The sequence below is a fragment of the Anaerostipes hominis (ex Lee et al. 2021) genome (genome assembly GCF_002270485.1).
In the GTDB taxonomy this organism is placed as follows: domain Bacteria; phylum Bacillota; class Clostridia; order Lachnospirales; family Lachnospiraceae; genus Anaerostipes; species Anaerostipes hominis.
Window position 1 is genome coordinate 57,672 of sequence record NZ_NQOG01000001.1, and the last position, 115,343, is coordinate 173,014.

At 45.8% G+C, this 115,343-nt stretch carries 115 protein-coding genes and 1 riboswitch (2 of these 116 cut by a window edge); of the genes, 9 read left to right on the top strand and 106 right to left on the bottom strand.

Translation table 11 applies throughout. The features are described from left to right. Both CI597_RS00335 and CI597_RS00340 read right to left on the bottom strand, forming a co-directional pair. Positions 1-334: the 5' portion of a GyrI-like domain-containing protein gene (locus tag CI597_RS00335; protein ID WP_024726863.1), read on the bottom strand. 128 nt of this gene lie to the left of the window's left edge; the window shows 334 of its 462 coding nt (coding positions 1-334); its start codon is at positions 332-334; its stop codon lies off the left edge, out of view. A 64-nt stretch (positions 335-398) separates the two neighbouring features. After that, positions 399-1,304: a helix-turn-helix transcriptional regulator gene (locus CI597_RS00340; protein ID WP_024726862.1), complete on the bottom strand. Its 906-nt coding sequence runs from the start codon at positions 1,302-1,304 to the stop codon at positions 399-401. Between the two features lie 89 nt (positions 1,305-1,393). On the opposite strand from CI597_RS00340, the gene CI597_RS00345 reads away from it, so the two are divergent. Genes CI597_RS00345 through CI597_RS00355 form a run of 3 tightly spaced genes read left to right on the top strand, consistent with a single transcriptional unit; the run spans position 1,394 to position 3,424 of the window. Beyond that, positions 1,394-2,275 carry an aldose 1-epimerase family protein gene (locus tag CI597_RS00345; RefSeq protein WP_024726861.1) on the top strand — a complete coding sequence of 294 codons (882 nt, stop codon included), beginning with the start codon at positions 1,394-1,396 and terminating at the stop codon, positions 2,273-2,275. A 14-nt stretch (positions 2,276-2,289) separates the two neighbouring features. Next, positions 2,290-2,922 carry an HAD family hydrolase gene (locus tag CI597_RS00350; protein ID WP_024726860.1) on the top strand — a complete coding sequence of 211 codons (633 nt, stop codon included), beginning with the start codon at positions 2,290-2,292 and terminating at the stop codon, positions 2,920-2,922. 16 nt (positions 2,923-2,938) lie between these two features. Next, on the top strand, positions 2,939-3,424 hold the full coding sequence (locus CI597_RS00355) for a prolyl-tRNA synthetase associated domain-containing protein (protein WP_034548980.1): 486 nt from the start codon (positions 2,939-2,941) through the stop codon (positions 3,422-3,424). Positions 3,425-3,547: 123 nt separating this feature from the next. Here CI597_RS00355 and pfkB read toward each other — a convergent pair whose 3' ends face one another. The 9 genes from pfkB to CI597_RS17900 form a co-directional block, all read right to left on the bottom strand. Beyond that, entirely contained in the window at positions 3,548-4,483 is a 936-nt protein-coding gene (gene pfkB, locus CI597_RS00360; RefSeq protein WP_024726858.1) for a 1-phosphofructokinase, read from the bottom strand. 3 nt (positions 4,484-4,486) lie between these two features. Further along, positions 4,487-5,536 carry a galactitol-1-phosphate 5-dehydrogenase gene (locus tag CI597_RS00365; protein WP_024726857.1) on the bottom strand — a complete coding sequence of 350 codons (1,050 nt, stop codon included), beginning with the start codon at positions 5,534-5,536 and terminating at the stop codon, positions 4,487-4,489. Between the two features lie 9 nt (positions 5,537-5,545). Next, positions 5,546-6,394: a tagatose-bisphosphate aldolase subunit GatY gene (gene gatY, locus CI597_RS00370; RefSeq protein ID WP_024726856.1), complete on the bottom strand. Its 849-nt coding sequence runs from the start codon at positions 6,392-6,394 to the stop codon at positions 5,546-5,548. Between the two features lie 65 nt (positions 6,395-6,459). Further along, positions 6,460-7,815 carry a PTS galactitol transporter subunit IIC gene (locus CI597_RS00375; RefSeq protein WP_024726855.1) on the bottom strand — a complete coding sequence of 452 codons (1,356 nt, stop codon included), beginning with the start codon at positions 7,813-7,815 and terminating at the stop codon, positions 6,460-6,462. A gap of 41 nt (positions 7,816-7,856) precedes the next feature. Then, on the bottom strand, positions 7,857-8,132 hold the full coding sequence (gene gatB / locus CI597_RS00380) for a PTS galactitol transporter subunit IIB (RefSeq protein WP_024726854.1): 276 nt from the start codon (positions 8,130-8,132) through the stop codon (positions 7,857-7,859). Beyond that, positions 8,129-8,593, bottom strand: a complete 465-nt coding sequence (locus tag CI597_RS00385; RefSeq protein ID WP_024726853.1) for a PTS sugar transporter subunit IIA — start codon at positions 8,591-8,593, stop codon at positions 8,129-8,131. Before CI597_RS00385 ends, gatB (CI597_RS00380) begins: the two co-directional genes overlap by 4 nt. A 4-nt stretch (positions 8,594-8,597) precedes the next feature. After that, positions 8,598-10,688 carry a BglG family transcription antiterminator gene (locus tag CI597_RS00390; RefSeq protein WP_024726852.1) on the bottom strand — a complete coding sequence of 697 codons (2,091 nt, stop codon included), beginning with the start codon at positions 10,686-10,688 and terminating at the stop codon, positions 8,598-8,600. A 143-nt stretch (positions 10,689-10,831) separates the two neighbouring features. Next, complete coding sequence (locus tag CI597_RS00395; RefSeq protein ID WP_024726851.1) at positions 10,832-11,428, bottom strand: HAD family hydrolase; 597 nt, start codon at positions 11,426-11,428, stop codon at positions 10,832-10,834. Further along, a complete protein-coding gene (locus CI597_RS17900) occupies positions 11,407-11,583 on the bottom strand; it encodes a hypothetical protein (RefSeq protein WP_155854003.1) in 177 nt (58 codons plus the stop codon). Before CI597_RS17900 ends, CI597_RS00395 begins: the two co-directional genes overlap by 22 nt. 124 nt (positions 11,584-11,707) lie before the next feature. Between CI597_RS17900 and CI597_RS00400 the strand changes: the two genes are divergently transcribed. Continuing rightward, positions 11,708-12,628 carry a TIGR01212 family radical SAM protein gene (locus CI597_RS00400; protein ID WP_024726850.1) on the top strand — a complete coding sequence of 307 codons (921 nt, stop codon included), beginning with the start codon at positions 11,708-11,710 and terminating at the stop codon, positions 12,626-12,628. A gap of 117 nt (positions 12,629-12,745) precedes the next feature. Here CI597_RS00400 and CI597_RS00405 read toward each other — a convergent pair whose 3' ends face one another. The 34 genes from CI597_RS00405 to CI597_RS00560 all read right to left on the bottom strand — a co-directional run bounded on the left by CI597_RS00405 (position 12,746) and on the right by CI597_RS00560 (position 46,991). Further along, entirely contained in the window at positions 12,746-12,925 is a 180-nt protein-coding gene (locus CI597_RS00405) for a hypothetical protein (RefSeq protein ID WP_024726849.1), read from the bottom strand. A 61-nt stretch (positions 12,926-12,986) separates the two neighbouring features. Next, a complete protein-coding gene (locus tag CI597_RS18285; RefSeq protein ID WP_024726848.1) occupies positions 12,987-13,781 on the bottom strand; it encodes an HAD-IIA family hydrolase in 795 nt (264 codons plus the stop codon). A gap of 12 nt (positions 13,782-13,793) precedes the next feature. Next, positions 13,794-14,978: a sn-glycerol-1-phosphate dehydrogenase gene (locus tag CI597_RS18290; protein WP_024726847.1), complete on the bottom strand. Its 1,185-nt coding sequence runs from the start codon at positions 14,976-14,978 to the stop codon at positions 13,794-13,796. A gap of 174 nt (positions 14,979-15,152) precedes the next feature. Continuing rightward, entirely contained in the window at positions 15,153-15,533 is a 381-nt protein-coding gene (locus CI597_RS00415) for a PTS glucitol/sorbitol transporter subunit IIA (RefSeq protein ID WP_024726846.1), read from the bottom strand. Between the two features lie 12 nt (positions 15,534-15,545). Continuing rightward, positions 15,546-16,724 (bottom strand): sn-glycerol-1-phosphate dehydrogenase, encoded by a 1,179-nt coding sequence (locus tag CI597_RS00420; protein ID WP_024726845.1) that lies wholly within the window; start codon positions 16,722-16,724, stop codon positions 15,546-15,548. A 15-nt stretch (positions 16,725-16,739) separates the two neighbouring features. Further along, the gene (gene rpiB, locus CI597_RS00425; RefSeq protein ID WP_024726844.1) at positions 16,740-17,189 is read right to left on the bottom strand and encodes a ribose 5-phosphate isomerase B; all 450 of its coding nucleotides are present in this window, start codon (positions 17,187-17,189) and stop codon (positions 16,740-16,742) included. A 95-nt stretch (positions 17,190-17,284) separates the two neighbouring features. Beyond that, positions 17,285-18,268 (bottom strand): PTS glucitol/sorbitol transporter subunit IIB, encoded by a 984-nt coding sequence (gene srlE, locus CI597_RS00430; protein WP_024726843.1) that lies wholly within the window; start codon positions 18,266-18,268, stop codon positions 17,285-17,287. Next, the gene (gene srlA / locus CI597_RS00435) at positions 18,261-18,812 is read right to left on the bottom strand and encodes a PTS glucitol/sorbitol transporter subunit IIC (RefSeq protein WP_024726842.1); all 552 of its coding nucleotides are present in this window, start codon (positions 18,810-18,812) and stop codon (positions 18,261-18,263) included. Before srlA ends, srlE begins: the two co-directional genes overlap by 8 nt. Before the next feature lie 10 nt (positions 18,813-18,822). Then, positions 18,823-19,221, bottom strand: a complete 399-nt coding sequence (locus CI597_RS00440; protein ID WP_024726841.1) for a transcriptional regulator GutM — start codon at positions 19,219-19,221, stop codon at positions 18,823-18,825. A 224-nt stretch (positions 19,222-19,445) separates the two neighbouring features. Then, entirely contained in the window at positions 19,446-20,420 is a 975-nt protein-coding gene (locus CI597_RS00445; protein ID WP_024726840.1) for a sugar-binding transcriptional regulator, read from the bottom strand. A 12-nt stretch (positions 20,421-20,432) separates the two neighbouring features. Beyond that, on the bottom strand, positions 20,433-21,227 hold the full coding sequence (locus CI597_RS00450) for a Cof-type HAD-IIB family hydrolase (RefSeq protein ID WP_024726839.1): 795 nt from the start codon (positions 21,225-21,227) through the stop codon (positions 20,433-20,435). 337 nt (positions 21,228-21,564) lie between these two features. After that, on the bottom strand, positions 21,565-23,004 hold the full coding sequence (gatB, locus tag CI597_RS00455) for an Asp-tRNA(Asn)/Glu-tRNA(Gln) amidotransferase subunit GatB (RefSeq protein ID WP_024726838.1): 1,440 nt from the start codon (positions 23,002-23,004) through the stop codon (positions 21,565-21,567). After that, positions 23,004-24,476, bottom strand: coding sequence for an Asp-tRNA(Asn)/Glu-tRNA(Gln) amidotransferase subunit GatA (gene gatA, locus CI597_RS00460; RefSeq protein WP_024726837.1), 1,473 nt, complete (start codon positions 24,474-24,476; stop codon positions 23,004-23,006). The genes gatB (CI597_RS00455) and gatA overlap by 1 nt, the downstream gene beginning before the upstream one ends. A 9-nt stretch (positions 24,477-24,485) precedes the next feature. After that, positions 24,486-24,779 (bottom strand): Asp-tRNA(Asn)/Glu-tRNA(Gln) amidotransferase subunit GatC, encoded by a 294-nt coding sequence (gatC, locus tag CI597_RS00465; protein WP_024726836.1) that lies wholly within the window; start codon positions 24,777-24,779, stop codon positions 24,486-24,488. A gap of 216 nt (positions 24,780-24,995) precedes the next feature. Continuing rightward, the gene (locus tag CI597_RS18900; protein ID WP_268876096.1) at positions 24,996-25,121 is read right to left on the bottom strand and encodes a hypothetical protein; all 126 of its coding nucleotides are present in this window, start codon (positions 25,119-25,121) and stop codon (positions 24,996-24,998) included. 40 nt (positions 25,122-25,161) lie between these two features. Then, the gene (locus CI597_RS00470; RefSeq protein ID WP_024726835.1) at positions 25,162-26,202 is read right to left on the bottom strand and encodes a hypothetical protein; all 1,041 of its coding nucleotides are present in this window, start codon (positions 26,200-26,202) and stop codon (positions 25,162-25,164) included. Between the two features lie 32 nt (positions 26,203-26,234). Continuing rightward, positions 26,235-26,513, bottom strand: coding sequence for a hypothetical protein (locus CI597_RS00475; RefSeq protein WP_024726834.1), 279 nt, complete (start codon positions 26,511-26,513; stop codon positions 26,235-26,237). 22 nt (positions 26,514-26,535) lie between these two features. Continuing rightward, positions 26,536-27,171 (bottom strand): thiamine diphosphokinase, encoded by a 636-nt coding sequence (locus CI597_RS00480; protein WP_235824511.1) that lies wholly within the window; start codon positions 27,169-27,171, stop codon positions 26,536-26,538. After that, entirely contained in the window at positions 27,171-28,046 is an 876-nt protein-coding gene (rsgA, locus tag CI597_RS00485; protein WP_024726832.1) for a ribosome small subunit-dependent GTPase A, read from the bottom strand. Before rsgA ends, CI597_RS00480 begins: the two co-directional genes overlap by 1 nt. Positions 28,047-28,055: 9 nt before the next feature. After that, positions 28,056-29,843, bottom strand: a complete 1,788-nt coding sequence (pknB, locus tag CI597_RS00490; protein ID WP_024726831.1) for a Stk1 family PASTA domain-containing Ser/Thr kinase — start codon at positions 29,841-29,843, stop codon at positions 28,056-28,058. After that, positions 29,837-30,574: a Stp1/IreP family PP2C-type Ser/Thr phosphatase gene (locus tag CI597_RS00495; protein ID WP_024726830.1), complete on the bottom strand. Its 738-nt coding sequence runs from the start codon at positions 30,572-30,574 to the stop codon at positions 29,837-29,839. The genes pknB and CI597_RS00495 overlap by 7 nt, the downstream gene beginning before the upstream one ends. A 1-nt stretch (position 30,575) precedes the next feature. After that, a complete protein-coding gene (gene rlmN / locus CI597_RS00500; protein WP_024726829.1) occupies positions 30,576-31,640 on the bottom strand; it encodes a 23S rRNA (adenine(2503)-C(2))-methyltransferase RlmN in 1,065 nt (354 codons plus the stop codon). Beyond that, the gene (gene rsmB / locus CI597_RS00505; protein ID WP_024726828.1) at positions 31,637-32,983 is read right to left on the bottom strand and encodes a 16S rRNA (cytosine(967)-C(5))-methyltransferase RsmB; all 1,347 of its coding nucleotides are present in this window, start codon (positions 32,981-32,983) and stop codon (positions 31,637-31,639) included. The genes rlmN and rsmB overlap by 4 nt, the downstream gene beginning before the upstream one ends. Position 32,984: 1 nt before the next feature. Further along, positions 32,985-33,914, bottom strand: a complete 930-nt coding sequence (fmt, locus tag CI597_RS00510; protein WP_024726827.1) for a methionyl-tRNA formyltransferase — start codon at positions 33,912-33,914, stop codon at positions 32,985-32,987. A 10-nt stretch (positions 33,915-33,924) separates the two neighbouring features. Beyond that, complete coding sequence (def, locus tag CI597_RS00515) at positions 33,925-34,395, bottom strand: peptide deformylase (RefSeq protein ID WP_024726826.1); 471 nt, start codon at positions 34,393-34,395, stop codon at positions 33,925-33,927. A 29-nt stretch (positions 34,396-34,424) separates the two neighbouring features. After that, complete coding sequence (gene priA / locus CI597_RS00520) at positions 34,425-36,650, bottom strand: replication restart helicase PriA (RefSeq protein WP_034548972.1); 2,226 nt, start codon at positions 36,648-36,650, stop codon at positions 34,425-34,427. Between the two features lie 3 nt (positions 36,651-36,653). After that, entirely contained in the window at positions 36,654-38,003 is a 1,350-nt protein-coding gene (glmM, locus tag CI597_RS00525) for a phosphoglucosamine mutase (RefSeq protein WP_024726824.1), read from the bottom strand. A 134-nt stretch (positions 38,004-38,137) separates the two neighbouring features. Then, positions 38,138-38,557 (bottom strand): Fur family transcriptional regulator, encoded by a 420-nt coding sequence (locus tag CI597_RS00530; RefSeq protein ID WP_024726823.1) that lies wholly within the window; start codon positions 38,555-38,557, stop codon positions 38,138-38,140. A gap of 113 nt (positions 38,558-38,670) precedes the next feature. Further along, positions 38,671-39,879: a deoxyguanosinetriphosphate triphosphohydrolase family protein gene (locus CI597_RS00535; protein WP_024726822.1), complete on the bottom strand. Its 1,209-nt coding sequence runs from the start codon at positions 39,877-39,879 to the stop codon at positions 38,671-38,673. 68 nt (positions 39,880-39,947) lie between these two features. Continuing rightward, entirely contained in the window at positions 39,948-40,829 is an 882-nt protein-coding gene (locus CI597_RS00540; protein WP_024726821.1) for a phosphatidylserine decarboxylase, read from the bottom strand. A gap of 12 nt (positions 40,830-40,841) precedes the next feature. Next, positions 40,842-41,453: a CDP-alcohol phosphatidyltransferase family protein gene (locus tag CI597_RS00545; protein WP_024726820.1), complete on the bottom strand. Its 612-nt coding sequence runs from the start codon at positions 41,451-41,453 to the stop codon at positions 40,842-40,844. A gap of 10 nt (positions 41,454-41,463) precedes the next feature. Continuing rightward, on the bottom strand, positions 41,464-42,486 hold the full coding sequence (locus CI597_RS00550) for a lysylphosphatidylglycerol synthase transmembrane domain-containing protein (RefSeq protein WP_024726819.1): 1,023 nt from the start codon (positions 42,484-42,486) through the stop codon (positions 41,464-41,466). Further along, a complete protein-coding gene (locus tag CI597_RS00555; protein ID WP_024726818.1) occupies positions 42,476-43,192 on the bottom strand; it encodes a phosphatase PAP2 family protein in 717 nt (238 codons plus the stop codon). The genes CI597_RS00550 and CI597_RS00555 overlap by 11 nt, the downstream gene beginning before the upstream one ends. 121 nt (positions 43,193-43,313) lie before the next feature. Next, positions 43,314-46,991, bottom strand: coding sequence for an efflux RND transporter permease subunit (locus CI597_RS00560; RefSeq protein WP_024726817.1), 3,678 nt, complete (start codon positions 46,989-46,991; stop codon positions 43,314-43,316). A 136-nt stretch (positions 46,992-47,127) separates the two neighbouring features. Between CI597_RS00560 and CI597_RS00565 the strand changes: the two genes are divergently transcribed. Further along, positions 47,128-47,769, top strand: a complete 642-nt coding sequence (locus CI597_RS00565) for a superoxide dismutase (RefSeq protein WP_024726816.1) — start codon at positions 47,128-47,130, stop codon at positions 47,767-47,769. Positions 47,770-48,009: 240 nt separating this feature from the next. Here CI597_RS00565 and guaB read toward each other — a convergent pair whose 3' ends face one another. The 43 genes from guaB to CI597_RS00790 form a co-directional block, all read right to left on the bottom strand. Next, entirely contained in the window at positions 48,010-49,464 is a 1,455-nt protein-coding gene (guaB, locus tag CI597_RS00575) for an IMP dehydrogenase (protein WP_024726815.1), read from the bottom strand. A 123-nt stretch (positions 49,465-49,587) separates the two neighbouring features. Then, a complete protein-coding gene (locus tag CI597_RS00580) occupies positions 49,588-49,956 on the bottom strand; it encodes a PTS glucitol/sorbitol transporter subunit IIA (RefSeq protein WP_024726814.1) in 369 nt (122 codons plus the stop codon). A 15-nt stretch (positions 49,957-49,971) separates the two neighbouring features. Continuing rightward, positions 49,972-51,360 carry an NADPH-dependent glutamate synthase gene (gene gltA, locus CI597_RS00585; protein ID WP_024726813.1) on the bottom strand — a complete coding sequence of 463 codons (1,389 nt, stop codon included), beginning with the start codon at positions 51,358-51,360 and terminating at the stop codon, positions 49,972-49,974. A gap of 2 nt (positions 51,361-51,362) precedes the next feature. Next, a complete protein-coding gene (locus CI597_RS00590; RefSeq protein WP_022261290.1) occupies positions 51,363-52,184 on the bottom strand; it encodes a sulfide/dihydroorotate dehydrogenase-like FAD/NAD-binding protein in 822 nt (273 codons plus the stop codon). A 161-nt stretch (positions 52,185-52,345) separates the two neighbouring features. Beyond that, positions 52,346-53,191, bottom strand: a complete 846-nt coding sequence (locus CI597_RS00595) for a hypothetical protein (protein WP_024726812.1) — start codon at positions 53,189-53,191, stop codon at positions 52,346-52,348. 184 nt (positions 53,192-53,375) lie between these two features. Continuing rightward, positions 53,376-55,004, bottom strand: coding sequence for a chaperonin GroEL (gene groL, locus CI597_RS00600; protein ID WP_006568088.1), 1,629 nt, complete (start codon positions 55,002-55,004; stop codon positions 53,376-53,378). Positions 55,005-55,025: 21 nt separating this feature from the next. Next, entirely contained in the window at positions 55,026-55,298 is a 273-nt protein-coding gene (locus CI597_RS00605; protein WP_006568089.1) for a co-chaperone GroES, read from the bottom strand. Between the two features lie 142 nt (positions 55,299-55,440). Beyond that, positions 55,441-56,031, bottom strand: coding sequence for a GrpB family protein (locus CI597_RS00610; protein WP_024726811.1), 591 nt, complete (start codon positions 56,029-56,031; stop codon positions 55,441-55,443). A 166-nt stretch (positions 56,032-56,197) separates the two neighbouring features. Beyond that, positions 56,198-57,856: a glutamine--tRNA ligase/YqeY domain fusion protein gene (locus CI597_RS00615; protein ID WP_024726810.1), complete on the bottom strand. Its 1,659-nt coding sequence runs from the start codon at positions 57,854-57,856 to the stop codon at positions 56,198-56,200. 54 nt (positions 57,857-57,910) lie between these two features. Next, on the bottom strand, positions 57,911-59,266 hold the full coding sequence (gene radA, locus CI597_RS00620) for a DNA repair protein RadA (protein ID WP_024726809.1): 1,356 nt from the start codon (positions 59,264-59,266) through the stop codon (positions 57,911-57,913). A 15-nt stretch (positions 59,267-59,281) separates the two neighbouring features. Next, positions 59,282-59,695 (bottom strand): hypothetical protein, encoded by a 414-nt coding sequence (locus CI597_RS00625; protein WP_024726808.1) that lies wholly within the window; start codon positions 59,693-59,695, stop codon positions 59,282-59,284. Between the two features lie 56 nt (positions 59,696-59,751). Further along, positions 59,752-62,214: an ATP-dependent Clp protease ATP-binding subunit gene (locus CI597_RS00630; RefSeq protein ID WP_024726807.1), complete on the bottom strand. Its 2,463-nt coding sequence runs from the start codon at positions 62,212-62,214 to the stop codon at positions 59,752-59,754. Between the two features lie 9 nt (positions 62,215-62,223). Further along, positions 62,224-62,601, bottom strand: coding sequence for a GntR family transcriptional regulator (locus tag CI597_RS00635; protein WP_024726806.1), 378 nt, complete (start codon positions 62,599-62,601; stop codon positions 62,224-62,226). Between the two features lie 131 nt (positions 62,602-62,732). Then, positions 62,733-64,004, bottom strand: coding sequence for a phosphoribosylamine--glycine ligase (gene purD / locus CI597_RS00640; protein ID WP_024726805.1), 1,272 nt, complete (start codon positions 64,002-64,004; stop codon positions 62,733-62,735). 16 nt (positions 64,005-64,020) lie between these two features. Then, positions 64,021-64,647, bottom strand: a complete 627-nt coding sequence (gene purN / locus CI597_RS00645) for a phosphoribosylglycinamide formyltransferase (protein ID WP_024726804.1) — start codon at positions 64,645-64,647, stop codon at positions 64,021-64,023. Further along, positions 64,641-65,666, bottom strand: a complete 1,026-nt coding sequence (gene purM / locus CI597_RS00650; RefSeq protein ID WP_024726803.1) for a phosphoribosylformylglycinamidine cyclo-ligase — start codon at positions 65,664-65,666, stop codon at positions 64,641-64,643. Before purM ends, purN begins: the two co-directional genes overlap by 7 nt. Before the next feature lie 61 nt (positions 65,667-65,727). After that, positions 65,728-66,453 (bottom strand): N-acetylmuramoyl-L-alanine amidase, encoded by a 726-nt coding sequence (locus CI597_RS00655; protein ID WP_024726802.1) that lies wholly within the window; start codon positions 66,451-66,453, stop codon positions 65,728-65,730. After that, entirely contained in the window at positions 66,446-66,949 is a 504-nt protein-coding gene (gene purE, locus CI597_RS00660) for a 5-(carboxyamino)imidazole ribonucleotide mutase (RefSeq protein ID WP_024726801.1), read from the bottom strand. The genes CI597_RS00655 and purE overlap by 8 nt, the downstream gene beginning before the upstream one ends. Before the next feature lie 60 nt (positions 66,950-67,009). Further along, complete coding sequence (locus CI597_RS00665) at positions 67,010-68,998, bottom strand: aminopeptidase (protein ID WP_034548946.1); 1,989 nt, start codon at positions 68,996-68,998, stop codon at positions 67,010-67,012. Positions 68,999-69,014: 16 nt separating this feature from the next. Next, entirely contained in the window at positions 69,015-69,605 is a 591-nt protein-coding gene (locus CI597_RS00670) for an HD domain-containing protein (RefSeq protein WP_024726799.1), read from the bottom strand. A 9-nt stretch (positions 69,606-69,614) separates the two neighbouring features. Beyond that, positions 69,615-69,944: a hypothetical protein gene (locus CI597_RS00675; RefSeq protein WP_024726798.1), complete on the bottom strand. Its 330-nt coding sequence runs from the start codon at positions 69,942-69,944 to the stop codon at positions 69,615-69,617. Between the two features lies 1 nt (position 69,945). After that, positions 69,946-70,401, bottom strand: a complete 456-nt coding sequence (locus tag CI597_RS00680) for a VanZ family protein (RefSeq protein WP_024726797.1) — start codon at positions 70,399-70,401, stop codon at positions 69,946-69,948. Positions 70,402-70,415: 14 nt separating this feature from the next. Then, positions 70,416-71,090: an orotate phosphoribosyltransferase gene (pyrE, locus tag CI597_RS00685; protein WP_024726796.1), complete on the bottom strand. Its 675-nt coding sequence runs from the start codon at positions 71,088-71,090 to the stop codon at positions 70,416-70,418. Continuing rightward, complete coding sequence (locus CI597_RS00690) at positions 71,077-71,514, bottom strand: CBS domain-containing protein (RefSeq protein WP_024726795.1); 438 nt, start codon at positions 71,512-71,514, stop codon at positions 71,077-71,079. Before CI597_RS00690 ends, pyrE begins: the two co-directional genes overlap by 14 nt. A gap of 30 nt (positions 71,515-71,544) precedes the next feature. After that, positions 71,545-72,447, bottom strand: coding sequence for a dihydroorotate dehydrogenase (locus CI597_RS00695; protein ID WP_024726794.1), 903 nt, complete (start codon positions 72,445-72,447; stop codon positions 71,545-71,547). Further along, on the bottom strand, positions 72,447-73,214 hold the full coding sequence (locus tag CI597_RS00700; RefSeq protein ID WP_024726793.1) for a dihydroorotate dehydrogenase electron transfer subunit: 768 nt from the start codon (positions 73,212-73,214) through the stop codon (positions 72,447-72,449). The genes CI597_RS00695 and CI597_RS00700 overlap by 1 nt, the downstream gene beginning before the upstream one ends. 10 nt (positions 73,215-73,224) lie before the next feature. Further along, complete coding sequence (gene pyrF, locus CI597_RS00705; protein WP_024726792.1) at positions 73,225-74,148, bottom strand: orotidine-5'-phosphate decarboxylase; 924 nt, start codon at positions 74,146-74,148, stop codon at positions 73,225-73,227. A 221-nt stretch (positions 74,149-74,369) separates the two neighbouring features. Further along, positions 74,370-76,025, bottom strand: a complete 1,656-nt coding sequence (locus CI597_RS00710) for a sensor histidine kinase (protein ID WP_024726791.1) — start codon at positions 76,023-76,025, stop codon at positions 74,370-74,372. Beyond that, entirely contained in the window at positions 76,022-76,699 is a 678-nt protein-coding gene (locus CI597_RS00715; RefSeq protein ID WP_024726790.1) for a winged helix-turn-helix domain-containing protein, read from the bottom strand. The genes CI597_RS00710 and CI597_RS00715 overlap by 4 nt, the downstream gene beginning before the upstream one ends. After that, the gene (gene phoU, locus CI597_RS00720) at positions 76,696-77,349 is read right to left on the bottom strand and encodes a phosphate signaling complex protein PhoU (RefSeq protein ID WP_024726789.1); all 654 of its coding nucleotides are present in this window, start codon (positions 77,347-77,349) and stop codon (positions 76,696-76,698) included. The genes CI597_RS00715 and phoU overlap by 4 nt, the downstream gene beginning before the upstream one ends. Before the next feature lies 1 nt (position 77,350). Next, complete coding sequence (gene pstB, locus CI597_RS00725) at positions 77,351-78,103, bottom strand: phosphate ABC transporter ATP-binding protein PstB (protein ID WP_024726788.1); 753 nt, start codon at positions 78,101-78,103, stop codon at positions 77,351-77,353. 3 nt (positions 78,104-78,106) lie between these two features. After that, entirely contained in the window at positions 78,107-79,006 is a 900-nt protein-coding gene (gene pstA, locus CI597_RS00730) for a phosphate ABC transporter permease PstA (protein ID WP_024726787.1), read from the bottom strand. Further along, the gene (gene pstC / locus CI597_RS00735; protein WP_024726786.1) at positions 79,006-79,857 is read right to left on the bottom strand and encodes a phosphate ABC transporter permease subunit PstC; all 852 of its coding nucleotides are present in this window, start codon (positions 79,855-79,857) and stop codon (positions 79,006-79,008) included. The genes pstA and pstC overlap by 1 nt, the downstream gene beginning before the upstream one ends. 40 nt (positions 79,858-79,897) lie before the next feature. Further along, positions 79,898-80,788, bottom strand: a complete 891-nt coding sequence (locus CI597_RS00740) for a substrate-binding domain-containing protein (protein WP_024726785.1) — start codon at positions 80,786-80,788, stop codon at positions 79,898-79,900. A 363-nt stretch (positions 80,789-81,151) separates the two neighbouring features. Then, positions 81,152-82,330: a hypothetical protein gene (locus CI597_RS00745; protein WP_024726784.1), complete on the bottom strand. Its 1,179-nt coding sequence runs from the start codon at positions 82,328-82,330 to the stop codon at positions 81,152-81,154. Positions 82,331-82,437: 107 nt separating this feature from the next. Beyond that, on the bottom strand, positions 82,438-83,706 hold the full coding sequence (locus tag CI597_RS00750; protein ID WP_024726783.1) for a dihydroorotase: 1,269 nt from the start codon (positions 83,704-83,706) through the stop codon (positions 82,438-82,440). A 138-nt stretch (positions 83,707-83,844) separates the two neighbouring features. Continuing rightward, on the bottom strand, positions 83,845-84,288 hold the full coding sequence (locus CI597_RS00755; RefSeq protein WP_006568076.1) for a hypothetical protein: 444 nt from the start codon (positions 84,286-84,288) through the stop codon (positions 83,845-83,847). Between the two features lie 199 nt (positions 84,289-84,487). Then, entirely contained in the window at positions 84,488-84,850 is a 363-nt protein-coding gene (locus tag CI597_RS19650; protein ID WP_024726782.1) for a sigma 54-interacting transcriptional regulator, read from the bottom strand. Between the two features lie 481 nt (positions 84,851-85,331). After that, positions 85,332-86,723 carry a glycine--tRNA ligase gene (locus CI597_RS00770; protein ID WP_024726781.1) on the bottom strand — a complete coding sequence of 464 codons (1,392 nt, stop codon included), beginning with the start codon at positions 86,721-86,723 and terminating at the stop codon, positions 85,332-85,334. 90 nt (positions 86,724-86,813) lie between these two features. Next, positions 86,814-87,554, bottom strand: coding sequence for a DNA repair protein RecO (recO, locus tag CI597_RS00775; protein WP_024726780.1), 741 nt, complete (start codon positions 87,552-87,554; stop codon positions 86,814-86,816). 1 nt (position 87,555) lies between these two features. Next, entirely contained in the window at positions 87,556-88,461 is a 906-nt protein-coding gene (gene era / locus CI597_RS00780; protein WP_024726779.1) for a GTPase Era, read from the bottom strand. An 11-nt stretch (positions 88,462-88,472) separates the two neighbouring features. Continuing rightward, positions 88,473-91,373, bottom strand: coding sequence for an insulinase family protein (locus tag CI597_RS00785; protein ID WP_034548915.1), 2,901 nt, complete (start codon positions 91,371-91,373; stop codon positions 88,473-88,475). A 102-nt stretch (positions 91,374-91,475) separates the two neighbouring features. Then, positions 91,476-92,384, bottom strand: a complete 909-nt coding sequence (locus tag CI597_RS00790) for a DMT family transporter (RefSeq protein WP_024726777.1) — start codon at positions 92,382-92,384, stop codon at positions 91,476-91,478. 169 nt (positions 92,385-92,553) lie between these two features. Here CI597_RS00790 and CI597_RS00795 point away from each other — a divergent pair, with 169 nt between their 5' ends. The 3 genes from CI597_RS00795 to CI597_RS00805 all read left to right on the top strand — a co-directional run bounded on the left by CI597_RS00795 (position 92,554) and on the right by CI597_RS00805 (position 95,442). Then, complete coding sequence (locus CI597_RS00795) at positions 92,554-94,026, top strand: putative DNA modification/repair radical SAM protein (RefSeq protein WP_024726776.1); 1,473 nt, start codon at positions 92,554-92,556, stop codon at positions 94,024-94,026. Positions 94,027-94,073: 47 nt separating this feature from the next. Further along, positions 94,074-94,823 (top strand): TIGR03915 family putative DNA repair protein, encoded by a 750-nt coding sequence (locus CI597_RS00800; protein WP_024726775.1) that lies wholly within the window; start codon positions 94,074-94,076, stop codon positions 94,821-94,823. 67 nt (positions 94,824-94,890) lie between these two features. Next, positions 94,891-95,442 (top strand): MerR family transcriptional regulator, encoded by a 552-nt coding sequence (locus tag CI597_RS00805; RefSeq protein ID WP_328514483.1) that lies wholly within the window; start codon positions 94,891-94,893, stop codon positions 95,440-95,442. Positions 95,443-95,578: 136 nt separating this feature from the next. Here the strand turns inward: CI597_RS00805 and CI597_RS00810 are convergent, their stop codons facing one another. The 17 genes from CI597_RS00810 to lgt form a co-directional block, all read right to left on the bottom strand. Continuing rightward, the gene (locus CI597_RS00810) at positions 95,579-96,757 is read right to left on the bottom strand and encodes a phosphoribosylaminoimidazolecarboxamide formyltransferase (protein ID WP_024726774.1); all 1,179 of its coding nucleotides are present in this window, start codon (positions 96,755-96,757) and stop codon (positions 95,579-95,581) included. Positions 96,758-96,766: 9 nt separating this feature from the next. Continuing rightward, complete coding sequence (locus CI597_RS00815) at positions 96,767-97,480, bottom strand: IMP cyclohydrolase (protein ID WP_024726773.1); 714 nt, start codon at positions 97,478-97,480, stop codon at positions 96,767-96,769. Between the two features lie 116 nt (positions 97,481-97,596). After that, a riboswitch (ZMP/ZTP riboswitch) is annotated at positions 97,597-97,676 on the bottom strand. Between the two features lie 57 nt (positions 97,677-97,733). Continuing rightward, on the bottom strand, positions 97,734-98,093 hold the full coding sequence (locus CI597_RS00820) for a methylglyoxal synthase (RefSeq protein WP_024726772.1): 360 nt from the start codon (positions 98,091-98,093) through the stop codon (positions 97,734-97,736). Positions 98,094-98,434: 341 nt separating this feature from the next. Beyond that, positions 98,435-99,592 carry a glycoside hydrolase family 25 protein gene (locus CI597_RS00825; protein ID WP_235824512.1) on the bottom strand — a complete coding sequence of 386 codons (1,158 nt, stop codon included), beginning with the start codon at positions 99,590-99,592 and terminating at the stop codon, positions 98,435-98,437. Positions 99,593-99,768: 176 nt separating this feature from the next. Beyond that, complete coding sequence (gene sigE / locus CI597_RS00830; protein WP_034548912.1) at positions 99,769-100,500, bottom strand: RNA polymerase sporulation sigma factor SigE; 732 nt, start codon at positions 100,498-100,500, stop codon at positions 99,769-99,771. A 4-nt stretch (positions 100,501-100,504) separates the two neighbouring features. Continuing rightward, a complete protein-coding gene (locus CI597_RS00835) occupies positions 100,505-101,284 on the bottom strand; it encodes a sigma-E processing peptidase SpoIIGA (RefSeq protein ID WP_235824524.1) in 780 nt (259 codons plus the stop codon). Between the two features lie 139 nt (positions 101,285-101,423). Then, positions 101,424-102,575, bottom strand: coding sequence for a cell division protein FtsZ (gene ftsZ / locus CI597_RS00840; RefSeq protein WP_330607000.1), 1,152 nt, complete (start codon positions 102,573-102,575; stop codon positions 101,424-101,426). Positions 102,576-102,677: 102 nt separating this feature from the next. Next, positions 102,678-103,445: a cell division protein FtsQ/DivIB gene (locus tag CI597_RS00845; RefSeq protein ID WP_024726768.1), complete on the bottom strand. Its 768-nt coding sequence runs from the start codon at positions 103,443-103,445 to the stop codon at positions 102,678-102,680. Between the two features lie 11 nt (positions 103,446-103,456). Next, complete coding sequence (locus tag CI597_RS00850) at positions 103,457-104,575, bottom strand: FtsW/RodA/SpoVE family cell cycle protein (protein ID WP_024726767.1); 1,119 nt, start codon at positions 104,573-104,575, stop codon at positions 103,457-103,459. Between the two features lie 3 nt (positions 104,576-104,578). Beyond that, entirely contained in the window at positions 104,579-105,943 is a 1,365-nt protein-coding gene (gene murD, locus CI597_RS00855) for a UDP-N-acetylmuramoyl-L-alanine--D-glutamate ligase (protein WP_024726766.1), read from the bottom strand. Between the two features lie 14 nt (positions 105,944-105,957). Then, positions 105,958-106,926, bottom strand: coding sequence for a phospho-N-acetylmuramoyl-pentapeptide-transferase (mraY, locus tag CI597_RS00860; RefSeq protein ID WP_006565520.1), 969 nt, complete (start codon positions 106,924-106,926; stop codon positions 105,958-105,960). A 41-nt stretch (positions 106,927-106,967) separates the two neighbouring features. Continuing rightward, the gene (locus CI597_RS00865) at positions 106,968-108,680 is read right to left on the bottom strand and encodes a peptidoglycan D,D-transpeptidase FtsI family protein (protein ID WP_369882325.1); all 1,713 of its coding nucleotides are present in this window, start codon (positions 108,678-108,680) and stop codon (positions 106,968-106,970) included. Positions 108,681-108,788: 108 nt separating this feature from the next. Beyond that, complete coding sequence (locus CI597_RS00870) at positions 108,789-110,603, bottom strand: peptidoglycan D,D-transpeptidase FtsI family protein (RefSeq protein WP_024726764.1); 1,815 nt, start codon at positions 110,601-110,603, stop codon at positions 108,789-108,791. A gap of 12 nt (positions 110,604-110,615) precedes the next feature. Next, positions 110,616-111,116, bottom strand: a complete 501-nt coding sequence (locus CI597_RS00875; RefSeq protein ID WP_024726763.1) for a hypothetical protein — start codon at positions 111,114-111,116, stop codon at positions 110,616-110,618. Between the two features lie 19 nt (positions 111,117-111,135). Continuing rightward, the gene (gene rsmH, locus CI597_RS00880) at positions 111,136-112,071 is read right to left on the bottom strand and encodes a 16S rRNA (cytosine(1402)-N(4))-methyltransferase RsmH (protein ID WP_024726762.1); all 936 of its coding nucleotides are present in this window, start codon (positions 112,069-112,071) and stop codon (positions 111,136-111,138) included. A gap of 16 nt (positions 112,072-112,087) precedes the next feature. Next, complete coding sequence (mraZ, locus tag CI597_RS00885; RefSeq protein WP_024726761.1) at positions 112,088-112,519, bottom strand: division/cell wall cluster transcriptional repressor MraZ; 432 nt, start codon at positions 112,517-112,519, stop codon at positions 112,088-112,090. Positions 112,520-112,714: 195 nt separating this feature from the next. Continuing rightward, positions 112,715-113,596 carry a prolipoprotein diacylglyceryl transferase gene (gene lgt, locus CI597_RS00890; RefSeq protein ID WP_024726760.1) on the bottom strand — a complete coding sequence of 294 codons (882 nt, stop codon included), beginning with the start codon at positions 113,594-113,596 and terminating at the stop codon, positions 112,715-112,717. A gap of 143 nt (positions 113,597-113,739) precedes the next feature. On the opposite strand from lgt, the gene ychF reads away from it, so the two are divergent. Beyond that, complete coding sequence (gene ychF / locus CI597_RS00895; protein WP_024726759.1) at positions 113,740-114,837, top strand: redox-regulated ATPase YchF; 1,098 nt, start codon at positions 113,740-113,742, stop codon at positions 114,835-114,837. A 308-nt stretch (positions 114,838-115,145) separates the two neighbouring features. Here ychF and CI597_RS00900 read toward each other — a convergent pair whose 3' ends face one another. After that, positions 115,146-115,343, bottom strand: partial view of an SH3 domain-containing C40 family peptidase gene (locus CI597_RS00900; protein WP_024726758.1) — the final stretch only. The gene runs 1,068 nt beyond the window's last position; the window shows 198 of its 1,266 coding nt (coding positions 1,069-1,266); its start codon lies off the right edge, out of view — the gene reads right to left on this strand; it ends in the stop codon at positions 115,146-115,148.

Below are 115,343 nucleotides of genomic sequence, written 5' to 3' on the forward strand. Positions count from 1 at the left end.
TCACAGCTTTCTGCATATGGCCCCGGACAATAAACTTTGCATATTTTCCTTCTGGGATCACAATGAAAGTAAGTCCTTCCTGGTCCTGTTCGGTGCTGCTTACCTCGCATCCCACTGTGATCTGATATTCCTGCATACTCTCATCATTATAATCAGAATACAGGCCGATACTCTTTTCATTTACTTTGTTTGCAATGTTACAAAAGATCCCTTCTTTAAAAAAACGCCCCCACAGAGATCCTATCACCATCCCGGCATCCGGTGCATCATTGGATGTCCTCGCACTGATCCCTGCAACAATCTTTTCTTCTAATTCTACCACTTCATAATTCATAATTCTGCCTCCATTGTTTTTTCTTTATTGTACAACAGAGAACCTGACAGCTGTCTGTCAGGTTTTAAATATTTTCTTCATACCGGCCTGCCATGCGCCGGAGACGGCATTTCATTTCGCTGCGGACTTCTTTTGGCCCGAGCACCTCAAGCCCCGGCCCGAAGGATAAAAGCCATCCATACAGCCATTCTTCCCCGGAACATGGGAACGTGATATAAAAAAATCCCTCCTGCTCCCGAATCCAGTCCGGATCGAATTCATCATAGACACGGAATCCAAGACTTTTTTCTACCTTGACGGATACTTCCATATCATTCTTTTCTTCCAGGAGCGGCATTGTTTTCATATCCCGGATGTCTTTTCTCAAAAAGCGTTCTTCTGTTTTTTCCAGATTTTTAAGTCTCTTGAGTTTAAAGATCCTTATCTCCCTGCTCTTTTTGCAGAATGCAGCGAGATACCAGTCCATGCCGCGGAAATACAGCTGCATGGGCTCTGCCTCCCTTCTGGAATGTTCCCCCTTCGCATTATAGTAATCAAATATGACCACTTCCCTGTTAAGGATCGCTTCTTTCAGTTTTTCAAACAGTTCCTTTTCTCCCCCTGGGTTCCAGCGTGAAAAGTCTACGTAGACCCAGTTCTCATCGTCCTTCTGGAACAGGCTGGACAATCTGGATAGAAGCTTTTCAGCATTCATGTGATTCGTGACTGCCATACATTGGAGTGAGAGAAGTATCTGATTTTGTTCCTCCTCCGTGAGGACAGACTTGTCCATGACAAAGTCTTCCAACAGGCCAATGCCCCCTCCTTTTCCCTGAGTACAGTATACCGGTATGCCCGCACTGCTCAGCGCATCGATATCCCGGTATATCGTTCTCACCGAAACCTCAAACCTCTCGGCGAGCTCCGGCGCTGTCACTTTCTTTTTCTCCAGCAAAATATAAATGATCTCAAATAAACGGCTGCTTGTCATAATGTTTCTCCTTTGCACCATTATATCATATAAGGTATAATATTCTGAAAAGAAACTTGTTTATTTTTGTTCAGCAAAAGGAGCGTAATATGAGTTCATATCAATTAAAAAACGGTGTTCTTACAGTTTCTGTTGACACATCCGGGGCAGGCCTTACTTCTATTAAAGATAAAGCAGGCTTAGAGTACTTATGGCAGGGCAATCCTGATTTCTGGAGCGGACAGGCTCCAATCCTGTTTCCAATCTGCGGAAGTTTAAGGAACGGGGAGGCGAAAATCGGAGACGGTAAATCCTGTTCTATGGGCAGGCATGGAATAGCCAGAAGATGTGAATTTACCCTCCGTCACCTGGATAGCGACAGCATTTCTCTGTTTCTGCACGCTGACGCAGAGACCATGAAATCTTTCCCCTATGACTTTGAACTTGAAATGACTTACCGTGTCAAAGACCGCAGTGTGATTGTCGAACACACCGTGAAGAATTGTGGCTCTGAAGTGATGCCGTATTTTGTTGGAGGACATCCCGCGTTTAACTGTCCACTGAATGAAGGAGAAGCTTTTGAGGATTATATCATAGAATTTGAAAAGCCGGAGACGGCCGGATGTCCGGTTTTGACAGAGGACGGCCTGATCAATGTAAACAACAGAAAGGCTTTGCTTGATCATGCGTCTTCATTCGGCGTAAAGCACGAACTTTTTTATGACGACGCCCTGATCTTTGACAGTCTGGAATCCAGATCGGCTTCTTTGCTGCATAAAGAAACGCAAAAAGGAATCCGCGTCGATTTTAAAGACTTTGATTATCTCGGCATCTGGTCCAGCGCCAATGACGGACCGTTTGTGGCAATTGAACCCTGGTCAGGCACTTCTACCTGTTCCAATGAGGACGGCATTTTTGAACACAAACGCGGAGTCCGCATACTGGGCCCGGGGCAGTCAGAGACACTTGCCTATACGATTTCTGTTTTATAAAGTGAGGAAGATATATGAATAGCTTATCACTTGGTTATAAGATGATCTGTTTTGATTTGGACGGTACTCTGCTGGACACCAAATATTCCATTCTCGCAGGCTTCAGAGATCTGTACGAAGAGACATGGAAAGAATTCAGGCCGCTTAATGAGCTTGAATTTGTTCTCGGCGGCGACAGCCTGGCCCTGCTGGACTCTATGGGCTTTCCTGAGGGAAGTATTAACGGGTGGTTAAAATATATTGACTGCTATGCACATACGATCCATCCGTTTGACGGAATTTTGGACACTTTATCTGCCCTGAGGCAAAAAGGGCTTATCCTGGGCGTTGCTACAAATAAACTCCGAATCGAATATGAAGAAACGATGGAGCGCCATGGGCTGAAACATTTCATGGAGCACTCCATCTGCCTGGACGAGGCAGCACATGCCAAACCGGACCCTGAACCTCTGTTATATCTGGCAGAACAGTCTGAAATACCGATAAGCCAAATGCTGTTTATCGGGGATACCAGCTATGACATAGACTGTGCCAGAGCCGCCGGATGTGATTTTGCCCTTGCAGGATGGGGAGCCTCCGAAGCACTGAAAAAAGAAAATGCCGTTGTGCTGGAAAAACCCGACGAACTTCTGTCACTGATCGAATAGAAAGAAGGACTTGAACATGAAACAAAAGGTATTAGATACGCTTGACCGCCTCCACATCCCATATGAGTACGAAAATCACCCTGCTGCCTATACGATGGAGGAGATCGAGGCTTTGCATCTGACCAGACCCAATGAATCCATTGCAAAAAATCTCTTTTTAAGAGACGGCAGCGGCAAGCGGCATTTTCTCGTTCTTGTTGCCGGAGACAAACTGGTGGATCTGAAAACGCTCCGGCAGACCATCGGTTCATCCAGATTAAGTTTCGCATCGGAGGAACGGCTCATGAAACATTTGAAGTTAACCAAAGGTTCTGTCTCTCCCATGGGAATCTTAAACGATGAACATCTGGCTGTGGAAGTTTTTATAGACGAAGAACTCAAAGACAGCTCCTGCATCGGAGTTCATCCAAACGATAACACTGCCACGGTGTGGATCAGCTGTGCCGATTTGGAACAGGTCATCCGCCACCATGGGAATTCCGTTGCATATATCCCTGTCTGAACAAAATGGCAAGCCCGCTTCATCTCCTGGGCCCTCACTCTTTGAGGGGCTTTACAATGTCTTTCCTAAGAAATAATAAAAAGCAAGACACTTCATGCTGCATAGTGTCTTGCTTTTCTGCTGTTAATAAGTAATCTCTTCAACTTCTACCTTTGAAAAAATTTCTTCCATATCTTTGATGCGGAATCTTCCTGTCCCCGGATTCATCGCATTGGCAGCAGACACTGCCACTGCATAAGCCAGTGTTTCTTTGTCTGTTTTTCCCTGGCAGAACGCCGCTGCAAAGGCTCCTACCATGGAATCCCCGCATCCTACAGGATTCACCGCGTCTAATTCAGGAGGCTTTCCGTGATAGATTTTTTCATCACAAATCATTAAAGCTCCTTCTGCCCCAAGGGATATGACTACATATGGGATTCCCTGACTTCCAAGCTTTTTCCCTGCCGAGATCAGTTCTTCCCGGTTTTTAATCTCCACTCCAAGCAGGTCTTCCAGTTCTTCTTGATTGGGTTTTATCATCGTAGGTTTCGCTTTCAGTCCATCTCTTAAATACTCTCCGCTGGTATCTAAGATAACCTCTTTTCCCTGCCTCTTCACTATTTCGATCATCTTCCGGTAACAATCCGTCCTAAGTCCCTTTGGAGCGCTGCCTGAGATAGTAACCACATGACTCTCTCTTACCATCTCTTCAAAATCCTTTAAGAACCGATTCCACTCCTCTTCCTCTACCGGCGCACCCGGTTCCAGAAATTCTGTGGATGTACCGTCCCCGGCCAATATATTAATGCAGCTTCTGGACTCGCTTTTTACTTTTGTAAATCTGCTTTGAATTCCGTCTTCGCAAAGCATTGCTTTGACATAATCGCCGTTGAATCCTCCGGCAAAACCAGCTGCTAAAACATCTTCTCCGCACAGATCTGCAATCCTTGCCACATTGAGCCCTTTTCCTCCTGCGGTGTTCCTGCATTCCTCCACCCTGGAGACGGCGCCGGGACACACAGCTCCTTTTATTTTGTATGCTTTATCCACTGATACATTCAGTGTCACTGTTAAAATCATAAATCATCCCTCACTGTCAATCAAAATCTTGCCTTTTACTGTACCTTTTTCTTTGTAAAGTTCAAAAGCATCCGCTATTTCAGATAAAGGCATTTTCTTGAATATCAGTGAATCATCAAATTTCAGCTGCCCGGTCTTAAAATAATGGGCTGTAAGCTCCCATTCTTTCCCCGGAAACGGGGCGCTGTAGGACATCCAGGACCCGGTCAGAGTAAATTCTTTCCGGTTCATATTTTCCCATTCTTCCACACTAAAGGATAATTCTTTAGTCGGTGTTCCGATAAAGCAGACTCCCGCTTTATTGGCTGCCAATCGGAATGCATATTTCATGGTCGTGGTAACCCCTGCGGTCTCATACACATAGCCGAATCCTTTACCCCCGGTAAGCGCCATAGCCTGCTCCATGAAGTCTTCATCCAGAGTATTGATACCCTCGTCGATGCCCAATTTCTCTGCAAGCTTAAGTCTCTCGTCACTGATGTCAAAAACCGTAACTTTTTTTGCACCGAAAATCTTTGCCCACTGGGCCGTGAACAGCCCGATGGTACCGCCGCCCAGGATCGCCACATTTTCTCCTCCCCGGTAGCCGGTCCTTAAAAGTCCATGGAGAGCCACTGTGGCAGGCTCGAAGAAAGCCCCCTGCTCAAAAGATACGGAATCTTCAAATTTTACTGCATTTTTCTCCGGCACTGCCACATACTCGGCAAAACTGCCGAATTCCCTGGACCCGATAAAACTGTAATGCCTGCAAAGGGAATAATTTCCCTTCTGACAGTCCTCACATTTCATGCAGGGCACCAGAGGCACTCCGGCTACCCGGTCTCCGGATTTCAGGGCTTGAACTCCTTCCCCGGTCTGCTCCACAACACCGGAAAACTCGTGTCCCAGCACATTCGGGAAGAAATGACACGCATCCCCGTTGACTCTCGGCACATCAGAGCCACAGATTCCTGTATATTTGACTTTGATCAGCACCTGCCCTTTTTCCGGAACCGGGGTCTTGATTTCCTCGAACCGGATGTCATTTTTTGCATGGACCACTCCTGCTTTCATACCACTCACCTAAGCCTTTCCTTCACTCTTTACGACCTTTATTTTTGATTTGACATATTCCTTTACCATTTCTTTTCCCGCGGCATTATATTTTTTGGGATCGATCGTATTTGGTTTTTCTTTGAGCACACTGGTAACCCCGCTTGTAAATGCGATCCTTAAATCTGTAGCGTAGTTTACCTTGCAGATCCCCCGGCTGACACATTCCGTCACCGTCTCGTCCGGCACACCGCTTGTTCCATGGAGCACCAGTGGTACAGAAACCACTTTCCGGATTTCTGACAGGCGCAGAAGATCCAGCTTCGGTTCCCCTTTATAAACGCCATGGGCTGTGCCGATGGCCACGGCCAGAGAAGTAATTCCCGTTTTGTCTGCGAATTCCAACGCCTCTGAAGGTTCCGTGTATCCTCCGGCCCCTCCGTCCAAATCGTCTTCCTTTCCGCCGACTTTTCCAAGCTCCGCTTCCACCGGAACTCCGGACGGGGCACATGCATCGGCTACGGATTTGGTGAGCCGGATGTTCTCCTCAAAGGATTCATGGGACCCGTCGATCATAATGGATGTATAGCCAGCCCTCAATGCCTGCATGGCCAGTTCAAAACTGTTTCCGTGATCCAGATGCATGGCGATGGGCACGCTGGCACGCTCTGCCGCCGTCCGTACATTTGCCAGAAAATAATCCAGTCCCGCATAGTTTACCGTGGACGGCGTAGTCTGCATGATGACCGGGGAATGAAGTTCCTCGGCTGCCTCCATGACCGCCATGACCATTTCCATGTTTTCTACATTAAAAGCACCCACTGCATACCCGTTTTTCTGGGCATCGAGGAGCATTTGTGTTGTTGTCATTAATGGCATCTTTTTCCTCCTGATATTCTGTTATCAGTCCGGGCGGGCAAAAGCCCGCCCGGTTTTCTGATGTTTTACTTCTCTTCTTTTAATGCGGCCGCTCTGGCCTTGGATGTCCTTACAGTGAATACGAGACAGATTGCGTAGATCACGGCGATTACAGCTAGCCCTGCAAGGTTTTCCCTCGTAAAGATCTGTGTGAACATATAGGTGATTGGTGACCCGCCCTGGTCGAGTGCGGCAATTCTGGATGCTCCGTTTGTCAGGTTAACGGACTTAGCAAGTGCCGTAGTCCACGGAATTGCCTGATTGGCGATCCAGATGGTCACATACATAATCACGGAGCCTGAGATCAGCGTGCGGAACAGATTTCCCTTATGGACAGCCACAGCGATGGCAATAAAGAACCCGATCGTCGCCAGATCACCAAATGGAAGAATGATGTTTCCCGGCACGATTACTGCGATCAAGATTGTCAGCGGGATAAAAATCAGCCCTGCGGTTACTACCTGGGAATCCCCTAAAAGGATCGCCGGATCAAGTCCGATGTAAAATTCTCCGTCCCCGGAACGTTTGGTGAGAATTTCTTTCATTCTCTCTGAGATCGGCATGAGGCCTTCCATGATACATTTTGTGATTTTCGGCATAAGTACCATGACTGCGGACATCTTGATGCCCAGCTGAAGTGCGGCCTGAAAATTATAGCCTGCCAGCGCACCTACTAAAGTTCCGAGGAGTCCTCCGATGACGATAGGTTCTCCGAGCACACCTACTTTTTCCTGTAGTTTATCGGCAGTAATGCTGATCTTGTTCAGTCCTGGTATCTTTTCGATAATGGCGTCGATCGTACAGGCAAACGGTGCCAGGTAGGCGGATGTTCCGTGGGGAACTGTAAGGCCTTCCAGTTCAAAATAGTCTTCCATCAGCGGAGCATACAGATCACCGAATTTGTATGTAAAAATTGCATGGACCACTACGCCTGCAATCCCGATGGCAAAGTTTCCTGTCACTGCATAGGCAATCGCCCCGGTAAATGTCATGTGCCAGATGTTCCAAATATCAATATTTACGGTTTTGGTAAGCTTGAGTATAAGCATCACCACATTTACAAGAATTGCTACTGGGATCGCAACGGTTGCGATGCCGGATGCCCATGTAATCGGCGACATTCCCGGCCACCCTACGTCTACCACACTCATGTGGAGCCCAAAAGTCTCTGACATGGCCTTTGCCGCAGGCCCCAGATTTGCATTCATCATATCGACGATAAGTCCCAGCCCTACAAATCCAACACCTACCATAAGTCCGGCACGGATGGCCTTTCCTACTTTCACTCCTACAATAATACTCAGTATAGCGATGACGAGAGGCAGCATAACGGATGCACCCAAGCCAATGATGTAATTAATCGCGTCTCCAAAAATACCCATAGTTTTTCTCCTTTACCTCCTTGGTGTTTCCCACGTGTCTGTTATTTCAGTACTTCCAAAATCTTTTCTTTTGTCTTGTCTGCGCCGATCCCTGAGATAAACGGCATCCCTGTAATCAGCGGCACACCGTAATCCCGTTTTACCTTTGAGGTCGTCACGATCAGATCGGCCGGAAGATTGGACTCGATCTCTGAGATTCTCACCTGCGCGATTTCCACATCAATTCCATTTTCCTTCGCCAGATCCACCACTGCATTTGCCGCTACTGTGGATGTTGCCACTGCTCCTCCGCATGCTACGATAACTTTCTTTTTCATAATGAATTCTCCTTTTCTTTGATGATATTTATAATTTCTTCCGGGTTCTGCGCGCTGCTTAGTTTTTCTACTACATGAAGGTCCTGCAGAATCCCTAAAATTGCCTGCAATAACTCGAGATGCCCTTTCTCATCCACGGCCAGCATGAAGACGACCCTTACATTTACGGTCTCATCGTCCGTTCCCATCTGTACGAAGGTGACCGGCTTCTTTGTGGTAGCGATGACGATGCCCTTTTTCAGGACATGGCTCACATCCGTATGGGGAATGGCAACTCCCACCCCTCCCATGTCAACGCCTGTGGGAAAATCTTTCTCTCTCAGCTTTAATGCCTCTACATAGCTGTCCTTACAGTAGCCCAGAGAGACTAATTTTCCTCCCGCCTGCTCAAAAATGTCTGCACTGTCTTTGGCATCAATCTGAGGCAGTATCAATTCCTTGTTTAAATGTTCCCAAACCATGTTGTCACTCCTTTATTCTCTGTTCATAAGTTTTAATAATTGCCGCTGTCTCCCGGGGACTTTCGGCATTCCACAGCTCTTCCTTAAATCTTTCATTGGTCAGCATATTAACCAGGTGGAAAAAGGCTTTGATGTGCTTTTTGTGGTCCACGGTGCTCAGGCAGCAGAAAAATCTCACTTCCTCCCGGTCACCGTCCTCGTCCTCGATGATCACCGGCCTGTTAAGACGGATCATATTCATCCCAACTTTCCGGCTGCCCAGCTCAAATCCCTCGTGGGGCAGTGCAAATCCCTTGGAAATAACGATGTAGCTGCCGTTTTCCAGTACATTTTCTATCATGGCGTCCACATACCGATTTTCGATATACCCTTTTAAAAGCAGCGGTTCTGCCGATTTTCTGATGGCATCCTTCCAGTCTCTGCACTCGATATTAAGCTGAATATTCTCTTCTCTCAACAATTCACACAAAAACGGCTCCCGCTCCTCATCAAAGGACTCCTCGAAATACTCATAGATCTTCATGGACACTTCCCTGAACAGTTCCGGATCTCTGATCACCGGCCGCAGCAAAGCGGAAAGTTCATCTGGATTTCTTTCTTTTTCGGGCAGCTTCTTTTGGCGAACCCTGTTCTTTTTCTGGAGAAGCTCGATCTTTTTATTAACCCTCAGATAATCTTCGTCAGAAAACATCGGTGTCACAAGCACATACTCTCCCTCATAAGCCTTTAAGGGAATCGTGGACACGATCATGTCAATGTCTTCATAATGGCTTTTTCTTAGATCATGGGCAGAGACAACATCGATGATGTGAAAATCAAAGCGGTTTCTCATTTTTGCCAGAAGGAGCTGCGATGTCCCCACTCCGCCGTTGCAGACAATGACAACTCGGAATTCAATTTCCTTTTTCTTTCTCCGCTCCAGAGCGGCGCTGATGTGAATCACAATGTAATCGGCCTCGATCGCCTGGATCTTTCTTCCCACAAACCGTTCCAGCATCTCAATGTTGTTCTTAACCGCATGCAGGGCTTCCTGATTTTGTTCTACGATCTGTCTGAGAAAATCGTCTCTCTGAGTGATATTAAACTCTTTCGTAAAAATGGATTCCAGATGGTTTACAAGATTTTCATAAAACACAAAATCCCGGTTAAGGTCCACCTGAAGCTCATTGGATATCTGCTCAATGAATTTCCTTGTGACCAGCTGGAGGCCGATGATTCTCTGGTTCCTGCTGTCCTTTTTTATGTAGCTTAAGCTGTCCAGAATATCGCTTAACAGTTCCTTTTCCCCCTGGCTCTCAGGAAGTTCCCAGTACTGGCACACATACCTCAAAATATCCTCTGCCATCTCGTACTTGCTCTTCTTTACCTCCAAAGACTCGGTGATCTGATGCCCCTGCTTAACTCTCTGGATCAGTATGGTCAGATACGAGAGCAGATAGTTGAAAGATGCGTCGGTTAAAAACCTCCCGTGTGTGTGCTCCTGTTCATTGATGATTTTCTGCAGGTTCTGTTTGTCTTCTTTTTTCAGCCTGTGGCTGATATTCAGTCCTCTGATAAAGCTCTGGACCACAGAACCTGCGGCCTGAAAAGATCCGTCCTGGTTCAGAAGTTTTAACAGGCATGCCCGCTTATCACTCTCCTTTCCGTGAAGGGCAAGCCCTTTGTTGGAATGGGATTCCACAGTGAGATGTTCCTTTAAAAGCATCTGCTTGACACTCTCTAAATCATTGATGATTGTGGCCCTGCTCACATACAAAAGTTCTGCCATGTTTGATAAAGTCGTATAGCCCGAAGCTTCGATCAGGGTCGCCGCGATCAGCGGCTTTCTCTCTTCTTTGGAAAGCCGGTATGTGTAAAAATCATTCTGATTAAACAGGCCTGCCGCCAGTTCAATGTCATCCTCCACAAGAAGTGTCCCGTTGCTCCCCAGTTTTACTGAAGAAAGCTCATGTTGTTCCAAGAAGTCATTGACATCATTGATGTCATTTCTTATAGTGCGCTCCGACACCTGGAATTTCTCTGCCAGTTCACTGATACGGAATGTCTTCTCCAAATCTATGAGTCCCAGCAAAATCTCCCTTGATCTCTTGTTCATTTTTATCCCTCCGTTGCTGTGTCTTTACTATATCACCGTCCCCTTTCAAAAAACAGTCAAAAGGATTTCGGACATTTTTGCAAAAAAATAGACAGGTCTAAAACTTTTCCATACGTTTTGAAAAGTTTTAGACCTGTCTTATCTCACAGAAGCTTTTGCAGCAGCTGGTACAGCTCCTTTTCCGAGCAGACACAGTGATCCGGACGTATTTTGGATACCGGATATGTATGATTCCTCCGGTTCATCCATATGCAATGAAGCCCGGCGTTTTTTGCTCCCTCTACATCATTCCGGAAGGAATCCCCGACATACCAGACCGAGGCGTCCCGAAGCTTCATCTTATCACATGCATACCAAAAAATCTTCTCAGCAGGCTTTGCAGTTCCCACATCTCCGGACACGAAGATTGTATCGTCCAAAAACCACTTTCTGAGGCCCAGCGTCTCTATTTTCTCCCACTGGTGTCCGGACGGTCCGTTTGTGATCACCCCTATGGGAACCCTATCCCGGCAGAATGTCAGGACCTCTTTCATAACCTCCGAAACCGCAATCTGTTTTTGATATCCGGCGTATAAATGCTGGAATTGAAGTGCGGATTCATCTGGGATTCTTATATCAAACTCTTTCAGTGCCCTCCGAATTCTGTAAATATACATCTCATCCATTGTCATCTTCCCGCTTTGGGAATGTTCAAAAGCCTCATCACTGTACTTTCTGCTCAGCACAAACAGCTGCTCCATATCAACTTCATATGTTTCACCGATCTTGTCAAAACCAATCTCCCCGAAAATACGCCCACTGCCACAAACAAAGCCAATAAAACGGCCGTCAGCTTCTTGTGTTTTTTTATTTTTCCCGGTATCATAACCATGATATCCTTTAGTTTTTTCTTCATTAATATTAGCCTCCCCATCCTTCTTTTAGATATTTCCATTTTATAGGACGAATTGGAAAGGCTTAGGATCAATGTGTGAACAAACTATGGAACTATACCACATAGCAGAAAGGAACCACATTTAATGGATTGGGATGGAAAACGCTATTACTCTTTTGATTCTTATTTAAAACAGACCTTTGGCGAAAAAATATATAAAATTTCTTTAAACGGAGGCTTCACATGTCCGAACCGGGACGGCACCCTTGGAAACAGAGGCTGTATTTTCTGCAGCGAAGGAGGCTCCGGAGATTTTGCGCCCGACGCTGTTCTCCCCATTGATAAACAGATCAAAGAAAGTATCCGCCTGATTAGCAAAAAGACGGATGCCCATAAATATATTGCCTATTTTCAGGCGTTTACAAACACCTATGCTCCTTATGAAAAACTGCACTCTCTTTTTCATGAGGCTATCCTGCAGGAAGAAATTGTAGGACTTGCCATCGGCACCCGCCCGGACTGCCTTCCTCAGGACGTGCTTGAACTGCTCGATGAACTGAATCAGATAAAGCCAGTCTTCGTGGAACTTGGACTCCAGACCATCCATGAGAAAACTGCACAATTCATCCGGAGAGGCTATCCTCTTTCCTGTTTTCAACAGGCATTAAAAGCACTGCATGATCTAGGGATCAATGTTGTAGTCCACCTGATTCTCGGACTGCCTGGAGAAACAGAAGAGATGATGCTTCAGTCTGTCCGGTATTTAAATCAGCTTCCGATAAACGGGGTCAAACTCTCCCTTCTCCACGTGCTGAAACACACCGATCTCGGCGCTCTGTATGAGAAACATCCATTCCCGGTCTATGAACTTGATGACTACGTTGATTTCGTCATCCGCTGTATTGAGGAACTACGAGAAGATATTGTTATCCACCGCCTAACAGGAGACGGTCCCAGAGATCTGCTGATTGCTCCCCGCTGGACGCTCAACAAGAGAAAAGTATTGAATGAAATTTCCCGGCGCATGAAGGAGACGGACAGCCGTCAGGGAAAACGTTTCGTCTGAGAAAATTTAAATCATACCCGCAACACCGTATTTTATACCCTTCGGGTGGACGCGCTTCGCGCGATAAGGTATACGTAAAAATACCCTTTCGGAATCACGTCTCCGAAAGGGTATTGATTATTTATGGTGCTTTTTGTCCGGCTCAGGTTTCTTTTGTCTGCCTTCATAAGTGTTGTTGTCACACGTATTGTTATTGCCAATCTCCACTCCTTTTTTAATCGGAGCGATCAGAAAACCGATGACTACGCCGAGCCAGAGCCAGAATCCGCCGAAGAAAAATGCTTCTCTTTTTGTCATAATGAATTCCTCCTTTGATTGTCTCCATTATAACATCCGGCCTGAACGAAATCAATGAAGGCTAAAGAATCTCCGTGATATCCTCCAATGAATCCACGATCACATCCGGCTTCACATCACTTTTCTCTACATCCTCCAGCGTACTCTCTCCCGAAAGCACCAGGATTGAAGTCACAGGGCTTCCGTCCGCCACTGCAATATCCGTGTACAGCCGATCGCCTACGATAGCGATCTCTTCCGGACGGTACCCTGACTGCTCCACAAAATAATTCAGGGTATGTTTTGAAGGTTTCCCAAAGAATTCAGGGAAACGTCCCGTGGATGCCTCCACCAGTTTCGCCATGGAACCGCAGTCCGGTATGAAATTTCCGCCTTCCATCGGACAGTTCCAGTCCGGATTAATGCCATAGTATGTACATCCATTACGCACATAATGACAGGCTTTAGAAATCTTCTCATAAGTAAGTGTCGTATCAAAACCAAGGATGACGATGTCCGGATCTTCGTCCACCAGCGGCATGTCAAAGGCTTCAAACTCTTTTAGAAGAGAAGGTGTCCCTACCACATAGAGGGTTTCCCCCGGATGGTTCTTTTTTAAGTACTGGATCATCACATGACTGGAAATCATCATCTGCTCCGGTGTGATGGAAATTCCCATTCCCGAAAGTTTATCTATGTAGGCCTGCTGGCTCTTGGAAGAATTATTCGTAAAGAAATAATACTCCCTCCCTGTGTCTTCCACTTTCTTTAAAAAGTCCTGTGTGAATGGAAACAAGTCATTTCCAAGATAGATGGTCCCGTCCATGTCGAGGACAAAACATTTAATATCTTTCACTGCCTGAATATTTTGCTTCATCTGTCATTCTCCTTAATCTTCATCATAAAAGCGATGTGTGATCTTCTCCGCGATCTCCTGCATCTTTCCTTTTTCCACTGCCAGGTCTAAGACGCTGTACCGGTCTCTGACTTTATATCCGTCAAGCAGGCTCTGGTAAAACAGATCTCTGTCGATTCCGATTTCTTTCGGAGAAACCGGCGCACCTACGGTCTTTAAAAGCCCTTCCGCATATTCTCTGGTCGGTGCCAGCTTCTTCGCCGCCTCCGGAATTTCGTCTCCCATAATCTCGAAAATTTCCGCAATGATCGGTGTGGCGATGCCGACTTTGATTCCGTGGAGCTCCGGATACTTTTTCCTTGCGATGAACTCCATCTCCCAGTAATGGCTCAGCATATGCTCTGCTCCGGATGCCGGACGGGATACGCCGATCAGTCCCATGGCCACTCCGGTAAGCGTCAGCGCCTCGATCAGATAGAGAACCGCTTCATCATCCCTGTTTGCAAGTGCCTCTGCACTTCCGGTTACTTTATCAAGGGCTTTCTGAACGAGGGTCACACAAGTCTCACAGCAGTATTCCCCGGTCATCTCCCTGGACAAATACCAGTCTGCAAGAGCGGTAAGTTTTCCTATCACATCCCCGAACCCGGCGCGAATCATATGCATTGGCGCCTGCTTCATGATATCCGTATCCCCGAGGATGCCGTAGGGAAGGGTTGCAATGAAGGAAATCTTCTTTCCTCCCAGGATCAGAGGGGCTCCGTCTGATGCATAGCCATCCATAGAAGATGCGGTGCAGACAACGATGTATGGAATCTTTGTCCTGGCTGACATATATTTTACCATATCATTCAAAGTTCCGGAACCTGCCGCGATCAAAACATCCGTCTCAGGCTCCAGGTTTAAGAACATCGTTCCAACAGCATGCTCAGCCGGGATTAAAATATCTTCCCCTGAATCCAGGACCACACTTTTCACCTGAAATCCTGCATCCTTCAACAGTTTCTCTGCGGTCTCTCCCGCCGCTTTGTATGTATTGTTGTCGCTCAGCATGTAGACTTTCTTTGCACCAAGGCCCTTTACCATTTCCGGCAGTTCTTTTATTACTCCCTGACCCATCACCAACTTGTCGATATCCAGAATATGATGCCTTCCGCAGCTGCAGTCAAAACTTGCTTTTGCCATTTCATTCATAGAATAGTTTAAGATCTCATCCATTTTGCTTCCTCCCGAATCTTAATTTTCAAATAAGATTACCACCTGCAATATAAATAATACCACTGGTAATATACCTTCATTTTACTTCCATTCTATGATAAAATCCATACCTTATTTTGAACATTTGTATAAATACTTTTAAAGCCGCTATTATACATACATTTGTATAAATGCTTATATGAATTCGATTGTATTTCCCGGTGCGAAATCTGCGGATGTCAAAGGCTCCTCACCTTTTACCGCCTCCACCATAATACATCCCGGGCGCTCTGCTTCCGGACCGCCTTTAAAGCTTACCGTGCAGTGTCCAAGTCCCCTGAGAGTTTCATTTGCTTCAGTACCCACTGCCGTCACTTCAAATCCTTTTTCATTGATCAGCATCATATCTCCCGGCTCAATATTTGCTCTCAGCTCCTCAATCGTATGCAGCACACAGAGATCCTCAAATGCAGGGGGCGCATTATCATTAAACAGAATAATAAAATTTGAATCAGGGTCTCCTAAAAATGTCAGCGAGTCTTTCCCCAGCTTCTGAATTCTTGTAAAATATTTCATTTCATCTCTCCCTTACTGATAAATACGATTGGTTATTTTTGCTGCAATTTCTTCAAGTTTTTCCGTTTTCAGGGCCAGTTCCAGAATACTGTACCGATTTCTTACCTTGTATCCCTCCAAAATGCTGTTATAAAACAGTTCTCTGTCAATTCCGATATCCGTCGGATACACCGGCGCCCCCACTGTTTTTAAGAGTCCCTCCACATATTCTCTGGAAGGCGCCAGCTTCATGGCTTCTTTTGGCACCTCATCCTTCATCAGCTCAAATATTTCTGCAATAACAGGCGTTGCAATGCCTACCTTGATACCGTGCAGTTCCGGGAACTTTCCCTTCGCGATAAAGTCCATCTCCCAGTAATGACTGAGCATATGCTCTGCCCCGGAAGCCGGGCGGGATACACCGATCAGTCCCATGGCCACCCCTGTGAGGGTCAACGCTTCGATCAGGTAAAGGACCGCGTCATCGTCCCTCTTTGCCAGGGCTTCTGCGCTGCCTGTGACTTTGTCCAGTGCTCTCTGCACAAGAGTCACACAGGTCTCACAGCAGTATTCGCCGACTTTTTCTTTTGCCAGATACCAGTCGGCAAGGGCGGTCAGTTTGCCCAGCACATCGCCGAATCCGGCATGGATCATATGCATTGGCGCCTGCTTCATGATATCTGTGTCTCCGATGACGCCGTAAGGAAGTGTGGCGACAAAAGATATTTTCTTTCCCTCCAGGATCAGCGGTGCCCCGTCGGCGACATATCCGTCCATGGAAGGAGCCGTACAGACGATCACATATGGAATCTTTGTTCTCGCAGACATATATTTTGCCATATCATTGATCGTCCCTGAGCCAACCGCAACGATCACCGCCGTATCCGGTTCCAGGTTCAGAAACATCGTTCCCACGGCCTGTTCATTGGGAATCAAAATATCATCCCCGGAATCCAGCATCACGTTTTTTACAAGATAATCCTCGCCTTCCAGAATTGAAAGCACCCGGTCTCCTGCTGCCTTAAATGTGTGATTATCACTGAGCATGTAAACCTTTTTGCCGGAAAACGGCTCCAGTACTTTTGTGAGTTCCTTAAGAACCCCCTGCCCCATGATGATATGCCTGATATCCAGTGTATGATGTCTGCCGCAGCTGCAGTCAAAATCTGCGCCTGCCATTTCGTTCATAGAATAATTTAAAACTTCATCCATATGCTCTCCTCCTGTCTATTTGCTGAATTGTTTCTCGTAGTAAGTGATCCTCTCGACCTTTTCGGTAGACGGCCCATCTTTAAATTCAAGTCCCATCCAAATATCCAAAAGATATAAAGCCAGCTGAGGTGCGATCACCCTGGCTCCCATGCACATCACATTTCCGTCATTGCTCAGAATGGAGCGCTCTGTGGAGAACGGATCGTGGCAGACAGCCGCCCGGATTCCCGGCACCTTATTTGCCGTCATAGCCATGCCGATGCCGGTGCCGCACACGAGAATCCCCCTGTCGCACTCACCGCTGGTCACTTTTTCACAGGTCTTTACCGCAACATCCGGATACAATGCGGTTTCTCCGGCTTCCACTCCATTGTCCACACAGGTATGACCCGTCTCCTCCAATCTCTTTTTGATTGCCTCTTTTAACTCATAGGCTGCTTCGTCACATCCAATTGAAATCTTCATATACTTCTGCCTCCTTTGATTTTATGTCTTCATTTTACCTTTTTATTTACGCAAAGTCTATATTTAATATTGAAATTATGTATAAATATTTTTTTCTATGAATGATACAGTCCAAAGCTTGCAGCGAACGCAATGATAACTGCCAACGGCCCTGTAATGACACGGGAATACAGGACGGACGGAACACCCAGTTCTATGGTCTCTGACTCACACTCCGCAAGACTCAGCCCTACCGGGATGAAATCACATCCTACCTGGGCATTGATCGCAAAAAGTGCCGGCAGTGCATATTGGGCCGGTATCTTGCCCATAGCGATCTGTGATCCCAGAAGAGTTCCCACGACCTGTGCGATAACGGCTCCGGGGCCGAGCACCGGTGACAAAAACGGCATAGCACAAATAAGAGATATGATCAGCATTCCGGGGAGCGTGGCACACAGCGGCGAAATTGTCTTGGCAATGACGTTCCCGAGTCCCGTAGCTGTGATGATTCCAAGGATCGTACTGGTAAATGCCATAAACGGAAGGATATTTTTTACTACCATTTCAATAGTCTCACGTCCTGCTGCAAAAAACTTTCCGACAACCTGCCCTACTCCGATGCCGAGCCTCGTGATCAGTCCCGGCCGCTCAGCCGTCTGTTCCTGTTTCATATCCCGGCTGCTGTCTTTTTCTTCTTCCGGCGCTTTTTTCTCGGTGGCAGCTTCACCGTCGGCATAAGACAGACAGCTTTCGTTAACAGCAGATACGTATATATCCGGAGTAATATATTTTGCCAGAGGCCCTGACTGTCCCACAGGATTTAAATTAACGGTAAAAATTCCCTTCTGCGGATAAATTCCGCACCGTAACGTTCCTCCGCAGTCGACGATAGCGACCAGGATTTCTTCATCCGGTACATTATTCTTGTGACCGTCGACTGCTTCCCCGCCGGTCATCTCCGCCAGCTTTGCGGCCAGCGGATGAATTCCTCCTATCGCTGTCATACAAAGAATCTTATTGCATGTTTCTGTTGCCTGCACTACAAGCGGTCCCCCGTATCCTCCGGAACCTGCGACGATTTTTACTGGCTTATTCATGGACAGCTACCTCCTTATTTCCCATCTTCTGATATTTATTGCTGAGCATCAGATAAATTCTTTCTGTCACCATGCCGCGGATAAAAATAACTACAAGTCCCACGAGAAAATAGCGGACTGCCAGATCACCCAGCGGCAGGCTCAGCTTTTGGATACCTGCTGCAATCCCCATGTATACGAACAGCTCACCGGCATTGGCATTGGGAAAGAACCCCAGCACTGGGTGGCAGAAGCTGATCGCCGCGTCAAAAAAAGGAACCTTATACTTCTCTTCTACGAATCTGCCAAAAGTATATGCCATCGGGTTGCCGACACAGATCATTGCGATGACAGGTAGAAATAAATACCGGCACAGCCTGTTTCCGGTGATCCTCATACAAAATTTTTCTACCCTGTCTTCTCCGATCAGTTTTATAATCGCGTTGACTGCTGTCATCAGACATACTACCGTTGGAATAATCGTGGTCACCCATCCCAAAAACGTCTGTCCTCCTGTGGAAAACAGCTTCATGAATCCATTCGCCAAATTAGATATAACCTGCATATGTTCCTCCTTACACTCTCATTTCCAATGCTTCCAGTGCCTGTATGTATCCTTTATAGAATTTTTGTTTCTTCTTCGTCATACTGCGGAGTTCCGAAAGAACTTCCCGAAAATCCCTTCCCAGTATCTGCACCTGATAAACCTCAGACACCGGATGGAATCTGGCCAGAAATGAAATCCCGTCCATAGCTTCTCCGCCGGTAATCTTTCCGCCCTCATCGCATGCAAGAATGACAATATGGCCTCCGGACAGCAGACGTCCTCTTTTCTGTCCGATACCTACCGCTCCGTCCCGGTTTACTCTCCGCACGGCTTTCTCATAATCTTTGATCTGAAAAATCCCTCCGGCAGACTGAAGCAGAAACAGTACAAGAAACACTCCAAAAAGAATCAACACATGATTTGACATTTTCTCTCCTTTCTTTGATTTTTTTTTCTGTATATGTATTTTAACCCTTTTATTATTGCATAGTCTATAGTTTTTATTGAAATATTGTATAAGTATTTAGAATCACCTCGACATTTATACATCATTTCAATACACATCAGTACAAAAAAAGACCTTCCGGAATTCAGCAATTCCGGAAGGTCCCTTTCTATGTCCTTTATGAACTTATGATGATATTATGAAACTCAAACTTCTTTCAGCATCTGTCTTGCACATTCTGAGTCTGTAATCAGAACATTAATATTTTTGGAACGCACGGCTCCGACGACAGATTTTGATTTCTCGATTCCCCCTGCAACCCCGATCCTTATTTCAATATTTTTCAGCTGCTCCTGTGATATGCCTGCCACACGTTGATTGAAAGAATCAAACGGTTTCGTATTTCCCTCGATATTGTAAAAATACAGCGACGCGTCTCCGACTGCCCCCATCTCAACAAAATTCTTTAATTCATTCTCCGTTAAATATCCTTCTGCAACAAGAGCTGTTCCTCCGGCCTCCGGGATTCCGATCCCCATGACCACGACCCTGAGTTTTGAAAAATATTCATAGATGTAGTTTACCGTATCCTCCTGAAGGAAAATGTCTTTCACCTCTTTGCTGGAAAAAATACCGGGTGACAGGAACTGGACATAATCACCTCCGAACTTTTCCGCAAATTCCACTGCAATCCGGTTGGACTGTACATCCCTCTTTTCCGTCCTTTTCTGGGATATCCCTCCGTACAGGGGCACAAACAAAAGCTTATTGCCTTTGTTATAAAATTTATCCACATGGGCAATGTGGGACAGCGTCCTCCCCATCGTGACTCCCACATAGTCATCATTTTTCAGGATATGGCTCAGGTAGTCAAAGGCCGCCTCTGAAAGCATATCCATCTGCTCCTCTTTTGTGTCAAGCGGCTCGCTCTCCACAATGATGGCCTCTTTCAGACCAAACCTCTGTTCCAGCTTCTGCTCTAATTCCCCGTAATCGTAGCTGATAGGGTTTATGACCTCGATCTTCACAATTCCCTGTTCCCTCCCGAGAGCCAGCATCCTGGATACAGTGGCCCTGGAAAGTCCCAGGGTGTTGCAGATCTCCACCTGGGTCTTATTTTTCATATAGTATAAATTGCAGCATTTATATATCAGACGGTCGTCATCGACAATTTTCTTCATCTGCTTCCACCTTTATATCAATTCTAATTCGTTCAGCGCATTATAGATTCCGTTTTCTTTTGTCGTCTGGGTGAACATATCCGCAGACTCCTTCACTGCGTCACTGCACCGTCCCATGCCGATACCGATCCCGACATTTTTAAGCATCTCTACGTCGTTGTCCGAATCACCGAATGCATAGAGATTCTCTTTAGAAATCCCAAGATCATTTGCTACCTGGACAACCGCGTCTCCTTTCGTGACACCTTTGAGCGTAATGTCAAAGAAATTCTCACGGACATGTTTGGCACACTCGAATGTGTCTGCATATTCTCTTTTAAAATCTTCAAATACATCAGGCGCTTTATAGTTCATCGTAAGCTTTGATATATGCTGTTTTTCCCAGTACTTCCACGGGGCATACCACTCCATCGGAAGACTGAACAGACGGCAGAAATACTTAAAGAATTCCTCGTCGTTATGTAAATAGTATGTCACGTCCTGGGTATCCATCTGGATGATCGTATCTCTTATAAAATACTTGTCTATGACTTCATGCAGCAGATCTTCCTCAATATAAATATCCCTGAGCACTTCCCCGTCCACTTCCGCATAGCTTCCATTGCAGGTGACGGCTCCGTCAAAATGCTCGATATCCGCCTCCAGAAATCGTTTGGTCCGCCCTGAACACAGCAGGGCTGCATATCCGTTGTCCTGCAGTCTCTTAATAGCCTCCAGGGTCTTCGGCATAACTGTCTTGATATGGTCCACTTCATCAACTAATGTTCCGTCATAGTCAAAAAATACCGCTCCTTTATATTTCTTCATAGTATGGCTCTTCTCCTTATTGATCGTGCTCGTTTACTTAACCAATACTATTGTACTTTCTTTTAATTCCCATTTCAAGCGGTATCCTACATCATAAGCACCTGCACGATCAAAATCAGGGTAATCCCAAGGGAAAGCAGAAACATCGATCTGTAAAAATCCTTCATGATAACGCTCCTTCTGATTTGTTTTTCCGTTGTATTTTATCTTTTGACAATATCATACCGGATTTCTCTTTCAGAATTCCCAACCAATTTGTGAATAATTTCTTAACATTTTGTGTTTTTACACAAAAAGAAGCTTTGGGTGACAATCATACCAAAGCTTCTGTTCTTTTTTATAAACTTTCTAATATTTCTTTCAGGATCTTATTGACTACTCCGGGATCTGCTTTCCCCTGGGTCGCCTTCATGGTCTGTCCAACCAGGAATCCCATGGCTTTTTTCTTCCCTGCCTTGTAGTCCTCCACCGATTTCGGATTGCCGCTGACAATCTGCGTGATGGTCTCTTTAAGCGCTCCCTCGTCATTCATTGATTTCAATCCGTGTTCTTCTACGTAGGCTTTCGGGTCCACATCTTCTTTGAATATCTTCTCAAAGACTTCCTTGGCTACCTTACGGTTGATCTCATTCTTCTTCACCATGCCGATCAGAGCCGCGAGATGTTCCGGTGCAAAGGAAATATCTGTAAGATCCATTTCCGAATCATTGACCAGACGCATCGTCTCTCCCATCAGCCAGTTAGATACTTCTTTCGCCTCGGCTCCGTGATCGATGGTTGCCTCGAAGATATTCGCCAGATGTTTGCTTCCCGTTATGATATCGATATCATAGTCCGGCAGGCCGTAAGTTTCTTTATAACGTCTCCGTTTTTCGTCCCGCAGTTCCGGCTGTGCATCCCTGATCTGCTCTATCCACTCATCGCTGATGATCACCGGCACAAGATCCGGGTCCGGGAAGTAGCGGTAATCCTGTGCGTCCTCTTTGGAGCGCATCGGATAAGATTTTTCTTTTGTGTCGTCCCACCGTCTCGTCTCCTGCGTCACCTCTCTGCCCTCTTCCAGCAAAGCGATCTGGCGGTCTGTCTCTCCCTCAATGGCGCGCCTGATAGCCTTAAAAGAGTTCAGGTTCTTCATCTCTGTCCTTGTTCCGAACTCTTCGGCTCCCGCTTCTCTGACGGAAAGGTTGACATCGGCTCTCATAGAGCCTTCCTGAAGTTTGCAGTCGGAAGCCCCGAGATACTGGATGATCAGTCTAAGCTTTTCCAGATAAGCCACGACTTCATCTGCGGAGCGCATATCCGGCTCTGAGACGATCTCGATCAGCGGCACGCCGGACCGGTTGTAATCCACAAGGGAACAGTCTTCCCATTCGTCATGGATCAACTTTCCCGCATCCTCTTCCATATGGATCTCGTGAATCCCGACGGACTTTGTCCCTCCGTCAGTCTCGATTTCCACATGTCCGTCTCTGCAGATCGGAAGATACAGCTGGGAAATCTGATAATTCTGCGGGTTGTCGGGATAGAAATAATTCTTCCTGTCAAACTTGCAGTTCTGTGTAATGCTGCAGTTGGTGGCAAGTCCCACAGCCACGGCATACTCAACTACCTGTTTATTTAATACCGGAAGGGAACCCGGCATTCCCGTGCACACCGGACAGGTATGTGTATTCGGCGCTCCCCCGAACTCTGTGCTGCATCCGCAGAAAATCTTCGTGTTAGTTGCCAATTCCACATGGACTTCCAGCCCGATGACAGTCTCATATTGTTTACTCATTACTGAACACCTCCCTTTACAATCTCCGGTGCTTCATAAGTTCTCGTCTGTTCAAATGCATAGGCAGCCCGGATCAGTTTCTTTTCCTGGAAACAGTCTCCCAAAAGCTGCAGGCCGATCGGCAGCCCTTTGCTGTCTTTTCCGCACGGCACACTGATTCCGGGCAGTCCTGCCAGGTTTGCCGAAATCGTATAAATATCTCCGAGGTACATTTTGATCGGGTCGCTTAAGCTCTCACCAAGCTTCGGTGCAGTGGTCGGCGCCGCCGGCCCGAGGATCAGGTCATAGGAAGCAAATGCCTTGTCAAATTCCTGTTTGATCAGTGCTTTTGTCCTCAGTGCTTTCAGATAATACGCGTCATAGTAACCGGAACTTAAAACAAACGATCCAAGCATGATCCTTCTCTTGACTTCCGGCCCGAATCCCCCGGAGCGTGTCTTTTTATACATGTCGTGGAGTCCTTCTGCTCCCTTGGCGCGGTATCCGTATTTAATCCCGTCAAACCGTGACAGGTTTGAGCTGGCTTCCGCCGACGCAATGACATAATATGCAGGAATCGCATAATCCACAAGTCCCAGATCAAACTCCTCAACAACTGCTCCCTTTTTCTCCAATGTCCGGGCAGCCGCCATGACAGCTTCTCTGACTTCAGGGTCCAGTCCTTCTCCAAAATAGTCTTTCGGGATTCCGATCTTCATTCCTTTAACATCATCAACCAGGGCGGAAGTAAAATCATACTCATCCCTCTCAATGGATGTGGAATCTTTCTTGTCATAGGATGCAGAAGCCTCTAAAAGAGCCGCACAGTCTGATACGTCTTTAGCCATGGGCCCGATCTGGTCCAGGGAAGAACCGTAAGCAATCAATCCGTATCTTGAAATTGTGCCGTAGGTCGGTTTCATTCCGGTGATCCCGCAGAAAGATGACGGCTGGCGAATCGATCCTCCGGTATCTGAGCCGAGTGCCATGAAGCACTCTCCTGCCGCCACTGCTGCCGCCGAGCCGCCGGAAGATCCTCCCGGCACATGTTCCTGATTCCATGGATTTTTTGTCGGTCCGAACGCCGAAGTTTCAGTCGTGCTTCCCATGGCAAACTCATCCATGTTTGTTTTCCCTATGATGACCACACCGGCAGCGATAAGATTTTCCACCGCCTGAGCGGCGTAGGTCGGAACAAAATTTTCGAGAATCCTGGAACTGCACGTAGTTTTGTATCCTTTTGTACAAATATTATCTTTCACAGCCACTGGAACACCGGCCAGCGGACCAGTCAGCGTGCCGTCATCAATTTTTTTCTGCACCTCTTCTGCTCTCTTTAATGCACTCTCTTCATCATATGATACATAGGCATGCACCGCCGGCTCTGCTTTCTTAGTCTGTTCCAGCACAGCCTGTACCGCTTCCACTGCGCTGATCTCTTTTGCTTTTATTTTTCTGCCCAGTTCAAGGGCTGTCAAATCTAAAATTCCCATGGCTTCCTCCTATTCTACGGTCTTTGGCACCACAAAGGCACCGTCTTTTCTCTCCGGTGCGTTGGCGAGAATCTCTTCTCTGTCGTCTCCATTTGTGACGATATCTTCTCTGAATACATTGTTTACCGGAAACACATGAGACATAGGTTCAACACCGTCCGTATCCAGTTCATTCAGCTTGTCTACATAGTCCAGCATGCTCTCCATGTCTTTCTTCGCCTGTTCTTTTTCTTCGCCGGACAGCTCAAGCTTTGCCAGAATACCGACGTATTCGATCGTTTCATCACTGATGTGATTTGCCATTCTAATTCCTCCTTAAATGATTGGTTCTCCTTACGCATTTGTGTGTATCCTCGCGGAGCATTTTTTGATTTCATTAAGAAATAAAAAACCCGCTCCAAAGCAAATATTCTATGCTTCGGGGCGGGAATATCTTCCCACGGTACCACCCGTATTGATATCAGGACAAATTGTCTGATCTCTTCTCATTTCTGTACTTAACGCGTACCACGTGACTGCCTAACATGCATCCTGCCTTTCAGCCGCCCGGCTCCAAAGTGTTCCCGCCGCAAGGTGTCCCTGGAAAGCTTTCAGTCTGTGGGCTTTCCTCCCTGTGAGGTTCCTTTTGCCTTGAGTCTTTTTCATTGCCTTTCTTCTATGATGTTTAATCATAACACAGTTATTTTTATGAATCAAGCCCCATTGATGAATCATAAACATGCATATTTTCAGGTCTGACACGTTTGCTCGGTACAAGTTTAACATCTAAGTATTCTTCTGATAAAACTTCTATTTTTGTACCTTCTGTGAGTTCTAAATTCACATATTTATTCGGATTTTCCCCTTGTGAATCTTCTGAGAGCCAAATACTATTTGTCCCATATTCATCATCCTTATCTTGTTCAAAAGTAAATTCAAAGCTGCCATTGCCTTCGACCGCAACTACATCATACGTCCCGGCCGGAAATTCTTTTCCTGCTGTAAGTACGCTGAAAACTTTCACTTCTTCACTCAGAGTATTTTCTCCGGGTTTCTCCATTTTCTTTAGATTAGCATCCGATGTTTTGCAGTATATACTCCCTTTTCCTGAAACTTCTACTAAAGAACCCTGATAAAGACGGATATTCTTTACTTCGGTGTACCGATTAGCTTCCAATACTTCCTTGTCTGTAAACTGCTCATTAATATTGACATACTGTGCATCATTGTTTGCTGAAAAAGTTAAATCATCCCCTTCTCCAGTCATTGTGTAATTTCCTTCCGGAAGATCCAATCCTACGATATATCTGCCGGAAGAAAGTCTCACAGAAAAACTTTTTCCGGTCTTCTCTAAAGCATAGTCCGCGTTTTCATATGTAAAATCCGGCATAGTTTTTGTCCACTTTTTCTTTCCGTCTTCACTCATATAAATCTGAGCATTTTTAATCAGGGTTCCGATATCAACCTCACCTACTGCATCCAAAAACACAACAAAAATAACCACAAGACTCAGTACTAGCCTGATAAATTTTCCTACTCTGCCTTTTTCCTCTGTCCGGAACTGCCTGTACACCCTCTTATGCTGTTTTGTCATAGAACTCTTTGGCTCTATATTTGGCCTTGTCCCGTAGTCCGAGCAGTTTCCCGTCCTTTGCCCTCTCTCCAGCCTTTTAAAATCATAGCCGCACATAGGACAAACGCCATTCCTTAATTTTTCATTGCAGATCGTACATTTGTCATATTTCATATTCATTCCCTCCGGCCTATAAAAATATCCCGCTATCTAGCCCGGTTCTTAAACTTTTTCTTCCTTTTTTCGATGCGTTCTTTATCTTTCTGCTCGATCTCCGGGGCAATGGTCTTCGTAAACCATAATAGTGCCAGCGCCGGTGCAAGGATCCAAAGTGATCTCTGATCATTTCCCAAAAAAGAAAGCGTCATGATTCCCTTGGCCTGAAACATCATTACAAACATATAAACAAAGACTAAAAGAAGTGCAAATGACTCTGTTTTCGTATAGATTTTACCTGTGCCGGGTCCTACCAGAAACCGTTCCAAAAGCAGCGCCGCCCCGCACCCTCTAGTCTTTGCTTTCTATCACGAGCAAAGTCCCGGTTTTCATCTCAATCTTTCCCGTTTCCTCTGCCAGTTCATTGCTGATCCCCCATGTCTCATGGAATACAAGCGTATCGTCATTCAGCGGGTAATAGAATCCGTGAAGCGTCACTCCTGTCACCGTGCCCACCGGAATGAGGGAGATATAGTTCCCAAACTGTTCTTTTTTATTTATGCTGAGAGGACGGTCCACTGCCCGGATGCGGTTATGTGAATCCACTATATATGCCTCCACTCCATGTTTTAGTGCATATACAAGCTGTCCCATATTCCCGAGCACATGGTCTAATCTGGTGCCCGTGCTCCCAAGAATCGTCACCTTTGCAGCCCCCATGCGGACTGCCTGTTCCACAGCGATCCCCGTGTCCGTATCGTCTTTTTCTCTGGGAAGAATCATAATATCTTCTTGTTTAAATCGTTTTACCGTTTCTTCCGGACAGCTGTCAAAATCACCCAATATGAAATCCGGGCGGATTTTGATCTGTTCTGCGTATAAAAGTCCTTTGTCCGCAGCAATAATTTTATCAAATTTCTGCGTTTGAATATAAGAACGGGCGAAGACCCTGTCCAATTCTCCGCCTGTTAAAATTAAGATATGCATTACCATTTTCTCTTTTCTTTTAATTCATTGTAGATGAGTACATAGTTGTCATAGCGAGTCTCGCTGATCCTTCCATCCGCCAGTGCCTGTTTGACACCGCAGCCAGGTTCATGAGTATGGCTGCAACCCTGGAACCGGCATTGTCCCTCATAGGGTTCAAATTCTTTAAAATAATATTTAATCTCGTCTTCCTCGAACATATCCACAAACAGAGAACTGAAGCCCGGCGTGTCCATGACGAAAGTGTCTTCTCCCACCCGGATCAGCTCCGAATGTCTGGTCGTATGCTTTCCTCTCTGAATCTTTTCACTTACCGCTCCGGTTTCCATGTTCGCATCCGGATACAAAAGATTCATCATAGAAGATTTCCCTACACCGGAAGGGCCTGCAAGCACGGTTGTCTTGTGCTCTACGGCCTCCCTGATCTCCGAAAGTCCCGTCTCGTCGGAGACACTGGTAAAGATCACCCGGTGGCCGCAGTCTTTATATACGTCCATGAGAACAGACAATTCCTTTTCTCTGGCCAGATCCGTCTTATTAAAACAGACCACCGCAGGGACTCTCTGCTTCTCCATCATAAGCAAAAACCGGTCCAGCAGATTATAATTTGGTTTTGGATTCTTGGCTGCAAAAATAACCAGCGCCTGATCGATGTTTGAGACAGCCGGGCGGATTAATTCGTTCATCCTTGGAAGTATCTCTGTCAGATTTCCCAGCTTTTTTTCTTCATCCAGGACTTCGATCTCTGCCATGTCTCCCACGAGCGGCTTCATTTTCCGGTTTCTGAAGATGCCTTTTGCTTTGCACTCATATAAACTGCTGCCCGTGTCAACATAATAAAACCCTGCGATTCCTTTGATAATTCTTCCCTGCATGAACTGATCTTACTCCTCTGTATTATCTATGGTGTATTCTGTTGTCGGCTGCTTTCCCAGGCTTACGACCACGCCGATTCCTGTCCCTTTTGTAACTTTTTTCCCGGCTTTCGGTGACTGACTGATAATACATCCCTCCGGCACCCTGCTGTCGTACTTCTGGGAAGAAATGATCAGCTTTAGTCCTTCTCTGCTTAACTCTTCTCTCGCATCATCTGCGGTCTTAAATACGATTTCCGGCACTGTGACCTTGTTCTCACCTTTGCTGACCGTGATCGTCACCTTGGAGCCTCTGGAAATTTTATTCCCCGCTCCCGGAGACTGAGAAATCACATCACCTTCCTTGACACTGGAACTGAATTTGGTGGACACAGAAACTTTGAATCCCTGGTCTGAAAGGATCTTCGTGGCAGACTTCTGGCTGTACCCGCGGATATCCGGCACCTCAATTTTGCTCTCGCCGGTACTGACAGTCAATACAATGGTCGTTCCCTTTTCCACTTCCTGGTCTGACTCCAGACTCTGGCGGATGATATATCCCGCCTCATAAGAAGATGAAGCCTCTGTTTTGCGCTCCACTTTCAGATCTTCATCGATGGATGCCAACGCCGCATCGTAAGTCATTCCCACATAGTTTTCAACCGGTACCTTCTCAAGCTTTTCCGTGGTGCTTTCTTCCGTAGTCGTAAGTTTCTCTGTGCCGGCATTATCCCCTGAGCGGAACAGCCCTGAACTGTTAATGACCAGTACAATGATGGATATGAGAATAATGGCTCCCACCACAGCGGCCAGGACGACAACCAGCTTTTCAATCTTGGAATTCATGCCCCGCGGCTCTTCCTCATCGTCGTCATCCACAAATCCGGATTCCTCTTCCGGTTCTTCTTCCGTCTCCTCCGGTTTTACAAACTCTTTTGTGTGAAGCATCTGAGTCGGCGAATCGTCCACAAAGGGCGCCATGCCTACATAGCTTCCTTTCGTGTCTTCGAAAACCAACTTTAAATCCTCTATCAGTTCGTTCACAGACTGATACCGGTCTTCCGGTTTTTTCATGGTACATTTGAGAATGATCTTTTCCAGGCTTTCCGGAATATCTCCGATCAGTTCTCCCGGTGGCGTAATTTCATTCTGGAGATGCATCAGAGCAATGGTAACCCCATTTTCGTGGTCAAAAGGGACCTGGCCTGTGACCATCTCATACATTGTAATCCCCAGAGAATAAATATCACTCTTCTCATCGCAGTACTTTCCTTTGGCCTGTTCCGGAGAAATGTAATGGACCGATCCTATGGCCGTGGATGTGACCGTATTGGAATTGGCCGCCTTTGCTATTCCAAAATCCGTGACTTTTACCTGACCGGAATCTGAGACCAGAATATTCTGGGGCTTAATATCCCTGTGGATCGTGTGATGCCCATGGGCATGCCCGATCGCTGAAGCTATCTGAAGAGACAATTCTACGGTCTCTTTTGCGGAAAGATGCCCCTTTTTCATAATATATTCCTTCAGGGTAATGCCTTCTGCCAATTCCATGACAATGTAATTGACACTGTCTTCCTGGCCTACATCATATACGTTCACAATATTGGGGTGGGCCAGTCTTGCGACCGCCTCTGCTTCCACCTGAAACTTTTTTAAAAACTTCTCATTATCTACATATTCATTTTTCAACACTTTGATAGCAACGTTCCGGTTCAGTTTATGGCACTTTGCCATGTATACGTCAGCCATCCCGCCAGTACCAATCTTTTTCAGGATTTCGTAGCGTCCTCCTAAAATGGTTCCTGTTTCTAACATGTGATCTCACCTCGCTCCCCCAGCGCAACGATCACCAGGGATATATTGTCCTTGCCGCCATATTCGTTAGCCCTGTTCACCAACTGGCCTGCCTTATTTTCCAATTGACTGTGATCCAACAGGAGTTCTTTGATTTCATCATCCGCAATCATGCTCGTCAATCCGTCACTGCACAAAAGTAAATATCCGTCTTTCTTCGGCAGCTCAAAAAAATCGGGAACAGATTCAATACCTGCGCCGATCGCTCTCGTGATCAGATTTCTTTTTGGATGCTGCCTCATATGTCTGCGCTCAATCTCTCCGGCCTTCACCAATTCTTCTACAAAAGAATGGTCTGTGGTCACCTGGACAAGATCCTGATCTGCAAAATACAGACGGCTGTCTCCAATGTTCATCACAAAAATACTCTCTTCTGTCACAGTGGCCGCTACCATAGTTGTTCCCATGCCCGCGTATTCTTCTTCCTCGCACTTCAGCAATATCTCACTGCTCACTTTCTGCAGTGCTTCCTTCATGATCTCAATAGGATCTGAATTCTCAATCTCTCGTATAAATTCCACAAAACGACTGACCGCAAAAGAGGACGCAAAACCTCCTGCCCTGTGGCCTCCCATGCCGTCCGCAACGATATATAAATTATCTAATTGTCCTACGGGTTCATCAGAGTAAAAGATGGTGTCCTGATTTTCAGACCGTACCTTTCCTCTGTGAGAAGTTCCAACGGATTGCATCTTAGTTCTCCTTTTTTGTGCGAATTTCCTGTTTTTCCACAGAATCCAGCTTCTTTCTTCTTAATTGTCCACAGGCAGCATTGATATCTCTGCCCATTTCTCTTCTTATGGTAACATTTACACGATTTTTTTCAAGTATGTTTTTGAAGTCGTTCACAAACTCCGGCATAGACTGCCGGAAGTCTCTCTCCTTGATAGGATTGACTGGGATCAGATTGACATGGCATGGAAATCCGCCTAAAAAGCGGCAAAGTTCCCTGGCATTCCGGGAGCTGTCATTCACTCCTGCCACAAGACTGAATTCAAACGTGATCCTCCGTCCCGTCCGGTCAAAGTAATATTTACAGGCAGAGAGCAGTTCTTCCATAGAATACTGATTTGCCACCGGCATCAGGGATTTCCTCATTTCGTCATTGGAGGCATGAAGTGAGATCGCAAGCGTCATCTGAAGCTTTTCATCCGCCAATTCCCGTATCCTCGGCACCAGTCCGCAGGTAGACACCGTCAGGTTCCTCTGACTTAAATTCAGTCCTTTCTCGTCGGTCAAAAGTCTGATAAATTTTAAAAGATTCTCATAGTTATCCAAAGGTTCCCCGGTTCCCATAACGACCACATGGGACACCCGTTCCCCGGTATCTTTTTGGATATAATAAATCTGTCCAAGCATTTCTGAAGGGAGCAGGCTGCGGTCCAGTCCCCCGAGGGTAGACGCACAAAATCTGCATCCCATCCTGCACCCGGCCTGTGACGAAATGCACACCGAATTGCCGTGCTTGTATTTCATCAGGACACTTTCTATAATATTCCCATCATTCAGCTGAAATAAATACTTTCTTGTACCGTCAATCTTGGATACATAGGTTTCCACTTCTTTCAGTTCCGCTACTTCATATTCCTTTTGAAGTTTTTCTTTCAGATTTTTCGGCAGATTGTTCATCTCATCAAGAGAGGATGCCAGCCTCTTATGGAACCACTCAAATATTTGTTTTGCACGGAACTTTTTTTCTCCCAGTTCTTCCACCGCAAATTCCAGTTCTTCCAGTGTCATTGATTTAAGATCTCTCATTTTGTTCTCCTAAGTTTTCCGATAAAGAATCCGTCGCACGGATGAATTCCCGGCAGCAGCTGGATATACCCCTCTCCGGCCGTCTTAATGTCAAGGGTTTTGGGGAGAAAAGGCGTCAGGTCTACCGGCTCAAATCCGTTCTGTCCCGCAATCCACCTGAAATTTTCTTCATTTTCTTTCGGGTTGATCGTACATGTAGAAAAAAGCAGGCTTCCTCCCGGCTTCACATAGGATAGGGCTGTTTTTAATATTTCTCTCTGCAGTTTCACAATGTCTTCCAAAACGGATTCTTCCAGATTGTACTTAATGTCCTGCTTTTTTCCCATAATCCCAAGTCCGGAACACGGGACATCACACAGTACAGCGTCCATAGACTCTGCCAGACGTTCATCCGGAATTCTGGCATCCCAGATCTGAGTACGGATATTTTCAAATCCCACACGTTCGATGTTTTCTTTCAGCAGTTCTTCTTTGTAATCCGTCAGATCCCGGGCCAGAACCTGCCCCGTTCCGTGGAGTTTGTCTGCCGCATACAGTGCTTTGCCTCCCGGAGCGCTGCAAATATCAAGGATCTTCTGTCCCTCTTTTGGATCTGCGACCTTTCCGGCCAGCATGGAACTTTCATCCTGCACGATAAAACGGCCTTCTCTGAATGCCGAAATACGCTTTAGAAAATCATAGTTAGAAATACGAATTGCCTCCGGAAGCAGTCTTCCGTCTTCCACCTCCACACCATCTTTTTTCAGGGAAGTGATCAGTTCTTCTCTGGAGCCGTTGCTTTCCATCCATGAAACCGTTGTCTTTTTTGGCTCCAGGAAAGAACTCACGATCGTTTCTGTTTCTTCCTCTGTATAAGAACGCAGAAAATGACGGATGATCCATTCCGGCATGGAACAGGCAACGGACAGATACTTTACAAAATCCTTATCCCTGTCTGGAAACGGGATATCTTGTTTCTGTCTGGAAATTGTTCTCAAAACACCGTTTACAAAGCCGGATAATTTTGAAAAGCCCCGCTTTTTGGCCAGCTTCACACATTCATTGCATGCCGCGGAGTCAGGGATGTGATCCATGAACAGAATCTGGCAGGCACCCATGCGGAGCAGTGAACGCACCAGCGGCTTCATTTTCCTTACCTTCGTCTTGGAATACAGATCAATCACATAATCAATGGTCAGGCGGCGCTCCAGAGTTCCCTGGCATAGCCTTGTAAAAAAAGCCCGGTCCTTCTTTTCACTGAACTGATACTTTTCCAGTGTCTCTCCGATGGCAATATGGGACAGTTCCTCTTTTCTGTCTATTTTCATCAGAACATCTAAAGCCGATTCTCTTGGATTCTGCATATTATTCTCCTAATACCGTTCCGGCATCTACCTTGGAGCCTGCCAAGAATGCCTGGACTGACATCCGCTTTTTCCCGGAAAGCTGGATTTCATTGAGTGCTAATGCTTCCTGACCGCAGGCCACAATCATCTGTTTTTTAGTCACTTCAATAATGGTTCCGGGTCTCTCTCCTCCGTCATAGGAAACGACGTCCGCATCCCATATTTTCAGTGTTTTCCCTCCAAGCTCCGTATAAGCACTCGGCCATGGGTTCAGTCCGCGCACCCACTGTTCAATCTCAGCGGCATTTTTCGTGAACTCTATCTTCCCCATCTCTTTGCTCAGCATCGGGGCATAGGAACTCTCATTGTCATTTTGTTTGATCCTTACCGCCGTCCCATCTTTTAATTTCTCTAATGTCTCCAGCAATAAGTCTGCGCCCAGCGCCATTAGCTTGTCATGAAGGGTTCCGGATGTTTCTTTCTTATCCAGCGGAATGACTGCTTTATCTATCATATCCCCCGTATCTAAACCCTTTTCCATATACATGGTCGTAATTCCCGTTTCCCTTTCACCGTTTAAGACGGCCCACTGGATCGGTCCCGCTCCGCGGTATTTCGGAAGAAGTGACCCATGGACATTGATACATCCGTATTTGGGGATATTCAGTATCCGCTCCGGCAAAATCTGTCCGTATGCGACAACTACGATGACATCCGGAGCCAGATGTTCAAGGTCTTCTATAAATTTCTCATCTCTGGCTTTTGCCGGCTGAAGGACAGGGATTCCATGTTTCAATGCAGCCTCTTTCACCGGCGGAAAAGAAAGTTTCTTTCCCCTTCCCTTCTGCTTATCGGGCTGCGTAACTGCCGCAGCCACATGATGAAATTGTATCAGCTTCTCCAGCGTAGGCACCGCAAATTCCGGCGTTCCCATAAATACTACGTTCATCGTATCCTCCTTACTCTTCCTCTTCCACATCTCTCACCGGTTCTTCCGCCACATCCGGATAAAGGATTCCGTCCAAATGGTCAAGTTCATGGCAGATCGCCCTCGCAAGAAGTCCTTCTCCTTCCACTCTGATCGGGTTCATATCCCGGTCCAGCGCTTCACATACCACATGGTTCGGACGCTTTACGACTGCAACCTTCCCCGGAAGGCTCAGACATCCCTCGTCTCCGATCTGTTCGCCGTCTTTTTCCACGATCTTAGGATTGATCAGGACCAGCGGCTGGCCTTCATATGTGTCGATGACCACCAGCCGTTTCAGGATTCCCACCTGAGGAGCGGCCAGTCCCACGCCGTATGCTTCATACATTGTCTCAAACATGTCATCGATCAGCAGCATGATTCTGGATGTCATTTCTTTAATCTCTTTTGATGGTTTTCTGAGGACTTCATCCCCCATTTTTCTGATGTTTCTGATTGCCATGAATACTTCTCCTTCTCAAATATTCTTTGTTAATAACTGCTCATAGGATTAAAATCGAATGTGATATGAATGTCTTTGGGCAATTCCTGCCGGTCGATCCACAGTTCCAGCCGGTCTTTCACCTTCATAAGTTCCTTGTAATCTTTCTTTTTTACGTACAGCACCTGCCGGTAAATATCATTGACTTTTGCCAGAGAGGCCTCGCCGGGTCCGATGACGCGGATGCCCGAATTCTGAATCACCCTGGCCATGCGCTGTGCCGTCTTTTTGCATTCCTCTTCCGAAGGCCCGGCAAGAAGGACTGTAAGCATCTGCCAAACCGGAGGATAGCAAAGCATCGTCCGGTAGGATATCTCCTGGCGGTAAAACTCTTCATAGTCCTGGGCTGCCGCTGTGACAATACAGTAATGTTCCGGCGAATAGGTCTGTATGACAACCTCTCCGGCTTTATCGCCTCTCCCTGCCCGGCCGGCCGCCTGAGTCAAAAGCTGGAATGTCCGTTCTGCTGCACGGAAATCACTGGCATGCAGAGATAAATCCGCTGCCAGGATTCCGACGAGAGTAACGTTTGCAAAATCGTGTCCTTTGACAATCATCTGCGTGCCCACAAGAATATCGGCCCGGCCTTCCGAAAAAGTCTTTAGAATCTCTTCATGGCTGTGCTTTCTTTTTGTGGTATCCATATCCATCCGGAGCACTCTTGCTTCCGGAAATTCTTTCCTTATAGCGGCCTCTGCCTTTTGAGTGCCGAGTCCGAACGTTCCGATAAATGGACTGCCGCACTCAGGACAGACATCCTGCATCGCTTCTTCATATCCGCAGTAATGGCAGCGGAGTTTCCCGTCCCTGTGATACGTAAGCGATACATCGCAGTGGGGACACTGCATCACAGTGCCGCAGCTTCTGCATGAGACAAACCCGGCATATCCTCTCCGATTCAAAAAAAGCATGATCTGCTCTTTTTTCCGAAGCCGGTCTCCGATCAGTTCATAGAGCCTTCTGCTGAACATACTGCGGTTCCCCTGCTTTAATTCTTCCCTTAAATCTTCTATATACACATCGGGCAGGATCGCTTCTTTTGCCCGGTCTTTCAGCGTCCAGAGCCTGTATTCCCCGTCAAGTGCCTTCTGATAGCTCTCAAGAGACGGCGTTGCGGACCCTAAAATCACCGCCGCGCCCTCCATGTCCGCTTTTTCCAGAGCCACTTCTCTTGCGTGGTATTTGGGCGTCTGCTCACTTTTATAACTGCCCTCATGTTCTTCGTCAATGATGATCAGCCCAAGATTTGGAAACGGCACAAACAGTGCAGATCTGGGACCGATGATAATATCGGCATCCCCATTCTTTGCCCGGAGCCACTGATCGTATTTTTCTCCTTTGGAGAGTCTGGAATTAAGGATGGACACCCTGTCTCCGAACCGCTTCGTAAAACGGCAGACCGTCTGGTACGTAAGAGCGATCTCCGGGATCAGCACGATAGCCTGTTTCCCTTTTCTGACAACTTCCTCGATTGCCGCCAGATAGACTTCTGTCTTCCCGCTTCCGGTAATCCCGTGGAGAAGATACGTTCTCCTCTCCCCTGCTGCGTAATCTGCTTTGAATTCCTGTATCAGCTTCTCCTGACTCTCATTCAGGGGCAGGGCATCTTCCGCCTCCATCCCGCTGGGGCCGGGATTCCGGTAAAACTTTTCTGTTTCGACGCGGATTATACCGTCTTGTTCCATACCTGCAACCGTTGTCCTCGGAATCTTCAGGCATTTCGTCACACGCTCCCAGGAAACCGTCTGCTCATCCATAAGAGCAGCCAGCAGCCTGGCTTTTGCAGCGTAATGCCTGCCTAAATATTCATCCAGCAGACCGGGAGCCTGATCTTTTGGCAGTAAGAGCCTGACAGACTTTTTTTCTTTTTGTTTCATTTTATCCTGCACGGGAAGCACGGTCTTCAGTGCCTGGATCATGGTAGACCCATAGTTTTCCCGAATCCAGTAGGCGAGCTTGATCATCCTGGATTCTGCGTCCACACCGTCTTTTTCTATGGACAAAATTTCCTTTATTTTCTTAGGATCGTAATCTGCCCTATCCGAAAGCCTGACAACATATCCCTTCTGTTCCCGGTTTCCTGCTCCAAACGGCACCCGAACGGACTGCCCGACCCGGATCTGATCACATAAGGAAAAAGGCACTCGATATTGAAATACCCGATCCAGTGCCTCATGCGAAATATTGATGATAATATCTGCGTACAATGTTTCCATAAATCAGTCGATGACGTGTCCCTTTTGGCGCAGGACTTTAACTACACGGTCCACATGTTCCCTGCAGATCTCGTGAGTTTTGGCTTCCACCATGACACGCACCAAAGGTTCCGTTCCGCTCTCCCTTACAAGAATCCTTCCGTCATTTCCGAGTTCCTTCTCCACAGCTTCCACTGCTGTAATCACGTCTGCGTCTTCTCTGGCGTCTTTTTTATCCCGGACTTTGACGTTCTCAAGAATCTGTGGATATATATCCACATCCTTTACCAGCTGTCCAAGTGACTGTTTCTGTTCCAGCATGGCCTCCATGATCTTTAAAGAAGTCAGAATCCCGTCTCCGGTAGTCGCAAACTTGCTGAAAATAATATGCCCTGACTGTTCACCGCCCAGGCCGTGTCCGTTTCTGGACATATTTTCGTACACATATTTATCTCCCACCGCTGTTTTTTCATAGTCGATACCGGCCCGGTCAAATGCCTTGTAAAGGCCGAGATTGGACATGACCGTTGTAACGACCGTGTTGTTATTGAGAGCACCGTGCTCTTTCATATATTTTCCGCATACATACAGGATCAGATCGCCGTTTACTTCTGCCCCGTTCTCATCCACGGCAATACAGCGGTCCGCATCGCCGTCGTATGCGAATCCCACATCCAGATGGTTCTCTTTTACAAATCCCTTGAGGATCTCTATATGAGTGGAACCGCAGTTGGTGTTGATATTTGTACCGTCCGGTTCATTGTTGATCACATAGACCTCCGCGCCCAGTGTCTCAAATACATTCTTTGCAATGCTTGAGGAGCTTCCGTTGGAACAGTCCAGTCCGACCTTTACATTTTTAAATGACCGTGTGGCCAGGGAGATGAGATATCCTATGTATCGGTTTCTTCCTGATGCGTAATCTTTCGCCCTTCCGATGTCGCTTTTCGTAGCAAAAGGAAGTTCCCCGACCTTGCCGTCAATGTATGCCTCGATCTGTTCTTCGACTTCCGCATCCATCTTATGTCCCTTGGCGTTGATCAGCTTGATCCCATTGTCATAGTAAGGATTATGGCTGGCAGAGATCATAATGCCGCAGTCAAACTGTTCCGTGCGGACCACGTAAGATACACTCGGAGTCGTGGTCACATAGAGCATATAGGCGTTGGCTCCGGAAGCCGTGAGTCCGGCTACGAGCGCGTGTTCGAACATATAGCTGCTTCTTCTTGTGTCCTTTCCGATAACTACCTTCGGACGTTTCTTTTCCTTGCCCAGGTGCCATCCCAAAAATCTTCCTACTTTATATGCATGCTCCACCGTAAGATCGATGTTTGCCTCTCCGCGGAAGCCGTCAGTGCCAAAATATTTTCCCATGATTGACCTCTTTCTCATACTTTATTTTAAAATAACCTAGAATGTATTATAACATAAAGTCTCACCGTTGAAAAACAAAAAATCCCCGCCGGAGACAATGCTTTGACAGCACTGTCTCCGGCGGGGACACACTTTTAACTGCTTTTCCGGCTGACTTTTACAACGACGGAAATATCTTCATTCTTGATCTCGCCAAGGGCCCTGAGCATTTTTTTCAGGGCAGGATACCATATATCCTTGGGGAGTTCTTTTATCTCTTCTTTTGTGAGCAGACTCGTCTGATCCTTCTCCGTCCCGAATAATCCCTCATAACAGATCTCATACTGTTTTCCCCGGTCGATGACTCCTAACTCTTCCAGTGTATTCATCATCCGGTAGACAGTCGCTCTGCCTATGGCAGGATCTATCTTAGTCGCCTCATAAAAGATTTCTTTGCAGCAGGAACAATTATTTTTTAAGATCACATCCAGGATCACTTTTCTCTGGCTCGTGATCCTGAGTCCCTGCTCCCGAAGCTGCTCTATGATTCTTTCCCGGCTAAGTTCTGTGGTCATACTGCCTCCCATTCGCATCTGCCTCTCTGCCGTACCTCTGCAAATTTGATAACCAATATCATTTATAGGTTTATCATACGCAACTTCTCTTAAATTGTCAAGTTTTATTGATATCAATTTTCAAAATATGACTTATAATTCACATAGTATTTCCCCTTTGGAAATAAGTGATGATAAAGATCTACAAAATAATCATCTGTCATACTCGCAATGTAATCGGTCACAATCCGGTTCGGCTCCTCTTCTGTATAGGGCCTGGACGTCTCATAATAGGACCTGGCCTCCTCCACGAATTCTATATGGTGTTTGAAGATCACCGAGTCTTCATCCCCCCTGATCAAATCCGCATATAGCTTTTCATAGACTTCCCGGAACATCGGAGCCACATTTTCAGAATAAATACAGTCCAATTTTTTGTTGAAATAAATCTGTTCATAGTTTTCTTTCTTGGCGATCTTCATGGCATCATAATACTTTGAATCCAGCATAATATAGTCTTTTCGGTAACTGTTTTCAACTATATTTACAATCATGTTATTGATGATCTCCGCATTCTCTACTCCGATCTCCCCCTGAGTAAAAATATCACTGCTCTCAATAAGCTTTGCTTTCTTCGCGTCCTGCCGGTCCTTGCCCAGATAGGCAACCATATCGCATATCCTGACCACACATCCTTCCAGAGTCGACGGTATCAGAGTCTTGATATAGTCTTTGTTTTGACTGCTGTTTTCCATCTTCTCATAAAACTCTTCAAAAGTATCCATCCGGCAGGGGCGGTACTCCTGCTGTTCAAATTCTCCATTGTGACAGAGGATTCCATCCAATGTCTGCAGCGAAAGGTTGCGTTCAAACATCCCGTCAAGCACCCGCACGCTTTGAATATTGTGCTGGAAACAGCATCCTGTCTTCTCATGATAAAGCTCATCCAAATACCGCTCTCCCGCATGTCCGAACGGCGTGTGTCCGATGTCGTGTCCGAGAGCTATCGCCTCGATCAGGTCACAGTTTAAGCCGAGGAGCTTACCGATATTCCTTGCAATCCTTGAGACAAGCTGCACATGCAAAGATCTTCTGGATATATCGTCATTCAGAAAAAACGAAAATACCTGGGTCTTATCTGTATACCGGTTATAGTACGGAGAGTGGATGATCTTTTCCACATCCCGGACAAAAGCCGGTCTCCAGAGGCTGGCTTTATCCCTCTCCCGGTTTTTCCGGATCACCTGTTCATCCGTACATGCACAGGGGTTTTTCCAGCCCTCCTCCCGGTCCCTGATGATCTCCCTCTGCAGTTCTTTTGAAAGTTCATGATAATAAAGCATTTTTTCTTCCTCCCTAAATCCCGAATCAAGCCCACTGACTCAATTTATAAAACAGAAAAAGCCTACAATTATGATTGCAGACTTCGGTTTTGTGCCACGCCTAAACGCTGGCCCTGTTTTAGTTTTGTCTCACATCCGTCTTTCGTTCTTTCCAATAAACATTCATCAATGTCTACCTTATCGCCTCTGAAAAGCAGAACGATGGTGGAGCCTCCAAACTCAAAATATCCCTTTTCCATACCGCGGCGCATGATGCCTTCTTCGTGATGGTTTACGATCCGTCCTACCATCAGAGCCCCCACTTCCATCTGGACTGCATCGCCGAAATGCTCCGTCTTCATCATGGTAAATTCCCTGGCATTTTCTTTATAGACAGACACATAGTCATTGGCTGTCGGATTCACGGTGTGATATGCCCCTTTTATGAAATAATTCCTGCTCTTTATGCCGTTGTCAAAATAGCAGTACCTGTGGTAATCATCGACTGTAAGGCGTAGAATGACTGCGTAGCCGTTTTTGAAATGGTCAGCGATCTTTCTGCTCCTCAGCAATGACTCCACGGTATAGACCGTATCTTTCACACAAAATGACGTGTCTTCTGTTATGCGGTATGCGCTTGCTTTACAGTCGCACGGACTGAACAGGATGTGTTGATCTTCAGGAAGCGGCCGCTTTCCCGGCTTGATCCTTCTTGTAAAAAAATCATTATAAGACGTATAGATCCTGTCCTCATACTCTCTCATATCGATCTTATTTTTTCTGACAAACCGCTCGATCATACACTTTGAGCAGCCTGTACTCAGAAAAAGCCCTCCCAGTCTGGATACCCAGGGCTTTGTGAGAATCTTTAATTTTATACGGCCGATATAAGTTCCGTAAAGAAGCTTCAGGAATTTATCCTGAAAAGTCTCTTCCTCGTAACAGCGGCCTTTTTGGTCCACATATTTCATTACCTGTCTCCTTTAAAGAAAATATATTCTGACGGCTATCAGGATGCCAATAATCACAAATGCGAACATGCACTTCTTTCCCGGCTTAAACACACTGAAATCAATCACAAACAGCAGAGAAATGATCAGTACTGCCAGCAGATATATGTAAGGAAACTGTGCTGTAAAAAACCTCTTCAACTGATATACGATAGGCAGGATTAATGCTACCGATGTGACCGGAAGTCCCCGGTAATGTTTTCTTCTCTCGCTTGTCTCTGCCTGTCTCTGTTCTTCGGTAACATTAAAAAATGCCAGCCGGATCACCGCTCCTAAAATATACATCATATATATGATTTTTGCATACCAGGCGTCCATCCCCATGGAATAACCTATGACGACAGGAAACGCTCCAAAACAGATCAAATCACAGAGGGAATCAATCTCAATTCCAAATTTCTTTGCGTCATCGGAGCGTTTGATCATTTTTGCGACGGTTCCGTCATACATATCTGTAAATCCGGAGATCATCAGACAAATCATTGCTATTTTAAAGTTTCCGTTAAATGCCGCTGACATACCGAACACAGCACTGACGACGCCTGCATATGTCAGTATCACTGATACATTATAAAATCCTATCATAACTAAACCTCTATTCCTTACGCTTTATTGTCACATGAGCCACAAAAGTCAAGAATGCGCTGATCAGCACCAGAGCATAATAACTGATTCCCCGGCTCAGCAGCATTGCCGGATACAGCAAACTGCTCCTGAATATCTTTTGGAAAATACTTAAAAACAAGCCTTCACTGATTCCCATTCCCCCCGGAAGCGGAAGCATATCCACCGAGATAGATATGACACACTGAAGTGCTACAATATCAACAAATCCAAGTGCAGAGAGTCCCAATGCCTTATAGACAAGATATGTGATAGAAAAATGCAGAATTCTCTGTACTAATGTCACCAAAAACATCTCAAAAATCATCAGTTTATATTCTTTAATGACCGCAGCTGTCTTATGGTAGTCCTGCATCCAGTCCTCGATTTTGCGGATTCGCTCTTCTTTCTTTTTAAGGATATGAATCCTTTCCAGCATCCGTATCATTGCCAGAAGCACCCTGGACGCAAGCGTTGGTTCAAATACCAGCATCAGCATCAGTGCGACGCAGAAAACATTCAGTCCGATCCCGAGATAAAAGAAAAATGCTACCTGATATATATAGTCTGTAATCAGGCTGTGCCGGAAAACAAAGATCGCTGCTCCCAGGAATACCAATACAAACTTATATAAAATTGTAACAATCATCAAAACAACGGTTCCCACCGAAACGTCGATCTTATCCCGGTTCATATAGTAAAGCTGAGCCGGCTGTCCTCCGGTGGCCGACGGCGTAATGCAGCTGAAAAAAAATCCTACAAACGAATAAAGAATGCAGTGCCTTTTCGGCACGCGGTACCGGAGCACACGCAACATTCTGTATATGATAAAAGCTTCGCAGCATACAAACACGATGATCAGACCTAAGCCTGATATATAGTAAACAGGACTGACGCTTCTCATGACCTTTAAAAGTTCCGGCAGCTCTTTTCCACGAAAAATTGCATAAAATGTAAGCCCAAACAGTGCAAAAAAGAAGATGCCGTTGCCAATCCAGCGCTTCTTAATCTCCATAACCTACCTCTTTGTCGATTGCCCTCTCCAAATGTACTCCCCGGTTGATCTTTGTAAACATGCTCTGCAGCTTCAGATACCAGTCCGTCTTCTGTCCGACCAGATACATAGCCTCTGCCAGCAGTACCCCTGCAATAAGATCGATGATGTAATGCTGCTTCGTAACCTGCGTGGAAATACATACCAGAACTGCAAAAACACAGGAAAAACACTGGTACCAAACAGGAACTTTTTTCTGTCCTCGTATGCCTACAAAACAAAACCAGCTGACCAGACAATGAATGGATGGAAACAAATTTGCCGACGGATCAATCGTATAAACCAGATTCAGCATCTGATCCCAGATCCCGGTTCCGGTTATTTCGGGCCTTGCCAGAGTTGTCGGAACCATTACAAAGAAGATTCCGCAAATGATTCTTGAAAGAAAATCACCTACTAAGAACCGGTATAAATGCTCCTTCCCAATCCTTCCTATCATGATATAATTCACAGCCCAAAACAGATAGCAGATCAGATAGATACTCGTAAATCCCGGTATCAGAGGAACTGCACGGTCAAATGCCGTGGTAAAATCATAATGCTTTAAATCCCTGCACAGAATCTGTGTACCCGTATAAATCAGTGAATTAAAAGTGAAAGAACAGATCAGGGGGAGTACTGCATATTTGGGAATTATGTTCCATAAATACCCATCCAATTTTTTCATGTTTCACTCCTTTACAAACAAAAACCATGTCATAATACATGACATGATTCTTGTCTTATTATAGCTTTCCATCATCAAAATGTAAAGCCAAGCACATTTATTTAATACATTTGTAAGAAAATCAGGAGCTCTGCTTTTTCTTCTTTCTGTTAAATACCAGGTAGATACAAGGGATAAAGATTAATGTAAGCAAAGTTCCATAAATCAGTCCCCCGATCGTTACGATAGCCATCGGCTGTACCATCTCTGCCCCGGACCCAAGACCCAGTGCCATGGTAGTAAGACCGAGAATTGTCGTGATCGCCGTCATCAAAATCGGCCGGATTCTCATGGAACCGGCAGTTATGACAGCATCCATAAGCTCGTAACCTTTATATCTAAGCTGATTGATGGTATCCACCAGAACGATACCATTATTTACGATGATACCGGACAGCATTACGAAACCGATCATGGCAATGATACTCAGATCCTTGCCCGCCACAAACAGTCCGATCAGTCCTCCTGTAAATGCCAGAGGGATTGTAAACAGGATAATGAAAGGAGACTTGAGTGACTGGAACTGTGCCACCATGATCAGATACATAAATGCGATTGCCAGGATCAGCATCAATCCTACCTGCCCCGCCGTATCATTTATGGATTCCATCTCGCCAGCCATCTTATAGCTGTATCCTGCAGGCGCCTTGTATCCCTTCAGCGCTTTGCTCACATTCTGACTGACGATACCGATATTGTACCCGTCTTCAAGCTCTGCGGTTACATTCAGTATTCTCTCCTGAGCTGATCTTGAGATCGTGGAGAGACTGTCGGTATCACTGAAGCTGGCCACTTTGGAAAGTGCCACTTCCTTGCTCTCTCCTTTCTTTGTTCCTGTGAGCTTCATTTTCTTTAGCTGTGCTCTTGTGATATTGTCCTTGGTATCATTGGACACTTTTACATCCCACTGTCTCTCATTCTGGCTGATCGTTGTCGCTGTGGAGCCCTCCTGAATCTTGGAATTGAGCTGCTGATAAACGGTCGCCACCGTGAGGCCGTATTTTGCGGCTTTTGCTTTATCAACTGTGACATGAATATCCGGAGTCGTCTCCTCCTGGCCGTCACTGACATTCTTTGTGCCTTTGACAGATTCCACCCTTTTTGCAATATCACTGGCTGTTTTACGGAGCGTTTTCATATCATTTCCTTTGACTTCAATGGCGATCCCGCTTCCCCCGAGGGCGCTCATATCCATGTTGGACTCCTGTACCTGGATCTCACAGTTGAATTTCTTTGTCTTTTTTATGATCTCTTTTTTTATCTCTTTATTCGTCTGCTTTTTTTCTTCTTTCAGCATGATATACATGCTGGCTGTGTCCTGACTTGCCTTGCTTCCCGATGAAATGCCTCCCATGCCTGATGAACTGCTTACCATGGCTCCGACACCATCTACATCAGGAATCTCACGAATTTTTTTCATGACCGTATCAGACATAGCCGCCGTATCACTCAGGCCTGATCCCTTCGGCATCTCAATGGTAAGGCTCATCTGTGAACTATCCATAGACGGCATCAGGGAAGTTCCAATCTTTGTTGCCCCAATCACTGCTCCTACAAACACTGCGAGTGTCAGTACGATGGCGATCCATTTCCTTCTGAGCACCTTATCCATGACTCCGCGGTACAGAGACTGAAGTCCGTCAAACAGCTTGTTGTCCTTTTCCGTCACTTTGTGAAGCACTCCGGCGGACATCATCGGCACAAAAGTCACAGCAACGATCAGACTGGCAATCAGTGAATATCCGATCGTCAGTGCCATATCGGAAAACAGCTTCTTAGTAAGTCCTGATGTAAACACAATCGGCAGGAAGACGGAGATTGTTGTCAGCGTTGAAGCGGTAATTGCTCCGGCTACCCCTTTTGCTCCCTCGATCGCCGCCTCTTTGACCGGCACCCCTTCTTTTCTCAGCCGGTAAATATTCTCTATAACAACAATCGAGTTATCCACCAGCATACCGACTCCGAGCGCAAGGCCGGAAAGCGAAATAACATTTAAGGTGATACCGCTGAAGTACATCATGACCACGGCAAACACTACACTGATCGGGATTGAGCAGGCAATAACGGCAGTCGGTTTGATATCCTTTAGGAACACAAGCAGGATCAGCACTGCCAGAACTGCCCCCATTCCAAGGTTCTGCAAAACAGATCCAACAACCATATCTATGTAAATCCCCTGATCCATCAGATTTGTGTAATGCAGCCCGGGGTTCTCTTTTTTGAGCGTTTCCAACTTCTCAGAAACCCGCTTTGATACGTCTGCAGTAGAATAGTTGTTTTGTTTCTGAATGCTCAGCACTACCGCATCATTTCCGTTTACTCTGCAGTAGTTGTCCTTCTTATTGTTGACAACGGCAACATCTGCAACATCGCTCAGACGGATGGGCGCAAAGTTATCAATGCCCAGATCCATCAGCTCCATGTCTTCCAGATCTTCCTGACTGGTGACTTTATCCCCGACTCTGACCAGATATTGTGTGTTGTCTTCTGAAATATATCCCGCAGGCATTTCAAAATTCTGTGCGATCAGCATGGCTTTCACATTGTCCACAGTCAGTTTATCTTTTATGTCAGCCGCCGCTTTTGCCTGCTTTTTGCTGGCATCCAGCTGCTGCTGGCCCATAGCGATCTGAGATTCGCCCTGTGCGATGCCGATCTCCCCTGATGTCATCTGGCTGTTGGCATTGGCGGTCTGCGCGGTCACTGTCGTCAGATTGGCGTCAATCTGTTTTTTGCCCTCCTGGATCTGCTTTAAGGCTTTCTGTAAAACTCCAATATTTTTATCCAGGGTCTTTATGGTACTGTCTGCTGTTTTCAGCTGCTTTTTAATCTCTGTGATCTGAGCCTGGAGCTGCGCCTTCTGCGCGGGATCAGTCACAGTTTTGAGCTGTGCCTCCAGTTGTTTGAGTCCTTCTTCCCCTGCCTGCTTTACAAGTTCCAAAGCTTTTTTCTGATTTTGAAGATTTGTCAGCGCACTTGTGACCTCTACTTCCTTCTGGACAAGGCTTAATTTCCCACTGTTTAAAGCCGTCTGTGCTTTCGCAAGGGTATCGTTGAGCTCTGTTCTCTTGGAATTCAGCTGTGCCTTGCTTCCGTCAAGCTTTGCTTTCGCCCGGTCCAGTTCATCCTGCGCCTCATCAAACTGGCCGTCCAAAGCCTTTTGAATCTTTTTATTCAATGATTTGATCTTGTCCTCGTTGATGATGACATTGATATTCTCTTCAAGCATTCCGGTCTCACCGACAGAGGCAACACCTTCCACGGCCTCCACACCCGGAGAAACTTTGTCTTTGATCAGCTTTGAGATCTCGGACATATCTTTGTTGTCCGAATCAATCGCAGTCACAAGCACCGGCATCATATCCGGATTCAATTTCATGATCGTAGGGTTGCCTACTTTATCAGGCCAGTATCCTTTAATCATATCCAGCTTTTCCCGCATGTCAAGAGCTGCCGAATCCATGTTGGCATCGCCTTCAAACTCCATGTAGACAACGGACATATTCTCACTGGACGAAGATGCCACCTGTTTGATGTTGGATATGGTGGCCATGGCCTGCTCCACCGGTTTTGTCACCGTAGTCTCCACTTCTTCAGGAGAAGCCCCCTGATACGTGGTCATGACAAGAGCGTATGGAAGTTCCATACTCGGAAGCAAGTCCGTAGTCATTTTGGAAAAAGAGACAATGCCCAGAATGATTACCAGGATGACTCCCACAATGACCGTATATGGCTTGCGCACACTAAATTTTGAAAACATGATTTTTCCCCTTTTGAGTTTTTGTATTATAAGAATAATACAATGTTAGCATGATCGCTCAAAGGATTCAAGTTTTTTTGAATATTATTTTATATTCCCACGTAAAATAAAAAGAAAAAAGGAGATAAACTATAATATGAATGAAACATACCCATTTTCCCTCGAACCTCTTCCATACGATTATGATGCCCTGGAGCCGGTGATTGATGCTGAAACTCTCAGATTTCATCACGATAAACATCTTGCCACCTATGTAGAAAAATTGAATGCGGCAATCAAACCCCACCAAGAACTGCATAACATGACGCTGGAACAGTTGCTTACAGAACCTGATAAAATTCCGGAAGAAGCAAAAACTCCTATTAAGAACAACGGCGGAGGAGTTTACAACCATCAAGTATATTTTAATGCTATGGAAAAGGATGAATTTACAACTCCCGAAGGGGAAATTAGAAAAGCCATAGAGAGGGATTTCGGATCTCTTGATGCCTTTATGAAAGAAATGACGGAAGCCGCACTTTCACAGTTTGGTTCCGGTTACGGATGGCTTGTAAATAACAATGGAAAACTAAAAGTGATTAATCTTCCGAATCAGGATGTACCGCTCAGTGATACTCTTTATCCTCTTCTTCCTGTTGATGTCTGGGAACATGCTTATTATCTCCAGTATCAAAATCGGCGTCCGGACTATGTAAATAACTGGTTCTCGCTTATTAACTGGGACTATGTAAATGAGCGGCTGGAAGACAGCAAAAAATGGTTTCAGGAACATAAATAGCCTAAACCATTCAGCAAAAAAAGGAACAATCCCTTGATATCGCAGGATTGTTCCTTTTTTATTTCATAGGAAAGGCCTACGTCCCTTCCTATGAAATAAAAACGCTCCGTGGGTTGTGCACAGATGCGTAAGGAAATCATTTGCCTTCGGCAAATTGCATCTGGCACGCAAAGTTGTCAAGCCCCTCAAAAAGTGAGGATTGGGAAGATGATGTGGTCTTGCCCACTTTGTCCTTTATCCTTATACGTCTACACTATAATTAGGTGCTTCTTTTGTGATATGGATGTCATGCGGATGGCTTTCTTTCAAGGATGCAGCCGTAATCTGTACAAACTCACCCTTTTCCTGCAGTTCTTCTACAGTTTTTGCCCCACAGTATCCCATGCCGGAGCGGAGTCCGCCGAGTAACTGGAAAATGGTGTCTTCTGCAGTCCCTCTGTATGCCACACGCCCCTCGACACCTTCCGGAACCAATTTCTTAGCGTTAGTCTGGAAATAGCGGTCTTTGCTTCCGCATTCCATAGCTGCTAAAGATCCCATTCCGCGGTATACTTTATATTTTCTGCCCTGGTAGAGTTCAAACTCTCCGGGACTCTCATCACATCCGGCCATCATACTTCCGAGCATGCATGCACTGGCACCGGCTGCAATCGCTTTTGTAATATCTCCGGAAAACTTGATCCCGCCGTCTGCAATGATTGGAATTCCTGCTTTCTTTGCCTCTTCATATGCCCCCATGATCGCAGTAATCTGCGGAACACCAATTCCGGCAACCACACGTGTAGTACAGATAGAACCCGGTCCGATTCCCACTTTGACAGCGTCGGCCCCTGCCTCAATCAATGCTTTTGTGCCCTCTGCCGTAGCTACATTTCCTGCAATGACCTGCAGTTCAGGATATGCCTTTTTAACCATTCTGACTGCTTTTAATACGTTTGCAGAATGTCCATGGGCTGAGTCGACAACTACTACATCTACGTGAGCTTTCACCAACGCATCCACACGGTCCAAGATATCGGCTGTGATCCCCACTCCGGCACCACACAGCAGTCTGCCCTGTTCGTCTTTTGCAGCATGTGGATATTTAATCTGTTTTTCAATATCCTTAATGGTAATTAAGCCTTTTAAGTTAAAGTCTTTGTCCACGATCGGAAGCTTTTCTTTCCTTGCCTTCCCCAAAATCTGTTTTGCCTCTTCCAGGGTGATCCCTTCCTGCGCTGTGACAAGATTTTCTGATGTCATGGATTCTTTGATCTTCTTTGAAAAATCTGTTTCAAATTTTAAATCACGGTTTGTGATGATTCCGACCAGTTTGGTTCCCTCAGTAATCGGCACTCCTGATATGCGGTATTTTCCCATCAGGTCATCTGCGTCCTGGATCGTATGTTCAGGACTTAAAGAAAAAGGATCTGTAATGACACCGTTTTCTGAACGTTTTACCTTGTCCACTTCGTCTGCCTGCTGTGCAATGGTCATATTCTTATGAATGATACCGATACCGCCCTGCCTTGCCATTGCGATCGCCATACGGTGCTCTGTTACCGTATCCATGCTGGCACTCATCAAAGGAATATTTAATGAAATCTTGTCTGTCAGACGGGTCTCTGTCACCACTTCATTTGCGATTACTTCTGAATATCCCGGAACTAATAATACGTCGTCAAATGTGATTCCCTGGCCAATTATCTTTCCCATTTTTTCCTCGCTTTCTATGTCTTTCGTATTCTAATTTATAGTTTTATACTATAACAAATTCTAAATTCTTTGTCAACAAGCAAAGGATTATTGCCCTCAAACAATAATCCTTTGTACAATCGTCTAGTCTTCTTCAATTGTGATCTTTGATCCGACTTTTAACTTAGGCATTGGATTGGCCTCAACACAGATGCTTCCCGGAAGCCCTGCCTCAGCTGCCCCGCTGAATACTACTGTCAGATGTCCAAGAGTCTCTAAATTAGACTGGGCAATTTCTCCCACAGCGGTGATCTTAAACTCTGTATCGTCAATCACCAGTGTGTTTCCTTTGCTGATTGTCCCGTCTACTTGATTGACATCGATAAAATGGCAGAAATCTTTCAGTGTATCCGGAACATTCTCACCGAACAGCACAAACATCCCTTCATCATAAAAGGCATCAACCTGGTCTCCCAATTCATAGACAGACGTTTGAAAAATTGTTTTGCTCATATCCTGTCCTCCCGATTATCCTCTTAACTTTTTGTCAATGGCTGCCGCCGCTTTCTTTCCAGCACCCATGGCCAAAATGACAGTTGCCGCACCCGTGACAGTGTCTCCTCCTGCATAGACTCCGTCTTTGCTTGACTCCATCGTCTCTTCGTCAACAATGATACCGCCCCATTTCTGAACATCCAATCCTGGTGTTGTATGACGGATCAATGGGTTCGGACTCTGTCCAATCGCGATGACAACAGTATCTACATCAATATCGTAGTTAGATCCTTCAATCGGAACCGGAGATCTTCTTCCTGAGGCATCGGGTTCTCCTAATTCCTGTTTTACGATCTCCATCTTCTCTACCCATCCGTCCTCGTCTGCCTTAATGGCTACCGGATTATTTAAAAACTTAAATATAATTCCTTCTTCTTTTGCATGATGAAGTTCTTCCAGACGGGCAGGTGCTTCCTCTTCACTTCGTCTGTAAACAATATATACCTCATCTGCTCCGAGACGCTTAGCTGTTCTGGCAGCATCCATTGCCACGTTTCCTGCTCCCACGACTGCAACTTTCTTTCCGATCTTTACCGGAGTCGGGTACTCTGGGAATTCATAGCCCTTCATCAGATTTACACGGGTTAAAAATTCATTGGCAGAATAAACTCCAAGGTAGTTTTCCCCAGGAATATTTAAAAATCTTGGAAGGCCTGCTCCGCTGCCCACAAAGACAGCTTCATATCCGTCTTCCATCAGTTCATCGATGGTAACAGATCTTCCGACGATAACGTTGGTCTCGATCTTCACGCCAAGATTCTCAACGGATTCTATTTCTTTCGCCACTAAGTCTTTTGGAAGACGGAATTCCGGAATTCCGTAGCTCAGTACTCCGCCTGGCTTGTGCAGTGCTTCAAATACTGTCACTTCATATCCTTTTTTGATCAGTTCCCCGGCACAGGTAATACCTGCTGGTCCGCATCCTACGACTGCGACTTTCTTTCCATTCTTTTCGATGTTGACTTCAGCCGGTTTTGCATTTGCCATGTGGTAGTCTGCAACAAACCGCTCCATACGCCCGATTCCAACAGGTTCACCCTTGATCCCACGGACACATTTTCCTTCACACTGATTTTCCTGAGGACATACGCGGCCGCAGATGGCAGGCAGGGCATTCTCACTTGTGATTACTTCATAAGCGCCTTCAAAGTCGCCTGCGGCTACTTTTTCGATAAATTCCGGAATCGGTACGTTGACCGGACATCCATTGACACACGGTTTATTCTTGCAGTTTAAGCAGCGGGTTGCTTCTTCCATAGCCATTTCTTTCGTATATCCCAAAGCAACTTCTTTAAAGTTCTTATTCCGAACATTCGGATCCTGTTCCGGCATTGCTACTTTATTTGGACTCATATTTGCCATGACTATTTACCCCTCCCAATCTTACACTCGTGTTCTTCTTCTCTGAACATTGTCTGACGTTTCATGCACTCATCAAAATCCACCTGGAATCCGTCAAAATCCGGTCCGTCCACACAGGCAAACTTCGTCTCTCCGCCTACTGTGACACGGCATCCGCCGCACATACCGGTTCCGTCAATCATGATTGGATTCAGGGATACCATGGTCGGAATATCATGCTGTTTTGTAATTTTTACAACGTTTTTCATCATGATCAACGGTCCGATCGCGATGACTTCGTCGTACTTCACGCCTTTTGCAATCTGATCTTCCAGAACATTCGTAACGAATCCTTTTGTTCCAAGGCTTCCGTCATCTGTGGCAATAAATACATTTTCACAGAACTCTTCAAATTTTTCCTTTAAGATAACAAATTCTGCACTCTTGCCTCCGATAATAACATCAACAGGGACTCCCATTTCGGCAAGTTTGCGAAGCTGAGGATAAAGAGGTGCTGCACCGACTCCTCCTGCCACACCTAAAACTCTCTCTCGTTTATGTAAGATGGACGGCTGTCCAAGAGGACCTACAAAATCGGCTACATAGTCTCCCTCTTTCTTCTTGCTTAATAATTCTGTGGAATATCCGACAACCTGATAAATGATCGTGACTGTTTCCTTTTCTCTGTCATAGTCTGCGATAGTCAAAGGAACTCTCTCACCTTTTTCATCAACACGGATAATAATGAACTGACCTGGTTCACACTTCCTTGCAACGAATGGTGCGTGAATTTCCATCAATTCAACCAAGTTATTAAGTGTCTCTTTTTTTACTATTTTATACACCAAATACACCTCTTTCTGCATCTTTTAATATCTTTTTTATTATATCGTGAAACTGTACAATAGCAAAGCATTTTTTTGAAATTCTTAAAATACTCTTAACAAATGAAAAAACCTGCCTTGTTTCTGCACAGAAAAAAGGAGAAAGAACCGGCTCCTTCTCCTTAAAATATTTTGTTTAATTTTACACTGTGATTTGTGACTGTCTTTTTTAACAGATCGACATCGGTCTCCAAAACATCCTGTCTTCTTATAACCATCTTGTATCTGGATGAATCTTCACGGTTTTCAAAGAGTACATTTAATTTGGTGCAGATTTCATTCTCCAGGATCATATGAATATCGGAAAATCCAGCTTCCATTTTCGTTTTAAGATCAGATACCTCTCCTTCCGTTCGCTCCAAACGGGATTCTATGGAATTTGTCTTCTCTGATATAAAATCTATTTTTTCTGACATAAGATTTGACTTTTCTGTGAGAATATCAGTGCGCTGTAAGAGAAGGCTGTTTTGTTCACCTAGGAATTTTGTCGTCTGATCCAGCTGATCTGTTTTTTCTTCCAAAGCAGAGGTTCTTTCATTTAATTCCTGAATACTGCTTTCCATTCTGTCTGTTTTTTCGTCCAGTCTCTGGATATCCTGGCTCAGTCCGTCTGTCTTCTCATCCAGCCTCTGGATATCCTGGCTCAGTCCGTCTGTTTTTTCGTCCAGTCTCTGGATATCCTGGCTCAGTCCGTCTGTCTTCTCATCCAGCCTCTGGATATCCTGGCTCAGTCCGTCTGTTTTTTCGTCCAGCCTCTGGATATCCTGGCTCAGTCCATCTGTTTTCTCATCCAGTCTCTGAATGTCCTGAACGATCATATCTGTTTTTTCTTCCAGATTCTCTGTTTTTACCGTCAGCAGATCCACTTTTCTCTCAACACGTCCCATTCGTCCGTCAAAGGCTGTCATACTGGAATTCACCTGCTGCATCAGATTATACATGTCTTTTATCATTTGTTCTTCCGGCAATTTTTTCGCCTCCTTCTTACATATTTTAGGAATTGTAAATATTATACTTCTTTCTTTACTCTTTGTCTACCCTTTTGTACTGAAATGCATTTTTTATATCATGAAAAAAAGAAGGCTGACGAGTTTATCAGCCTTCTCTTTGTTTCTGTATCTCTTTTACAATCAAACACCTTATGAAATCCGATTACATCATTCCCATTCCCGGAGCTCCTGCTCCAGCCGGCATTGCCGGTGCATCTTCTTTGATATTAGCAACAACAGATTCTGTTGTCAGTAAGGTAGATGCAACAGAGGTTGCATTCTGTAATGCACTTCTTGTTACCTTAGCCGGATCAATGATGCCTGCTTCAATCATATTTACATATTTTCCATTTAATGCATCGAATCCGAATCCAACTTCCTGTTCTTCAACTTTATTGATGATAACAGAACCTTCCAGTCCTGCGTTTGCAGCAATGTGGAATAATGGAGCCTGGAGAGCTTTGAGGATAATATTTGCACCTGTCTTTTCATCGCCCTCTAATTCTTCTGCCATCTTTGCAACCTTCTTGGAAGCATGGATATAAGCAGAACCGCCGCCGAAAATAATACCTTCTTCAACTGCTGCCTTTGTCGCTGCCAGGGCGTCTTCCAGACGAAGTTTACTTTCTTTCATCTCTGTCTCTGTCGCCGCACCTACACGGATAACTGCAACACCACCGGATAATTTTGCGAGTCTTTCCTGTAATTTTTCTTTATCAAATTCAGAAGTTGTCTCATCCAGCTGACCCTTGATCTGTCCGATTCTTGCCTGGATTGCATCCTTAGATCCTTCTCCGTCAACAATCACTGTGTTTTCTTTTTCAACTTTTACAGATTTTGCACGGCCTAACTGATCAATCGTTGTTTCTTTCAAATCTAATCCGACTTCCTCAGAAATCACAGTTCCGCCTGTAAGGATTGCAATATCCTCTAACATCGCTTTTCTTCTGTCACCGTATCCAGGTGCCTTCACTGCACATACAGAGAATGTTCCGCGCAGTTTATTAACGATCAATGTTGTCAGTGCTTCGCCTTCAATATCTTCTGCGATGATCAGAAGTTTCTTTCCGCTCTGTACGATCTGCTCTAAGATTGGAAGGATATCCTGAATATTAGAAATCTTCTTATCTGTGATCAGGATATATGGGTCTTCTAATTCAGCGACCATTTTTTCCATGTCTGTTGAGAAGTAAGCAGATAAATATCCGCGGTCAAACTGCATACCTTCCACTAAATCTAATTCTGTCTTCATTGTCTTAGATTCTTCGATTGTGATAACACCGTCGTTAGACACCTTTTCCATAGCATCCGCAACTAACTCCCCGACTTCCTCATCACTGGCAGAAATTGCAGCAACTTTTGCGATCTGATCTTTGCCGTTTACTTTGCTGCTCATCTCAGCGATTGCTTCTACTGCCGCATCTGTTGCCTTTTTCATTCCTTTTCTTAAAATAATCGGGTTTGCGCCTGCCGCAAGGTTTTTCATTCCTTCATTTACCATTGCCTGGGCTAAAACAGTCGCTGTTGTAGTACCATCACCTGCAACATCGTTTGTCTTTGTTGCAACTTCTTTTACGATCTGAGCACCCATGTTCTCGAATGCATCTTCTAATTCAATCTCTTTTGCGATCGTCACACCGTCATTTGTGATCAAAGGAATACCAAAAGACTTATCTAACACTACATTTCTTCCCTTTGGTCCGATGGTAACTCTGACTGTATCTGCTAACTGGTTCACGCCTGCTTCTAATGCTTTTCTTGCATCAATTCCGTATTTGATTTCTTTTGCCATGATTCGTCTCCTCCAAAAATCCTATTCTACAACTGCTAAAATATCGTTCTGTTTTACGATAATGTATTCATCATCTCCACATTTTACTTCAGTTCCCGCATATTTGGAATATATGACTTTCTGTCCCTTTTCTACTTCCATTTTTACTTCATCCGTTCCAGGTCCGACTGCGACAACTTCGGCTTCCTGCGGTTTTTCCTGAGATGCTGTTGTCAACACGATTCCGGATTTTGTTGTAGTCTCAGCTTCCAGCTGTTTCAGTACTACTCTGTCTCCTAATGGTTTTAAATTCATATCATTACCTCCTAAAATTCAGATGAAATTCTTTTGTCTTATTTACCTGATTATTGTTAGCACTCACTCTCATCGAGTGCTAATTACAAAATATAGTATAACACCCCTTCAAAAAAATGCAAGGGCTTTTTTGAAAATTTTTTCACTTTTCCCCTTCCGGCCGATAGATATCTCCTAACTCCTTCCGGGCCTTTTTTGTGCACTCTCTCACGAAATCTGTCTTTGCCCTTGTATAGGCATCCCTGTCATGCTCATATTTTTTCTGAAGGCCGATCTTTAATTTCCCATATTCTTCTGCCGCTTCTCTGTGCCGTTCCAAATAATCCCGGAAATAAAGTTCATCCCAGTCTCCCGGATACCTTACATGGAGATGATAGACCCTCTTGGCAAATCCCTGTAAAGTATAACCTTTCATAAACATCATATGCGGAGGAGGATTCCCTGGTTTTTTCACATAGATATATCCTTTCTTCTCCAATCCCCGGATAAGCTGCTTCAGTTCGCAGTGTTCTTCAATCTCCAACAGGATATCAATAGTAGGCTTGGCCAAAAGTCCTTTCACAGCCGTGCTGCCGATATGGCTGATCCTCACCACCTGGTCCCGCCCGATCAAATGAAGCAACAGCTTCTTCTCATTTTCATACATCTGCTTCCACTCTTCCTTATGGCCGCACAAAACGATGGGGAAAAGTTCCCACAGTTCTTCATTGGACATTTCCGTAAGGTTTTTCATCTTCTTCTCCTTCATTGTTCCCAAAATTAAAACAAAGTAGTCAAGCCCGCCTCATCTCCCCAACCCTCACCCGCGGAGCGTTTTTCATTTCTTGGGAAAGTTTGCAGAGCTTTCCTAAGAAATGAAAAGATAAGCCGTTGCAAAACAGCTTATCTTTCTTCTGCTCCTATTTAGGCTGATAAGAACTCTTCATAGAAACTATACGGTTAAATACCATGTGGTCCTCTGAAGTATCTTTTGTATCCAGACAAAAATACCCCTGTCTGACAAACTGGAAGCTGTCTCCCGGAGCTGCCTCCTCAAGAGACGGCTCTACATAACAGTCCTTTAATATTTTCAGAGAATTTGGATTTAAATTGACAGATCCATCCTCGTTATACACGCCTTTTTCCTCGTCTACAATATTTTCATATAAACGGACTTCGGCCTTTTTGGCAAAAGGAGCAGCAACCCAATGGATGGTCCCCTTAACTTTTCGTCCGTCGGGGCTGTTGCCTCCTCTGGATGCAGGGTCATAGGTACAGTGTACCTCTGTGACATTTCCGTCCTCATCGGCCACATAGTCTGTGCAGGTCACAAAATATCCGTTCATCAGCCGCACTTCATTTCCGGGATACAGGCGGAAATACTTCTTAGGCCGCTCAATCTTAAAATCATCCCGCTCTATATACAACTCTCTGCAAAACGGCACCTTTCTCGTACCCATCTCTTCATTTTCCTGATTATTTTTTACTTCCATATATTCTACCTGATCTTCCGGGTAGTTTGTAATAACCAGCTTAATCGGATCCAGAACAGCTGATACCCTTGGCTTTTTCAGTTTCAGGTCATCTCTGATGCAGTACTCAAGCATGGCATAATCAACGGAGCTGTGACTCTTGGCCACACCAACCAGTTCCATAAACCTGCGGATGGATTCCGGCGTATATCCCCGGCGTCTCAATGCGGATAATGTAACAAGCCTGGGATCATCCCATCCATCCACGATTCCGTCATCTACTAACTTCTTAATATAACGCTTTCCCGTCACTACATTGGTCAGATAAAGTTTTGCAAACTCGATCTGCTTCGGCGGATGTAAGAATTCACACTCTTTTACCACCCAGTCATATAACGGCCTGTGATCCTCAAACTCCAGTGTACAGATGGAATGAGTCACGCCTTCAAAGGCGTCCTCCAGCGGATGTGCAAAATCATACATCGGATAAATGCACCAATCGTCACCTGTATTGTGATGCTCCATTCTGGCAATACGATAAAGGATCGGGTCTCTCATGTTCATATTACCGGAAGTCATATCAATCTTAGCCCTAAGCACCTTGCTGCCGTCTTCAAACTCTCCGTTTTTCATTGCACGGAATAATTCAAGATTCTCTTCCGGCATCCGGTCTCTGTACGGACTGTTTTTTCCCGGTTCCGTCAAAGTTCCCCTGTATTCCCGGATCTCCTCCGGTGTCAGATCGCACACATAGGCCTTCCCTTTTTTGATCAGGAACTCTGCACATTCATACATACGGTCAAAATAATCGGATGCAAAATAAATCGTCTGGTCATAATCTGCTCCGAGCCACTCCACATCCTCTTTGATCGAATCCACATACTCGGTTTTCTCCTTCGTCGGATTCGTATCGTCAAACCGGAAATGAAAATCTCCGCCGTACTCTTTGGCCAGTCCATAGTTTAAAAGGATTGATTTGGCATGTCCGATATGCAGATAGCCGTTTGGCTCCGGCGGGAACCTGGTAACAATTTTTTCGTATTTCCCTTCTTTCAGATCTTCTTCAATGATCTGTTCTATAAAATTTTTTGAGATCGCCTCTTCCATCGTGTCTCCATTCCTCCATACTTTTCGTTATTCTTTAATAATATAAGACATATTTTAAATACAATCAAGGGCTTCTCTTACATTTGCGACGCCCAAAAGCCGCATGTTTGTCCTGATTTTTAAGCTGTCAACATTTGCCTTGGGAAGGATGCAGGTTTTAAATCCAAGCTTTTCCGCCTCTTTGATCCTCTGGTCTCCCTGGGATACTCTCCGGATTTCGCCTACCAGCCCAACTTCCCCAAAGATGATCGTATCTTCCGGCAGAGGCATGTTTTTATAGCTGGATGCAATGGCCAGAATAATTCCAAGGTCAATAGCCGGTTCTCCCAGCCTCATGCCTCCGGCCAGGTTCACATAGGCATCACAGCCGCCCAGCTGGAGACCGACCCGTTTTTCCAAAACTGCCATGAGAAGATTGACTCTATTGTAGTCAATTCCCACCGCTGTTCTCCTCGGCATCTGAAAGCTCGTGGGAGAGATCAGTGCCTGGATCTCGATGAGAATCGGCCTGGTTCCCTCCAGGGAACATACTACCACAGAACCGGAGGCGTCCACAGGGCGTCCGTTCAGCATCATCTTGGACGGATTCTCCACCTCTGCCAGGCCATCTGCGCACATCTCGAACACTCCGATCTCATTTGTGGAGCCGAAGCGGTTCTTCACTCCCCTCAGAATCCGGTATGCCGCCTCTCTCTCCCCTTCAAAATAAAGGACCGTATCCACCATATGCTCCAGTGTCCTGGGCCCTGCCACGACACCTTCCTTTGTCACATGTCCAACAATGAAGACTGCGATATTTTCTTCTTTTGCGATCCTCATCATCTGAGCCGTCACTTCCCGGACCTGAGATACACTTCCCGCCGCGGCGGTCAGCTCTTCACTGAACATCGTCTGGATGGAGTCTATAACGACAAACTCCGGGTGGACTTTGCGGATTCCCTCGAGGATCTCCTCCAGGATCGTCTCACAAAACAGCAGAAGTTCATCCTCAAATGCCCCGATCCTCTCTGCCCGCATCTTGATCTGATGTGCGGACTCTTCCCCGGAAACATATAAAACTTTCCGCCTTGCATTTACTAAATTCCTGCATACCTGGAGCAGCAGGGTGGACTTTCCGATGCCCGGGTCCCCGCCAACTAAAGACAGAGAGCCGGTCACAATTCCTCCTCCGAGGACTCTGTCCAGCTCACCTATGCCTGTCGGAATACGCTCCTCACTCTTTATAGAAATTTCTGACATATTCATAGGAGAGGCAGAAGCCCGCCTGGGCTTTGCCCCTCCCTTTTTTGTCACTGATTGTTTTTCTTCTACAAAGGTATTCCACGATTTGCAGGCCGGACACTGTCCCAGCCACTTGGATGATTCATGTCCGCAATCACTGCAGAAAAAGACGGTTTTTGCCTTTGCCATATCAGTTCCTGCTCCTTACTGTTTCTTCACGCGGACCATGGCTGTCATGCCCGGATTCAGTTCCACACTCAGAATAAGTTTGCCTCCGAGATTGGCCTTCATGTTTCCAACATTTGTATTGTCTATATATACGCGGTACTCCTGTTCAGGCTCCACCTCGAGTGTTACCTGAACATCTTCTGATGCCTCGATCTCAAATGCCACTCCGTCTGTTGTTGCAGCAAAATTGTGGACTGCGGAGCCCGGTACAGATTCAAAGATCAGCTGTCCGTTTTTGTCCAGCTTCGTCATTGTCTTGAAGGTCTTAACTTTGTACATATCCCCTTCAAACTCGATCTTGTCCTTTTTGGCTTTCGTATCTAATGTGTAATCTCCGAAGCTTAATGTCCCATTTTCTTCGCTGCGAAACAACTCTGTTACCACTGACATGTTCTTATCCTCCTATTAAATCTGCATTTGTTATTTTATTATATAATATTTCCTACTTATTTACTAGCATCCTTTATCGAAAAAGTAAGGTTTTTGTCTTTTGCTCCAATCGTAAGCGCTGCTCCGTCCCGAAGCTCACCGCTTAAGATCTTATCTGCCAGAACGTCCTCGATCTCGCTCTGAATCACACGGCGCAGCGGTCTTGCACCGTACGTCTCACTGTACCCTTTGTCTGCCAGCAGTGAGACGGCATTCGGCGTGATCTTCACCGAGATCCGATGGTTTTTCATCAGCTGTTCCTTCACATTGTTCAAAAACAGTTTTGCAATCTCCCGGAGCTCATCTTTCGTCAGCATGGTAAATACGATCGTCCCGTCTATCCTGTTCAGGAATTCGGGCTTGAAAATCTGCCGCACCTCCTCCATCACACCCTGGGTCATCTTCTCGTGATTCTTTTCCTTATCGGAAGTCCTCACAAACCCAAGCTGTTTCGGAGAAATGATCCTGGACGCGCCCGCGTTGGAAGTCATAATAAGCACTGTGTTTTTGAAATCGACCTTTCTTCCGTTAGAGTCCGTGATGTGTCCGTCATCCAGCACCTGGAGCAGGATATTAAATACATCCGGATGCGCTTTTTCTATCTCATCCAGCAGGATAACGGAGTATGGATGCCTTCTGACCTGCTCGCTCAGCTGCCCGCCTTCTCCGAACCCGACATATCCGGGAGGCGATCCGATGATCTTTGATACGCTGTGCTTTTCCATGTATTCGGACATGTCTACGCGGATCAGGTCCTCTTCCCTTCCGAACATGGCTTTTGCAAGACTCTTGGAAAGCTCCGTTTTCCCCACACCGGTAGGTCCTAAAAACAAAAAGGAACCGATGGGGCGCTTTGGATCTTTCAGTCCGACCCTGCTGCGCTTTATGGCTCTGGACACAGCCTCCACTGCCTTATCCTGTCCTATCACCTGTTTGTGAAGAGTTTTTTCCAGATTTCTAAGTCTCTCCATCTCTCCCTGTTTCAGCTGGCTCACTGGAATCTTGGTCCAGAGGGAAATGATCTCCTCCACATCTTCCATCTCAATGGAAGGTATTTTCTTTTGCTGGTTTTCCATCCTGCGGTACTTCTTTTCAAGACTTTTGCCGAGCTCCTCTTTTTTGATCTTCAGTTCTCTGGCTTTTTCAATCTGCCCGCTGCTGATGTAAGCTTCCATTTCTTTTACAATCTGCTTTTGCTGCTCCTGTTCCTCTTTCATATCCGCCGGCACTTTCAAAGACTTCATCCGCTTTTTGGCACAGGCCTCATCCAGGACGTCGATCGCTTTGTCAGGCAGAAACCGGTCATTGACATACCGGCAGGAAAGATCCACCGCATAGGAAGTCACCTCTTCCGGAATCAGAACTCTGTGGTGAGATTCAAACTTATATTTGAGCCCTTCAAGGATCTTGACTGCTTCTTTTGCCGAAGGCTCCTCCACCAAAATAGACTGAAACCTTCGCACAAGTGCTGCATCCTTCTCAAAGTACTTGGTATATTCTTCACTGGTCGTGGCCCCGATCAGCTGAAAGTCTCCCCGGGCAAGGGAGGGCTTCAGTATGTTGGATGCGTCCATGGCTCCCTCAGAGCCTCCTGCCCCGATCATCGTGTGGATCTCATCAATAAAGAGGATCACCGAAGGATCTTCCGTCACCTCAGAAATAATCTGTTTCATCCTCTCCTCAAACTCCCCACGGTACTTGGTCCCTGCGATCACTCTCGTCAAATCGAGGGAGAGCAGTCTCTTATCCTTCAGGTTGAGCGGCACGTTCCCCTGCACGACCCTCGCAGCCAGTCCCTCCACGATAGCGGTCTTTCCCACACCCGGATCTCCGATCAGACAAGGATTATTTTTGGACCTCCTGCACAATACCTGCATCAACCGCTCCATCTCTTCTTCTCTTCCGATCATTGGATCCAGTTCATCGTCTTTTGCCTTCTGGGTCAGATCCGTGCTGAACTTTTCTAAAATACTTTCTCCGGCTCCGTCTTCCGCAAAATAATCATCCGGCGAACTGTTGGAAAATTCATTCTTGGCAGATTTATAATCGATTCCCATGGTTACCAATATATCAATAAATATGGCGTCCACCGGAATTTTCTGCTGTACCAGTAACTGGACCGCCTCATTTTCGCCGTCCTTCAAAACCGCCAGCAGCACATGCTCTGTGCCGAGCACATCACTTCCGTACTTGACTGCCATCTGGGCGGCAAGGCTTAAAATCTCCTCTGCTCTGGGGGTAAAAGTGTTTACCTTTGTACGCCTCTTTTTTTCTGCGGTACGCGCCTTAAAAGCTTCTGAAAAGATCTCCTCAGACACCCCGTGCATCTTCAGTATCTCACAGGCCAGGGACCCCTTCATTTTAAACAGTCCCAGCAGAAGAGACAAAGTTTCTATATGTTCCGCTCCAAGCCTTGCGGATATCTTCCCCGCCTCCTCCAATGCATGGCTTAAATATCTGGTAAGTGGTAATTTTCTCATTCTGTCCTCCTAATTTCTGTCAAGCTGCCCATATACGTGGTCGATCAGCTGATATAATTCTTCTCGCGTCACACCCTTGCAGATGGCCTGAGCCACCAAAATCTGAAGGCTGTTTTCCAATTCCTCCAACTGTTTTGCCTTTTCATTGGCATCCACGCTTACGACTGCGCCTTTCCTCCGGTCCAGCTTCAAATAGCCTTCTTCTCTTAATATAGCATATGCTTTATTTACCGTATGCATGTTTACACCTAAGATTTGTGCCAGCTGGCGCACCGACGGCAGGGACTCGCCATCCTGGATGTCGGAACACGCAATCCCGACGATGATCTGGTTTCTCAATTGAATATAAATGGCCTGATCGCTGTTAAAATCTACTTCAAGCAGCATTTTCATCCCTTCCTTCTTTCATATCTTTTGTTATACTTAGACTATAATAAATAGCACGGAATGTCAATGTAAAAAAATAGAGAAGCAGGACAAAGAATCTCTACTCTGTCCTGCTTCCCAGACATAAATCATTACGCCTCGTCGATGGCCTTTCCTATGTCATTTCTCTTGTATTTATTTTCAAAATCGATCCATTCCGTAGCCTTATATGCATTGCTGCGGGCACCTTTCAGGTCATCACCCTTTGCCACAACACCAAGAACCCGGCCGCCGTTGGTCACGATCTTGTCTCCGTCAAACTTTGTCCCTGCATGGAACACATAGTATCCATCCTGGCCTTTAAACTTATCGAGTCCCCTGATCTCAAAACCTTTCTCATACTTTTCCGGATATCCGTCAGATGCAAGCACCACACAGACTGCAGCATTCTCTTCAAATTCCAGAGTAACATCGGAAAGTTTTCCATCAATACAGGCTTCCATCACTTCAATCATGTCATTTTTCATCCGGGGCAGGACCACCTGCGCCTCCGGATCTCCGAATCTGGCGTTATATTCCAGTACCTTCGGTCCGTCTTCTGTAAGCATCAGCCCTGTGAACAAAATTCCTGTGAACGGACGTCCTTCAGAAGCCATGGCATCCATCGTCGGCTGGTATATATACTTTTCACAGAATTCTTCCACTTCTTTTGTGTAGAATGGACTCGGAGAAAAGGTCCCCATACCTCCGGTATTGAGTCCTTGGTCTCCGTCTTTGGCACGCTTGTGATCCTGTGCGGAAGTCATGCATCGGATTGTCTTTCCGTCGCAGAAAGCCAGTACGGAAACTTCCCTGCCGGTCATAAACTCTTCGATGACAATCTCATTGCCGGCATCCCCGAACTGTTTGTCTAACATTAAAGTCTTAACGCCTGCCTTTGCTTCCTCCAGAGTTTCACAGATCAAAACTCCCTTTCCCAGTGCCAGCCCGTCTGCTTTGAGCACGATTGGCATTTTGACCGTTTCAAGATAAGTCATCGCCTGTTCAGGATCTGTAAAATTCTCATAAGACGCCGTCGGAATCTTGTATTTTTTCATCAAGTCTTTAGAAAATGCCTTGGAGCCTTCAATGATCGCCGCATTTTTGCGCGGTCCGAACACTCTGAGTCCTTCAGCCTCAAAAGCGTCTACAACACCTCCCACCAGCGGATCATCCATTCCAATGATGGTCAGGCCGATCTCTTTTTCCTTTGCAAAAGCCACCAGTTTGTCAAACTCCATGGCTCCAATATCCACACACTCTGCAAATTCTGCGATTCCTGCGTTCCCCGGAGCACAGTAAATCTTATCTGCGTTCGGACTTTTTGCCGCTGCCCAGGCAATGGCATGTTCCCTTCCTCCGCTGCCAACAATCAGTATATCCATCCTTCTATCCTTTCTTTTATTTCTCGATCTTTACGTGTCCTTCTGAAACTGAAACTTTACCTTTGGCGATCAGATTAATCACTTCAGGAAGAATCACCCACTCTGCCTGTTCCATGATCCGTCTCTGAAGAGTTTCGGGTGTATCATCTTCCCTGACCTCCACAGCTTTCTGCATAATGATCGGACCGGTATCCGTTCCCTCATCCACAAAATGAACAGTAGCACCTGAAATCCTGACTCCTCTTTTCAGAGCCTGTTCATGGACTTTTAGTCCATAGCAGCCCTTCCCGCAGAAAGACGGGATCAGGGACGGATGAATATTGATCATCCGATTTTCAAACTCATGAATGATCTTATCAGGTATTACTACAAGGCATCCTGCCAGCACTACCAGATCAATCTCCCTGCCGGCCAATTCCTGATAAAGTGCCTCATTAAACAATTCTCTGCTCTCAAAATCCTTCGGCGACAGTCCCACCGCTTCGATTCCATGATTTGCGGCGCGCTCCAATGCATAGGCATTTTTATTGTTGCTGATCACCACATCGATCCTTGCGTTGGAAATACGCCCTTCTTCTATAGCATCGATGACAGCCTGCAGATTCGTGCCGCCTCCGGATACTAATACCGCAACCTTTAACATACCGTCACACCTTTTTCGCCGGCTTTGATCTCACCTACTACAAATGCTGTTTCCCCGGCACGTTCCAGGGCTTCCAGCGTATCGTTCACACTCTTTTCATCCACGGCCACCATCATGCCGATTCCCATATTGTATGTATTATACATCATCTTTTCGTCGATATCCCCGGTTTTTGCAAGCAGCTTAAAGATAGCAGGCACTTCATATGCATCCTTGTGAACGACCGCATGTGCCCCCTCCGGAAGCATTCTCGGAATATTTTCATAAAAACCACCTCCGGTAATATGGCTGCAGCCTTTGATCTCCACATCCGCTTCTTTAATCGCCTTCAAGGCTTTCACATAAATCTTCGTAGGCGCCAGGAGCGCTTCTCCAAGAGTCGTTCCCAATTCTTCATAAAAAGTTTCCAGAGATTCTTTTGACATATCGAATACCTTGCGCACCAGAGAATATCCGTTGCTGTGGATTCCTGAAGATGCGATGCCGATCAGCACGTCTCCTTCTTTGATCTCTTTTCCCGTAATCAGGTCCTTTTCGTCTACGATTCCCACGGCAAAGCCGGCTAAGTCATATTCGTCCTCCGGATAAAATCCCGGCATTTCGGCAGTTTCTCCGCCGATCAGAGCCGCATCAGACTGCTTGCATCCTTCTGCCACTCCGCTTACGATGGTGGCGATCTTTTCAGGAAAGTTTTTTCCGCATGCAATATAGTCCAAAAAGTACAAAGGCTCTCCACCCGCACATGCGATATCATTGACGCACATCGCCACACAGTCAATACCGATAGTATCATGCTTATCCATAATAAAAGCAAGCTTTAACTTTGTCCCAACTCCGTCGGTACCGGATACAAGAGTCGGATTTTCCATATCTTTAAACTTCTTTAATGAAAAAGCCCCGGAAAACCCTCCGATGTTTGTCAAAACTTCCTCTCTCATTGTGGCCTGCACGTGCTTTTTCATGAGTTCTACGGACTGGTAACCTGCTTCAATATCTACTCCTGCCTTTTTGTAATCCATGTTTTTCCTCCTAAAAATGTATCTTTTTCTATTTAGACCCCGCCCACAGGGAGAGTCTCCTTTATTCTCCGAAATAACAGTCAATGCCGTCTGCAATTCCTTTCGCCATCTTTTTCTGAAAAGAACTCTTCTGCATCTTTTTGTCTTCTTTTTTATTCGTCATAAATCCCATTTCGATTAGTGTCACCGGAACTTTACTCCAGTTTGTGCCCGTCAGATCATTCCTCCCTGAAAGGCCTCTGTTCTTGATACCGGTAGTCTTGCAATATTTTTTCAGCACATCCCTGGACAGCTTTTTGCTGGGCTTGCTCAACTTCTTTACATAAGGATTCTTCTTTGTCGGAAATAAGGCCGAAGCACCGCGTACCCTCTTTCCCCCGGCATCTGCATGGAGACGGATACAGACATCGGCGCCGCTTTTATTCACCAGCAGCGCTCTTTTCTTATTACTGATGTTGACGTTCTGCTTTTTTCTTACCATGTAGACTTTATAGCCTCTTTTTTTAAGTTCCCATTTCAGTTTCTTGGCTACACTGAGCGTAAGCTTTGATTCCGGAACCTTTGTCGCCACTCCCTGTGTACCCGATGCCACTTTTGCTTTCTTCTTTCGGGAACCCGGTCCGATGGGCTCTTTCCTGGTGTCACCCTTTTTCTGATGTCCAGCGTCGATCGCCACCATAATCCGGCGATCCCCCGCCAAAGTATTCCGGTTTTGTATTGAAACTCCTGTAAGTCCAGCGCAAACAGCCGTACATAACAGTACGGCTGCAAGTCTTTTCTTATTCATAGTTCTTATATCCAACCTGGTTAAGCTTATCGGCCTTCTTTACGACAGATTCTTTCATGGTTGTCCTATAGTCTTTTAGTTTTTGAAGAAGACCGGCATCAGACGAAGCCAAAATCTGCGCTGCAAGGATTCCGGCATTTTGTCCTCCGTTGATGGCAACCGATGCAACCGGCACTCCGGACGGCATCTGAACAATAGAGTAAAGAGAATCCACTCCCCCAAGATCTGAGGTTTTCATCGGTATTCCGATCACCGGCATCGGGAACAGTGCTGCACACATACCCGGAAGATGGGCCGCTTTTCCTGCACCTGCGATGATCACTTTGACTCCGCGCTCCTCGGCTCCTTTTGCCCATTCAAAGAAAATATCCGGTTCCCTGTGAGCAGAAATGATGGTCATCTCAAAATCAATCCCCATCTCCTCTAAAAAATCTGCCGCCTTGCTCATGACAGGCATATCGGAATCGCTTCCCATAACAATCGCTACTCTTGCCATAATTCTGTCTCCTTTGTCATAATTCGATTTGTTTTCTTCTATTCTACCTACTGGATCCGGTCACGTCAATGGTTCGTTCAGGATTTCTGTGCCCGGGAGGACAAATTTTCCTCCCTGTATCAGGGCTGTTTCCCCGCCTCCCAGTCTGATCACACAGATGGAATCCAGTTCCTCATAGGGAATGGTAATGTCCGTATGACAGTTAAAATATTCTCCTTTTTCAGAAAGACAGTTGCTCTTTGCCACGATCTCTTTTCCGTCCGGATTGTGCAGCTCAGTTGCTTCGCTGTGACTGTAACAGGTATCTCCCACTGCAAAATGTGGGCCCATTTTCTCAACGATCAGGATTGGAAGCTGATATAAAATTCCAAACTTCTGTGCCATGGCATAGGCCGTAGTATTGGTTCCAACAGCAAACTCTCCCATGGGAAGAGTCTCTCTGTTATAGAGAAGATTCTGCTTTATAAATGCCTTATTTTCTTCTTCTGACTCGAAATTGCGGCAGGAATACTCTGTGATCATACCGTCTTTGAAAACCAGTCTCAGATCAATAAACTTCAGATCTCTTAAATAGACCTCACTTACATGGAGCACTCCGTTAGTCCCGTTTAATTTCGGGGAAGTAAACACCTCACCTACCGGAATGTTTACATCTGCCAGACAATTTTCAAAGTTTGTCTCCTTCTCAGGATCTTCCAGCTCGCGCAGGGCCACATACAGGTCTGTTTCGTTATCTTCTGCCCCCTTTATGTGGACTTCCACACCCTGGTCCAGGGCATCGATCAGATGCTGCTGGATCTTCTTATATTTTTCTTTGTCCAGCGTATTGACCTTAGCCACCTCCTCGAAAATTTCTTCGAAATTTTTCCCGATTTCCGGAAGCGGATATGCAATGATCGTAAAACTCCGCTCCTCCGGCTTCATATACTCGTTGGCTATCTTGCTGGACTCATTTTGGTACTCTACAGAAAGCTTTTCCTGTTTCTCGGAAAGGCGCAGTCCGGTCTCTTTATTCTCCGGTGTAAACGGCAGCTCACCGAACGTCTCCATACATGCGGGACCGGCAAATAAAGCAGCTTCCTCCTTCAACTTTTCATATGCGTTCCGGTAACTTTCCAGCTTGTGACTCATAAAAGCTTTGTTAAAAAAAAGTGCCTGGTCAAATCTGTGGTCATACTCAAACTGCGGATTCGGGCTCGTGGAAATGTATCCCACCTTCGACATCCCCCTTGTGATCACGCCTGCAGTTCCCCGGTATAAAATTGGAGTAAGCCCGATCTCCTGAAACTGCAGCGCAGCCTCCCTGATGATCGGTTCAAATCCCAGGTGATAACGAATATTCACAGTTGCCTTTCTTGTCATGTCAATGTTGTTGATAATAAAACCATCATGGAATCCGTCCACAAACGTTTTCGCAATAGCTTTGATCCGTTCCTTCGGAAGACTGTTTAAAAAAGAAAGCATCTTTGTCTCATTTTCGGAAACGTACTCGCCGTACAGATAAAGCACGTCCGGATCTGACAGATCTGACTTCATCACAATGTCAGATGCCGAGGATACACTTGGATCCAGCTGTTCTCTGACTCGGCTTAAGCAGAGTTCCTGGCTGTAATCACGCATATGGTCGAAGATGACCTGCCTCGCCGTCTTTCTCTCCGGTTCTCCTTCCAGAAACAACTGATAAATCTCTAAAAACAGTTCATTCATGATCGTCAGTTCAAACAGCTGTCCTTCCACCGCATAAATGAAGCACCCCTGTATCTCTGCATACAAAAAACACAAGATATCCCCGAAGTCTTCTCCCAAAGCTTTGCGGGCATAGTCCGGATTTCCATAGCATTCATCATAATGGGACGGCAGAATTTGCCTATACCACTCTTTATTCCACACTTTCAGCAAAGAAAGCTGCTTGTCTTTTACTCCATATACTTCATCGGCAAATAAAAGCCTCTCCGCCATTTTTCTAAAATAATCCAAAAAAGGCTCTTTTACAGAGTCTTCCTGTAAAAGAGCCCTGAGCCTTTCCTGATTTAGAAAATGGCGTTCCATCAATAATTCATCCACGTTATAAGCTCCTTTTAATATTTCCGTTTTCTATATTTTTCTCAAAAACATCCTGAATATACGTCCAGAGTACATCAGATCCCTGACTGGTATACTCATTTTTGCTCATAATCTGGTCAATGCAGACGTCATGTTCTCTCCATGCCCTTCCCTCTGTGGCATCATTTAAAAGAACCGGCTGAATCCGGTCCAGTGTATTCGCAAATTTGGACTCCGGAGTTTTGCGGTCCTCAAATTCCTGCCAAAGCTTAAACAGCTCTTCTGCCTGATCCCCGGGAAGAATATTGAAGATCCGTTCCGCTGCTTTCTGTTCCCTGGCCGCCTTTGTTCCGTTTCCGGCTTCATCATATAAATAAGTATCGCCTGCGTCGATTTCCACCAGGTCATGGATCAGGACCATCTTGATCACCTGAAGGACATCCACCGGTTCCTTTGCATATTCAGAGAGAAAAACAGCCATCAAAGCCAGATGCCATGAATGTTCCGCATCATTTTCTTTTCTCTCCCCATTCGTCAGATTCGTCTGGCGGATAATGTCTTTGAGCTTATCCACCTCTATGATAAACTCCATCTGTTTCTTAAGTCGTTCCATAACTCCCTCCTAAATCAATCCGATCAGAAACAAAGCAGCTGAAAACAAAAGCACAGCTCCGTTTGTAATACTTCCGACCACTTTCCAGACCCTGATGGATGCCGTATCGTGATAGCTGCGCACTGCCAGCATCATTCCAAAGACAGAGATGCCAAACAGCACCCACGCAGCTGCGCCGAGCAGTATTCCCCCGTTTCCGGCCGCCTGAAAGGAAGCTCCGACTAAAATAAGATAGCCGAAAATTCCTATGGCTCCGAGAATGCTGGAAACCGCTGACTCCCTGGATACAACATGATCCGACGGACGATAGGCCTGGCGTTTCTTTTTATTAACCCGCATGTTATTTCCTCCGGTAAATCGTGACGGCAATCTTGTAGATCATATAGCCGATCAGGCCGCCAATCGTGTTTAACAGTAAGTCGTCCACATCAAAGACCCCAACCTTAAAAATATACTGGCAGCTCTCGATGATCAGACTGAATAAAAAAGATCCGGCAACAACTTTAATGAATCCCCTCTTTTTCTCCGTCATGACAGGGAGCAGAAATCCAAACGGACAGAATGCAAAAACATTTCCGACCAGATTTGTTATGAATGCCTCCGGGGTAAGCAGTGATCTGTACATCCAGAACCGTTTGATCTCTTTAAACAATTCCAGATTTACATGGGATGTGTCATACCCTGTCTCTCTGCCGTAACGCTCACTGAACAGCACAAAATAAAACATCACAATAAGATACAAATAAAATAAAATCCGGCAGCCAAACCTGGCTGCCCTTTTCTTTTTTCTTGTCACAAATAAACCCTTCTTTATTGAACGCCATACTTCTCATAGTATGCGTCAATAGCTGCCTTTAATGTATCGTCAATGATAACTTTTCCATTATAAGGTTTATTATACAGGTGTTCCACCACTTCCTGCATCGTTACAATGGCCGTAGTTTCCAGCCCGTAATTTTCACGGATTTCTTCCAGGGCGCTCTTTGTTCCCTGTCCCCGTTCCATCCGGTCCACAGAAACTACGAGTCCCAAAACATCCACATCGCCCTGGGCTTTCACGATCGGAAGTGTTTCCTGGATCGAGGTTCCGGCTGTGGTCACGTCTTCAATGATCACGACCTTATCTCCGTCCTCGATCGGACTTCCAAGCAGGATTCCTGTGTCCCCGTGGTCTTTTACTTCCTTGCGGTTTGCACAGTATTTGATATCTTTCCCATAGTTTTCAGAGATTGCAATGGCAGCGGCTACACTCAGCGGGATTCCTTTGTATGCCGGTCCGAACAGGACATCAAAGTCAAATCCGAATTTCGCTTCAATGGCCTTTGCATAATAAGTTCCGAGCTTCTTTAACTGGGCTCCGGTCCGATAAAATCCCGTATTTACAAAGAACGGCGTGTTTCTTCCGCTTTTGGTCACAAAATCTCCGAATTTCAAAACATTGCAGTCGATCATAAATTCAATAAACTCTTTTTTATACTGTTCCATCATGTTCCTCCTTATGTTCAGCCTTCTGATATTCTCTGTAATAAAACCCGATCACATCTTTTCTTGTGACGATCCCGATAAACCGCTGTTCATCGTCGATGACCGGGACAAAATTCTGGTCTTTGATCACATCCACCAGGTCGTCCATATCTGTATTGACCGTCACCGGCCTGTTGTCCCTTCTGCGTTTCATATCTTTTAAAAAGATCAGTTCTGCTTTCTCAAGGTTAAATCCTGCGTCATCCATCATTGCCCAGAGCAGATCCCCCTCCGTCACAGTTCCCACATACCTGCCGTCGCCAGTCAATACGGGAACTGCCGAGTATCCATGGTATTTCATTTTCTCCAGCGCCTGTCTCAAAGTATAATCTTCCGGCAGATATGACACATCTTCCTTAGGCGTCAAAAAAAATAATATGTTCATGCTGGCCTCACTTCCGTCATCCTTTGCAGTTTACTTTACACATCCGATCAATTCCCGGATATCTTCTATGTTATGGCGTTCCATGTAAGACTTGATACCGTCAATGACTTTGACTGCCGCACAGGGGTCCGTAAAATTGGCTGTCCCCACGGCCACCGCAGTGGCTCCGGCCATAATGAATTCCAGGGCGTCTTCCGCGTTTAAAATTCCTCCCATACCGATCACCGGAATCTTCACCGTACTGCACACCTCGTATACCATGCGCACTGCCACCGGCTTGATCGCCGGCCCCGAGAGTCCTCCGGTTTTATTGGCCAGAAGGAAGTCTCTCTTTTCTATATCAATTTTCATTCCGGTCAGGGTATTGATCAGGGAAAGTGCATCACTCCCCGCTGCCTCCGCGGCTTTTGCCATTTCTTTGATATCCGTTACGTTAGGGCTCAGCTTCATGATAATCGGCTGATCTGCCTTTTCTTTCACTGCCTTCGTGATCTCATACAACGCTTTCGGGTCCTGTCCAAAAGCAATGCCGCCTTCTTTAACATTCGGGCAGGAGACATTGATCTCCAAAAGATCCACGGGCTGATCGGAAAGCCGTTCCACCACCTCAATATAATCTTCCACGGTTCTCCCGCAGACATTGACGATCACAGCAGCACCCGCTTTCTTTAAAAATGGCAGGTCCCTCTTTATCATCACATCAACGCCCGGATTCTGAAGTCCTACCGCATTGAGCATGCCCCCGTAAGTCTCAGCCACCCTGGGGGTCGGGTTTCCCTCCCAAGGCACATTGGCAACACCTTTTGTCGTCACCGCTCCAAGGCTGGACAGATCGACAAATTCACTGTATTCCTCCCCGGAACCGAAGGTCCCGGAACCTGTGGTCACTGGATTCTTTAAAGAAACTCCTGCGATCTCTACTCCCAAATTCATCAGAACTCTACCTCCTTTGCGTCAAATACAGGCCCGTCTTTGCAGACCCGTTTATTGCGGACATGGGTGTGACCGTCCACTTCTTTTGATTTACAGACGCAGGCCAGGCATGCTCCTATGCCGCATGCCATTCTCTCTTCCAGAGAAATCTGGGCTTCCAGCCCCATTTCCTCCGCATAAGCTTTCACGCCTTTCAACATAGGAGTCGGCCCGCATGCATAGATCACAGAACCTTCTCTCGCCTGTTCTCTCACGGCATCAATGACATTACCTTTTGTCCCCACGGAACCGTCTTCCGTAGAAACAAGGACCTCGCCGTATGCTTCAAATTCTTCTTTCAGGAACGTATCCTGATTCCTGTAACCGAGCACAATGGTCTTCTCACATTTCAGCTGTTTCGCAAGTTCCAGCATCGGAGGTATCCCGATGCCTCCTCCGATCAGAATTGCTTTCTCATTTTTCATGTTAAAACCATTGCCGAGTGGTCCCAGCACGTTAAGCCTGGTCCCTGCTTCATAAGTGCTCAGAAGTTCTGTGCCTTTGCCTGCGATCCGGTAAACGATCCTGACCGTTTTGTGTTTTGCGTCAATGCCGCAGATACTGATTGGCCTCGGCAGCAGCTTGCTTCCGTCGTTGACGTAGACAGATACAAACTGTCCCGGCAAAGCCTCTTTGGCCATATCTCCGACGTTCAGTGTCATGTCAAAAATATCTGTGGAAAGCTTCTTCTGGCTGACGATCTCAGCCTTTATATTATGTTTTCCCATATGTCTCTCCTTATTTTACAAATGCCTTTTTCAGATCTTCTTTCATATCCAGCACAGCCTGTCTGGATGCATCCGCATAATTTTCGGCTCCGAATCCGGCGTACTGTTCCTGTTTGTACGCACAGATGATGCCTCTGGAGGAATTGATGACGGCTCCCAGTCCGTCCTCATTAAAGAACGGTTTGAGGTCCTCTGCTTTTCCTCCCTGCGCTCCGTATCCCGGAACCAGAATGTAGTTTTTCGGCATAATCTTTCTTAAGACCTCTCCCATTTTCGGATAGGTTGCCCCTACGACGGCCCCTACATAACTGTAACTGTCTCCCATATGACTTTCACCCCACATGGCTACTTTCTCTGCCACCAGTTCATACAGAGGTTTTCCGTCCACCAGCTGGTCCTGGAACTCTCCGCTGGATGGGTTGGACGTCTTCACAAGAATAAACAATCCTTTTTTTTCTTCTTTGCACACATCAATAAACGGAAGAATCCCATCGCTTCCGAGGTATGGGTTCACCGTCAGAAAATCTTCATCGAACCCGCGGTATTTTTTGCTGCCCACCTGTACCGCTCCGGCATGTCCCACCGCATAGGCCGCTGATGTGGAGCCGATATCGCCCCGCTTAATATCGCCGATCACCACCAGTCCTTTTTCCTTTGCATATTCACATGTTCTATGAAAAGCAGTGAGTCCTTCCACACCGAACTGCTCATACATAGCAATCTGAGGCTTTACTGCCGGGATCAGGTCGTATGTAGTGTCAATAATTCCTTTATTATACTGCCAGATTGCTTCCCCGGCACCCTTCAAAGTTTCTCCGAATTCGTCAAATGCTTTTTTCTTTATCTGGTCAGGCACATAATCAAGCATAGGGTCCAATCCCACCACGATCGGTGCATCCAGCTGTTTTATTTTTTTTACTAATTCATTGATCATGTCAATTCTCCTTTATTTTATGAAAATGGACGTAACATTTGCCGGAGATATTATCCAGCAAAACAGAAGGCGCCACTCTGTAAAAGTTTTTTATCACTATTGGAGGAGCGCATTTTAAAGCGCGACGGAAAGAGTGATAAAAAACTCATACTTAATTGAAATCATACCATAAAAAGAGAAAGAAAAAAAGAGACGATCCAAAAAGGACCGCCTCTTTTAGGCTAAAAAATAACTGCAATTTTTGTTCCCTTTCCCACTTCACTTTCCACTTCGATTTTGGCGCCGTGGTATTTCGCCCCGTGTTTTACGATAGAAAGCCCCAGGCCTGTGCCTTCTCTCTCACTGGAATGGCTTTTGTCTCCCCGGTAAAACCGTTCAAAAATACGATCCGCATCTTCCGGTGGAATGCCGATACCATCATCTTCTACGATCACTGTAGCCCGCCCTTCCATGGCAGCAGCGGTTACAGACACATGACCTCCCCGGTCGTTGTACTTGACTGCATTTTCTATGAGATTATATAACATTTCGTACAAGATCTGACGGACACCAGAGACTGTGCAAGGAGATCCAAGAACATGTAGATCAATCCCTGCCTCTGCTGCCTTCATAGACAGAGAATTTTTAATTTCCAAGGTCATCTGGTACAGATCGATCTCTTCTTTTTCCTGCACAATCTGATTTTCATCCAGCCTGGACAGTTTGATGATACCCTCTATCATGGAAATGAGCCTTCTGGCCTCTGTGTAGATCTTTTCCGAAAACCGGCCTACATCCTCCTGCTTTACGAGTCCGTCTTTCATAAGCTCCGCATATCCTGAAATCGTCGTCAGCGGAGTCTTCAGCTCATGAGATACATTTGCGGAAAATTCTTTTCTAAGTTCTTCTCTTTCTTCTTTTTCTGTCACATCGATCATCATCAGCACCACTCCTTTAACCGCGCCTGATACCGTTACCGGATTGGCCATAAGCAAGTATTTGCGCTCGCGGAATTCCATCACTTCCTCGGAAGGCTCTCCGCCCAAAGCCATCTCCACCGCTCTGCGGAATTCATGGCTGCGGTTGATTGACAATACATTCTGGTTGCTGCACTGGTCTTCATTGATGTCAAGGATCCTGAGGGCACTTGTGTTATAAGAGAGCACCACAGATTTATCGTTGAGGATCAGAAAGCCTTCGCTCATATTTTCTGTAATCGTCGTAAACTCGATCTGCTTTTCCTTGATCTCTCTGATCTTTTCTTTTATGGCCTCATTCTGCCGGTGAATCCTCACCAGCAGAGGCGACAGCTCGTCATAGGTGTTCTCATCTTCCGGATGCTCCAGGTTGATCCGGTTGATCGGTTCGATAATCCTTCCGGTGAGGAGTCTTGAAAGAGCCAGCGCCAAAACAAAGACCACTGCCATCATTAAAATCAGGACAGGCAGTACTCCCTCCACCTGGTTAAAAATAGTCTGAGTCTCCCGGCTGAGCCGTAAGACACTGCCGTCCGAAAGCTTCACAGCATAATAATACGTTTGTTTTTTGAGCGTCTTAGAGATCCTTGTACTCTCCCCGGCCCCGTTTTTTACCGCTTCTTTGAACTCTTTTCTATTTCTGTGATTACTCATAGACTTTTCTTTTCCCGTACTGTCATACAGGACCTTCCCGTCTGAAGCGATCAGCGTGATCCTGCTGATCGTGATATCTTTGTATGCATCCAGACTCTGGTTCTCGTGCTGGTTCAGGGACTCTGCCATATATCCGGCCTCGTTCTGAATCCCCTCTTTTACCTGGGACATATATCTTCCGTAAGCAACCGCAGATAAAAATACCGTAGTGCACACCACCGTGATCAGGGCGATATAACTCATATTCAGAAAAATCTTACGCTTCATTCACTGCCTCCAATGCGGTAACCGATCCCTCTCACAGTCTCAATCATAGCGCCGCAGTTTCCCAGCTTCTGGCGCAGGGTACGGATATGGACATCCACCGTCCGTGTCTCGCCGTCAAAATCATATCCCCAAATATTTGTGAGAAGCTGGTCTCTGGTGAGCACATTGCCTTTGCTCTCCATGAGCATACAGAGCAGGCGGAACTCTTTGTAGGTCAGTTCCACCTTTTCGCCGTCTGCCAGGACCTTATGCTTTCCCACATGGATATAGAGATTTCCTGCCGAGAGTTCTTCCGTCGGCTCCTCTTTTTTTACCCGCCTTAAAACCGCTTTGATCCGGGATACCAGTTCCATCATACCGAAAGGTTTTGTAATATAATCATCCGCTCCGCTGTCTAAGCCCAGCACCTTGTCATACTCGGCGCCCTTCGCCGTCATCATGATCACCGGGATATTCTTTGTCTCAGGATTGTTCCTGATCTTCCTTAAAATACTGATACCGTCTTCACCCGGGAGCATAATGTCCAGAAGCACCAGTTCAGGAATCCTTCCGGCTGAAAGGTCCTTAAAAAAACTGATGCCGCTTTCATATCCCCCCGCATCAAATCCTGTACTCTGAAGAGTGTAGATGACAAGTTCCCGTATGTTTGCATCGTCCTCGACAATATAAATCACAGACTTCCTCCTTTATACTCCCCGGTAATAGAGAATTCCACCCATTCGGCGATATTGCTGGCGTGATCGCCGATCCGTTCAAAATACTTGGCGATCATGACAATCGCTACACAGGCCTCTCCTTTTTCCGGGTCCTCATGGATCAAAGAGATCACTTCTTTTTTTACTTTGGAAAACAGAGCGTCCACCTCGTCGTCTGCTTTGATCACCTCATTCGCGGCATCCAGATCTTTCTTTACAAAAGAATCCACAGCTTTTGTCACCATAGCGATCGTGCTTGCAGCCATCATCAGCACGTGGGTGTGGTTATTCATCACAGTCACCACATCACTCTTTTTTACGATGCCCGCGATGTCCACGGCCTGGTCCCCGATCCGTTCCATATCCGAAACCATTTTGAGTGCCGCAGAGATCATCCTCAAATCCCCGGCCACCGGCTGCTGCTGGAGCAGAAGCTTCATACATCGTCTCTCTATGTCCCGCTCTTTCTGATTGATCTCTTCTTCCAGATCATCGATCCTTAAAATCATCTCTTTGCTCTTTATATCTACCAGTTTCCCTGCCAGATGAATCATATCCTCACAGAGGGCACCCATCTCGATCATTTCAATATTCAGCTGTTCAAGCTGTCTGTCAAACCGATTTCTCATATCAACCAAACCTTCCTGTAATATAGTCTTCTGTTCTTTGATCTTTCGGCATGGAAAACAGTTTATCGGACTTTCCATACTCTACGACTTCCCCTAAAAGGAAAAATGCGGTCTTATCGGAAATACGGACGGCCTGCTGCATATTATGGGTCACCATAATGATAGTATACTTGGATTTCAGCTCTGCCGCAAGGTCCTCGATCTTTGAGGTAGAAATCGGGTCCAGCGCAGACGTCGGCTCATCCATCAAGAGTACTTCCGGCTCCACTGCCAGAGCCCTGGCGATGCAGAGTCTCTGCTGCTGGCCTCCCGAAAGGCCCATGGCACTTTTTTTCAGACGGTCCTTCAGTTCATCCCAGATTGCCGCGTTTCTCAGAGATTTCTCCACGATCTCATCCAGCTGCGCTTTGTTCCTGACTCCATGGGTCCTCGGCCCATAGGCTACATTGTCATAGACACTCATAGGAAACGGATTCGGCTTCTGAAACACCATGCCTACCCGTTTTCTGAGCAGATTAATGTCCATATCTCCATAAATATCTTCTCCGTCCAGAGTGACTTTTCCTGTGATCTTACATCCCTCCACCAGGTCATTCATACGGTTTAAAGATTTTAAAAGTGTAGATTTTCCACAGCCGGACGGACCGATAAATGCCGTGATCTCATTCGGGGAAATATCCAGATCAATCGCTTTGAGTGCTTTAAAATCCCCGTAATATAAATCCAGATTCTGTACTTTAATTTTAGATTCCATGTTCTATCCTTTCGTTATCCGCTTGGCAATAAATGTCGACACCGCGTTGATGATGATCACTACGACCAGCAGGACCACCGCCGTGGCATAAGACTGATTAATATGCAGACCTTCGCTGGAGAGGGCATACATATGGACCGACAATGTTCTCCCGGAACCCATTACGTTGGATGGGATCTCCGCCACTGTTCCGGCCGTATACATCAGTGCCGCCGTCTCTCCCACGATTCTTCCCACTGCCAATATTACTCCCGACAAAATGCCTGGCACTGCAGACGGAAGCACGATCTGAAAGACAGTCCTCAATTTCCCCGCTCCAAGCCCGAAGCTTCCTTCCCTGAAAGAATCCGGGACAGATTTTAATGCCTCCTCGCTGGTTCTCATCACAGACGGCAGAATCATAATCGCCAGTGTTGCAGCTCCCGATAAAATGGACAGTCCCCATTTTAATGTGGTCACAAAGAACAGCATACCAAACAGTCCATATACAATGGATGGAATTCCTGAAAGAGTTTCCGCAGTAATCCTGACGATCCCCACAAGCCGGTTTCCTTTTTTAGCATATTCCACAAGATAGACTGCAGAAAAGATTCCCAGCGGCACTGCAAATAAAAGTGCAAGCGCTGTCATGCTGACCGTGTTGACCATAGCCGGAAAAAGCGATACATTGGTGGATGTATATTTTAAAGAAAACAGATCTTTTGTAAGATACGGAACCCCGTGTACCAGAATATATCCGATCAGATAGATCAAAATTCCCGCCGTAAAGACCGTGGATATCAACACGAGCAGATACAGAAGCAGAGAGAGCGGAGTTCTTTTGTATGAAGAAAATCTCTGTTTCGTTGTGACCTTGTTAACCTGTTTTATGTAGTTTAATGGCTTTGCCGTCATCGCCTCCATCAGAATTCCTCCTTATGTTTTAATGCGGAAAAAGAAAGGTTGATCAGCAGGATAAAAACAAACAGCACCACAGCCGTGGCGATCAGCGCTTCCCTGTGCAGATCCGTGGCATAACCCATTTCCAAAACGATATTCGCCGTCAGTGTCCTGACTCCCTTATAAAGTTCCATCGGCATCCTGGCCTGGTTTCCCGCAACCATGACAACCGCCATGGTCTCTCCTATGGCTCTTCCGATCCCTAACACGACACCTGCCAGAATACCGGATTTAGCCGCCGGCAGCACTGTAAAAAACACACTTCTCTCGTGACTCGCCCCCAGGGCCAGTGAACCTTCGTAATAGCTGTCCGGCACTGCACGGATGGCACTCTCAGAAACACCGATAATCGTCGGCAGAATCATGATCCCTAAAAGCAGTGACGCCGTAAGAATACTGTTTCCGTTGCCACCGAAAATATTTCTGACCATCGGTACCAAAACGACCATACCGAAGAAACCATAGACCACAGATGGAATACCTGCTAAAAGATCCACTGCCGGCTTTAATATTTTATAAAGCTTCCCGCTGCAGAACTTTGCCATGAAGACCGCCGTAAATATTCCGATGGGAACACCTACGATGATGGCTCCCGCCGTGATATAAAGGCTTCCCAGGATCATTGGGAAGATGCCAAAGAATCCATTCTTTGGCATCCATCGCTCTCCGGCCAGAAAGTTTGCCGGTCCGATCTCCCCAATAGCGGGTAAGCCGTTCATAAACAGGAATGCACATATCAGTATGACTGCCAGTATGGAAGTACAGGCTGCGGTCAGAAATACACCTTTCATGATCTTTTCTTTGTACTGTTTCATCTTTATTTCCCCACTATCTCTCTTTTTGCATCATATGGCCTTATTTCACATCGTCCCAGGAAATCACTTCACCTGTAAAAATACCTTTTATCTGGTCACTTTTAAGCTCGGATACATCGTTTTTCTTGTTTACGATCACTGCAATTCCATCCTGTGCTATGACTGTCGGCTTTACGCCCTTTTTCACTTCACTGTCGGCAAGTTCTCTGGATGCCATCCCGATGTCGCAGACTCCGTCAACTGTGGAAGTCACTCCTGTTGTAGAATCACTCTGCTGAACTTCGATCTTTACATCTTTGTTAAGTGACGTATAAGCTTCTTTTAACTTTTCCATGACCGGGGTAACAGATGATGATCCTGCCACGACGATCTTGCCTTTTGCCCCGGAGGCTTTGTATGACGCAGCTTTGTCATCGACCGTAATATAACCGTTGTCCGCAACTACTTTCTGACCTTCTTTGCTCATAATAAACTTGATAAAATCTTTAGCCTGGGAATTCAGTTTCTTCTCATTTGTCACAATGTTGAACGGACGCACGATCTTATAAGTCTTATTTTTTACGTTTTCTGTACTCGGCTCTGCTCCGTCAATCTTCAGAGCCTTCACTGTATCATTTAAGGACCCTAAAGATATGTAGCCGATCGCCGCCTCATTTTCAGCTATGGTTGTCATCATAACGGAAGTGGAATTGGTGATCATTGCTTCCGTTGTCGTGTTATCTATCTTATTTCCGTCACTATCTTTTTCTTCTATTCCAAATAACTCAATAAACGCTCCTCTTGTCCCAGACCCGTCTTCTCTGGATACAACGGTGATATCTTCTCCTGCTGCTTTTTTACCTTCGTCTTTGCCTCCGCAGCCTGCCAGTAAAGTTGTCGCTGCCACTGCTGTCAGTAGAACACTTAAAATTCTTTTCCTCATCTTTCTCATAATAATCTCCTTTTGGCTTTTCATCGCTACAAGTCATATCTTACTCGTCCAATGTAAAATTCAAAAGACAGGTTATGTTAAATCTGAGTAAAACTTCACAGAATACTTATCGGTATTTTACTTTTGTGAAGAAAACAAAGTGGGCAAACCCACTTCAGCTCCCCAACACCTCAATCTTTGAGGGCTTGACAACTTTGCGTGCCAGATGCGATTTGCCAAGGGCAAATGATTTCCTCACGCATCTGTGCACAACCCGCGGAGCGTTTTTGTTTCATAGGGAAGGTCAAAGAACTTTCCTATGAAACAAAAAAAGAACCTATGCATCAACACATAGATTCTTCCTTTTTACTTCTCATTCTCAGATCAATACTGATACAGCCAGTAAGACCCGTTTGCCTGTTTTCCTGATTTCATGACCTTTATATAATAGGTACCTTTGCTGCTCTTAAAACTAAATGTTTTAACCTTTTCTCCCGATAAAGACAGGGATTTTACAGGCTTTTTCCTGCCTTTTTTGTAAACGGTAAACCTGATCTTTCCGGAGTTCATATAAGTTTCTGCTTCCATAAATATCTTTTTCCGCTTCTTCGGAACTGAAATTCGGTACCATCTGGACGCTTTTTCTGTCACTGTATACAAATCATACTGTTCCCGAAATCTTTTTAACGTCTTCGCTTTCTTTTTCTTCGTCTTATACTTTGCCGGGATAAATGTCTTGATCACACAGAGCGAATATCCCTGTTCTGTACCTGCTCTTGCTGCAATCCGGTAGGTTCCCTTCTTCAGTCCATAGACAACCGTGCCTGTATCACTGGTAAAATAAGACTTCTGCTGCCGTCCGATATTTTTCCAGCGTCGGCCTTCTCTTCTCTGGACGTAAAATACAACCGGAGTTTTCTGTTTCACGATCGGGGATGCCGTGATATCAGCAGTTCCCCGTTTTCCCATGGTAAAGGAGTGATATGTATATCTTCCCTGCCCGCTCTGAATGTAGGATATCTCATTGGATAGCTTACGCGGGTTATCTTTGATGACAAACGGTGCGATAAAAACCGTGGTAAAGTCTTTCGGCAGCCTCACATAATAGGTTCCCGGTTCTGCCTTAAGTTTCACGGCCCCGTCCGGTATCCGCTGCCCTGCAGGCCTCTTCTGCCTATCCAGGAGAGACGGCATCTGTGCGTTGTCTTCCTCCTGAAAAGATACAAGGATCAGACTTCCCTCTTCCTTCACCCTGAGTTCGACCAGCCTGTCGCTGTGGTCTCTCAGATAAGACTGGGTAAAAGTATACATGCCGTCTCCGTACATCATATACATGGAAGCCTCGTTCATGCTGGTGAACCGGCCCGCTTCCATGATATCCTTATCCATCCCGGAAGCTTTGGCGCCTTTGCCTCCCCGTACATCGGAACCCATGCGGCCTATTGACACGTTGGCTGCATTCTTCCTGTCACCGGCTGAAACAGAAATCGGAAAACCAATGAGCCGGGCACCTAAAACAACGGATAAAATGATACTGGTAAAACAGATACTGCATCTTTTCATAAGACACACCTCCTCCGTAACTGCCCTGTGGAAGCGGCTTAACCTAAATATTATGTCTTAATTATATCATGCAGATATCTCAGAAATATGACATTCTCATGAAGTTTTTAATCCCCGGAAATGTTGTAAACAGCGCCTCTGCAAATAGTATAATAAATTTTCCCGTAGAGCTTCCAGCCTTTAAACGGTGAGTTTGAGGCCTTGGAATAAAACTTCTCTACAATATACTCCTCGTCCTCCCTGAACAGAACCAAATCTGCCGGTTTGCCCTCCTGTATCCTTCCCTGTTCCAGGTGATAAAGCTTTGCGGGATTAACCGTCATTTTTTCCAGGAGTTCCATCAAAGTGAGGTGTCCTTCCTTTACCAGTTTTGTAATTCCAAGTCCCAGAGAAGTTTCCAGTCCGGTAATACCGCTCGGTGCCTTTGCAAGGCCTGCTGCCTTTTCTTCCTCAGAGTGAGGCGCATGGTCTGTGGCGATGATCTCTATAGTGCCTTCCTTCAGTCCCTCGATGATCCTCTCCCTGTCTTTTTCCGTCCTGAGAGGCGGATTCATCTTGGCCAGGGAACCGTAGATGAGAACGTCCTCTTCCGTCAAAGTAAAATGATGGGGCGACGCCTCCGCCGTCACACGAGCGCCTTTTGCCCTGGCATCTCTCACAAAATCAACGGCTTTGGCAGAACTGATATGCTGTATATCCACAGATGCCCCGGTCTCCAGCGCCAGCCGGCAGTCTCTTTCCACCATCACCGACTCCGCTTCATCGGAAGCCCCTCCGTACTCAAGCTGTTCGGCAACCTTTCCGGCATTGACTCCCGGACGCTTAATATATTTCGGATCTTCCTCGTGAAGGCTGACCGGAACATCAAGTTTTGCCGCAGTCTCCATAGCCTTGCGGACGATCTCTTCATCCATGAGCGGAAGACCGTCATCTGTAAATCCCAGTGCCCCGTGGGCTTTCAGTTCTTCCATGTCCACGAGTTCTTTCCCTTTAAAACCTTTGGATACCGCCGCAGTCTGGACAAGCCGGATCGGCAGCTTCTGTGCCCGTTTCAAAATGTCATCCAGTATCTCTGTACTGTCCACCACAGGCTTTGTATTTGCCATACAAACCACTGTGGTGACACCTCCGTGAAGGGCCGCCCGGCTTCCTGTCTGCATATCTTCTTTGTGTGTAAATCCAGGGTCTCTGAAATGCACATGGACATCGATCAGACCAGGAGCCACGACCATGCCTTCTGCGTCTATGATCTGTTCATAATTAGCTGTTTCTGTATTTCCTATACTTTTAATCTTTCCATCGGAAAGAACAAGATCGGTCACTTTATCAAATCCGGTTTCCGGGTCCATGACTCTTCCGTTTTTAATTAAAATCATATAATCTCCTCCTGCTGATTTTATTTTATCATAACATATGTGCCTGAATACGGGCAACAAAACAAAGCACAGAGAAATACTGCCCGGCCGGCTAAAAAGCTTTTCCTCTGTGCTTCGTATAAAACTTTGGTATCTTATTTAGTTCAACTGGTCCTTTACCGCCTCCAGTGCGTTTTCCACATCTTCCTCGGTAATCTTCTGAGCCGATTTTACCTTTACTACATAGTTCTTATTTTTCACTGTGATTCCGCCGATGGCCTCATATGCAGTCTCATCGTTGATCTGTTTGATCACCGGGATAAACTCACTGTCTTTGGCAGATAAAGCCTCACCGATCTCGTAGGTATGTCCCTTCTCCTCCAGCGCCATGATCTCCTCTGAGATATGTTCGTCAATATCTTCTTCCAGAATCTCTTTGGATGTTCCCTCGCACTGTTTGTATTGGACACTCATATTCTGAACAAAAATGCTGTCATCCGCAGCTTTTGTATTCATCCTTCCCTTTACAAAAAAGCATCCGCCCACTGCAAGGACGATCCCCACTGCAGCCAAAAACTTTTTATTAAATACCAATTTCCTCATAGTTTCTCCCTTCCTGTTGCCTGATATGATTTAGTATACCAGAAAAGTATGATAAAACTATGCAGAAAATATTACAAATTTCTTAGGATAATAAAAAGATCACAATTTCTCTATATATTGCTTTCGTTTTCTTACAAAGGTAGGCGCTGTCATTCCAAGGCTCGCTGCGGCTTCTCTGACGCTGCCATAAGTCTTAAGATCAATATGCGGATTTCTGTCCCTTTTTACCCTTCTTTTTTCTCTCAGATCCACCGGTATGCTTTCCGGGCCGGCGGTACTCTTTCAAGAATTCCAGTGTCTCGAAAGAAAAGGATTTCTTGAAACCATACTTTTTGTTCAGTTTCCCAAGAAACAGCAGTGCCAGGGATTCAATATCTTTCCTGCGCTCTCTGAGGGGCGGTATATGGATTGGAAACACCATAAGACGATAATATAAATCTTCCCGGAAACTTTTCTGCTTCACCATCTCTTCCAGATTCCGGTTTGTGGCGGCCCCGGCAAAGGCGCCGTGACCCGCGGCCTTGCGCAACTCCGGGAACACTTTAGCCTGACTGCATCTCAAATTATAAATTCATCCTCCCTGATTTGTCTGCACCAAAAAATACACAAAGCCGAATTTATGGCACTCTATTCTGATGTCAGACTCTTTATGAAACAGGACGAGACTATTCTTATGAACATATCTATCAGGGAATAAGGATCGATACTCACCGTGATAACAGGGTCATAAAGAGTCTGCTCAGAAAAAACGGATTTTCCTATTGCGGGATCATTTATCTGGAAGAAAGCAGTGAACGACTGGCATATTAAAAAGCTTTGTAATTGAACAAAGTGGGCAAGCCCACTTCAACGCCCCAACCCCTCACTCTTTGAGGGGCTTGACAACTTTGCGTGCCAGATGCAATTTGCCGCAGGCAAATAATTTCCTTACGCATCTGTGCACAACCCGCGGAGCGTTTTTATTTCATAGGGAAGGTCATAGAACTTTCCTATGAAATAAAAAACCGGCCGGATAACTGCCCGGCCGGTTCAAACGTTAGATTTTAATAGTCAAACTTCTTTTCAAAATATTCTTTCAGATCTTCGATCTTCACCCGTTCCTGTTCCATAGTGTCACGGTCTCTGACGGTCACAGCGCCGTCTTCTTCAGAGTCGAAATCATATGTCACACAGAACGGTGTACCGATCTCATCCTGTCTTCTGTATCTCTTTCCGATATTTCCGCGCTCATCATACTCACAGTTGTAGTATTTTGCAAGCATCTCATAAACCTTGCCTGCCCCCCCGCTCAATTTCTTGGACAGCGGAAGCACTCCGATCTTCACCGGTGCAATAGCCGGGTGGAAATGAAGGACGGTACGTTTATCTCCGCCTTCCAGTTCTTCTTCGTCATAAGCGGCGCATAAGAACGCAAGAGTCACACGGTCGGCTCCAAGAGACGGCTCGATTACATATGGAATGTAGCGCTCTTTCTTTTCATCGTCAAAGTAGGTCAAATCTTCCCCTGAAGTATTCTGATGCTGTGTCAGATCATAGTCTGTACGGTCCGCTATGCCCCACAGCTCTCCCCATCCGAATGGGAATAAAAATTCGATATCTGAAGTTGCCTTGGAGTAGAAAGACAGTTCTTCTTTTCCATGGTCACGGACTCTCATCTGATCATCGGTGATGCCAAGTGTCTTTAACCAGTTAATGCAGAATTCTTTCCAGTAAGCAAACCATTCAAGATCTGTATCCGGCTCGCAGAAAAATTCCAGCTCCATTTGTTCAAACTCTCTTGTACGGAATGTAAAGTTTCCGGGAGTAATCTCATTTCTGAAAGATTTCCCTACCTGTCCGATGCCGAACGGGATCTTCTTTCTGGATGTCCTCTGCACATTTTTGAAGTTTACGAAAATACCCTGAGCCGTCTCGGGACGCAGGTAAACTGTATTTTTCGCATCCTCGGTCACACCCTGGAACGTCTTGAACATCAGGTTGAATTCACGGATATCCGTAAAATTCTTCTTGCCGCAGGACGGGCATACGATGTCGTGATCATTGATAAAATCCACCATCTCTTCTTTGGTCCATCCATCCACAGAGCCGCCCTCAATCTCCATGCCGTGTTCATCCATATAATCTTCGATAATCTTATCTGCGCGGAAACGTTCGTGGCACTCTTTACAGTCCATCAGAGGGTCAGAAAACCCGCCGAGATGTCCGGAAGCAACCCAGGTCTGGGGATTCATCAGGATGGCGCAGTCCACACCTACATTGTACGGGCTTTCCTGAATAAATTTCTTCCACCATGCTTTCTTTACATTGTTTTTAAGCTCCACGCCAAGATTTCCGTAATCCCATGTATTTGCCAATCCGCCGTAAATCTCAGATCCGCTGTACACAAAACCTCTGGCCTTTGCTAAATTTACGATTTTCTCCATTGTTAATTCCATATTGTTTCTACCTCACCGTTTCTTCATTTCCTATAATCTGTTCTATTGTAGCGTGTAACCCCTCTTTTTTCAAGAGATATGCTAAAAAAGTCAAAGCAGTTCCAAAAAATCCAGCGACTTGAAATGATGGCTGACATACTGTTTTAAAAATGACTCGCTGACAGACTCAAGTTCCTTCAGAACTTCCTTCGAAACTCTGAACGTATACAGCTTCTCCGGGGGACTGCTTAAAATAAACTGAAGCGTATATACCGCAGATCCGGATATATGTACCGCTCTTCCTCCGGATTTCCTGCAGTTTGAGCAGAGAATCCCTCCCGCACCGCTGTCAAAGTAACTGAGCTCCTCTATGCTGCCGCACTGTGTACAGCAAAAGACTTCCATTCCCTGTCCGTAGAGAGCCATGAGTTTTATCTCGTACACCCTGCGTATGAGCTTCGGATCTATGGTCTTTTTTTCAAGCGCCCTGAGACTCAGGTAAAGGAGTTTCAGGATCTCTTTTTCATCATTGTTTTCCCTTGTAAGATAAGATGCAAATTCACAAAAATAACTGCCGTAGGAGACCAGAAGAAGCTCCTCCTTGATGCCTTCAAAATAATGGCCTACATCCGCCCACATAAGATTAAAGGAGCTCCTTCCTTCATACAGGGAAAACTCTCCGAATGTCAAAGGCTGACAGGCCGCGGCATATGGACTGGTGGCTTTTTTCGCCCCTCTTGCAAACGCCGTGATCCTTCCCCGCTCTTTTGTGAGAAGCGTGACTCTCTTATCAAATTCTCCGATATTTCCGGCGTTTAATACCAGACCGGTTACTTTGATCTCCTGACCCATTTTATACTTCTTTCTTGTTGTACCCGTAGTTTTTGAGAAGCATGTCACTGTCACGCCAGTCCTTTTTGACTTTCACCCAGAGCTGAAGATTCACTTTGATATCCAAAAGGTTTTCCATCTCTATCCGTGCCTGGCTACCTATCTTCTTTAACATACTGCCCTGTTTTCCGATGATGATCCCTTTATGGGAATCTCTCTCGCACACGATCGTCGCATCGATATCAATGATATGTCCGTGCCTTCTCTCTTTCATGGAATCAATGACTACCGCAATCCCATGGGGAATTTCCTGGTCCAGAAGACGCAGTGCCTTTTCTCTGATCAGCTCCGCACAGATCTGCCGCTCCGGCTGGTCCGTGACCGTATCTTCGTCAAAAAACATCGGCCCCTCCGGAAGGTATTTAAAAATACTGTCTATGACATCGTCCGTGTTCTGTCCCTTCAGTGCGGAAACCGGTATGATCTCTGCAAACTCACATACGTCTTTGTATGTGGTGATCGCTTTTAAAATCTCCTCGTCTTTCACCGTGTCTGTCTTGTTGATCACCAGGATAACCGGGGTCTTTACTTTGCCCAGCTGTTCAATGATATAGCGCTCTCCGCCTCCGATAAAGGTGGTCGGCTCCACCAGCCATAAAATAAGATCCACTTCGTTAAGAGTCCTCTCGGCGACTTTCAGCATATAGTCGCCGAGCTTGTTCTTTGCCCTGTTGATCCCCGGAGTATCCAAAAATACAATCTGCCCCCTGTCGTCGGTGAATACTGTCTGGATTCTGTTCCTGGTTGTCTGGGGCTTTTTCGAGGTGATCGCGATCTTTTGTCCGATCAGTTGGTTCATCAGAGTAGATTTCCCAACATTTGGCCTGCCGATCAGTGTCACAAATCCCGATTTCATTCCTGTGTTCATAAAATTCCTTCCTAAAATACGTGTTTGATTTCTTTAAATTTATCCTTAGCTTCTCTCAGTTTATCTTCATTTCCTATGGTGCAGTTATTTCCCGCATCCACTACACAGCGCACATACGGTGCCAGCGAACGGATCGTCTCCTGACTGCAGGACAGCACCTGGTCTCTGTACTTCTGAAGTTCTTCTTCTGTCCTTCCTAGAAGATAAGCCTGGAAGCTTCTCTCTCCCAGATCATCCGGCTCCAGCGGAGTATCCATGTTGCTGATCGTTCCGATGATATATTTTACCATGTCACGGTCATCGATATCGAAATGCTCCACAAAATCAGCCGCACTCTCATAGACTTGGTAAGTTTCTAAGAGATTCGGGTCCCGATAGGATACAAACATACTGTCTCCCTGAGGCATGAAACTGCACATGCATCCGTAGGCTCCGCCCTTTACACGGATATTAAGCCAGAGATATTCATAGGAAAAGATTACCTGGAGAACATTTAAAGCTCCCGTATATTCATAACCCTGTTCTGCAAAATTTCCTGCGCATGCGACATACTGGACACCGCCGGCCGTAGCAAATCCTTCTTCCTTTTTCTCCGGCAGGATCTTTGTCTCCTCTTTGGCCAATTCGCCGGTAAACATGCGTGCTGTGAATTTACGCACCGCATCCTCCATAAAGGACGGTTCTTTTTCTTTTCCTGTGTAGCTCACCATCATATTTTCCTTTCGGAAAATATACCTGCATGCCTCTTTCATACTGTCTGTGATCCTGCTGCTCTCCTGTTCAAAGGATTCATACCAGTCTTTTACAAACTCAAACATGGAAACGCCCTGGATCTGCTCTTTATACCTTGCATAAGGAGAGAAATAGGACATGGCACGGTTGGATGCCGTTTTATGTCCGGCCTGGGTAAGATCCGTCTTCATATTGGTGTAGATCTGCCCGATGATCTCTTTCAGACGTTTCCTGTCGTCCAGTTTGCTCTCAAACAGGATCTCTTCCATAAGTTCAAATGCCTTTTCTGCATTTTCATAAAAACACTTTGTCCTGATGACAAAATAACTTTTCACTCCTTCGGCACCAGCCGGCAGAACGTCCATCGTCGTCACCATGCCTCCGGTCTCTATACCGATCTCATTTCCGAGTTCAAAATAGCTGTGTTTTTGCGTATCTACGCTACGGAATACTTCTGACATGAGAGACACATAAGGCACAAGCCTTGCCGGGACCTTCGACATATCGAATACGATCTTCAGATAGCAGATGCCGTTTGTAAAATATGGATGCCATATGACCTTTACTCCGTCCACCGATACTTCTTCATTGCAGAGAGGCCGGATCTCTCTTTTAATATCTTTAATATCCAAAAGCGGAATCTTTTCAAGGTCCTCTTTCGGAGTCACCGCCTCCTGATATTCTTTCAGCTCTTTTGTAGCCTGAATAAGCTGCCTGATCTCTTCTTTTGAAAGACTTTCTTTGAATTCTTTCAGCTGCTGCGCCGTCTTCTGGTCCTTCCGGCTCTGAAGGCCCTTTTCCGGCTTCAGCACCACAATGGATTTATGTGTATTGGACAGCATATAGGTTTTGATCAGATCGGTAAAATAGCTGCCGTCCAGCTGTTTTCTCAAAAACTCAAACACATCGTTGGTCTTGATATGCATAAACGGCTCATCATCGTCATAGAGCCAGCTGTCGTACATCTGTAACCCATACATCAGTCCCTTTGGAAATCTGCCGAAATTGGCCTCTTTATATTGAAACTCATAATAATTCAGCGCAGATTCCAGGCTGCGTCTCTGAATTCCCTCCTTGGAAATCTTACGCAGGGTCTCCTCGATGATGCGCACAAAATCTGCCTCTTTTGCCTCGTCTGCCTCCTGGGCCACCACAGAAAATACAGGCTGTTCGATGCCATTGTCGTAAGAACTGCTGATGTCCTTGCCGATCCCGGCTTCCATCAGAGCCTTTTTCACCGGCGCGCCCTGCATGGAGAACAGTGCCCTGTCAAGAATCTGGAATGCGATATACAGTTCTTTGTCAAGACTTGTTCCTATGACTGCGTTATAGGAGAGAAACGTTTTGTTCTGTATCTCATCCTGTTCGCTGACTGGATATACTGCCTCTACTCTCTTTACTTCTTTAAAAGCTTCCTGGGGCTTCCATGATGTGTCCACCTGCTTCTTTTCAAAATCAGACAGATAATGTTCGTCTATGAATGTCAGGTACTTTTCCGCATCCATATCCCCGTACAGATAAATATAGCTGTTGGACGGATGGTAATAAGTCCTGTGGAAATCCAAAAACTGCTCATAGCTGAGTTCAGGGATCGCTTCCGGGTCGCCTCCGGATTCAAACCCGTACGGAGTGTCGGAGAGCAGAGACTTCTGGATCAGACGCGCCAGCTGCTGGTCCGGGGATGAGAACACACCCTTCATTTCGTTGTAAACGACGCCGTTGTAGATCACGGGCGCATCTTCTGATTCGAGAGAGTGATGCCATCCCTCCTGTTTTAAGATTTCCGGTTTCGTATAGATATTCGGGTAAAATACTGCATCTAAATACACATGCATCAGGTTAAAAAAGTCTTTGTCATTGCAGCTTGCCACCGGATATACCGTTTTGTCAGAGTATGTCATTGCATTCAAAAATGTGTTAAGGGACCCCTTGACCAGTTCCACAAACGGGTCTTTTAATGGAAACTCCCTGGAGCCGCAGAGTACAGAGTGTTCCATGATATGAGGAACTCCGGTATCATCTTTTGGCGGTGTCTTAAATCCAATCTGGAATACCTTGTTGTCATCTTCGTTGGAAATCACCACAACCCTGGCCCCTGTCTTTTTGTGACGGTACACATATCCGGTCCCATTCAGCTCTTTGATCTGTTCTTCTTTTACCAATTCATAATTCTTCATCATAGCCTCCGAAATTTGCTCCTTATTTTATACTTGATCCGCCGTGCGCACAGACGGAAAATTTTTCTCTGTTCATGATAAATTATACCACATTTAATAATTCTTTTATTCATCAACCTGTCTTCTCCAATAGAGACTGCGCCCGGGCTTTCTGCCCAAATCCGTCTCAGAGATCAAAATCGCCGTCATCACCAGCACAAAACCGATCAGGATCTTAACCGTCGCCTTTTCTCCATAAAAAATCACACTGAAGAGCACACCGAACACGGACTCCAGACTCAGGATCAGGGATGCGGAGGACGAACTCACCCGGCTCTGCCCCACACTCTGAAAGGTTACTGCCACAGCAGTACACATGATGACCAGATAAGCCAGGCTGCCTGCCTGTCCGGCCGTCCAATGAATGGTGCCGATGTCTTCGGTCAATACGGACAGTCCGGCTCCCCAGAGTCCTGCAAACAAAAACTGTACGATTGTGAGCAGTACCGGATCTTTCTGGCCGCTTTTCATACCAAGATATGTGATATGGAGGGAGAATAAAAGGCCTCCCGCCAGAGTCAGTCCGTCACCGATGCCAATGGTCAGATTTCCGTTCAGCGAAATCAGCCCGATCCCTGTGATACAGATCAGTGCGGCCAGGAAGTTTTGTTTTGTAGGCTTTTTCTTCTGCCATATCCATGTGACGAAAGGTACTGCCACACAGTAAATAGCTGTTAAAAATGCATTCTTTCCGGGCGTCGTGTGATACAGTCCTTCTGTCTGGAACCAGTAAGCCCAAAACCAGAATCCTCCCAGCACAAATCCTGTCTTAAAGTAACTTTTATCTATCTTTCCGAGTTTCTTATGAAAAAAGATACACAAAAGCAATGCCCCCGCTAAAAATCTTATCCCCAGCAGAAAATTTTCCGGGACATTGGCAATGGTATTTTTCATAATAAAAAAGGAACTGCCCCATATCAGTGCAGAACCGAACAACGCTGCCTTGCCGAGAATCGTTTTATTTTTATGATTCATACAACCCCCTCATCCTTCTGTACTGTTTTTCCGTTAAGTATAATGATACCATTTATCAGCGTATTGCCGCAACTGCTTTTCATTCGAACTTTTGTTCTTTTCCTCCTTGCTTTTCGTATGACGCTGTGCTAGAATAAAAGAACAAACATTCGATATCGTGAGGTGAATTATGGAAACTTTCAGCCCTTCCCTGTCATTGCAGGAGAAGTTAACAATTCTTGCAGATGCAGCCAAGTACGACGTAGCCTGCACGTCCAGCGGAGCCGACCGCAGAGGTGAAAAGGGAAAACTGGGCAACGGAGTGGCCGCAGGCATCTGCCACAGCTTTGCATCCGACGGCCGCTGTGTCTCCCTTTTAAAGATACTTCAGAGTAATGAATGTATCTACGACTGCAAGTACTGCTTAAACCGCTCATCCAACGACCGGGTGCGCACCACGTTTACCCCTGAGGAAGTCTGCCGCTTAGTCATAGAGTTTTACCGCCGCAACTACATCGAAGGGCTGTTTTTAAGCTCCGGTGTGGTAAAGAGCCCTTCCTATACGATGGAGCTCATGTGCCGGACACTGTCTATGTTAAGAAACCAGTATCATTTCAACGGCTACATCCATGTGAAAGCCATCCCCGGTGCGCCGGAAGAACTGCTGGAAACCCTCGGGTATCTCGCGGACCGCGTCAGCATTAATCTGGAACTGCCCACGCCGGAAGGATTAAAAGATCTGGCTCCTCACAAGACACAGAAAACGATCTTAAAGCCCATGGAGCAGATCCGCTCCGGCATCGCAGACCATCGTCTGTCCATCGGCAAGGACCCTATGATGGAACGCTTTGGCGGCAACCGCAATTTAAAGCACACGATCTTCGACGATGTCCGGTCCGGCCGCATCGAGGAGCACAGACAGCTGGCATCGAACTCTTTCCTGCCGCCCGCCAAGGACAAGCCCGCACCGTTTGTCCCCGCCGGGCAGAGCACTCAGATGATTGTCGGAGCCACCGCAGAGAATGACCTTCAGCTCCTTTCCGTTACCCAGCAGCTGTACCAGAAGTTTGATCTGAAACGTGTCTTCTTCTCAGCCTATGTCCCGCTCAATGAAGATTCCCGCCTTCCCTCCCTGGATACGGCGCCTCCGCTTCTCAGGGAACACCGGCTGTATCAGGCCGACTGGCTGTTAAGGTTTTACGGCTTTCACGCAGAGGAACTGCTGAGTACTGACAGGCCCAACTTCAATATCATGCTGGACCCCAAGTGCGACTGGGCACTGCGGCATCTGGAGCTTTTCCCTGTGGAGATCAACCGTGCAGGCTACGCGGAACTTTTAAGGGTTCCCGGCATCGGGACCAAATCCGCCTACCGTATTGTCAAGAGCCGCAGACAGCGCTCCCTGACATTTGAAAATCTAAAAAAGATCGGTGTCGTCCTGAAACGTGCAAAATACTTTATCACCTGTAACGGAAAGATGATGTTTCATATCCCAATCGAGGAGAACTTCATCACCCGCCAGCTGATCGGAGAGGATTACAAAAAGTCCTGGGAGATCGACCATCCCCAGACATATGAACAGCTGTCCCTGTTTGACGATCAGAATTTTTCATCGAGCCCCTCAGCCGAGGACACCTGTAAGTCTCTGAGCGGCCAGATATAAGTCCGGAGGCCTCTTCAGAGCCGGCTGATTTTAATGGAGAAAAATATATGATAATTTTTACCTGCAAAGATACTTTTGAAGACATGATGTCCTGTATATACACTGCCTGGGCATCCCGCTTAGGCCACAAAAATATCCGCCTCAAAACCGAACCCATAGGGAATCTCGAACTGTTCTGTGATTACCGTCATGTAGATCACGATCCCAATCAGACCGCCAGTGTCATCCGTTCCATACAAAAAAAGATTTCTTTTCGCGCTTACCAGATGGTATACCGCGCTGCCATGTCTTTTCAGGAAGAAAAACTGGATATAATCTACCGGTTCCTGATCTATGGTTTTCACTATGGGCCTTCCGTTGTAAATATGCTGCAGGAGCCTGCTGTAATGAATCTGTTTGAACTGGACCGGAAAGTCCTAAATGAAGCCCATCTGTTCCGGGAATTTCTGCGTTTTTCCGAAATAGACCATGTTCTTATCTCCCATATTGAACCCAAGTGTGATGTCCTGACCATCCTGGCTCCCCAGTTTACGGACCGCATGCCCTCCGAAAACTGGATGATTATCGACGATAACCGATGGACTGCCGTCGTCCATCCCTGTGATCAGGACTACTATATGACCACCCTCTCAGAGGATGAGTTAAACCGGCTGAAGACCTCTGAAATTTCGGATATTTACACAGACCTCTGGAAAGTATTTTTCGAGACTATCGGCGTAGAAGCCAGAAAAAATCCCCGCTGTCAGAGAACCATGATGCCACTCTGGTACCGCAAACACATGACAGAGTTCCTGTAATCTATTTTATTTCTTGACTCTCACGCGGCGTGATAGGCTATTCTATATTTACCAGGAGGAGACCAGGATGAAAACAGTAAGAGAAGTAAGCAGATTAACCGGTGTCAGTGTGCGCACTTTCGACTATTATGACGAGATCGGACTTTTATGTCCCGACCGTGTCACAGAGGCTGGATACGGGCTGTACGTCACCCGGGCATTGGAACGCCTTCAGCATATTTTACTGTTCCGTGAACTTGAATTCTCTTTAAAAGACATCAGAGAGATCCTGGACCGTTCGGATTTTGACCGACAAAAAGCATTAGATCAGCAGATACAGCTTTTGAGGATCAAAAAGGACCGGCTGGAACATCTGATCGACTTCGCTCTTGTAATTCAAATGTTAGGAGTGAAATCATTGAATTATCAGACATTGAACGAAGAAACGCTGGAAAGCTATAAATCCGAGGCCAGAAAAAGCTGGGGCGGTACCGATGCTTTCTGCGAAGATGAACAAAAGACACAGGATTATACAGAGGAGGACTGGAAGGTCATGAATACAAAGTTTATGGCAAACTTTGCGGAATTCGGCCGTCTCATAAACAAAGATCCGGCCTCCGAACCTGTGATGACAGAATGAAAAAGTCTATAGACCGTGCCGGTGGAGAAGGAACCGCCAAATTTGTTTCCAAAGCAATCCTCATCTACTGTCAGACGCATTCATAAGCTTAAGAAAGGAGAAAAACCATTGTGGTTCCTCTCCTTCCTGCTATACTTTAGTGATGGAATAAACGGATTCCCGTAAAACACATCACCATATTATATTTATTGCATGTTGCAATGACATGGTCGTCTCTGATAGAGCCACCCGGCTCAGCCACATAAGAAACGCCGCTTTTGTGTGCCCGTTCGATATTATCGCCAAACGGGAAAAATGCATCTGATCCAAGTGCCACACCCGTCATCTGATCCAGCCATTCACGCTTTTCTTCTCTTGTGAACACTTCCGGTTTTACTTTAAAAATAGTTTCCCATGCTCCGTCGGCCAGAACATCCATATAGTCGTCCCCGATATACAGGTCAATGGCATTGTCACGGTCCGCACGGCGGATGCCGTCCACGAACTCAAGTCCCATGACTTTCGGAGCCTGACGCAGATACCAGTTGTCGGCTTTCTGTCCTGCCAGACGGGTACAATGAATTCTGGACTGCTGTCCCGCACCGATGCCGATCGCCTGTCCATCCTTTGCGTAGCATACTGAATTAGACTGGGTATACTTTAATGTAATCATTGCAATCGCCAGATCGATTTTGGCAGAATCAGGCAGTTCCTTATTCTCCGTCACGATATCGTTAAAGAAATCCTTATCAATGTTCAGTTCATTTCTGCCCTGTTCAAAGGTAACACCAAACACTTCTTTGCGCTCTACCGGAGCCGGCACATAATCCGGATCGATCTCGATCACATTGTAGTTTCCCTTTTTCTTTTCTTTTAAAATTTCAAGTGCGTCTGCGTCGTATCCCGGAGCAATCACTCCGTCAGACACCTCTCTTTTTATAATCTTGGCCGTTGCCGCATCACACACATCGGAAAGTGAAATGAAATCTCCAAAAGAAGACATGCGGTCGGCACCTCTCGCCCTGGCATACGCATTGGCAAGAGGAGTAAATTCCATATCCATGTCATCTACCCAGTAAATCTTCTTTTCCACATCGGTCATCGGAAGACCTACCGCCGCGCCAGCGGGAGAAACGTGTTTAAAGGAAGCTGCCGCCGGAAGACCGGTCGCCTTTTTCAGTTCCTTCACCAGCTGCCAGCCGTTTAATGCATCAAGGAAATTAATATATCCCGGTTTACCGCTTAACACTTTGATCGGCAGTTCACCGTCTTCCATGTAAATTCTTGACGGCTTCTGGTTTGGATTGCATCCGTATTTTAACTCTAATTCCTTCATGGTCTCCTCCTATTGATTCTTGTTCACGATCCTTGTTTCATATTCTCCTGTTTTGATATCGATATAACGCACAAACAGAGATACTTTGTTGTCCTCATTCAGACTTTCCCATACACGGTTTGTAAACGCATCAATATCATCGTCTAAACCGATTAATTTAGGCTCTCCCTCAAAACTTGGAAGCGGATCTCCGTCCTGCATATAGGTGTGGATAAAATGTCCCTCTCCGCTTACCGGATTCTCATAGGCAAATGTATAGCGGTTGCATGCATCCGGATTGCCGTTATTACTCTTTAAAATAGACATTGCATAGTTGTAGGTTCCGTTTTCCACATGCATAATGCCTGAAATACGCGGAGTATAATTCGGTGCATCCGGCTCAAACTCTCTCGTCCTCAATGCCTGTTCAAATGTCTGCTGTTTATCCATGAGTTCGTAGATTGTATCCGTCTGGTCTCCGTTGGTCACGATCGTCTTATTTCCAAGTACCTTAACCGGAGCATAGATGATAAGGCTCGGGTCACTCAGTTTTGATGGATCAAAAGCCTGTGTCCGGATGCCTTTTCCATCCTCGATAAACACACGGTTTCTGCTGTTCCCGCTTCTTCCCATGATAAAATATGCAGTCACTGCATAGGCCCCGTTTGGTGATTTTCCGATCACAATTCCTCTTCCAGGATATGAATTCCCTTTTAACTCGTTTTCTAATGACAACATCTTCATTGCCTTGCATCCTCCTTTTGTATCTGTGTGCAGCTTTGCGGAGAGGTTTTTATTCCATACGAAAGGTTCGCAGACCTTTTCAATGTAATAAAAGAGGCCGCCTGGGCATACTGAATAAAAGTTGCCCAGGCGGCCGGCATTTCTGCTGCCGTGCTCCCCGTGGTTTCTCCACTATCCGCCAGTCGCACAGCTTTCAAAATAAATATACACTATGATCTGTCATTTTTCAAGTCAAAATACTCAGTCCTGACAGCTAAAACATCTGAATCATCAGTTCTGCAGCCGCAGTATTGGTGACTGCCGGTACCTTGTGCACATCACAGACACGAAGCAGTGCAGACACGTCAGGCTCATGAGGCTGTGCGGTCAGTGGGTCCCGGAAAAAAACGACCAGTCCGATCTTTCCCTCTGCAATCCTGCCTCCCAGCTGCTGGTCTCCGCCGTACGGTCCTGAAAGATATTTCTTCACCGGAAGTCCTGTGGCTTCCTCTACCCGTTTTCCGGTTGTGCCGGTTGCGACCAAGTCATATTTTGCTAATGTCTCTTTATACTTCTTTGCAAATTCCACCATCTCGTCTTTTTTCTTGTCATGTGCGATCAATGCAATTATCATATCTTTATCCTCCTGATGTTTAATGACTGTAAGGCTAATCTACACTAAAGCAGCCATTTTTACAAGAGGAATATCTTTAGATCACCGTTTGAGAGATTTTACTTTGGAAAATTTACTGTAAATTTTCTTTTTCTTTATGGTCTGATACGATCTGATTTTAAAATAATATCTTTTCTTCTTTTTTAGCTTGCCTTTTGTATAAGATACTTTTTTTGCAGATACGGTTGCAATTCTTTTAAATCCGGAGGACTTTTTCCCGGACATATAAATCTGATATTTTGTAGTCCCGCTGACCTTAGACCAGGTAATCTTAATACTTTTCTTTCCGGATTTTTTAAGCTTTATAATCTTGTTTGTCTTGGGCCGGACAGTAACTTTGCAGACTGCTTTTTCCCGTTGGATGTCTTCGCTGTGATCGTTGCTTTCCCCACGCCCTTTGCAGTAATTTTTCCCGCGGAAGAGACAGCTGCCACTTTTTTATTGGAACTGGTCCATGTCACAGTTTTATTGGAAGCATTGGATGGCGCGATTGATTTCTTCAATGTATAGGAAGAACCGTTTATGAGCTTCAGGCTTGTCTTATTCAGCTTCACCGAGGAGACAGCCGCCGTTTGCAGTGCATTGACGTTCCATGAGCCTATTTTAAAATTCAGATCTGCATTTGTACCGATTCCACTGACCTTTCCTGAATCTGTACTCTGCCACATATGATAATTTCCAGTATAATCACAGCGGTAATTATACTGTGCAACCCATCTTGGATATTTATCAAATACACTGCTTGTCAGCCGTGAAGTAAACCAGTATTTATTTGCATAAACACCGACATTCTTATAACCTGCACTGCCCAGTGTCTTTATAAAAGTATCGGCAATTTCTCCAAGTTTCTGATTTGACAATCCTCCCTGAAATTCCTCATCTTCCATATCATAATAAATCGGATAGGAAAGCTTCTTACCCTTGACCAGGCGTATCACATGTTCTGCTTCACTTTTTGCTTTCGTCGTATTAGTTGCATACGAATATATGTAAACTCCATAAGGCATCCCAATTCTCTCACATTCAGATGAATTATATGCCCATGTGGGATCGTCCTGGCTCTTTAAATTTTCACCATATCCAACTCTTATAATCGCATAGTCAATTCCGTCTGCTTTGACTTTATTCCAGTCAATTTTGCCGTTCCATTTGCTCACATCAATTCCCTTTGCAGTGGCATTTGGAATTGGATCTCCCAAAGAATTCAAAAACACTCCGTTTACATTTTTCCATGCATTTGAAACTGCTCTGGCTCCTCTGGCTGATATGGATGGACCTATTGGCTCCTGCTGTTTTACCGGTTTTCCATCTTTGAACCGCCAACTGTTGGCCGGATCATTTTCTTCCGCACTTTTTTCTTCTGCAAAAACAGAAGCACAGCTGACGTAAAAAAATCCAGTAGCCAATACGATTACTGAAACAAATACTGCAAGTTTATTCTTTATCCCCTTTACTCTCACTTGTCTTCTCCTTTTCACTTTATCAGTAGTATAACATTATTCCCCTCATTTTCAAAGCCCGATTACAAAGGAAATTTTTCCATCTGTATTCGTGTAACACAAGGTCGTAGAACTTTCCTATGAAATGAAAAAACCGCATCAGGATTTTTCCCATGCGGCTTTCTCTCTTACACTGATCAGACACATCCCATCCGGGACATCTCTCTCTTTAATCTTTTAATAATCTTCTTTTCCAATCTGGATATGTAAGACTGGGAGATTCCCATTAAATCGGCAACCTCTTTCTGTGTTTTCTCCTCCCCGTCCTTCTGGTTAATGCCGAATCTCAGCTCAATGATATTTCTCTCCCGGTCAGAGAGGATTTTCATGGCATTCAGCAAAAGCTTCCTGTCCACCTCATGCTCCAGGTCCCTGTAAATAATATCCTCGTCTGTTCCGAGGATATCCGAAAGCAGAAGTTCATTTCCGTCCCAATCCACGTTCAGTGGTTCATCGATGGACACTTCCATCTTCGTCTTATTATTTCTTCTCAAATACATCAGGATTTCATTCTCAATGCATCTGGAAGCGTATGTAGCAAGCTTGATCTTTTTGGCCGGATTGAATGTGTTGATGGCTTTGATCAGTCCGATCGTTCCAATGGAGATCAAATCTTCAACACCGATCCCTGTATTGTCAAATTTCTTTGCTATATATACTACCAGACGGAGATTTCTCTCAATTAACTTTGCCCTTGCTTCCGGTTCCTCCGCTGTCCCGAGCTTATGTATCATCTTCTCCTCTTCCTTTGCTTCCAGAGGAGCCGGCAGAATTTCTGCACCCCCTATATAGTGAATTTCTTTTCCTTTCGCTAAAAATGTCCTCTTTTGGCATGTCACATTAAGTTTCAGCACTGTACAACCTCCCATTACCTTATCTGACCAGATCCGGATGGAGCAATAACTGATAGTGGCCGTCCCGGGAAAGCGGGCTCTCTGACAGTCCTATCAATCCTCTTTCTGCCATCCATGTCTGGCTGCTATTCTTGATCCTGATATTAGCTACAAGAATCCCCATCATCAGGCCGTCTTCCCTGCCAACCGTCCTGTACGGGATCATTCTTATATCTTTTAGCTTATGTTTTTCTATTAAAGTGGTTAATGACTCATCTAAATATGGATCCAGCGCCTGTTCCTCCATGACGGAGACCGGGATCTTCTCTATCGGTTCGTATAAAAAATTCCCCGTATCCAAATAAGCAGTGACTCTGACCGTCTTGCCGAGGAGTTCAAATGATACCTGGTATAAAGAATCTTTCTGGCTCCTGATATTTTCCCAGACCGCACAGTACAAAAAAGCCAAGAGGAGAAACGCCGCAAAACAGCCGAAAATCCAGATATGGATGGATAAACGGTATTTAACGAAGCTCCACAGTCCGCCCAGCAAGGCCGAGAGTGCAAATAAATATCCGGAACATATCAGACTTTTCCTTAGAGAGAGCGGAAATGCAAGCCAAGAGGTCGCTCCGATGCTTGCCGCGAGAAATCCAAGCTGGACTGCCTGATTTCCTTCCGCCGCCCATGCCGTCAGACACCCGAGTCCGCTTCCGGCCGCTGATGCCAGCAGGATACGCCAGACAGAACTCTGTGATTTCAGCGAACTTCTTAAAATAAGCAGCAGCCCCAGAAGGACCAGCCACTGTTCCAAAAACATCATCAAAAAAAACATAAGCTTATTATAAAGAAAGAGGCGCACGTACTTTGTCAAAAAAGAGAAGTGACAGCTACGTTAATTCTACAAAAAAACCCGTATCCTGCCTTACGGCAAGATACGGGCTTGTCCCACGTATATTTTATTTTCTTCTGCTCTTTAATAAAAACTCCGGAATCACGATTTTTGAATCATGGTCCTCTACACTGGCAGTCTCCTGTTCTTTGCTCCCATATGTAGATTCTGATGTTTCGGCCGGCTCACTTTTCGGCTGGCTGCTGTAAATGGGCTGTCCAGAAAAAACGGGAGGAGGTGTGATGCTTTTCTTCTTAAATCCTGCTCCTCTGGCTCCTGCCTCAGACTGGATTCCCGTGGCAACGATGGTTGCGCTGATCTGGTCACCCATATCAGAGTTGACAGTACCGAAGATAACGTTGACTTCTTGTCCCGCAGTATCCTTCAAGTACTCTACTGCCTGCTGTGCCTCCAGCATACCCACATCTCCTGAGAAGTTGACGATGATATCGGTAGCTCCGGAAACCGTAGTCTCCAGGAGCGGGCTTTCCATGGCTGCCTTAATTGCTTCCAGTTCCTCATCCGCAACACCCATACCGATGTGTGCGATACCCTTGTCGCGCATAACCGTCTGGATATCTGCAAAGTCAACATTAATGAGTCCGGGATTGTAGATCATATCGGTAATTCCCTGAACACCCTGCTGAAGCACTTCATCAGCTTTTTTAAGGGCGTCCGGAATGGTTGTTTTCTTCTCGCAGATCTGAAGCAGCTTGTCGTTCGGGATTACGATCATCGTGTCTACCTGATCCTGAAGACGCGCCACTCCCGCGACAGCATTGTTCATTCTGGGCTTTCCTTCAAAGGTAAAGGGCTTTGTGACAACACCGACGGTCAGAATCCCAAGAGACTTTGAAATCTCGGCAATCACGGGCGCTGCTCCAGTACCTGTTCCGCCGCCCATACCGCAGGTGACAAAGACCATATCGGCACCCTGTACCAGCTGAGTGATCTCATCTCGATTTTCTTCCACCGCGGCCTCTCCGATCTCTGGTTTTGCACCGGCACCGAGACCTTTGGTCAGCTTTTCTCCTATCTGGATCTTCGTAGAGCACTTGCATAAAGACAGGGCCTGCCTGTCCGTGTTGATTCCTACAAGTTCCACTCCCTGTATATTTTCGTCAACCATGCGGTTAACTGCATTGTTGCCGGCTCCCCCGACTCCAATGACTAAAATTCTGGCTTGTGTGCTTTCTACATTCGGCATAATCTCGACCACGATGCTCCTCCTTCAATCTCTATCTCAAATTTTCTTATACTCATCCATACTATTTTTCATGTTATCTTCTTACATGATACAGTTTTTCTGTTAAACTTTCAACTACTTTTTCTTCTTGAAAATCGCAATTGGATTGTCCTTTGTAAAATATTTCATCGAGATGGTTCCCTTCTTTCCTTTCATCTTCGGAAGGATTCCCGTAAGCTCTGTAAGTTTCAAGTCCAGCTCCTGGCTGTTCCACAGATTAATCGTTAAATCTCCGCTGATCAGGAGGGCTTGCCCCTCTGCATTGAAATGGATCTGGCTTACCGGAAGTTCATACTTGTCGATGGCCATGGTAATTTTTAGTATCTGCTCAAATACGCTGGCCTTCTTCTCCGGTATTTTTTCACCGAGTGCAATTTTTTTATAATTCAGCCCTGTGACCAACGGCACATCATCATAGTGCTTCTCATAAATTTCCAGCACATATCCTTCCTTGTCGAAATAAACATATTTCCCGTTATAATTCAGACACCCGGCCCTTTTTTTTTCATTGACCTGCACCGTCACCCGATCAGTTCCCTGGAGAGTTATCGTTACAGAGTCTACGAACGGAAGCGTCTTTACAGGTGCAATCTTATTTCTCAGAAACAGAATCAGCCCGTTGCCCGTGTATGTATTTTTCTTCAGTGCGGCCTCTATCTCACCCTCTGTGTAATGGCTGTTCCCTTTTATGACAATCTTTTTCGTCTGGAATACTGCAAATAAAATAATACAGAGAATAAGCAGCAGGCCGGCAATGCAGCCGATAATTTTTTTCTTATTCCCAGGGCCCTTCTGCTGCTTTTTGGCCTGACTGATTGTAATTATCTTTTCATTTTTATCCATAATCAGTTCCTCTACATGCGTATTTTCCTGGATACCGATAAGACCAGCCCCATCTCCGCCATAACCACCAGGATCGAAGTTCCGCCGTAACTGATAAACGGCAGAGGGATACCGGTCGGAGGGATCGTATTTGTTACAACTGCAATGTTGATAAATACCTGCACTCCGATATGAATCATAAACCCGACCACGATCAGGGACCCGAACAGATCATCCGAATTCATGGCGATCAGAAGCATTCTCCATATTAAAAGCATAAACAGAAGGATCAGGCAGACAGCTCCGAATAAGCCCAGCTCCTCACAGATGATCGAAAAGATCATATCATTGTGGGATTCCGGTATGAAGCCCATCTTCTGCATACTCTGGCCCAGGCCCTTCCCAAACAGGCCTCCGGAACCTATGGCGTACAGTGCCTGCATCGTCTGAAGTCCTTTTGGGTGTGTCTCTGGATTTTTCCATATCGCCACACGTTCATTCCGGTAACTGTTGGAAAACGTTAGGTAAAGCACTAAACCGGCGACACCCGAAAGGGCAATCCCCAGAAGTTCTTTGGTTTTCGGACTTACCACAAAAATCATAACCCCTACCATTGCTGTCAGAACGATAGCCGTACTGAGGTTCTGATAGGCAACCAGGCCGATGATCGGCAGACATCGTATGATGACTTTCACAGCAGCAGCCATGGTACGCATCCGATGGGCATTCTGTGATAATATGTATGCCAGATAGATCACAAGGAAAATTTTTGCGACTTCGGAAGGCTGGAACTGGAATCCTCCGATGGAAATCCAGCGCACAGCTCCTTTTTTAGCGGCACCGATAAATAGTACGATGATCAAAAGTGCTACGCTGAGGCCGTAGCAACCATAGGCAATGACCTTTGCGTTGAGAATCCTGTAGTCAAACCATGTGAGTGCTGCCATAAAGACCGCTCCTACTCCAACTGCAAAACACTGCCTGATCAGCCAGTGATATGGATTCCCGAAGTTCAGCGTACTCTTATATGAACTTGTACTAAAGATCATAATCAGGCCGAATCCAACGAGAAACATCACGATAAAAAGCATCGGATAATCGAGATAACGTCGCTTTGGCATGTATTTTTCACTGACTCTGCTTTCTTTCAAATCTTAGCGCTCCTTTAATTTGTTTACATACTCCTTAAAGCGGTCGCCCCGTACCTCATAGTTCGGGAACATACCCCAGCTTGCACAGGCCGGAGATAAAAGGACTGCGTCACCGGAAACTGCATGCTGTGATGCATACTCCACTGCTTCTTCCAGAGTATCTACATATACGATTTGGGAAAAACCGTGGGCTTCGGCTGTTTTACCGATCTTCTCTGCCGTCGCGCCCAAAAGGATCAGTTCCTTCACTTTGCCGTCAAAGGCCTCGATCCAGTCATCATATTCTGCTTTTTTATCATACCCTCCCCCGATCAGGAACGTCGGACGGTTCATGGCCTTGATCCCTTTGATGGCGGCATCGGTGTTAGTTCCCTTAGAATCATTGTAGTATGCAACATCTTTAATGGTATCTACATATTCTATGCGGTGTTCCACTCCTTTAAAACCAGAAACTCCCTGTCTGATCTGCTCTGACGGAACTCCCATATAATGGGATACCGCAATCGCCGCTAAAATATTTTCATAATTATGCCCGCCCAGAAGGTTAATATCGGCTTCTGTACATATGGTCTGCACTGTTTTGTTTTCTGCAAGCATGAAAGATCCGTCTTTAAAATAGACTCCTTCTTCCAGTTCATGATCCAGGCTGAAAAATACGACCCTGGCTTTTGCCCTCTCTGCCATATTTCTGGTCACGGCGTCTTCATAGTTCAGCACCATCACCTGATCCCCGGTCTGATTCTTTCCAATGGATTCCTTTGTCTTTGCATAGACTTCCACTGTACCATGTCGGTCCAGATGGTCCGGTGTAATGTTTAAAACGGCCGAAACCTGGGGGCGGAAGTCCTGTATCGTTTCCAGCTGAAAACTGCTGATCTCGGCCACAATAACGCTTTCGTCTTTTGTATCCAAAGCAACGCTCGTATACGGTGTTCCAATATTCCCAACCACATACACGTCGCTGTAAAAACACTTCATGATTTCTCCCACCAGCGCTGTGGTCGTTGTTTTTCCATTCGTGCCTGTGATAGCCGCAATCTGTCCCCTGGAAACATGAAATGCAAGTTCAATCTCACTCCAGACAGGCTTGCCGGACTCCATAAACTGCCTTGATACCGGGGCGTTGACAGAGATTCCGGGACTAAGTACTAAAAGATCAAATTCTTTTTCCTCTTCCGGTCCGAGTTTTCCGAGAATCAGCGGAATCTGTTTCTTTCCTTCCAGTTTGTCATAGACATCCTGTGCCTTCAAGTGTTCATTTCCGTCATAAAGACTGACAGATGCCCCGGAACGGATCAGGAGGTTGGCAGAACCTATTCCGCTCTTCCCCGCTCCCGCAACTAAAACCTTCTTATCTTTTAATGTCATTTACTGCTCCTTATCTAAATGGCGATCAGGCCGATCAGACATAAGATTGCTGTGACGATGGCAAATATGGCAACAACTTTTGTCTCCGGCCAGCCGGACAGCTCAAAATGGTGATGGATCGGCGCCATCTTAAAAACTCTTTTTCCTGTTTTCTTAAAATAAACTACCTGGATCATAACCGATAATACCTCGATCATGTAGATGAAGGCCACAAGCGGCACGAACAGAGGAAGCCTCAGCATAACCGCTGTGGCAGCCACGAATCCGCCCAGCGCAAGGGAACCTGTGTCTCCCATGAATACCCTCGCAGGGTAAACATTGAACACTAGGAATCCAAGCAAAGCCCCCACGGTGGCACAAGTGATCGGCCACAATCCCGGATCATTTCCGGAGATACCCGCTCCGATGGCTACAACCGTAAAAAAGGTAGCGATCAAAACAGTGACACTGGATGCAAGACCGTCCAGTCCGTCCGTAAAGTTGGCCCCGTTGACGGTTCCCAGCAGGATGATAAAGATAGCGGGAACAAACAGTGCTCCTAACTCCAAATATTTTCCGTGCGAAAAAGGGATCAGCATGGAGGTTCCGATATCCGTATGATTGATCAGATAGTATGCAAACACTCCGGTCACAATGATCTGTCCCAGCATCTTCTGCCAGGCCCTGAGTCCAAGGTTTCTCTTCATCACGACTTTGATATAATCATCGATAAAACCGATGAAACCGAATCCGAGGGTGACAAAGAGAACCGGTATAATGTTCGGATAATCTTTCACATAAAACAGAGAAGCCACAATGATTCCAAGCAGGATAATCAGGCCTCCCATCGTCGGGGTCCCTGACTTCTTCAGGTGGGACTCGGGTCCCTCTCCCCGGATGAACTGGCCGAACTTCAGCTTCTGTAAATATTTAATCATCATCGGGCTCAGCACCACGCTGACGAAGAATGCAATTAAAATTGGTTTTACGATACTATAATTCATGCTTTCACCTCATTTGTTTTTCTTATCTTTTCAGTATATCTTTATTTCTTTGTTTTATCAACCGTATAATCCTTGGAAATTCCAAGATAAGGAAGTGCAACTTTAAATACCTCCCGAACCACCGGCGCTGCGATGGCTCCTCCGTAATAAGTTCCCTTCGGCTCGTCGATCATGACCAAAGCCATCACGGTTGGATGTTCTGCCTTTGAAAAGCCTAAAAATGAGGAAATATATTTCCCTGTTCCGCGGGGCAGCTTTTCACTGGTCGCAGTCTTTCCTCCTATGGAATATCCTTCGATCTTGCAGTTCCTTCCGGAACCGTCTGAAACCACTGCCTCTAAAAGTTCTCTCATCGTCTCGGATGTTTCTTTCTTAATCACATGTTTCTTTTTAGCAAATTCAAAAGTCTTGACTGTCTTTCCCGATGAATCCACTGCCTTCATGCCGAAATGCGGCGTCACAAGAGTGCCCCCGTTGACTGCGGCGCTGGCAGCCCTCATCAGCTGAAGCGGAGTGATCTGGAAGGACTGCCCGAAAGACATCGTCGCAAGTTCCACGGCCCCCACATTTTTCTTGTTGTGCATAATAGAGTTTGCCTCACCCGGAATATCAATACCGGTCTTTTCAAACAGCCCCATCTGGCGGAATATCGTATACATGCCGTCTACTCCGACCCTGGCCCCGACTTCCATGAAAACCGGGTTGCATGAATTCATAACGCCCTCCTTAAAAGTCTCGGCTCCGTGGCCCGTTGTTTTATGGCAGCGGATCTTCCTGTCTTCTACGATCCTGAATCCCGGACAGCTGAAGTGGTCCGTCACTTTCACCTTGCCAAGCTCCAGACCGGCGGTTGCAGTCACAATCTTGAAAACAGATCCCGGTTCATATGTATCATTGATACATGTGTTCCTCCACATTTGGTTCAGCAGCTCCTGCCTCTTCTTTCCTGTGGTATTCTCTTTTTTCCCTTTCAGTTTAAACGGTTCGTTTAAATTGTATTCAGGAGTGTTGACCATGGCATAGATCTCTCCGTTTTGAGGATTCATGATAATCATGGAAACCCGTTTTGCTCCCTTTTCTTTTCTTACCTTTTCACAGGCCTGCCACACATAGTTCTGCAGGTTCACATCCAGTGTGGTATACAGGTCATTGCCGGCCACCGGCTCATCCCTCTCCTCGTAGGCGCCGTCAATCTCTCTTCCTCCGCCGTCCGTCAGTGTCAGGATTCTTCCGGGCTTGCCCTGTAAGTAAGAGTCATATGTCACCTCAAGCCCTACGATCCCCTGATTGTCTCCTCCCGTAAATCCCAGGACTTTTGAAGCCAGATCATTATAGGGATAGGTCCGTTTATAATCCTCATCCACTTTAACACCGGCAAGTTCATATTTTCTGATGCGATCAGCTGCGTCTTTTTCAACATTACTCTTAATCTTTTCCCTAACTGAATTTTTATAAACCTTTTTTTTGATTTCTGCCTCATCTATCTTAAGTTCCTTTGAAAGGACCGATACGACTTTATTTTTCTGTTTTGTCTGGGAGTGAATCACAGAGATAGAGTAAACCGCTTTGTTGGATGCGATCTTCACTCCGTTTCTGTCATAAATATTCCCCCTGGGGGCCTTGATCTCCCGCTCTCTCTGGTGCAGGTCTTTGGCCAGTGCCAGATACTTATCGGCCTGCCCGATCATCAGATAGCCAAGCCTTCCGGCCATAAAAATCAGGCAGAATGCAAAGATGCCGCCCATGAGAAGCATCCTTCGTTTATAACTTGTTTTCATAAAAAACTCCGGAATCCATACTGATAAAAATATATGAATCCAGTGAAACAAGTATGAGCTTTTTACCACTATTTCCGTCAGGTATTATTTTTTCGTTTTCGGCACATTCATGTCCTTCAGTGATTCTTTCAATACATCTCTCGCCATTTCAACAGCCAGTCCGGTGTTGAGCTGTGAGTCTTTCTGGATTTCATCTATGACCACATATACAACAACTTTAGGGTTTTCTACGGGAGCAAATCCACAGAAGGAGACGATGTAAGTCCCTGCACTTCTCGGAATTTTTTGTGCGGTCCCTGTCTTTCCTCCGACACTGTAACCTTTGATCTGCGCTTTTTTACCGGTTCCCTTTTCTACTGTCTCTTCCATATAAGTGCGCAGCTTCTTGGATGTTTCAGCCGAGATCGTCTGTTTGACCAGTTCGGATTCCTTGTTGCTCACTACATTTCCTTTGTCATCCCTGGTCTGCTTCACTACATGAGGCTTGTAGTAGCTGCCTCCGTTGACCAGAGAACTGAAAGAGGATGCCATCTGTATCATAGAACAGTTAAAGGACTGTCCGAAGGAACTGGTAGCCAGATCAACATTCGTCATCTGGTCCGCGCCGTGCAGAAGTCCTGCCGTCTCAGCCTCTCCCGGAAGGTCGATCCCCGTCTTTACTCCAAAGTTAAAATCCTTTTGATATTTTGCAAACACATTCTTTCCTTCTTTAAAGGCAATATCCATCAACGCCACATTGCATGAATATGCAATGCTGTCTGAAAGGCTCAGGTTTCCGTGCCCATCTCTGTGAGAACAGTGAATCTTGTATTTTCCAACCTGTTTATATCCGCTGCAGTAATAGTGTTCATTTCCCTTGAGAATCCCGTCCTCCAGTCCTCCCGCCACCGTAAACGGTTTATAGGTAGAGCCCGGTTCGAAACTGTTGGAGACGATTGGATTCTTCCATAGTTCATTAAAAGCCTTTACCTTCTGTTTTTCTGACATGGAATCGATCTGGCTCTGAGAATATTTTGAGAGCAGACCTTTTTCATCTCTGGGATGTTCCAGATCATATTTGTTGGAGTTGGCCATTCCCAGGACTTCCCCATTGTTCGGGTCCATGACCAGAATAGAGCTTCCCTTGCTGCCGTATTTTTTTTCAAACTTTGCCAAACGGTCTTCCGCTATTTTCTGGATATTGATATCAATAGTAGACACAAGTGTTTTGCCGTTTTCCGGATCTACAATAGAGTCATCCTGTTCAAGTTCCTCATTCAGATAAGTGTATTTTCTTCCATCCACACCGGACAGTGTACTGTTATAATACTGCTCAATCCCCGTTGTTCCGATGCTTCCGTCGGATACGAACCCGAGAAGGTGGCTTGCCAGACTCTTATTGGGGTATCTCCTCACATATTTTTCAGAAAAAGTGATCCCCACAACCTTTTTTCCGTTTTTCGATTTCAGAAAATCTTTCAGATCTGCCACTTCGCTGTATTTCATGTCTTTTTTGTACACTGAGTAATAAGAGTCTTTGTTGTCTTTCATATAGGACAGCAGATCGTCCCGGTCAAGATCCATATATTTCGTCAGTGCATACAGTGCATTTTTCTGAGTCTGCTCTGTCCGCAAGATATTTTTCGGTTCCAGGACCAGACTGTATAACTTTTGGCTGGTAGCCAGCGTGTTTCCGTTTCTGTCGAGGATATCTCCTCTTTTGTACGGAAGCGTCTGGCTCTGGTAATTCTGCTGTGCCAGAACCTTTTTTTCATATGTCTTATTTTTTGCCACACTGAAATAAACCAGCCGGCCCATAAGGCAAATAAAAAGAATTGCTATGAGAGCCGATACAGACAGAGCTCTGACTCTCATAGCATTGTTTATTCTTTTGATCTTCTTATATTTCTTTTTTCTCAATAAAACCGCTCCTTACTTTGAATCGGGTACTTTATTGTACTGTCTCACATAGTCAACATTCTTACTTTCATATGCAATCACCTTCCTCTGCGCAGGTTTCTTCATTCCATATTTCTTCATGGCCGTTTCCTGGATCGCAGAAAGATTGATACTCTGTTCGATCTCCAGGTTCAGATCCTCATTTTCGACCAGCAGTGTGCTGAGCTCCGATTTCTTGGAAGAGACCACAGACCGCTGTCGCTCCAGTTTTGACTGCTCCGATAAATAGAAGAAGCTTACCAGTGCGATCACAAGCATTCCTGCTGCCAGCGCTTTGATAAACGCAAAATCAAATTCCAGAGCTTTTGTTTGGTTTGCCTTTGTCTGAGGTGTTGTCTTTCTTTTCGTGCGTACTGCCGGTTTCCTTTTCGGCTGCCTGGATGGTTCATACTCGGGTTTTGCCGGTGCCGCTTCCATTTTCCGCGCAGTATTTCCGTAAATAAATTCATATCGCTCTTGTCTCGTCTTATTCACTTCGCTGTTCTCCCCCTCACTATTTTCTCTCAAACACTCTTAATTTTGAACTTTTTGCTCTTTTGTTCCTCATAAGTTCTTCTTCGGTCGGTAAAATTGGCTTTCTTGTAATAACCTTACCCTTCGATTCATTTCCACAGGTACAAATCGGAAAATTCGGTGGACAGGTACACGGTTTTTCATTTTTTCTGAATGCCCGTTTCACAATTCTGTCTTCCAAAGAATGAAAGGTAATGATACACAGTCTTCCTTCGGGGTTTAACAGCTCGATCATCTGGTCAAGGCTTGTCTTTAAGACTTCCAGCTCCCGGTTACATTCAATCCGGATGGCCTGAAATGTCCTCTTTGCAGGATGTCCTCCCACAGCCCTCACCTTCATCGGTATTGCATGTTTGATCACCTCAATAAGCTGTCCTGTTGTCTCAATCGGTGCTTTCTCTCTCTCTGCTGCAATATGTTTGGCAATATTTTTAGCAAACTTGTCCTCTCCATAATCGCGGATAATATGAAACAACTCCTGTTCACTGTATCCATTGACTATGTCTCTTGCAGAAAAAGTCTGCCTCTGATCCATCCTCATATCCAGCGGTACGTCCTCGCGGTATGTGAATCCCCTGTCCTTCTCATCCAGCTGAAAAGAGGAAACGCCAAGATCCAGAAGAATTCCGTCCACACGGGATATCCCCAGATCCTTCAGCACTTTCGGCATATTCACATAGTTATCTCTTACAATCGTAACTTTATCCTGAAACGGAGCAAGCCGTTTGGTGCTTGCCCTGATCGCATCCTCGTCCTGGTCAATGCCAATATATCGTCCCTTTTCAGAGAGCCTGTTAAGAACATGAAAGGCATGTCCGCCTCCTCCAAGAGTCCCATCCACGTAGATACCGTCCGGTTTTATCTTTAGTTCCCTTATTGTTTCATCCAACAACACAGATGCATGTTCAAAATCCATTTGTCTTTCCTTCCATTCAGATATTCAAACCTAGTTCCTGCATGCTCTGGGCAATATCGTCCATATCGTCATAAGCATTATTTTCAAGCCATTGTTCTTTGCTCCATACCTCAATACGGTCCAGCATGCCCGTAAGAACTACTTCCTTATCCATCTGTGCAAATTCACGCAGTGTGCCCGGCACCAGGATTCTGCCCTGCTTGTCCAATTCACAAGTGGATGCTCCGGCCAAAAAGAATCTCGAAAACTTCCGTGCATTCTTATCGATCAGCGGCAGGTTTCTTAATTTTTCCTCAAAAGCCTCCCACTCTTTCATAGGGAACACGAATAGGCATCCATCCAATCCCTTTGTAAGAACAAACTCATTGCCCAGTGCTTCTCTGAACTTTGAGGGGATTATCAGTCTGCCTTTAGCATCGATTGTGTGATTGTATTCGCCCATGAACATGGTAATCACCTGCCGTTTCCCAAACCGGGTGCGCTCCACCTGATGATCAGTTGTGACACTTTGTGGTCTTTTCTACCCACTATCCACCACTTCTCACCACTACTGTCTCCATTCTAATGGATTGTCCACAAAAAATCAAGAAATAAAAAAACTGTCCACAGAATTTTTTCTGTGAACAGTTTCTTTTCCACACTTTTATTGTTTCCGTTTTCTCCACTTACAGAGAAGGACGAGCAGTGCCCCAACAGCCAAAAGTACCGCAACTACCTGGGATACGGCGATTTGTGTCCCTGGGATCAGAAGCTGGTCTGTCCGAAGACCCTCGATCCAGAATCGTCCAATCCCATATCCCATGGCATAAATTACCAGCATCTGGCCGTCAAATTTTTTGTGCCTGGACATGATGACAATGATGATCAGCAGTGCCAGATTCCACAGTCCTTCATATAAGAACGTAGGGTGTACCTGAATATAGGTGTTCATATGGCTTCCGCTTCCCACAAACACAGCCTGGTCATACAGCCCGGCATCCACAATCTCCGAAAGTCTTCCGTGTTTTACGAAATAGTCTGTGGGGATCTGCATAGCCAAAGGCCCATTGGTAAAGCCGCCGAACGCTTCCCTGTTGAAAAAGTTCCCCCACCGGCCCAGGATCTGGCCGATCAGCAGCCCCGGCACCGCAATATCCGCCAGTTTGAAAAATTCTATTTTCTTCACTCTGCAGAAGATTACCATCACAATAACCGAAGCGATAATCCCTCCATAAATGGCAAGGCCTCCGCTCCTGGTATTCAGTATCTCCGTCAGATGATCTTTGTAGTAATCCCAGGAAAAAATAACATAGTAAAGTCTTGCCCCAATGATAGCAGGAATCATCACCGCGATGATGAAATCAAAGACCAGCTCCGGATTAACTCCGTTTTTCTTAGCCATCCTGGCCGCCGCCAGCATCCCCAGCAGAAAACCCAGTGCAATGACCATACCGTAATATTTAATCTCAAATCCTCCGATACTGATGCCCTCTCCCACATGTTTGAACACAATACCCAAAAATGGAAACCGGATTTCATTTTCCATATTCGCATTACTCCTTTCCGTCGTTTCATCTTATCCCATTTTTCTTTTCTTTTCAAGGTTCTTATGGTAGACTTGTTGTATCAATGTCCTTGGATCACAGGACTATATTTACGCAAAGACATTAAGAAAGGAATCAATACACAATGAAATTAGGAATCGTAGGACTGCCAAATGTAGGTAAGAGTACTTTGTTTAATTCTCTCACGAAAGCGGGTGCCGAGTCTGCCAACTATCCGTTCTGCACCATCGACCCGAACGTAGGGATCGTTACCGTGCCGGATAAAAGGCTGGACGTGCTGTCCGAGATGTATCACTCAAAAAAAGTCATTCCCGCAGTTATCGAGTTTGTAGACATCGCAGGTCTCGTCAAGGGAGCTTCCAAAGGTGAGGGCCTCGGCAACCAGTTTCTGGCCAATATCCGTGAGGTCGATGCCATTGTCCATGTAGTCCGTTGCTTTGAAGATGAAAACATCGTCCATGTAGACGGTTCAGTCAGCCCGCTTCGGGATATCGAAACCATCAATTTTGAGCTGATTTTTTCCGACATCGAAGTTCTTGACAGAAGAATTGCCAAGTCAAAAAAAGGTTCCCGAAATGACAAGTCCCTCGCCCAGGAAGTAGAACTTCTGGAGCGGGTAAAAGCCCATCTTGAAGACGGAAAACTGGCCAAGACATTCGTGACCGATGATGAAGAAGAACAGGAAATCCTGAATTCCTGCAATCTCTTAACGATCAAGCCTGTGATTTTTGCCGCCAATGTCTGTGAGGATGATCTCATGGATGATGCCGCATCCAACGAGTTTGTAAATGAAGTGAGAACTTATGCAAAAGATGTAGATGCTGGTGTTTTCGTAATCTGTGCCCAGATTGAACAGGAAATCGCAGAACTGGACGACGAAGAACGAAAAGAATTTTTAGAGGATCTGGGCCTTAAAGAGTCAGGCCTTGATAAACTGATCTCTGCCAGCTATTCACTGCTTGGCCTGATCAGTTATCTGACATCCGGGGAAGACGAGACGAGGGCCTGGACGATTACAAAAGGAACAAAAGCACCCCAGGCGGCCGGAAAGATCCATACTGATTTCGAGCGGGGCTTCATCCGCGCCGAGGTGGTTTCCTATGATGATCTGGTTGAAAATGGAAGCATCGCGGCAGCCAGAGAAAAAGGACTGGTGAGACAGGAAGGGAAAGAATACGTCGTACAGGACGGAGACGTGATTGTGTTTAAGTTTAATGTGTGACATTTTGACCTGTTTTCCGGCTTGCTGTCTCAGAGATGTAAGATTTTCTAACTTTCAGCAAAGTCTCTCCGGCGGCCCGTTCGGAACTCGCTGACGCTCAAACAGCCTCACTGTGCTTCGCACACCGCCTCCGAGCCTTTTCTGAAAGAAGAAAAACTAACATCTCTTCGAATGCAAGGCCTCCAAACCGGTCAAAATGGACATAATATTTACTGGATGGTTCCATTTGCTTTTTACAGAGAAACCGCCGTGGTTCACATTTGTGAACCGCGGCGGTTTCTTGGTATATGTAAATAATCTTCTCTCACTTAGTTGATGATGCGCACTGCTTTGCACGGTGTCCGGTATCCCATACTGGATACTTTGATGCCTCCCCTTGGATATGGGGCGGAATTGCTCGCGTGGACTACCTGACCGTTTCCAATGTACATGGTCACATGATTGATCCGGCCTCCCCGTTTATAGAACAGCAGATCTCCGGGTTTGACGCTGCTGATGGAGATGGT

Coding starts and splice junctions, on each gene's coding strand:
- CI597_RS00340 (WP_024726862.1), bottom strand. CDS start 1,304: ATGACAAGCAGCCGTTTATTTGAGATCATTTATATTTTGCTGGAGAAA.
- CI597_RS00345 (WP_024726861.1), top strand. CDS start 1,394: ATGAGTTCATATCAATTAAAAAACGGTGTTCTTACAGTTTCTGTTGAC.
- CI597_RS00350 (WP_024726860.1), top strand. CDS start 2,290: ATGAATAGCTTATCACTTGGTTATAAGATGATCTGTTTTGATTTGGAC.
- CI597_RS00355 (WP_034548980.1), top strand. CDS start 2,939: ATGAAACAAAAGGTATTAGATACGCTTGACCGCCTCCACATCCCATAT.
- pfkB (WP_024726858.1), bottom strand. CDS start 4,483: ATGATTTTAACAGTGACACTGAATGTATCAGTGGATAAAGCATACAAA.
- CI597_RS00365 (WP_024726857.1), bottom strand. CDS start 5,536: ATGAAAGCAGGAGTGGTCCATGCAAAAAATGACATCCGGTTCGAGGAA.
- gatY (WP_024726856.1), bottom strand. CDS start 6,394: ATGCCATTAATGACAACAACACAAATGCTCCTCGATGCCCAGAAAAAC.
- CI597_RS00375 (WP_024726855.1), bottom strand. CDS start 7,815: ATGGGTATTTTTGGAGACGCGATTAATTACATCATTGGCTTGGGTGCA.
- gatB (WP_024726854.1), bottom strand. CDS start 8,132: ATGAAAAAGAAAGTTATCGTAGCATGCGGAGGAGCAGTGGCAACATCC.
- CI597_RS00385 (WP_024726853.1), bottom strand. CDS start 8,593: ATGGTTTGGGAACATTTAAACAAGGAATTGATACTGCCTCAGATTGAT.
- CI597_RS00390 (WP_024726852.1), bottom strand. CDS start 10,688: ATGAACAAGAGATCAAGGGAGATTTTGCTGGGACTCATAGATTTGGAG.
- CI597_RS00395 (WP_024726851.1), bottom strand. CDS start 11,428: ATGGAGCAGCTGTTTGTGCTGAGCAGAAAGTACAGTGATGAGGCTTTT.
- CI597_RS17900 (WP_155854003.1), bottom strand. CDS start 11,583: ATGAAGAAAAAACTAAAGGATATCATGGTTATGATACCGGGAAAAATA.
- CI597_RS00400 (WP_024726850.1), top strand. CDS start 11,708: ATGGATTGGGATGGAAAACGCTATTACTCTTTTGATTCTTATTTAAAA.
- CI597_RS00405 (WP_024726849.1), bottom strand. CDS start 12,925: ATGACAAAAAGAGAAGCATTTTTCTTCGGCGGATTCTGGCTCTGGCTC.
- CI597_RS18285 (WP_024726848.1), bottom strand. CDS start 13,781: ATGAAGCAAAATATTCAGGCAGTGAAAGATATTAAATGTTTTGTCCTC.
- CI597_RS18290 (WP_024726847.1), bottom strand. CDS start 14,978: ATGGATGAGATCTTAAACTATTCTATGAATGAAATGGCAAAAGCAAGT.
- CI597_RS00415 (WP_024726846.1), bottom strand. CDS start 15,533: ATGAAATATTTTACAAGAATTCAGAAGCTGGGGAAAGACTCGCTGACA.
- CI597_RS00420 (WP_024726845.1), bottom strand. CDS start 16,724: ATGGATGAAGTTTTAAATTATTCTATGAACGAAATGGCAGGCGCAGAT.
- rpiB (WP_024726844.1), bottom strand. CDS start 17,189: ATGAAGATTTCAATTGGATGTGACGAAGCAGCCTATGAGTTAAAAGAG.
- srlE (WP_024726843.1), bottom strand. CDS start 18,268: ATGAATAAGCCAGTAAAAATCGTCGCAGGTTCCGGAGGATACGGGGGA.
- srlA (WP_024726842.1), bottom strand. CDS start 18,812: ATGCAGGTTATATCTAATTTGGCGAATGGATTCATGAAGCTGTTTTCC.
- CI597_RS00440 (WP_024726841.1), bottom strand. CDS start 19,221: ATGTCAAATCATGTGTTGATTCTTTTTGGAGTGTTTCTTGTACTGTTT.
- CI597_RS00445 (WP_024726840.1), bottom strand. CDS start 20,420: ATGAAGAAAATTGTCGATGACGACCGTCTGATATATAAATGCTGCAAT.
- CI597_RS00450 (WP_024726839.1), bottom strand. CDS start 21,227: ATGAAGAAATATAAAGGAGCGGTATTTTTTGACTATGACGGAACATTA.
- gatB (WP_024726838.1), bottom strand. CDS start 23,004: ATGAGTAAACAATATGAGACTGTCATCGGGCTGGAAGTCCATGTGGAA.
- gatA (WP_024726837.1), bottom strand. CDS start 24,476: ATGGGAATTTTAGATTTGACAGCCCTTGAACTGGGCAGAAAAATAAAA.
- gatC (WP_024726836.1), bottom strand. CDS start 24,779: ATGGCAAATCACATCAGTGATGAAACGATCGAATACGTCGGTATTCTG.
- CI597_RS18900 (WP_268876096.1), bottom strand. CDS start 25,121: ATGAAAAAGACTCAAGGCAAAAGGAACCTCACAGGGAGGAAAGCCCAC.
- CI597_RS00470 (WP_024726835.1), bottom strand. CDS start 26,202: ATGAAATATGACAAATGTACGATCTGCAATGAAAAATTAAGGAATGGC.
- CI597_RS00480 (WP_235824511.1), bottom strand. CDS start 27,171: ATGCATATCTTAATTTTAACAGGCGGAGAATTGGACAGGGTCTTCGCC.
- rsgA (WP_024726832.1), bottom strand. CDS start 28,046: ATGCAGGGAAGAATTATCAAAGGAATCGCAGGGTTTTATTATGTTGAC.
- pknB (WP_024726831.1), bottom strand. CDS start 29,843: ATGTTAGAAACAGGAACCATTTTAGGAGGACGCTACGAAATCCTGAAA.
- CI597_RS00495 (WP_024726830.1), bottom strand. CDS start 30,574: ATGCAATCCGTTGGAACTTCTCACAGAGGAAAGGTACGGTCTGAAAAT.
- rlmN (WP_024726829.1), bottom strand. CDS start 31,640: ATGAGAGATCTTAAATCAATGACACTGGAAGAACTGGAATTTGCGGTG.
- rsmB (WP_024726828.1), bottom strand. CDS start 32,983: ATGCAGAATCCAAGAGAATCGGCTTTAGATGTTCTGATGAAAATAGAC.
- fmt (WP_024726827.1), bottom strand. CDS start 33,914: ATGAACGTAGTATTTATGGGAACGCCGGAATTTGCGGTGCCTACGCTG.
- def (WP_024726826.1), bottom strand. CDS start 34,395: ATGGCAATCAGAAACATCAGAAAAATGGGGGATGAAGTCCTCAGAAAA.
- priA (WP_034548972.1), bottom strand. CDS start 36,650: ATGGAAACATTGTACGCAGATATTATCATCAATATTTCGCATGAGGCA.
- glmM (WP_024726824.1), bottom strand. CDS start 38,003: ATGGGAAAATATTTTGGCACTGACGGCTTCCGCGGAGAGGCAAACATC.
- CI597_RS00530 (WP_024726823.1), bottom strand. CDS start 38,557: ATGACCACAGAACTTAGCCGGGAAAGAATCATAGAGCAGCTTCGGGAG.
- CI597_RS00535 (WP_024726822.1), bottom strand. CDS start 39,879: ATGCTTTATTATCATGAACTTTCAAAAGAACTGCAGAGGGAGATCATC.
- CI597_RS00540 (WP_024726821.1), bottom strand. CDS start 40,829: ATGAAATATGTGGACCAAAAAGGCCGCTGTTACGAGGAAGAGACTTTT.
- CI597_RS00545 (WP_024726820.1), bottom strand. CDS start 41,453: ATGATAGGATTTTATAATGTATCAGTGATACTGACATATGCAGGCGTC.
- CI597_RS00550 (WP_024726819.1), bottom strand. CDS start 42,486: ATGGAGATTAAGAAGCGCTGGATTGGCAACGGCATCTTCTTTTTTGCA.
- CI597_RS00555 (WP_024726818.1), bottom strand. CDS start 43,192: ATGAAAAAATTGGATGGGTATTTATGGAACATAATTCCCAAATATGCA.
- CI597_RS00560 (WP_024726817.1), bottom strand. CDS start 46,991: ATGTTTTCAAAATTTAGTGTGCGCAAGCCATATACGGTCATTGTGGGA.
- CI597_RS00565 (WP_024726816.1), top strand. CDS start 47,128: ATGAATGAAACATACCCATTTTCCCTCGAACCTCTTCCATACGATTAT.
- guaB (WP_024726815.1), bottom strand. CDS start 49,464: ATGGGAAAGATAATTGGCCAGGGAATCACATTTGACGACGTATTATTA.
- CI597_RS00580 (WP_024726814.1), bottom strand. CDS start 49,956: ATGAGCAAAACAATTTTTCAAACGTCTGTCTATGAATTGGGAGACCAG.
- gltA (WP_024726813.1), bottom strand. CDS start 51,360: ATGGCAAATATGAGTCCAAATAAAGTAGCAATGCCGGAACAGGATCCG.
- groL (WP_006568088.1), bottom strand. CDS start 55,004: ATGGCAAAAGAAATCAAATACGGAATTGATGCAAGAAAAGCATTAGAA.
- CI597_RS00605 (WP_006568089.1), bottom strand. CDS start 55,298: ATGAATTTAAAACCATTAGGAGACAGAGTAGTACTGAAACAGCTGGAA.
- CI597_RS00610 (WP_024726811.1), bottom strand. CDS start 56,031: ATGAAAAACCTTACGGAAATGTCCAATGAAGAACTGTGGGAACTTTTC.
- CI597_RS00615 (WP_024726810.1), bottom strand. CDS start 57,856: ATGGAAGAGGCGATCTCAAAAAATTTTATAGAACAGATCATTGAAGAA.
- radA (WP_024726809.1), bottom strand. CDS start 59,266: ATGGCAAAGGCAAAAACCGTCTTTTTCTGCAGTGATTGCGGACATGAA.
- CI597_RS00625 (WP_024726808.1), bottom strand. CDS start 59,695: ATGTCAGTGGTAACAGAGTTGTTTCGCAGCGAAGAAAATGGGACATTA.
- CI597_RS00630 (WP_024726807.1), bottom strand. CDS start 62,214: ATGAGAAAATTACCACTTACCAGATATTTAAGCCATGCATTGGAGGAG.
- CI597_RS00635 (WP_024726806.1), bottom strand. CDS start 62,601: ATGCTGCTTGAAGTAGATTTTAACAGCGATCAGGCCATTTATATTCAA.
- purD (WP_024726805.1), bottom strand. CDS start 64,004: ATGGATATACTGATTGTTGGCAGCGGAGGAAGGGAACATGCCATTGCC.
- purN (WP_024726804.1), bottom strand. CDS start 64,647: ATGTTAAAGGTTGCGGTATTAGTATCCGGAGGCGGCACGAATCTGCAG.
- purM (WP_024726803.1), bottom strand. CDS start 65,666: ATGGATTACAAAAAGGCAGGAGTAGATATTGAAGCAGGTTACCAGTCC.
- CI597_RS00655 (WP_024726802.1), bottom strand. CDS start 66,453: ATGAATAAGAAAAGACTTGCAGCCGTACTGTTATGTACGGCTGTTTGC.
- purE (WP_024726801.1), bottom strand. CDS start 66,949: ATGGCAAGAGTAGCGATTGTTATGGGAAGCGATTCCGATATGCCTGTC.
- CI597_RS00665 (WP_034548946.1), bottom strand. CDS start 68,998: ATGGAACGCCATTTTCTAAATCAGGAAAGGCTCAGGGCTCTTTTACAG.
- CI597_RS00670 (WP_024726799.1), bottom strand. CDS start 69,605: ATGGAACGACTTAAGAAACAGATGGAGTTTATCATAGAGGTGGATAAG.
- CI597_RS00675 (WP_024726798.1), bottom strand. CDS start 69,944: ATGCGGGTTAATAAAAAGAAACGCCAGGCCTATCGTCCGTCGGATCAT.
- pyrE (WP_024726796.1), bottom strand. CDS start 71,090: ATGGAACAGTATAAAAAAGAGTTTATTGAATTTATGATCGACTGCAAT.
- CI597_RS00690 (WP_024726795.1), bottom strand. CDS start 71,514: ATGAACATATTATTTTTTTTGACGCCTAAGGAAGATGTGTCATATCTG.
- CI597_RS00695 (WP_024726794.1), bottom strand. CDS start 72,447: ATGAATTTGGGAGTAGAGATCGCAGGAGTTTCTTTAAAGAATCCAGTG.
- CI597_RS00700 (WP_024726793.1), bottom strand. CDS start 73,214: ATGGGAAAACATAATATAAAGGCTGAGATCGTCAGCCAGAAGAAGCTT.
- pyrF (WP_024726792.1), bottom strand. CDS start 74,148: ATGATCAATGAATTAGTAAAAAAAATAAAACAGCTGGATGCACCGATC.
- CI597_RS00710 (WP_024726791.1), bottom strand. CDS start 76,025: ATGAAGCGTAAGATTTTTCTGAATATGAGTTATATCGCCCTGATCACG.
- phoU (WP_024726789.1), bottom strand. CDS start 77,349: ATGAGAAATCGGTTTGACAGACAGCTTGAACAGCTGAATATTGAAATG.
- pstB (WP_024726788.1), bottom strand. CDS start 78,103: ATGGAATCTAAAATTAAAGTACAGAATCTGGATTTATATTACGGGGAT.
- pstA (WP_024726787.1), bottom strand. CDS start 79,006: ATGGAGGCGATGACGGCAAAGCCATTAAACTACATAAAACAGGTTAAC.
- pstC (WP_024726786.1), bottom strand. CDS start 79,857: ATGAAACAGTACAAAGAAAAGATCATGAAAGGTGTATTTCTGACCGCA.
- CI597_RS00740 (WP_024726785.1), bottom strand. CDS start 80,788: ATGAGAAAGATGAGGAAAAGAATTTTAAGTGTTCTACTGACAGCAGTG.
- CI597_RS00745 (WP_024726784.1), bottom strand. CDS start 82,330: ATGAAAAGATGCAGTATCTGTTTTACCAGTATCATTTTATCCGTTGTT.
- CI597_RS00750 (WP_024726783.1), bottom strand. CDS start 83,706: ATGATTTTAATTAAAAACGGAAGAGTCATGGACCCGGAAACCGGATTT.
- CI597_RS00755 (WP_006568076.1), bottom strand. CDS start 84,288: ATGAGGAAATTGGTATTTAATAAAAAGTTTTTGGCTGCAGTGGGGATC.
- CI597_RS00770 (WP_024726781.1), bottom strand. CDS start 86,723: ATGGAATTAACAATGGAGAAAATCGTAAATTTAGCAAAGGCCAGAGGT.
- recO (WP_024726780.1), bottom strand. CDS start 87,554: ATGGGTCAGGAGATCAAAGTAACCGGTCTGGTATTAAACGCCGGAAAT.
- era (WP_024726779.1), bottom strand. CDS start 88,461: ATGAACACAGGAATGAAATCGGGATTTGTGACACTGATCGGCAGGCCA.
- CI597_RS00785 (WP_034548915.1), bottom strand. CDS start 91,373: ATGATGAAGAATTATGAATTGGTAAAAGAAGAACAGATCAAAGAGCTG.
- CI597_RS00790 (WP_024726777.1), bottom strand. CDS start 92,384: ATGAATCATAAAAATAAAACGATTCTCGGCAAGGCAGCGTTGTTCGGT.
- CI597_RS00795 (WP_024726776.1), top strand. CDS start 92,554: ATGGAAACTTTCAGCCCTTCCCTGTCATTGCAGGAGAAGTTAACAATT.
- CI597_RS00800 (WP_024726775.1), top strand. CDS start 94,074: ATGATAATTTTTACCTGCAAAGATACTTTTGAAGACATGATGTCCTGT.
- CI597_RS00805 (WP_328514483.1), top strand. CDS start 94,891: ATGAAAACAGTAAGAGAAGTAAGCAGATTAACCGGTGTCAGTGTGCGC.
- CI597_RS00810 (WP_024726774.1), bottom strand. CDS start 96,757: ATGAAGGAATTAGAGTTAAAATACGGATGCAATCCAAACCAGAAGCCG.
- CI597_RS00815 (WP_024726773.1), bottom strand. CDS start 97,480: ATGAAGATGTTGTCATTAGAAAACGAGTTAAAAGGGAATTCATATCCT.
- CI597_RS00820 (WP_024726772.1), bottom strand. CDS start 98,093: ATGATAATTGCATTGATCGCACATGACAAGAAAAAAGACGAGATGGTG.
- sigE (WP_034548912.1), bottom strand. CDS start 100,500: ATGGGAGGTTGTACAGTGCTGAAACTTAATGTGACATGCCAAAAGAGG.
- CI597_RS00835 (WP_235824524.1), bottom strand. CDS start 101,284: ATGTTTTTGGAACAGTGGCTGGTCCTTCTGGGGCTGCTGCTTATTTTA.
- CI597_RS00845 (WP_024726768.1), bottom strand. CDS start 103,445: ATGGATAAAAATGAAAAGATAATTACAATCAGTCAGGCCAAAAAGCAG.
- murD (WP_024726766.1), bottom strand. CDS start 105,943: ATGACATTAAAAGATAAGAAGGTTTTAGTTGCGGGAGCGGGGAAGAGC.
- mraY (WP_006565520.1), bottom strand. CDS start 106,926: ATGAATTATAGTATCGTAAAACCAATTTTAATTGCATTCTTCGTCAGC.
- CI597_RS00865 (WP_369882325.1), bottom strand. CDS start 108,680: ATGCTTCTCATGGGCGGCATCTTTGCATTCTGCCTGATTTTTATGGCC.
- rsmH (WP_024726762.1), bottom strand. CDS start 112,071: ATGGATTTTGAACATGCATCTGTGTTGTTGGATGAAACAATAAGGGAA.
- mraZ (WP_024726761.1), bottom strand. CDS start 112,519: ATGTTCATGGGCGAATACAATCACACAATCGATGCTAAAGGCAGACTG.
- lgt (WP_024726760.1), bottom strand. CDS start 113,596: ATGGAAAATGAAATCCGGTTTCCATTTTTGGGTATTGTGTTCAAACAT.
- ychF (WP_024726759.1), top strand. CDS start 113,740: ATGAAATTAGGAATCGTAGGACTGCCAAATGTAGGTAAGAGTACTTTG.